The 110,522-nt window shown below is 68.9% G+C and carries 108 protein-coding genes, 2 tRNA genes, 1 pseudogene and 1 riboswitch (2 of these 112 cut by a window edge); of the genes and pseudogenes, 52 read left to right on the forward strand and 59 right to left on the reverse strand.

Annotated elements, in window-relative coordinates:
* Positions 1 to 153: the end of an acyl-CoA reductase gene (locus ACG04R_RS22475; RefSeq protein ID WP_394415861.1), read on the forward strand. It extends 1,083 nt beyond the left edge of the window; the window shows 153 of its 1,236 coding nt (coding positions 1,084-1,236); its start codon lies off the left edge, out of view; its stop codon occupies positions 151 to 153.
* Positions 150 to 908: an SDR family NAD(P)-dependent oxidoreductase gene (locus tag ACG04R_RS22480; protein WP_394415862.1), complete on the forward strand. Its 759-nt coding sequence runs from the start codon at positions 150 to 152 to the stop codon at positions 906 to 908. Before ACG04R_RS22475 ends, ACG04R_RS22480 begins: the two co-directional genes overlap by 4 nt.
* Positions 909 to 1,053: 145 nt before the next feature.
* Here the strand turns inward: ACG04R_RS22480 and ACG04R_RS22485 are convergent, their stop codons facing one another.
* Positions 1,054 to 2,001, reverse strand: a complete 948-nt coding sequence (locus ACG04R_RS22485; protein ID WP_394415863.1) for a glycosyltransferase family 2 protein — start codon at positions 1,999 to 2,001, stop codon at positions 1,054 to 1,056.
* A 98-nt stretch (positions 2,002 to 2,099) separates the two neighbouring features.
* Between ACG04R_RS22485 and ACG04R_RS22490 the strand changes: the two genes are divergently transcribed.
* Genes ACG04R_RS22490 through ACG04R_RS22500 form a run of 3 tightly spaced genes read left to right on the forward strand, consistent with a single transcriptional unit; the run spans position 2,100 to position 4,392 of the window.
* Positions 2,100 to 3,053 carry an ATP-grasp domain-containing protein gene (locus ACG04R_RS22490; protein WP_394415864.1) on the forward strand — a complete coding sequence of 318 codons (954 nt, stop codon included), beginning with the start codon at positions 2,100 to 2,102 and terminating at the stop codon, positions 3,051 to 3,053.
* Positions 3,050 to 3,688 (forward strand): HAD family hydrolase, encoded by a 639-nt coding sequence (locus ACG04R_RS22495; protein ID WP_394415865.1) that lies wholly within the window; start codon positions 3,050 to 3,052, stop codon positions 3,686 to 3,688. Before ACG04R_RS22490 ends, ACG04R_RS22495 begins: the two co-directional genes overlap by 4 nt.
* Positions 3,685 to 4,392: a class I SAM-dependent methyltransferase gene (locus ACG04R_RS22500; RefSeq protein WP_394415866.1), complete on the forward strand. Its 708-nt coding sequence runs from the start codon at positions 3,685 to 3,687 to the stop codon at positions 4,390 to 4,392. The genes ACG04R_RS22495 and ACG04R_RS22500 overlap by 4 nt, the downstream gene beginning before the upstream one ends.
* Here the strand turns inward: ACG04R_RS22500 and ACG04R_RS22505 are convergent, their stop codons facing one another.
* From ACG04R_RS22505 to ACG04R_RS22535, 7 genes are all read right to left on the reverse strand, one after another.
* Positions 4,393 to 5,484 (reverse strand): DegT/DnrJ/EryC1/StrS family aminotransferase, encoded by a 1,092-nt coding sequence (locus ACG04R_RS22505; protein ID WP_394415867.1) that lies wholly within the window; start codon positions 5,482 to 5,484, stop codon positions 4,393 to 4,395.
* A complete protein-coding gene (locus ACG04R_RS22510) occupies positions 5,481 to 5,894 on the reverse strand; it encodes a sugar 3,4-ketoisomerase (protein ID WP_394415868.1) in 414 nt (137 codons plus the stop codon). Before ACG04R_RS22510 ends, ACG04R_RS22505 begins: the two co-directional genes overlap by 4 nt.
* Before the next feature lie 40 nt (positions 5,895 to 5,934).
* Positions 5,935 to 7,356 carry a TolC family protein gene (locus tag ACG04R_RS22515; RefSeq protein ID WP_394415869.1) on the reverse strand — a complete coding sequence of 474 codons (1,422 nt, stop codon included), beginning with the start codon at positions 7,354 to 7,356 and terminating at the stop codon, positions 5,935 to 5,937.
* A gap of 66 nt (positions 7,357 to 7,422) precedes the next feature.
* Complete coding sequence (locus ACG04R_RS22520; RefSeq protein ID WP_394415870.1) at positions 7,423 to 8,625, reverse strand: HlyD family type I secretion periplasmic adaptor subunit; 1,203 nt, start codon at positions 8,623 to 8,625, stop codon at positions 7,423 to 7,425.
* A gap of 76 nt (positions 8,626 to 8,701) precedes the next feature.
* Entirely contained in the window at positions 8,702 to 11,074 is a 2,373-nt protein-coding gene (locus ACG04R_RS22525; protein WP_394415871.1) for a type I secretion system permease/ATPase, read from the reverse strand.
* Positions 11,075 to 12,931 carry an O-linked N-acetylglucosamine transferase, SPINDLY family protein gene (locus ACG04R_RS22530; protein ID WP_394415872.1) on the reverse strand — a complete coding sequence of 619 codons (1,857 nt, stop codon included), beginning with the start codon at positions 12,929 to 12,931 and terminating at the stop codon, positions 11,075 to 11,077.
* A gap of 120 nt (positions 12,932 to 13,051) precedes the next feature.
* Positions 13,052 to 13,561, reverse strand: a complete 510-nt coding sequence (locus ACG04R_RS22535) for a DUF1993 domain-containing protein (protein WP_394415873.1) — start codon at positions 13,559 to 13,561, stop codon at positions 13,052 to 13,054.
* A 143-nt stretch (positions 13,562 to 13,704) separates the two neighbouring features.
* Between ACG04R_RS22535 and ACG04R_RS22540 the strand changes: the two genes are divergently transcribed.
* The 3 genes from ACG04R_RS22540 to ACG04R_RS22550 are packed head-to-tail and all read left to right on the forward strand — an operon-like array spanning position 13,705 to position 15,793.
* Entirely contained in the window at positions 13,705 to 14,712 is a 1,008-nt protein-coding gene (locus tag ACG04R_RS22540) for a D-2-hydroxyacid dehydrogenase family protein (protein ID WP_394415874.1), read from the forward strand.
* Positions 14,709 to 15,257, forward strand: coding sequence for a chromate transporter (locus ACG04R_RS22545; RefSeq protein WP_394415875.1), 549 nt, complete (start codon positions 14,709 to 14,711; stop codon positions 15,255 to 15,257). The genes ACG04R_RS22540 and ACG04R_RS22545 overlap by 4 nt, the downstream gene beginning before the upstream one ends.
* A complete protein-coding gene (locus ACG04R_RS22550) occupies positions 15,254 to 15,793 on the forward strand; it encodes a chromate transporter (RefSeq protein WP_394415876.1) in 540 nt (179 codons plus the stop codon). Before ACG04R_RS22545 ends, ACG04R_RS22550 begins: the two co-directional genes overlap by 4 nt.
* A gap of 6 nt (positions 15,794 to 15,799) precedes the next feature.
* Here the strand turns inward: ACG04R_RS22550 and ACG04R_RS22555 are convergent, their stop codons facing one another.
* Positions 15,800 to 16,765, reverse strand: a complete 966-nt coding sequence (locus ACG04R_RS22555; protein ID WP_394415877.1) for a GlxA family transcriptional regulator — start codon at positions 16,763 to 16,765, stop codon at positions 15,800 to 15,802.
* Between the two features lie 71 nt (positions 16,766 to 16,836).
* Here ACG04R_RS22555 and ACG04R_RS22560 point away from each other — a divergent pair, with 71 nt between their 5' ends.
* Positions 16,837 to 18,018, forward strand: coding sequence for an acetylornithine transaminase (locus ACG04R_RS22560; RefSeq protein WP_394415878.1), 1,182 nt, complete (start codon positions 16,837 to 16,839; stop codon positions 18,016 to 18,018).
* On the opposite strand, the gene upp is transcribed toward ACG04R_RS22560, so the two are convergent.
* Genes upp through ACG04R_RS22585 form a run of 5 tightly spaced genes read right to left on the reverse strand, consistent with a single transcriptional unit; the run spans position 18,015 to position 21,577 of the window.
* Positions 18,015 to 18,641: a uracil phosphoribosyltransferase gene (upp, locus tag ACG04R_RS22565; protein ID WP_394415879.1), complete on the reverse strand. Its 627-nt coding sequence runs from the start codon at positions 18,639 to 18,641 to the stop codon at positions 18,015 to 18,017. The two genes, ACG04R_RS22560 and upp, sit on opposite strands and share 4 nt — an antisense overlap.
* A 35-nt stretch (positions 18,642 to 18,676) precedes the next feature.
* A complete protein-coding gene (gene rlmB / locus ACG04R_RS22570) occupies positions 18,677 to 19,429 on the reverse strand; it encodes a 23S rRNA (guanosine(2251)-2'-O)-methyltransferase RlmB (protein ID WP_394415880.1) in 753 nt (250 codons plus the stop codon).
* A gap of 24 nt (positions 19,430 to 19,453) precedes the next feature.
* Entirely contained in the window at positions 19,454 to 20,248 is a 795-nt protein-coding gene (locus tag ACG04R_RS22575; protein ID WP_394415881.1) for a polysaccharide deacetylase family protein, read from the reverse strand.
* 12 nt (positions 20,249 to 20,260) lie between these two features.
* Positions 20,261 to 20,956, reverse strand: a complete 696-nt coding sequence (locus ACG04R_RS22580; RefSeq protein ID WP_394415882.1) for an acetyltransferase domain-containing protein — start codon at positions 20,954 to 20,956, stop codon at positions 20,261 to 20,263.
* 6 nt (positions 20,957 to 20,962) lie between these two features.
* A complete protein-coding gene (locus tag ACG04R_RS22585; RefSeq protein WP_394415883.1) occupies positions 20,963 to 21,577 on the reverse strand; it encodes a hypothetical protein in 615 nt (204 codons plus the stop codon).
* Positions 21,578 to 21,637: 60 nt separating this feature from the next.
* Between ACG04R_RS22585 and ACG04R_RS22590 the strand changes: the two genes are divergently transcribed.
* The 4 genes from ACG04R_RS22590 (at position 21,638) to ACG04R_RS22605 (ending at position 24,866) form a co-directional block, all read left to right on the forward strand.
* Positions 21,638 to 22,717, forward strand: coding sequence for a S1C family serine protease (locus tag ACG04R_RS22590; RefSeq protein WP_394415884.1), 1,080 nt, complete (start codon positions 21,638 to 21,640; stop codon positions 22,715 to 22,717).
* 22 nt (positions 22,718 to 22,739) lie between these two features.
* Positions 22,740 to 23,027, forward strand: a complete 288-nt coding sequence (locus ACG04R_RS22595; protein WP_394415885.1) for a DUF2695 domain-containing protein — start codon at positions 22,740 to 22,742, stop codon at positions 23,025 to 23,027.
* Positions 23,028 to 23,119: 92 nt separating this feature from the next.
* On the forward strand, positions 23,120 to 23,833 hold the full coding sequence (locus tag ACG04R_RS22600) for a YebC/PmpR family DNA-binding transcriptional regulator (protein WP_394415886.1): 714 nt from the start codon (positions 23,120 to 23,122) through the stop codon (positions 23,831 to 23,833).
* Positions 23,834 to 23,843: 10 nt separating this feature from the next.
* Complete coding sequence (locus ACG04R_RS22605; RefSeq protein WP_394415887.1) at positions 23,844 to 24,866, forward strand: cupin-like domain-containing protein; 1,023 nt, start codon at positions 23,844 to 23,846, stop codon at positions 24,864 to 24,866.
* Here ACG04R_RS22605 and gcvA read toward each other — a convergent pair whose 3' ends face one another.
* The gene (gene gcvA / locus ACG04R_RS22610) at positions 24,867 to 25,793 is read right to left on the reverse strand and encodes a transcriptional regulator GcvA (protein WP_394415888.1); all 927 of its coding nucleotides are present in this window, start codon (positions 25,791 to 25,793) and stop codon (positions 24,867 to 24,869) included.
* A gap of 108 nt (positions 25,794 to 25,901) precedes the next feature.
* Between gcvA and ACG04R_RS22615 the strand changes: the two genes are divergently transcribed.
* The 4 genes from ACG04R_RS22615 to ACG04R_RS22630 all read left to right on the forward strand — a co-directional run bounded on the left by ACG04R_RS22615 (position 25,902) and on the right by ACG04R_RS22630 (position 28,784).
* Complete coding sequence (locus tag ACG04R_RS22615) at positions 25,902 to 26,150, forward strand: DUF2917 domain-containing protein (protein ID WP_394415889.1); 249 nt, start codon at positions 25,902 to 25,904, stop codon at positions 26,148 to 26,150.
* Positions 26,147 to 26,692, forward strand: coding sequence for a GNAT family N-acetyltransferase (locus ACG04R_RS22620; RefSeq protein WP_394415890.1), 546 nt, complete (start codon positions 26,147 to 26,149; stop codon positions 26,690 to 26,692). The genes ACG04R_RS22615 and ACG04R_RS22620 overlap by 4 nt, the downstream gene beginning before the upstream one ends.
* 40 nt (positions 26,693 to 26,732) lie before the next feature.
* Positions 26,733 to 27,596: an alpha/beta hydrolase gene (locus tag ACG04R_RS22625; protein ID WP_394415891.1), complete on the forward strand. Its 864-nt coding sequence runs from the start codon at positions 26,733 to 26,735 to the stop codon at positions 27,594 to 27,596.
* 198 nt (positions 27,597 to 27,794) lie between these two features.
* Complete coding sequence (locus ACG04R_RS22630; RefSeq protein ID WP_394415892.1) at positions 27,795 to 28,784, forward strand: LLM class flavin-dependent oxidoreductase; 990 nt, start codon at positions 27,795 to 27,797, stop codon at positions 28,782 to 28,784.
* On the opposite strand, the gene ACG04R_RS22635 is transcribed toward ACG04R_RS22630, so the two are convergent.
* Positions 28,760 to 30,094, reverse strand: coding sequence for a chloride channel protein (locus ACG04R_RS22635; protein WP_394415893.1), 1,335 nt, complete (start codon positions 30,092 to 30,094; stop codon positions 28,760 to 28,762). The genes ACG04R_RS22630 and ACG04R_RS22635 overlap by 25 nt on opposite strands.
* A gap of 23 nt (positions 30,095 to 30,117) precedes the next feature.
* Here ACG04R_RS22635 and ACG04R_RS22640 point away from each other — a divergent pair, with 23 nt between their 5' ends.
* On the forward strand, positions 30,118 to 30,609 hold the full coding sequence (locus ACG04R_RS22640) for a MarR family winged helix-turn-helix transcriptional regulator (RefSeq protein ID WP_394415894.1): 492 nt from the start codon (positions 30,118 to 30,120) through the stop codon (positions 30,607 to 30,609).
* A gap of 87 nt (positions 30,610 to 30,696) precedes the next feature.
* Here ACG04R_RS22640 and pal read toward each other — a convergent pair whose 3' ends face one another.
* The 8 genes from pal to cyoA all read right to left on the reverse strand — a co-directional run bounded on the left by pal (position 30,697) and on the right by cyoA (position 38,110).
* Positions 30,697 to 31,239 (reverse strand): peptidoglycan-associated lipoprotein Pal, encoded by a 543-nt coding sequence (pal, locus tag ACG04R_RS22645; RefSeq protein ID WP_394415895.1) that lies wholly within the window; start codon positions 31,237 to 31,239, stop codon positions 30,697 to 30,699.
* 113 nt (positions 31,240 to 31,352) lie between these two features.
* The gene (locus ACG04R_RS22650) at positions 31,353 to 31,916 is read right to left on the reverse strand and encodes a response regulator transcription factor (RefSeq protein ID WP_394415896.1); all 564 of its coding nucleotides are present in this window, start codon (positions 31,914 to 31,916) and stop codon (positions 31,353 to 31,355) included.
* Complete coding sequence (locus ACG04R_RS22655) at positions 31,900 to 33,252, reverse strand: ATP-binding protein (RefSeq protein ID WP_394415897.1); 1,353 nt, start codon at positions 33,250 to 33,252, stop codon at positions 31,900 to 31,902. The genes ACG04R_RS22650 and ACG04R_RS22655 overlap by 17 nt, the downstream gene beginning before the upstream one ends.
* Positions 33,249 to 33,956 (reverse strand): SURF1 family protein, encoded by a 708-nt coding sequence (locus ACG04R_RS22660; RefSeq protein ID WP_394415898.1) that lies wholly within the window; start codon positions 33,954 to 33,956, stop codon positions 33,249 to 33,251. The genes ACG04R_RS22655 and ACG04R_RS22660 overlap by 4 nt, the downstream gene beginning before the upstream one ends.
* 6 nt (positions 33,957 to 33,962) lie before the next feature.
* Complete coding sequence (gene cyoD, locus ACG04R_RS22665) at positions 33,963 to 34,352, reverse strand: cytochrome o ubiquinol oxidase subunit IV (protein WP_394415899.1); 390 nt, start codon at positions 34,350 to 34,352, stop codon at positions 33,963 to 33,965.
* Positions 34,352 to 34,975, reverse strand: coding sequence for a cytochrome o ubiquinol oxidase subunit III (gene cyoC, locus ACG04R_RS22670; RefSeq protein WP_394415900.1), 624 nt, complete (start codon positions 34,973 to 34,975; stop codon positions 34,352 to 34,354). The genes cyoD and cyoC overlap by 1 nt, the downstream gene beginning before the upstream one ends.
* Before the next feature lie 15 nt (positions 34,976 to 34,990).
* Positions 34,991 to 37,027: a cytochrome o ubiquinol oxidase subunit I gene (cyoB, locus tag ACG04R_RS22675; RefSeq protein WP_394415901.1), complete on the reverse strand. Its 2,037-nt coding sequence runs from the start codon at positions 37,025 to 37,027 to the stop codon at positions 34,991 to 34,993.
* A gap of 9 nt (positions 37,028 to 37,036) precedes the next feature.
* The gene (gene cyoA, locus ACG04R_RS22680; RefSeq protein WP_394415902.1) at positions 37,037 to 38,110 is read right to left on the reverse strand and encodes a ubiquinol oxidase subunit II; all 1,074 of its coding nucleotides are present in this window, start codon (positions 38,108 to 38,110) and stop codon (positions 37,037 to 37,039) included.
* A gap of 114 nt (positions 38,111 to 38,224) precedes the next feature.
* Here cyoA and ACG04R_RS22685 point away from each other — a divergent pair, with 114 nt between their 5' ends.
* The gene (locus ACG04R_RS22685; protein ID WP_394415903.1) at positions 38,225 to 39,556 is read left to right on the forward strand and encodes an MFS transporter; all 1,332 of its coding nucleotides are present in this window, start codon (positions 38,225 to 38,227) and stop codon (positions 39,554 to 39,556) included.
* 86 nt (positions 39,557 to 39,642) lie between these two features.
* On the forward strand, positions 39,643 to 40,326 hold the full coding sequence (locus tag ACG04R_RS22690) for a glutathione S-transferase family protein (protein WP_394415904.1): 684 nt from the start codon (positions 39,643 to 39,645) through the stop codon (positions 40,324 to 40,326).
* Here the strand turns inward: ACG04R_RS22690 and purL are convergent.
* Entirely contained in the window at positions 40,323 to 44,285 is a 3,963-nt protein-coding gene (gene purL / locus ACG04R_RS22695; protein WP_394415905.1) for a phosphoribosylformylglycinamidine synthase, read from the reverse strand. The two genes, ACG04R_RS22690 and purL, sit on opposite strands and share 4 nt — an antisense overlap.
* A 346-nt stretch (positions 44,286 to 44,631) precedes the next feature.
* Here purL and ACG04R_RS22700 point away from each other — a divergent pair, with 346 nt between their 5' ends.
* Both ACG04R_RS22700 and ACG04R_RS22705 read left to right on the forward strand, forming a co-directional pair.
* Positions 44,632 to 46,554 (forward strand): DUF5666 domain-containing protein, encoded by a 1,923-nt coding sequence (locus tag ACG04R_RS22700; RefSeq protein ID WP_394415906.1) that lies wholly within the window; start codon positions 44,632 to 44,634, stop codon positions 46,552 to 46,554.
* A 100-nt stretch (positions 46,555 to 46,654) separates the two neighbouring features.
* Positions 46,655 to 47,428: a sialate O-acetylesterase gene (locus tag ACG04R_RS22705; protein ID WP_394415907.1), complete on the forward strand. Its 774-nt coding sequence runs from the start codon at positions 46,655 to 46,657 to the stop codon at positions 47,426 to 47,428.
* Positions 47,429 to 47,485: 57 nt separating this feature from the next.
* On the opposite strand, the gene ACG04R_RS22710 is transcribed toward ACG04R_RS22705, so the two are convergent.
* Together ACG04R_RS22710 and glk are read right to left on the reverse strand one after the other, a co-directional pair.
* Positions 47,486 to 50,254 (reverse strand): TonB-dependent receptor, encoded by a 2,769-nt coding sequence (locus ACG04R_RS22710; protein ID WP_394415908.1) that lies wholly within the window; start codon positions 50,252 to 50,254, stop codon positions 47,486 to 47,488.
* Positions 50,255 to 50,719: 465 nt separating this feature from the next.
* On the reverse strand, positions 50,720 to 51,712 hold the full coding sequence (glk, locus tag ACG04R_RS22715) for a glucokinase (RefSeq protein WP_394415909.1): 993 nt from the start codon (positions 51,710 to 51,712) through the stop codon (positions 50,720 to 50,722).
* A 338-nt stretch (positions 51,713 to 52,050) separates the two neighbouring features.
* Between glk and ACG04R_RS22720 the strand changes: the two genes are divergently transcribed.
* The 6 genes from ACG04R_RS22720 to ACG04R_RS22745 all read left to right on the forward strand — a co-directional run bounded on the left by ACG04R_RS22720 (position 52,051) and on the right by ACG04R_RS22745 (position 59,847).
* Positions 52,051 to 53,973: a glucokinase gene (locus ACG04R_RS22720; RefSeq protein WP_394415910.1), complete on the forward strand. Its 1,923-nt coding sequence runs from the start codon at positions 52,051 to 52,053 to the stop codon at positions 53,971 to 53,973.
* A gap of 204 nt (positions 53,974 to 54,177) precedes the next feature.
* Positions 54,178 to 55,332, forward strand: a complete 1,155-nt coding sequence (locus ACG04R_RS22725; protein ID WP_394415911.1) for an efflux RND transporter periplasmic adaptor subunit — start codon at positions 54,178 to 54,180, stop codon at positions 55,330 to 55,332.
* Between the two features lies 1 nt (position 55,333).
* Complete coding sequence (locus tag ACG04R_RS22730; protein ID WP_394415912.1) at positions 55,334 to 57,340, forward strand: ABC transporter permease; 2,007 nt, start codon at positions 55,334 to 55,336, stop codon at positions 57,338 to 57,340.
* A gap of 5 nt (positions 57,341 to 57,345) precedes the next feature.
* The gene (locus ACG04R_RS22735) at positions 57,346 to 58,731 is read left to right on the forward strand and encodes a TolC family protein (RefSeq protein ID WP_394415913.1); all 1,386 of its coding nucleotides are present in this window, start codon (positions 57,346 to 57,348) and stop codon (positions 58,729 to 58,731) included.
* A complete protein-coding gene (locus tag ACG04R_RS22740; RefSeq protein WP_394415914.1) occupies positions 58,686 to 59,066 on the forward strand; it encodes a low molecular weight protein tyrosine phosphatase family protein in 381 nt (126 codons plus the stop codon). The genes ACG04R_RS22735 and ACG04R_RS22740 overlap by 46 nt, the downstream gene beginning before the upstream one ends.
* A 4-nt stretch (positions 59,067 to 59,070) precedes the next feature.
* Positions 59,071 to 59,847, forward strand: a complete 777-nt coding sequence (locus tag ACG04R_RS22745; protein ID WP_394415915.1) for a glutaminyl-peptide cyclotransferase — start codon at positions 59,071 to 59,073, stop codon at positions 59,845 to 59,847.
* Positions 59,848 to 60,115: 268 nt separating this feature from the next.
* Here ACG04R_RS22745 and ACG04R_RS22750 read toward each other — a convergent pair whose 3' ends face one another.
* Together ACG04R_RS22750 and ACG04R_RS22755 are read right to left on the reverse strand one after the other, a co-directional pair.
* Entirely contained in the window at positions 60,116 to 60,577 is a 462-nt protein-coding gene (locus ACG04R_RS22750) for a YybH family protein (RefSeq protein WP_394415916.1), read from the reverse strand.
* Between the two features lie 61 nt (positions 60,578 to 60,638).
* Positions 60,639 to 61,817: an acyl-CoA dehydrogenase gene (locus ACG04R_RS22755; protein WP_394415917.1), complete on the reverse strand. Its 1,179-nt coding sequence runs from the start codon at positions 61,815 to 61,817 to the stop codon at positions 60,639 to 60,641.
* Positions 61,818 to 61,967: 150 nt separating this feature from the next.
* On the opposite strand from ACG04R_RS22755, the gene ACG04R_RS22760 reads away from it, so the two are divergent.
* The 4 genes and pseudogenes from ACG04R_RS22760 to ACG04R_RS22775 all read left to right on the forward strand — a co-directional run bounded on the left by ACG04R_RS22760 (position 61,968) and on the right by ACG04R_RS22775 (position 65,572).
* Positions 61,968 to 62,855, forward strand: a complete 888-nt coding sequence (locus ACG04R_RS22760) for a LysR family transcriptional regulator (protein WP_394416000.1) — start codon at positions 61,968 to 61,970, stop codon at positions 62,853 to 62,855.
* Between the two features lie 258 nt (positions 62,856 to 63,113).
* The gene (locus tag ACG04R_RS22765) at positions 63,114 to 64,235 is read left to right on the forward strand and encodes an ABC transporter substrate-binding protein (protein WP_394415918.1); all 1,122 of its coding nucleotides are present in this window, start codon (positions 63,114 to 63,116) and stop codon (positions 64,233 to 64,235) included.
* A gap of 23 nt (positions 64,236 to 64,258) precedes the next feature.
* Complete coding sequence (locus tag ACG04R_RS22770) at positions 64,259 to 64,408, forward strand: hypothetical protein (RefSeq protein WP_394415919.1); 150 nt, start codon at positions 64,259 to 64,261, stop codon at positions 64,406 to 64,408.
* 151 nt (positions 64,409 to 64,559) lie between these two features.
* A pseudogene (locus tag ACG04R_RS22775) lies at positions 64,560 to 65,572 on the forward strand (ABC transporter substrate-binding protein).
* 18 nt (positions 65,573 to 65,590) lie between these two features.
* On the opposite strand, the gene ACG04R_RS22780 reads toward ACG04R_RS22775, so the two are convergent.
* Positions 65,591 to 66,493 (reverse strand): CPBP family intramembrane glutamic endopeptidase, encoded by a 903-nt coding sequence (locus ACG04R_RS22780; protein ID WP_394415920.1) that lies wholly within the window; start codon positions 66,491 to 66,493, stop codon positions 65,591 to 65,593.
* 197 nt (positions 66,494 to 66,690) lie between these two features.
* Here ACG04R_RS22780 and kynB point away from each other — a divergent pair, with 197 nt between their 5' ends.
* The 5 genes from kynB (at position 66,691) to ACG04R_RS22805 (ending at position 72,886) form a co-directional block, all read left to right on the forward strand.
* A complete protein-coding gene (gene kynB / locus ACG04R_RS22785; RefSeq protein WP_394415921.1) occupies positions 66,691 to 67,356 on the forward strand; it encodes an arylformamidase in 666 nt (221 codons plus the stop codon).
* 249 nt (positions 67,357 to 67,605) lie between these two features.
* A complete protein-coding gene (gene kynU / locus ACG04R_RS22790; protein WP_394415922.1) occupies positions 67,606 to 68,859 on the forward strand; it encodes a kynureninase in 1,254 nt (417 codons plus the stop codon).
* Between the two features lie 3 nt (positions 68,860 to 68,862).
* Positions 68,863 to 69,690, forward strand: coding sequence for a tryptophan 2,3-dioxygenase (gene kynA / locus ACG04R_RS22795; RefSeq protein ID WP_394415923.1), 828 nt, complete (start codon positions 68,863 to 68,865; stop codon positions 69,688 to 69,690).
* A gap of 64 nt (positions 69,691 to 69,754) precedes the next feature.
* Positions 69,755 to 70,975 carry an MFS transporter gene (locus ACG04R_RS22800; RefSeq protein WP_394415924.1) on the forward strand — a complete coding sequence of 407 codons (1,221 nt, stop codon included), beginning with the start codon at positions 69,755 to 69,757 and terminating at the stop codon, positions 70,973 to 70,975.
* 93 nt (positions 70,976 to 71,068) lie between these two features.
* On the forward strand, positions 71,069 to 72,886 hold the full coding sequence (locus ACG04R_RS22805) for an aminopeptidase P family protein (RefSeq protein WP_394415925.1): 1,818 nt from the start codon (positions 71,069 to 71,071) through the stop codon (positions 72,884 to 72,886).
* Positions 72,887 to 72,895: 9 nt separating this feature from the next.
* On the opposite strand, the gene ACG04R_RS22810 is transcribed toward ACG04R_RS22805, so the two are convergent.
* Together ACG04R_RS22810 and ACG04R_RS22815 are read right to left on the reverse strand one after the other, a co-directional pair.
* A complete protein-coding gene (locus tag ACG04R_RS22810; protein WP_394415926.1) occupies positions 72,896 to 74,605 on the reverse strand; it encodes a hypothetical protein in 1,710 nt (569 codons plus the stop codon).
* 62 nt (positions 74,606 to 74,667) lie between these two features.
* Positions 74,668 to 75,870 (reverse strand): MFS transporter, encoded by a 1,203-nt coding sequence (locus tag ACG04R_RS22815; protein ID WP_394415927.1) that lies wholly within the window; start codon positions 75,868 to 75,870, stop codon positions 74,668 to 74,670.
* A 13-nt stretch (positions 75,871 to 75,883) separates the two neighbouring features.
* Positions 75,884 to 75,966: riboswitch (S-adenosyl-L-homocysteine riboswitch) on the reverse strand.
* Between the two features lie 90 nt (positions 75,967 to 76,056).
* Between ACG04R_RS22815 and ACG04R_RS22820 the strand changes: the two genes are divergently transcribed.
* Complete coding sequence (locus tag ACG04R_RS22820; RefSeq protein WP_394415928.1) at positions 76,057 to 77,139, forward strand: NAD(P)/FAD-dependent oxidoreductase; 1,083 nt, start codon at positions 76,057 to 76,059, stop codon at positions 77,137 to 77,139.
* A 4-nt stretch (positions 77,140 to 77,143) separates the two neighbouring features.
* On the opposite strand, the gene xopAW is transcribed toward ACG04R_RS22820, so the two are convergent.
* Positions 77,144 to 77,878: a XopAW family type III secretion system calcium-binding effector gene (gene xopAW / locus ACG04R_RS22825; RefSeq protein ID WP_394415929.1), complete on the reverse strand. Its 735-nt coding sequence runs from the start codon at positions 77,876 to 77,878 to the stop codon at positions 77,144 to 77,146.
* A 318-nt stretch (positions 77,879 to 78,196) separates the two neighbouring features.
* Between xopAW and ACG04R_RS22830 the strand changes: the two genes are divergently transcribed.
* The 3 genes from ACG04R_RS22830 to ACG04R_RS22840 are packed head-to-tail and all read left to right on the forward strand — an operon-like array spanning position 78,197 to position 78,954.
* Entirely contained in the window at positions 78,197 to 78,385 is a 189-nt protein-coding gene (locus ACG04R_RS22830) for a hypothetical protein (protein ID WP_394415930.1), read from the forward strand.
* Between the two features lie 14 nt (positions 78,386 to 78,399).
* Complete coding sequence (locus ACG04R_RS22835) at positions 78,400 to 78,609, forward strand: hypothetical protein (protein WP_394415931.1); 210 nt, start codon at positions 78,400 to 78,402, stop codon at positions 78,607 to 78,609.
* A 9-nt stretch (positions 78,610 to 78,618) separates the two neighbouring features.
* Complete coding sequence (locus ACG04R_RS22840; protein ID WP_394415932.1) at positions 78,619 to 78,954, forward strand: hypothetical protein; 336 nt, start codon at positions 78,619 to 78,621, stop codon at positions 78,952 to 78,954.
* Between the two features lie 63 nt (positions 78,955 to 79,017).
* Here ACG04R_RS22840 and ACG04R_RS22845 read toward each other — a convergent pair.
* The 7 genes from ACG04R_RS22845 to uvrC all read right to left on the reverse strand — a co-directional run bounded on the left by ACG04R_RS22845 (position 79,018) and on the right by uvrC (position 84,840).
* Positions 79,018 to 79,093: transfer RNA gene (locus ACG04R_RS22845), tRNA-His, on the reverse strand.
* 28 nt (positions 79,094 to 79,121) lie between these two features.
* Entirely contained in the window at positions 79,122 to 81,035 is a 1,914-nt protein-coding gene (locus tag ACG04R_RS22850; protein ID WP_394415933.1) for a SurA N-terminal domain-containing protein, read from the reverse strand.
* A gap of 108 nt (positions 81,036 to 81,143) precedes the next feature.
* Positions 81,144 to 81,219, reverse strand: a tRNA-Val gene (locus tag ACG04R_RS22855).
* Between the two features lie 45 nt (positions 81,220 to 81,264).
* Positions 81,265 to 81,537, reverse strand: coding sequence for an HU family DNA-binding protein (locus ACG04R_RS22860; protein ID WP_056201680.1), 273 nt, complete (start codon positions 81,535 to 81,537; stop codon positions 81,265 to 81,267).
* 213 nt (positions 81,538 to 81,750) lie between these two features.
* Positions 81,751 to 82,317: a CDP-diacylglycerol--glycerol-3-phosphate 3-phosphatidyltransferase gene (gene pgsA / locus ACG04R_RS22865; protein WP_394415934.1), complete on the reverse strand. Its 567-nt coding sequence runs from the start codon at positions 82,315 to 82,317 to the stop codon at positions 81,751 to 81,753.
* A gap of 57 nt (positions 82,318 to 82,374) precedes the next feature.
* Positions 82,375 to 82,899 carry a hypothetical protein gene (locus tag ACG04R_RS22870; protein WP_394415935.1) on the reverse strand — a complete coding sequence of 175 codons (525 nt, stop codon included), beginning with the start codon at positions 82,897 to 82,899 and terminating at the stop codon, positions 82,375 to 82,377.
* Between the two features lie 39 nt (positions 82,900 to 82,938).
* Entirely contained in the window at positions 82,939 to 84,840 is a 1,902-nt protein-coding gene (uvrC, locus tag ACG04R_RS22875) for an excinuclease ABC subunit UvrC (RefSeq protein WP_394416001.1), read from the reverse strand.
* 140 nt (positions 84,841 to 84,980) lie between these two features.
* Here uvrC and earP point away from each other — a divergent pair, with 140 nt between their 5' ends.
* Together earP and efp are read left to right on the forward strand one after the other, a co-directional pair.
* On the forward strand, positions 84,981 to 86,003 hold the full coding sequence (earP, locus tag ACG04R_RS22880; protein ID WP_394415936.1) for an elongation factor P maturation arginine rhamnosyltransferase EarP: 1,023 nt from the start codon (positions 84,981 to 84,983) through the stop codon (positions 86,001 to 86,003).
* A gap of 95 nt (positions 86,004 to 86,098) precedes the next feature.
* The gene (gene efp, locus ACG04R_RS22885) at positions 86,099 to 86,653 is read left to right on the forward strand and encodes an elongation factor P (protein WP_394415937.1); all 555 of its coding nucleotides are present in this window, start codon (positions 86,099 to 86,101) and stop codon (positions 86,651 to 86,653) included.
* Between the two features lie 51 nt (positions 86,654 to 86,704).
* Here efp and ACG04R_RS22890 read toward each other — a convergent pair whose 3' ends face one another.
* From ACG04R_RS22890 to mltG, 7 genes are all read right to left on the reverse strand, one after another.
* Positions 86,705 to 86,932 (reverse strand): hypothetical protein, encoded by a 228-nt coding sequence (locus ACG04R_RS22890; protein WP_394415938.1) that lies wholly within the window; start codon positions 86,930 to 86,932, stop codon positions 86,705 to 86,707.
* Between the two features lie 117 nt (positions 86,933 to 87,049).
* A complete protein-coding gene (locus tag ACG04R_RS22895; protein WP_394415939.1) occupies positions 87,050 to 87,694 on the reverse strand; it encodes an ankyrin repeat domain-containing protein in 645 nt (214 codons plus the stop codon).
* The gene (locus tag ACG04R_RS22900) at positions 87,691 to 88,488 is read right to left on the reverse strand and encodes a TatD family hydrolase (RefSeq protein WP_394415940.1); all 798 of its coding nucleotides are present in this window, start codon (positions 88,486 to 88,488) and stop codon (positions 87,691 to 87,693) included. Before ACG04R_RS22900 ends, ACG04R_RS22895 begins: the two co-directional genes overlap by 4 nt.
* A 6-nt stretch (positions 88,489 to 88,494) precedes the next feature.
* On the reverse strand, positions 88,495 to 88,887 hold the full coding sequence (locus tag ACG04R_RS22905) for a PilZ domain-containing protein (RefSeq protein ID WP_394416002.1): 393 nt from the start codon (positions 88,885 to 88,887) through the stop codon (positions 88,495 to 88,497).
* A gap of 70 nt (positions 88,888 to 88,957) precedes the next feature.
* Positions 88,958 to 89,962, reverse strand: a complete 1,005-nt coding sequence (locus ACG04R_RS22910; protein WP_394415941.1) for a DNA polymerase III subunit delta' — start codon at positions 89,960 to 89,962, stop codon at positions 88,958 to 88,960.
* Complete coding sequence (gene tmk / locus ACG04R_RS22915) at positions 89,956 to 90,576, reverse strand: dTMP kinase (protein WP_394415942.1); 621 nt, start codon at positions 90,574 to 90,576, stop codon at positions 89,956 to 89,958. Before tmk ends, ACG04R_RS22910 begins: the two co-directional genes overlap by 7 nt.
* Positions 90,573 to 91,565, reverse strand: coding sequence for an endolytic transglycosylase MltG (gene mltG, locus ACG04R_RS22920; RefSeq protein ID WP_394415943.1), 993 nt, complete (start codon positions 91,563 to 91,565; stop codon positions 90,573 to 90,575). The genes tmk and mltG overlap by 4 nt, the downstream gene beginning before the upstream one ends.
* Before the next feature lie 47 nt (positions 91,566 to 91,612).
* On the opposite strand from mltG, the gene ygfZ reads away from it, so the two are divergent.
* Both ygfZ and ACG04R_RS22930 read left to right on the forward strand, forming a co-directional pair.
* Positions 91,613 to 92,500: a CAF17-like 4Fe-4S cluster assembly/insertion protein YgfZ gene (ygfZ, locus tag ACG04R_RS22925; protein ID WP_394415944.1), complete on the forward strand. Its 888-nt coding sequence runs from the start codon at positions 91,613 to 91,615 to the stop codon at positions 92,498 to 92,500.
* A gap of 2 nt (positions 92,501 to 92,502) precedes the next feature.
* On the forward strand, positions 92,503 to 92,751 hold the full coding sequence (locus tag ACG04R_RS22930) for a DUF4936 family protein (protein WP_394415945.1): 249 nt from the start codon (positions 92,503 to 92,505) through the stop codon (positions 92,749 to 92,751).
* A gap of 7 nt (positions 92,752 to 92,758) precedes the next feature.
* Here the strand turns inward: ACG04R_RS22930 and ACG04R_RS22935 are convergent, their stop codons facing one another.
* Genes ACG04R_RS22935 through ACG04R_RS22945 form a run of 3 tightly spaced genes read right to left on the reverse strand, consistent with a single transcriptional unit; the run spans position 92,759 to position 94,790 of the window.
* Entirely contained in the window at positions 92,759 to 93,010 is a 252-nt protein-coding gene (locus tag ACG04R_RS22935; RefSeq protein WP_394415946.1) for a hypothetical protein, read from the reverse strand.
* The gene (locus ACG04R_RS22940) at positions 93,007 to 93,864 is read right to left on the reverse strand and encodes a YbgC/FadM family acyl-CoA thioesterase (RefSeq protein ID WP_394415947.1); all 858 of its coding nucleotides are present in this window, start codon (positions 93,862 to 93,864) and stop codon (positions 93,007 to 93,009) included. The genes ACG04R_RS22935 and ACG04R_RS22940 overlap by 4 nt, the downstream gene beginning before the upstream one ends.
* Complete coding sequence (locus tag ACG04R_RS22945; RefSeq protein WP_394415948.1) at positions 93,861 to 94,790, reverse strand: alpha/beta hydrolase; 930 nt, start codon at positions 94,788 to 94,790, stop codon at positions 93,861 to 93,863. The genes ACG04R_RS22940 and ACG04R_RS22945 overlap by 4 nt, the downstream gene beginning before the upstream one ends.
* 151 nt (positions 94,791 to 94,941) lie before the next feature.
* Here ACG04R_RS22945 and ACG04R_RS22950 point away from each other — a divergent pair, with 151 nt between their 5' ends.
* Together ACG04R_RS22950 and ACG04R_RS22955 are read left to right on the forward strand one after the other, a co-directional pair.
* Positions 94,942 to 96,081 (forward strand): iron-containing alcohol dehydrogenase, encoded by a 1,140-nt coding sequence (locus ACG04R_RS22950; RefSeq protein ID WP_394415949.1) that lies wholly within the window; start codon positions 94,942 to 94,944, stop codon positions 96,079 to 96,081.
* Positions 96,082 to 96,237: 156 nt separating this feature from the next.
* Positions 96,238 to 97,788 carry a methyl-accepting chemotaxis protein gene (locus tag ACG04R_RS22955; protein WP_394415950.1) on the forward strand — a complete coding sequence of 517 codons (1,551 nt, stop codon included), beginning with the start codon at positions 96,238 to 96,240 and terminating at the stop codon, positions 97,786 to 97,788.
* Positions 97,789 to 97,802: 14 nt separating this feature from the next.
* Here ACG04R_RS22955 and ACG04R_RS22960 read toward each other — a convergent pair whose 3' ends face one another.
* Both ACG04R_RS22960 and aceA read right to left on the reverse strand, forming a co-directional pair.
* Complete coding sequence (locus ACG04R_RS22960) at positions 97,803 to 98,657, reverse strand: hypothetical protein (protein WP_394415951.1); 855 nt, start codon at positions 98,655 to 98,657, stop codon at positions 97,803 to 97,805.
* Between the two features lie 117 nt (positions 98,658 to 98,774).
* Positions 98,775 to 100,073 (reverse strand): isocitrate lyase, encoded by a 1,299-nt coding sequence (aceA, locus tag ACG04R_RS22965; protein ID WP_394415952.1) that lies wholly within the window; start codon positions 100,071 to 100,073, stop codon positions 98,775 to 98,777.
* Between the two features lie 252 nt (positions 100,074 to 100,325).
* Here aceA and ACG04R_RS22970 point away from each other — a divergent pair, with 252 nt between their 5' ends.
* A complete protein-coding gene (locus tag ACG04R_RS22970; RefSeq protein ID WP_394415953.1) occupies positions 100,326 to 100,877 on the forward strand; it encodes a GNAT family N-acetyltransferase in 552 nt (183 codons plus the stop codon).
* A gap of 33 nt (positions 100,878 to 100,910) precedes the next feature.
* Positions 100,911 to 101,057: a hypothetical protein gene (locus ACG04R_RS22975; protein ID WP_394415954.1), complete on the forward strand. Its 147-nt coding sequence runs from the start codon at positions 100,911 to 100,913 to the stop codon at positions 101,055 to 101,057.
* Between the two features lie 29 nt (positions 101,058 to 101,086).
* Here ACG04R_RS22975 and ACG04R_RS22980 read toward each other — a convergent pair whose 3' ends face one another.
* The 6 genes from ACG04R_RS22980 to queG form a co-directional block, all read right to left on the reverse strand.
* Entirely contained in the window at positions 101,087 to 101,689 is a 603-nt protein-coding gene (locus ACG04R_RS22980) for a MarC family protein (protein WP_394415955.1), read from the reverse strand.
* A gap of 24 nt (positions 101,690 to 101,713) precedes the next feature.
* On the reverse strand, positions 101,714 to 104,062 hold the full coding sequence (locus ACG04R_RS22985; protein ID WP_394415956.1) for a TonB-dependent receptor plug domain-containing protein: 2,349 nt from the start codon (positions 104,060 to 104,062) through the stop codon (positions 101,714 to 101,716).
* A 143-nt stretch (positions 104,063 to 104,205) separates the two neighbouring features.
* Entirely contained in the window at positions 104,206 to 105,081 is an 876-nt protein-coding gene (gene xerD, locus ACG04R_RS22990; protein ID WP_394415957.1) for a site-specific tyrosine recombinase XerD, read from the reverse strand.
* The gene (locus tag ACG04R_RS22995) at positions 105,074 to 106,048 is read right to left on the reverse strand and encodes a tripartite tricarboxylate transporter substrate binding protein BugE (protein ID WP_394415958.1); all 975 of its coding nucleotides are present in this window, start codon (positions 106,046 to 106,048) and stop codon (positions 105,074 to 105,076) included. The genes xerD and ACG04R_RS22995 overlap by 8 nt, the downstream gene beginning before the upstream one ends.
* Before the next feature lie 31 nt (positions 106,049 to 106,079).
* On the reverse strand, positions 106,080 to 106,685 hold the full coding sequence (locus ACG04R_RS23000; RefSeq protein ID WP_394415959.1) for a chalcone isomerase family protein: 606 nt from the start codon (positions 106,683 to 106,685) through the stop codon (positions 106,080 to 106,082).
* Positions 106,682 to 107,818 carry a tRNA epoxyqueuosine(34) reductase QueG gene (queG, locus tag ACG04R_RS23005; protein ID WP_394415960.1) on the reverse strand — a complete coding sequence of 379 codons (1,137 nt, stop codon included), beginning with the start codon at positions 107,816 to 107,818 and terminating at the stop codon, positions 106,682 to 106,684. Before queG ends, ACG04R_RS23000 begins: the two co-directional genes overlap by 4 nt.
* On the opposite strand from queG, the gene tsaE reads away from it, so the two are divergent.
* Entirely contained in the window at positions 107,813 to 108,295 is a 483-nt protein-coding gene (gene tsaE, locus ACG04R_RS23010) for a tRNA (adenosine(37)-N6)-threonylcarbamoyltransferase complex ATPase subunit type 1 TsaE (protein WP_394415961.1), read from the forward strand. The genes queG and tsaE overlap by 6 nt on opposite strands.
* Positions 108,292 to 109,656, forward strand: a complete 1,365-nt coding sequence (locus ACG04R_RS23015; RefSeq protein ID WP_394415962.1) for an N-acetylmuramoyl-L-alanine amidase — start codon at positions 108,292 to 108,294, stop codon at positions 109,654 to 109,656. Before tsaE ends, ACG04R_RS23015 begins: the two co-directional genes overlap by 4 nt.
* Before the next feature lie 3 nt (positions 109,657 to 109,659).
* Here ACG04R_RS23015 and ACG04R_RS23020 read toward each other — a convergent pair whose 3' ends face one another.
* Entirely contained in the window at positions 109,660 to 110,340 is a 681-nt protein-coding gene (locus ACG04R_RS23020; protein WP_394415963.1) for a phytanoyl-CoA dioxygenase family protein, read from the reverse strand.
* Positions 110,341 to 110,419: 79 nt separating this feature from the next.
* Between ACG04R_RS23020 and ACG04R_RS23025 the strand changes: the two genes are divergently transcribed.
* Positions 110,420 to 110,522, forward strand: partial view of a glycoside hydrolase family 127 protein gene (locus ACG04R_RS23025; protein ID WP_394415964.1) — the 5' portion only. It continues 2,636 nt past the right edge of the window; only the first 103 of its 2,739 coding nucleotides appear in the window; it begins with the start codon at positions 110,420 to 110,422; its stop codon lies beyond the right edge, outside the window.

Below are 110,522 nucleotides of genomic sequence, written 5' to 3' on the forward strand. Positions count from 1 at the left end.
GAGGACGAGCTCATGGCGCTGATGCAGGCCGTGCCAGCCCGGGCCATCGACCGCCTCGTGCCCATCGGCAGGGCGCTGGATTTCTCGCCGGTGTGGGATGGACAAGATCTGATCCTGTCCTTCAGCCGACTCATTGCCTTGCCGATTTCATGAGCATCAACCTCTCGCTTCAGGACAAGGTGGCCGTTGTTACCGGCGCCTCGCGCGGCATCGGCCTGGCCTGCGCGCACAAGCTGGCGCAGGCCGGCGCCAGCGTCATCATGCTGGGCCGCAACGAGGCCGCCCTGCAGGCAGCCGCGCAGGGCATCCGCACCGCCCTGCCCCACGCGCAACTGCAGCCGCTGGCCTGCAACGTGGCGGACCCGGCCAGCGTGCGCGACGCATTCCAGACCGTGTTCAAGACCCACAAGAAGCTGCACGTGCTGGTAGCCAACGCGGGCGTGCTGGACGATGCGCTGATCGGCATGGTCACGCCGGCGCAGATCGACAACACCTTTGGCACCAACGCATCGGGCGTGTTGTACTGCGCTCAGTACGCCAGCCGGCTGATGGCCCGCTCGGGAGGTGGGGCCATCATCAACGTGACGTCCATCATGGGCCTGCGCGGCAACATCGGCCAGGCCGTCTACGCGGGCAGCAAGGCCGCCGTCGTCGGGATCACGCTGTCGCTGGCCAAGGAACTGGCGCCGCAGAAGATCCGCGTCAACGCCGTGGCACCCGGCTTCATCGACACCGACATGGCCCGCTCCATCAGCAGCGAGAAGCGCGCCGAGCGCATCGGCGCCATCGCGATGGCCCGGGCCGGCGGCGCCGACGAGGTGGCCGACGTCGTGCTGTTCCTCGCCAGCGACATGGCCAGCTACGTGACCGGCCAGGTCGTCGGCGTGGACGGCGGCATGGTGATCTGAATCCAGGCGCCGTCGCCCGACTCGGTCAAGAAGGGCCGGTGGCGTAGCACCCTGCCAGGTAGCCCGCCAGCGTCAGTTCGTACCGCTGCGCTCCGTCATGGATGGCCTGGCGCGCAGCGAAGAACAGATAGCAGGTCGATCATGCTCAACGCGTGGCGCCGAAATCGTGCCAGAGGCGAAGGAATTCCTCGTCGGCCTCAGCACCGACGGAGAGCGCCGGCAGCAGCGCGATGAAGGGTTGGATGTCAGCCTCTGCAGCGTAGCGCTGACGCACCCCTTCGGCAGACCTGGCGATGGTGGCTCGCGCCAACGCCTCGCTCAGTTGACCGGCGCGCAAAGCGCCGAGTGCAAAGGCGATCCAGCCGACCACGCCGAGCTTGAACGCCCGCCCCAGCGGCTGTTGCGAGTTCTGGCCGGCGCTGGTTCGAAAGTAGCCCAGGTGTTCATTGACAAAGGCCAGCGGTGCACGCTGAGTGCAAATAAGCATCGCACCAACGTCTTCCAGACCATGCAGCTTCACGCCGCCGAGCTGGGGGTGCATCAGGTCATCCGCACTCTCGGCCCTGAACGTGGTGTTGGAAAGCTCGCCAAGCCAGTTGTTGCCGGTGCCGACGATATGTTCGAACAGGATGCTCGCGGGCAGCCGCAACACGCGCTGCGACATCGCATCCAGCTCGGCGGGCACGGGCAGGCTGGCCAGTGGCTGTCCCGTCTCGCTGGCATACCAGCGCCGGCTCACGGCGCAGCCAGCAGCCGTCACGGCCAGCGCCTCGGCATGACGGGCGTAGAAGCTCGGATAGGGAATGTCGTCATCCATCAGCAAATGGAAGTACGGTGTCGCGCCACCGTAGAGGCCGAGCAGTTGCTGGCAATTGGCCCAACCGCCGCGCCTGGGGCCGGGCACGACGCTGAGGTTGAGCCGATGCACAACGGGCGAAAGCGCCGGCTCGGCCAACGCACGCAGAAAGGCACCATCCGGGCTGTCGTCCGACACGATGACACGCGCCGGCAGCTGGGTCTGCACCTGCAAAGCGCGAAGCAGTTCGGTCAGGTAGGCCGGCTTGTAGGCCGGGATCAGCGTCGTGAAACTCATGGCCCGCGCAGTCTAGGTGCCGTTCCAGACGGGCAACACGAGAAATGCGGGTCATCTCCAGGCCTCCGCCATCATCGAAGGCCCGCACAATGCCCCGCATGACTTCGTCGCCCACCCTGCTCATCACCGCAGCTGGCACCGGCGTCGGCTGGGCCTACGCGCTCACGCTGTCCCAGCACATGCCCGGTGTGCGGCTCATCACCGCCGACACCAACGGCGCCGCCTGGTGCAGCGCCGCTCGGCTTTCGACTCTGCACCTGCAGTGGCCGCCGTTCGAGGCCGGCGATGCCTACTTGGCTCAACTCAACGCGCTGATCGACGCCGAGGGCGTGACCCACTACCTGCCGATCATCGACCCTGAGATCGCCTGGGCCGCCCGCGAGCGCGGCCGGCTGCGCGTCGAACTGCTGGGGCCAGACGATGAATTCGCCAAGCTGGCGTTGGCCAAGGACCAGTACGCCGCACGGTTGGCCACCCTTGGCGTCGACAGCCCGCGCACACTGGGCCGCTCCGACATCGAGGCTGGCACGCCTGGATTCGCCAAGCTGCCGGGCAGCTTCGGTGGTCGCGCAGCTTGGCCCATTCAGCGCGCCGAGCAGCTCGATACGCTCCCAGCCGGCGCCTTCGTGCAGGAGGCCTTGCCTGGTGCCGAGTACACGGTCGACTGCTTTCCGACCGGCGACGACGACATCGTCATTTGCTCTGTGCGCGAACGTGTGGAGACTAAGAGCGGCGTGTGCACCAAGGCACGCATCGCGCCGAACCCGATCCTGCGCGACTACGCCCGAAAGATGGTGCAGGGCTTCAGCCTGACGACGCCGTTCTGCTTCCAGGCGATCGCCAGTTCCGATGGACAGCGCCTCGCGGTGACCGACATCAATCCGCGCCTGGGTGCCGGCACGCTCATGAGCGCGGCCAACGGCACCGACTTCTTTGCCGCACATCTGGCCCGCACCTTTGGCCACAGCTGGCGCGAACACTTGCGACCGCACCATCTGCGTTGCGCCGTGACGCGCCAGTATTTCGAGCTGCTGACGCCGGAAGTCGATTGAAGTCGAACGACGCAATGACCACGCTGGCTCTGGATCTCGACGGCACATTGATTTCCTGCGAGGAGCGCCATTGCGCCCTCATGAAGCAGCTGTGCCGAGAAGACGGGATGGATGAGGACTTCATCTCGCGCTACTGGGCCGCCAAGCGCGAAGGTGCTTCCAATATGGTGGCGCTGCACGCACTGGGCCATCCAGCGCCCGACGCGCGTGCCGCAGCCTGGAACCGCAGCATCGAGCACTGGCCCTGGCTGGGTTACGACCGACTGCTGCCCGGCGTGATGGACGCGCTGGCAGCGCTCGCACGCGACGAGACGAACATCGTCGTGCTGACCGCGCGCAGCCAGCCGTTCTTCCTGCGACAGCAGCTCGATCGCCTGGGCCTGATGCCACATCTGGACGCCCTTCTGGTAGTACCGCCGAACGACGCAGCAACGGCCAAGGCCAGGGCCTTGCGCGAGCTGAAGGCCCTGGCCTTCATCGGCGACACCGAAAGCGATGCCGACGCGGCCGAACGCGCCGGCATGCCCTTCCTTGCTCTCAATGGCGGCATGCGCTCCAGCGCTTTCTGGCGCGCGCGCGGCCGTGTCTCCTACCCCGACCTCGGCGCCGCGCTTGCGGCCCTGCCTCGACCATGACCCAGAACGCCCACCTCGACGCCATCGCCCGGGACTCGATCTACGCCCTGGGCTGCAACGGTTCCATGATCCGCCACAGCTGGTCCATCGCACGCCGCCACCTGCCACCTGGCCGGCTGCTGGAGATGGGGCCGGCCGAAGGTGTGATGACCACATTGATCGCCGCAGAGCGCGACGACTTGCACCTGCTGGAGGGGTCTGCGGTCTACTGCCAGAGTCTGCGCGAGCGCTTTCCGCAGGCCAAGGTACACGAGTCCATGTTCGAAGACTTCGTGCCCGATGCCCCCTTCTCCGCCATCGTGCTGGGGCACGTTCTGGAACACGTCACCGACCCGGTGGCCGTGCTCAAGCTCGTGCGCGGCTGGATGGCGCCAGGCGCCCGCATCTTCGCGGCCGTCCCCAATGCGCGGTCGCTGCATCGCCAGGCCGCCGTCATCATGGGCCTGCTGGCGCAGGAAGATGCCATGAGCGAGCTGGACTACCGCCACGGCCATCAACGCGTCTTCAACCCAGAGTCCTTCCGTGCCAGCTTCACTCAGGCCGGCCTGGATATCGAAGTGTTCGGCGGCTACTGGATGAAGCCGGTGTCCAACGCGCAGATCGACCGCGACTGGACGCCGGCGATGCTGGACGCGTTCATGAAGCTCGGCGAACGCTACCCCGACACGGCGGCCGAGATCTACGTTGTCGCCTCGGCCGGCTAATCACCCGACCGAACGCACGACCTCGGCCACGCGGAACACGTCGTCTCGGGTCAGGTAGGGCGCCATCGGCAGGCTCAGCACCTCGTGCTGGAAGGCCTCGGCGATGGGCAGCGATGGCCAGGCCAGTGCGGCATAGGCCGGCTGCTGATGGCAGGCCAGCGGATAGTGCACGAGATGCCCAATGCCGGCGGCCGTCAACGCGGCCTGCACGGCAGCACGTCGCGGCGTGCGGATGACATAGAGATGCCACACCGGCTCGGCCCCCGGAGCCACGACAGGCCGGATGACGTCGGCACCGGTCAGCGCCTCGTCATACCAGGCTGCCACACGGGCGCGGGCGACGTTGTCGGCGTCCAGCGCCGACAGCTTGGCGCGCAGCACGGCGGCCTGGATCTCGTCCAGACGCGAGTTCACGCCCTGTACCTCGTGGCGGTACTTCTGCGTGGAGCCGTAGTTGCGCAGCAGGCGCAGCTTGGCAGCCAGCGTGTCGTCGTTGGTCGTGACGGCGCCGCCATCGCCCAGCGCACCAAGGTTCTTGCCCGGGTAAAAGCTGAACCCCGCCGCGATGCCCAACGAGCCCGCCCGGCGCCCCTGCCAGCGCGCACCGTGGGCCTGCGCGGCGTCTTCGACCACCTTCAGGCCGTGGCGCTGGGCCACCGCGTTGATGGCCTCCATCTCGCAGGGCTGGCCGTAAAGGTGAACCGGCATGATCGCCTTCGTGCGCGCCGTGACGGCGTCTTCGATGCGCTCGGGGTCCATGTTGTGCGTGCCCGGCCGGGGCTCGACAGGCACGGGTATCGCCCCCACCGAGGACACGGCCAGCCAGGTGGCGATGAAGGTGTTGGACGGCACCAGCACCTCGTCTCCCGGGCCGATGCCCAGCGCGCGCAAGGTCAGGCTCAGTGCGTCCAGGCCGTCGGCAACGCCGATGCAGTGCTTGACTTCGCAATAGGCCGCGAACTCGCGCTCGAAGGCCTCGACCTCGGCACCCAGGATGTACCAGCCCGAAGCCAGCACGCGCTCGATGCCCGCGCGGATGGCCTCATCGTGCGCCGCGTTGAGCCGCTTCAGGTCCAGGAAGGGGATGTTCACTTGGCGCCCCAGCGGTCGCGCATGAACTCCGCGTAGTCGCGGTGGTAGTCGCCCTCGTCGTATTTGGTCGAGGCCAGCACCATGCAGACCGAGGCCGACGAGAAGTTATCGAGCTCGCGCCAGATCATCGGGCAGATGTACAGGCCCTGGTAGCTGCGGTTCAGGTGCACGCGCTTCTTGTCCTTGCCGTCGTCGAGGATGACGTCGAAGCTGCCCGACATCGCGATGATGAACTGGTGCAGGTTCTTGTGCGCATGACCGCCGCGCTCGCTGCCACCAGGCACGTCGTAGAGGTAGTAGACGCGCTGGATGTCGAAGGGCACATGCACCCCGCCCTCGATGAAGGTCAGGTTGCCGCGCGGGTCATGGATCTTGGGCAGGTCGAAAATCTGGCAGCGGTCGATGGACATGGGCGAAAGCCTTGGTGATGCTTCGGGACCAAGTATGGCCTCAGCGCAGGGGCGTCGACACCCCGCGGCCCATGCTCCAGATCAAGGCGACGATCTGCTGGGCGTCGAACATCGCGTTCACGTGGGCCACGCGCATCGAGTAGTAGTCGCCCTCGGCGGCCATCACGTCGAACAGCGAACGGCGGCCGAGCTGCTGCCACTGCTGCAGCGTCGAGGCGCGCACGCGGTCGCTGTTGCGCAGGATCTCGACGATGCGGTGCGCGCGGTCCAGCGTCGACAGGCCGACCTCGTTCATCTCGAGCAGGCGGTAGCGCTTGGCCTCGACGGCCTCGTCGCGTTGCAGCACCGTGGCGCGGTAGCGCTGCACCGCCGCATTGGCCTCCGCCTGGGCGCCGGGCGGCAGGATGGGGATGGTGACGGTGACGCCGCCGGCATACTCTGTGGCCTTGGAGACGCCTGCCTGACGGATGGCATTGCCGCTGATGCTGATGCTGGGCTTCTGCCCGGCGATGACGGACTCGGCCAGGCTGCGCTGCGAGCGCGCCTGGGCCTCTGCCTGGGCCACGTCGGCGCCGAGCAGGATGTCGGTCTCCATCTGCGCCAGGTCCGGCAGCACCGACAGCGACGGCGTCATGCCGATGCTGGGCGGCAGCTGGTCGCCCACGAGGCGGCGCATGCGGACCTCGGTCTGGCGAAGCGCCGACATGGTCTGCTCCAGCGACAAGTCGGCCTGCTGCAGGCTCTTCTGCGCCTGCACCAGTTCGCTAGCGCGCCCGCGGTCAGCCCTGGTGATGATCTCCAGCGCATCGACCAGACAGGCCATCTTGCGCACGTACTGGGTGTAGACCTGGCCCTGCAGCACGTAACGGCTGCGGTCCAGCGCCAGCGTGACGACGCTGAGGGACAGCTGTTCCTCGGCACTGCGCTGGCCTTGCAGGGCCACCTCGGCCAGTTCCTTGCGCCACTCGGTCAGCTTGGCGATCCGGCCGAAGTCCCAGACCGGCATGCTGGTGCTCAGCGAGGCGCCGTACTGTCCGCCACGGCCGGCATTGATCCCGTTGATGACGTTGTCGGTGGCGTTGGCGGAGATGCTGAGCGTCGTTGTCGGCAGACGCATCGCCCGCGTCTGGTCGAGGTCTGAGCGGGCCGCCTCGGTCATCAGGCGCATGGCACCGACGGCCTTGCTGCGAGCGAGCGTCGTTTCGATGAGGGATTGCAGCGCCGCCCGTGGGTCATCGCTGGTGGTCTCCAGCGCGCTCAGGTCACGGCCCATGCGGGACAGGCCGGCGTCCTCCTCGTTGCAGCGGCCCTGGCCGGCGGGCGGGTCACCCGCCAGCACGGGCGAAGGCGCTGTCGGTTTGGCCGGTTTCGGCGGTCGAGTCTGCGCCAGCGCGAGCGGCGCCGGGGCCACCAGGGACGTAGCGAGTGCGAGGACGATGAGGCGGCGAAGGGGGTAAAGCATGGCCCCTTCACTAGACCATCCGGCCCCCTCGCCCAAAGCCCGGAAAAGCGGGCCGTGCCGGCCGCTTTACCGCTCGCGCAGGGCTTCCTGTGACTTCATCATCGGCCGCAGCAGATAGCTCAGCACCGAGCGCTCGCCGGTCTTGATCTCGACCGTCGACGTCATGCCCGGGATGACGGGCAGGGGCTCACCCTTGAACTTCACGTTGATGCGCTCCGCCGTGACGATGACGCGGTAGTAGCCCTCGCCGGTCTTGTCGCCCTCGGTGACGGCGTCCGGGCTCATGTAGGTGACCTTGCCTTCCAGGCCGCCGTAGACGTTGAAGTCATAGCCGGCGACCTTGACCTCGGCCGTCTGACCCAGGCGCACGAAGCCGATGTCGCGCGGCTTGATCTTGGCCTCCACCAGCACCTTGGGGCCGATCGGCGCGATCTCCAGGATGGGTGCGCCGCTGGCGACCACACCGCCAATGGTGCCGGCCTTGATCGTCTTGATGACGCCATGCACCGGCGACTTCAGCACCGTGCGCGTCAGCGCGTCCTGGCGCACCACCATCTGCTCGTCGAGCTGGGCCATCTCGCTCTGCACGCGCACCAGCTCCTGGCTGGCCTCCTGGCGGTAGCGCGAGATGCGCTCGGCGCGCTGCTGCTGGATCTCGTTGACCTGGCGGTTCAGCCGCATGACCTCGACATCGCTCATCAGGCCGCGGGCGGCCATGTCCTGGGCCAGCTTCTGCTCCTTGGCGATCAGGCCCAGGCTGCGATTGATGGCGGCGATGGACTCGTCCAGCAGGTGCTTGCGCGCCTCGAAGGATTCGGCCTCGCCCTGGGCGTAACGGCTCTTCACGTCGACGTCCGCCGGCCACTGGATGGCGGCGCGGCCGTTGGCCTCGGCAGACAGCCGCGCGGCGGCGGCCCGCAACGCCAGCAGCTTGACCTCGCTCTCGGCCTGCTGGGCCTCGACACGGGTCGGGTCCAGCGTGGCGAGTTCCTGGCCGGCCTGCACCTCCTGGCCCTCGCGCACCTTGAGCTCGCGCAGGATGCCGGCGTCCAGGCTGGCGATGACCTGCTCGCGCCCATCGGGCACGATGCGGCCGTCGCTGCGGGTGATCTCGTCCACCCTGGCCAACGCCGACCAGGCGATGGCCACCATGATGACGACACACAGCAGGTACAGGGCCCAGGTCGCACGCGGCAAGGGCTCGTCCACCTGGGCGGCGTGGATGGCGCTGACGAACAGCCCCTCCTCGCGGGTCAGGGCTTTGGTCATGCCCGACGCCCGCCCGGCCGCCCGAAGGGCATCGGCGCCCCCTCGGGGGGCAGTGAGTGAAACGAACGTGGGGGCTTCATACGCTGGCGGAACGCTGCACGGGTTGTGCCGACGGATGCATGTGGACGCCCTCACCCGCCGCCGCGCCGGGCGCTGCAGGACGCACGCCCGACAGCGCGGCCAGCACCTGGTCGCGCGGACCGTCCATGACGATGCGGCCACCGTCGACGACGACGATGCGCTGCACCAGCTCCAGCACGGCCGGGCGGTGGGTCACGACGACCAGCGTCGCCGTGCCGGCCGCGTCACGCAGCTGGCGCAGGAAGGCCATTTCGCTTTGCGCGTCCATGGAGCTGGTGGGCTCGTCCATCAGCAGCACCTGGGGCTTGGTGACCAGCGCGCGGGCGAGCGCGACCAGCTGGCGCTGGCCGCCGGACAGCAGCTGGCCCATCTCGCCGACCGGCAGGTCCCAGCCCATCGGGTGACCGGCGACGACGCGGTCCAGCCCGGTCAGCTTGGCGACCTCGACGAGGCGGCCGGCGTCCAGGTGGGCGCGGCCCATCAACACGTTGTCGCGCAAGGTGCCGAGGAAGAGGCGCGGCTCTTGCGACACGAAGCCGACGCGGGCGCGGAACTCGGCCGGGTCGATCTGGCGCAGGTCGATGCCGTCGACCTCGACCATGCCCTCGGTCGGCAGGTAGAGGCCGCCGAGCAGGCGCAGGATGGTGGACTTGCCGCTGCCGATGCGTCCCAGGATGGCGATGCGTTCGCCGGCCTCCAGGCGCATCGTCACGTTGCGCAGCACCTTGGGCGAAGCTGCTTCGCCCGTCGTCTGGCCATGGGCGGTCACCGCCGCCGGATAGGCGAAGCCGACGTCGTGCAGACCGACCTTGCCGCTCACGTTGGACAACGGCACGTAGTTGCGCGCGCTGTCGCGCTCGACGGGCGCATTCATCATCTGGTTGAGCGACAGCATGGCAGCACGCGCGCCCTGGTAGCGCGTGGCCAGGCTCACGAGGCTGCCGAGCGGCGCGATGGCGCGAGCGGCGAACATCACCGAGCCGATCAGCGCGCCCGAGGTGATGACGCCGTCGTGGATCAGGTAGACCCCCCAGACCAGGATGATGAGGTTGACCGCCTGCTGCATGGTGCTGGACAGGTTCATGCTCCAGCTCGACAGCGCACGCGCCGTCAGGGCCGACTGGGCGACGACCGCGGTGGTGTGTTCGTAGCGGCGCAGGAAGCGGCCCTCGGCACCCGAGGTCTTCAGGTCTTCCAGGCCTTCGAGGGACTCCACCAGCGTGCCGTGCAGGTCGGCCGTCTCCTGCATGTTGGTGCGCATGGCCCGCCGCAGCGCGCCCTGGATGGCCCACGACAGGCCCATGATGACCGGCGCCGCCAGCACCAGCACCCAGCCCAGCGGCCCGCCGATGACGAACGTCATGCCGATGAAGATGACCAGGAATGGCAGGTCCGACAGCGCCGACAGCGAAGCCGATGTGAAGAACTCGCGCACCATCTCCACCTGGGCCAGGTAGTGGGCGTAGGAGCCGGCCGAGGCGGGCTTGTGCTCCATGCGCACGCCCAGCGTCTGGCGGTAGAGCTTGGCGCCGATGATGAGGTCGGCCTTGCGGCCGGCCAGGTCGATCAGGTGGGCGCGCAACTGGCGCGCGAACAGGTCGAACATCAGCGCCACGCCGGCGCCCACGGCCAGCGTCCACAGCGTGACCATGGCCTGGTGCGGGATGACCTTGTCATAGATGACCGAGGTGACCAGCCCCGACACCAGCATCAGCACATTGGACAGCAGGGCCGCCAGCATGGACGCCCGGTAATACGGCGTGAAGCGCTTCAGCGTGCCCCACAGCCAGTGCGAGGCCAGGCCCTTGTCGCCCAGCTTGAGCAGCGGCGACTCGGTGCGCCCGCCCCGGGCGGCCTCCAGCGGCGACACGGCCAGCATGAAGCCGCTGTATTCGGGCTCCAGTTCGGCCGTCGTGGCGGGCACCGCCGCTGCCTCGGGGCCAGGAAACACGACCTCGTAGCGACAGTTGCCGGCCGCCACGGCGGCGGGGTCGTCCAGCCGGCGCACCAGCACGCAGGCGTCACCGCCGTTCAGCAGCAGCACGGCCGGCAGCAGCAGGGCGTTGATGTCGTCGATGGACTTGCGCAGCAGGCCGGCGTTGTAGCCCGCCTCGCGCATGACGCGGATGGCGTTGTCCGGCGTCAGCGCCTCCTCGACCGGCGCACCGGCGCGCAGCGACTCGGGCGAGCGCGGCTTGCCGTGGTGGCGCGTCAGCCAGGCCAGCGCCTGCAGCAGCGGGTCGCCGACGGGCTGGTTGGAAAGCCCCTCCAGCGGGTCCGGCGGTGGCGGCGGCTCGCCGTTGGCGGCCAGGCGCAGCCCCGGCGCCTGCGGCTGGCCGTCGAAGAAGGGGTCGTGCTGGCGGGGCATTTATGCTTTCGCGCGGGCCTCAAGAGCCAGTCGCTCGAACTCGCGCTCAAGATCGCGCACGATGGCCGGGATGTCAAATAGCGGCGACGCACGGCCGTGCTCGGCCAGGTAGCGTTTGTAGGACGCCACGCGCGCGGGCTGGTTGCCGATCTGCACGGCGCGCTGCTCGTATTCCTCGATCGTCGTCGTGATCAGGTCCGGCAGGCCGACGGCCGTCAGCAGGCTGCCGGCCATGCGGGAGATATAGGTCTTGCCCGAACGGGTCAGGATGGGCGTGCCCATCCACAGGCAGTCGCTGGCCGTCGTGCCGGCGTTGTAGGGGAAGGTGTCGAGGAAGAGGTCGGCCAGCTGGAAGCGGGCCAGGTAGTCGGCCGGCTGGGCGCGCGGCGCGAAGACCAGGCGCTCGGGCGCCACGCCCTCCTCCGCCGCGACGCGCGTCAGGTTCGCCTGGGCGAAGGGGTTGTCCGCCAGCAGCCACAGCACGCTGCCGGGCACCTGGCGCAGCACGCGCATCCAGCAGCGCCAGACGGGCTCGCTCATCTTGTGGTTGTTGTTGAAGGCGCAGAAGACGAAGCCTGTTTCAGGCAGGCCGGCCTCGGCACGGCTGGGAGCAGGGTGGGCCACGCGCTTGCGGTCGCTGACCTGATAGCAATGCGGCAGGTAGATCGGCTTTTCGGTGTGATACGGCAGCGACTCGGGCGGCATCACATAGCGGTCGGCAATGATCCAGTCCTCGCCGGGCAGCGCCGACGTGGCCGGCAGGCCCAGGTAGCCGGCCTGCACCGGTGCGCCACGCCAGGCCAGGATGCCCGGGCGGGCGCCGCTGGTGAGGCCCTGCAGGTCCACCAGCACATCGATGCCGGCCTCGGCAATCATCTCGGCCGCGCGCCGGTCGCTGACACCGTGCAGCGGGTGGTAGTGATCCATCGCCGCACGGATGCGCGCGCGCAGCGGCGTGCCGTCCTCGCGGCTCCAGCTGAAGGCGTGGACCTCGAATTTGTCCTTGTCGTGCAGCTCGTAGAGCTCCACCGACAGCAGGCCGACGGCATGCATGTGCAGGTCGCCGGACAGGTAGCCGATCTTGATCTTGCCCTCGCGCTTGCGGCCCCTGTGCAGCGGCGGCTCGGTGACCTTGGCCACCTTCTCCAGCACGAAGCGCTGGGCCGTCAGCAGTTGCAGGGCCGGGTCGTCGCTCTCGTCCAGCATGCCGAGCAGCGAGGTGCTCATCAGCAGATGGTTGTGCGTGACCTCCCCGACGGTCTGGTAGACCGGCCAGGCGCACTGCTTCTGGCGGATGTGCACATAGTGCTGGGCCACGTCACCCTGGCGCGGGTCCAGCTCCAGCGAGCGGCGCATCAGTGCCTCGGACTCGTCGTAACGCTTGGCCGTCTCCAGCAGGCGCGCCGCGTTGTTGAAGGCGTGCAGGCGCAGGCTCAGCGGCTCGGTGCCCAGGCCCTCGGGGTTTTCGTCCTCATAGACGCTGCGCCACTCGGCCAGCGCCTCTTCCTCGCGCCCCTGGTGCTCCAGCTGATGGCCCAGGTTCAGGCGCGCCTGGGCGAAGTTCGGCGACTGGGCCAGCGCCCGGCGGTAGACAGCCTCGGCCTCGGCGTGGCGGCGCTGCTCGCCCAGGATGGCGCCCCAGTTGAAACAGGCCACATAGCTCAGCGGCGAGGCCGTGGCGGCCACCCAGTTCTCGTAGAGCAGCACAGCCGCATCGGCCGCACCGGCCTGCTGCAGGCGCGACGCGGCCTCCATCACTTGGGGCAGCGGCCACTGCCCGCTGCGGGCCAGCGCCAGCCACTGCTCCACGAGGGCGATACCTTGAGGCTGGGCGTTGGGAGGCGTCGACATGTCCATGCGGCGGGCGGGTTGAGCGGATCGTCGCCGGATTTTCAAGCCTTGGCGGGCCGGGAGGCGGGACGAATAGGCCATGGATTGCGCAGCATTTCCCGCCTGCGCGGCCCCAAAACCAGGGAGTTACGCTCCCAGATAGTCGCTCTTGCCCAAAGGCACGCCGGCATGGCGCAGCAGCGCGTAGGTCGTCGTCGCGTGGAAATAGAAGTTCGGCAGGGCGAAATGCTGCAGATAGGCCAGGCCCTCGAACTTCAGCGGGTCGCCCGAGCGGCGCGGGATCGTGATCTCGCGGGTTTCGCTGCCGTCAAAGGCCGCAGCCGGGATGGACAGCACGAAATCCCGGGTCTTGCGGATGCGCTCGGCCAGCTCGTCCAGCGAGGCCTCGTTGTCCGGGTAGCTGGGATTCTCCTGGCCGGCCAGGCGGGCCACGCAACCCTTGGCGGCGTCGCTGGCGATCTGGATCTGCTTCGTGAACGGCAGCATGTCGGGCGCCAGGCGCAGCGTCAGGTAGACATCGGTGGAGAACTTCTTCGCCTCGGCATGGGCCTTGGCGGCCTCCAGCCAGTTCAGCATGTTGCCCAGCATGCGGGCAAAGGCGGGCACGCTGGCGGCGTGCATGGAAATCGTGGTCATCGGGTGGTCTCCATTGAGGGAAAACTATCGTAGCCAGCCTTGCGAGAGGCTGCATGCGCCAAGGGCACAATGCCCCAAGACATGACGCCCCATGCCTGCGTCGCCGACTGCCCTCGTGTGGGCGGCCCGCGCGGGCCCCGACCATGAATGTGATCATTCTCGATGACTACCAGGACGCCGTCCGCAAGCTGCGCTGCGCTGCCAAGCTGGAGCCGCTGAACGCCAAGGTCTTCACGAACACGGTCAAGGGCATCGGCCAGCTGTCCGTGCGGCTTCGGGATGCCGAGGTGCTGGTGCTGATCCGTGAGCGCACCGCCTTCCCGCGCCAGTTGCTCGAGAAGCTGCCCAAGCTCAAGCTGATCTCCCAGACCGGCCGCGTCGGCAGCCACATCGACGTGGAAGCCTGCACGCGGCTGGGCATCGCCGTGGCCGAGGGCGTCGGCAACCCGACGGCGCCGGCCGAGCTGACCTGGGCGCTGATCATGGCGTCCATGCGCCGGCTGCCGCAGTACATCGGCAACCTCAAGCACGGCGCCTGGCAGCAGGCGGGGCTGAAGGCGGCCTCGATGCCGGCCAACTTCGGCGTCGGCATGGTGCTCAAGGGCAAGACGCTGGGCATCTGGGGCTACGGCAAGATCGGCCAGATCCTGGCCGGCTACGGCCGCGCGTTCGGCATGAAGGTCATGGTCTGGGGCAGCGAGCCGTCGCGGCTGAGGGCCGAGGCAGACGGCTACGACGCCGCCCCCAGCCGCGAGGCCTTCTTCGCTGAGGCGGACGTGCTGTCCGTGCACCTGCGCCTGTGCGATGCGACGCGCGGCATCGTCACGCCCGAGGATCTGTCGCAAATGAAACCCACGGCGCTGTTCGTCAACACGTCCCGGGCCGAGCTGGTGACCGAAGGCGCGCTGGTGTCGGCCCTGAACCGCGGCCGGCCCGGCATGGCCGCCATCGACGTGTTCGAGAGTGAGCCCATCCTGCAGGGCCACCCGCTGCTGCGGCTGGAGAACGCCGTCTGCACACCGCACATCGGCTACGTCGAGCAGGACAGCTACGAGCTCTACTTCGACGCCGCCTTCGACAACGTGCTGAACTTCATCAAGTCCCAGCCGACGAACATCATCAACCCCGAGGCCTTGAAAGTCCTGCGGTGAACCGACCTGAGTCGCTGACCGACCTCTACGTCGCGTTCTCCCGGCTGGCACTGCAGGGCTTCGGCGGCGTGCTGGCCGTGGCGCAGCGCGAGCTGGTCGAGCGGCTGGCGTGGATGAGCCGCGAGGAGTTCGTCGAGACGCTGGCCATCGCCCAGGTGCTGCCCGGGCCCAACGTCGTCAACCTGTCGATGATGGTGGGCGACCGGTTCTTCGGCACGCGCGGCGCGATGGTGGCGCTGGCCGGCATGCTGTCGCTGCCGGCCGTCATCGTGCTGCTGCTGGCCGTGGCCTACGGCGAATTGCGCAACTACCCGGTCGCGGCGGACGCGCTGCGCGGCATGGGCGCCGTGGCCGCCGGCCTCGTGCTGGCCACGGGCTTCAAGCTGCTGCCGGCGCTGAAGAAGAACCCGCTCGGCCCGCCGGCCGCCTTCGGCCTGGCGCTGGCGGCCTTCGTGCTGATCGGGCTGCTGCGCTGGCCACTGATCACCGTGCTGGCCATCGTCGGCGGTGGCGGCATGGCGCTGGCGTGGTGGAAATTGAAATGACCTGGGCCGACTACCTCAGCCTGTTCCTGCACTTCCTCGTGCTGTCGCCCATGTCCATCGGCGGCGCGATCACGACGGTGCCGGAGATGCACCGCTTCCTCGTCGACCAGACGCACTGGCTGACCGAGACCGAGTTCACGACCTCCATCGCGCTGGCCCAGGCCGCGCCGGGCCCCAACATCCTGTTCGTCGCCGTGCTGGGCTGGAACGTCGCCGGCCTGTCCGGCGCGATGCTGGCGATGGGCGGCATCATGCTGCCCTCCACGCTGCTGACGCTGACCGCCACGCGCTGGGCGCGCGCCAACCGCGAGCACATCGCGCTGCGCTCATTCTCGGCCGGCATGATGCCGCTGACGCTCGGGCTGATCATCGCCACCGGCTGGCTGCTGGCCCTGCCCTTCCTGCGCGTCGACGAGCACCGCTGGGGCACGCTGGCGCTGATCGCCGTCACCGTGCTGCTGACGCTGAAGACGCGGCTGGGCCTGGTGTGGATGGTGGCGGGCGGCGGCGTGCTGGGCGCGCTGGGCCTGGTGTAGCGCCGTTCACGCGGCGGGCCGGAATGCGGCCGGCGGGCGGCCGAGCAGGCGCACGAAGGCACGGCGCATGCGCTCGGTGCCGCCGAACCCGCAGTCCTGCGCCACGCGCAGGACCGAGCTGGCGCCCCCTTCCAGCGCGGCGCGTGCCGCTTCCACGCGCAGCCGCTCGACGGCCTGGGCCGGCGTGGCCCCGGTCTCAGCGCGGAAGCAGCGCGCGAAGTGGCGTGGGCTCATGCAGGCCCGTGCGGCGAGGTCTTCGACGCCATGGGGCTGGCGCAGGTCGGCGCGCACGGCGTCCAGCAGCGTGACGAAGCGGCCGTCGGGGCGCTGCAGGTCCAGCAGCGGCGAGAACTGCGACTGCCCGCCCGGCCGGCGCCGCTCGACGACGAGCTGGCGCGCCGCCTGCCGCGCCAGCTCCTCGCCATGGTCGTGCGCCAGCAGCGCCAGGCACAGGTCGATGCCGGCCGTCATGCCGGCGCTGGTCCACAGCTCGGGCCACTGGCGGCGCCGTACGGCGGGCTCGCGCACGTAGATGCGGTCGGGCTGCAGGCGCACGGCGGGGTAGTCCGCCTCGAATTGCCGACCGCGCGACCAGTGCGTCGTGGCCGTGCGGTCGTCCAGCAGGCCAGCCGCCGCCAGCAGCAGGCTGCCGCTGCAGATGCTCGCGATGCGCGCACCGCTGCGCGCGGCGCGCTGCAGCCAGGCCACGAGGCGGGCATCGCGGCATGCCGCGTCCACACCATCGCCGCCGATGACCATGACGAGATGCAGCCCGTCCAGCCTGCGCGGCAGGCCCGTGACGGGCCAGGCCACGCCGGCCGAGCTGCGCACCATCGGCGGCACGCTGGCGACGATGCGCCAGTCGTAGCTGCCGGGTCGGGCCAACCGCGCCAGCTCGAACACGGCCATCGGCCCGGCCAGGTCGAGCTGCTGGAAGCTGGGGAAGATGACGAAGGCAATGCGGCATGTCATCGCCCCATGATGGCAGAAAAGGTGGGAACTGCGTCCTGGCGGCCAGCCACCTTGCGCCGCAAACTGGCGCCATGACACATCCCGCAGACGCCCTCATCACCATCACCCAGCGGCCCGACACGGTGTTCGCGTCCGGCCGCGGTTCGTGGCTGACCGACGAGGCCGGCAAGCGCCACCTCGACCTCGTGCAGGGATGGGCCGTCAACAGCCTGGGCCACTGCCCGGACGTCATCACGCAGGCACTGCTGGCGCAGTCGCAGCGCCTGGTGAACGCCAGCCCCGCCTACTTCAACCGGCCCCTGCTGGACCTCGCGCAGCGGCTGGTGGCGGCCAGTTGCTTCGACCGGGCGTTCCTCGCCAGCTCCGGCGCCGAGGCGAACGAGGGCGCCGTCAAGCTGGCGCGGCGCTGGGGCAGCGTGGCGCGCGACGGCGCGCACGAGATCGTCGGCTTCGACCAGGGCTTCCACGGCCGCACGCTGGCCATGATGAGCGCCTCGGGTAAGCCGGGCTGGAACGAGCTGTACGCGCCGATGCCAACGGGCTTCCTGAAGGCGCGGCTGAACGACCTCGCGTCGGTGGAGCGGGCGCTGAACCCGCGCACGGCGGCCGTGATGATCGAGTTCGTGCAGGGCGAGGCCGGTGTCGTGCTGGCCGACCGCGGCTTCGTTCGCGAGTTGCGCGCGCTGACCGCCGAGCGCGGCGTGCTGCTGATTGCCGACGAAGTGCAGACGGGCATCGGCCGCTGCGGCACCGCCTTCGCCTACGAGCACTTCGACATCGAGCCCGACGTCATGACGCTCGCCAAGGGCCTCGGCGGCGGCGTGCCGCTGGCCGCGCTGCTGTGCAAGGAGCACCTCAACTGCTTCCGGCCCGGCGACCAGGGTGGCACCTTCTGCGGCAACCCACTGATGGCGGCCGTCGGCCTGGCAGTGGTGGATGCGGTGTGCAGTGACGCCTTCCTGGCCGGGGTGCGCGAGCGCGCGGCCCAGCTGTCGGCAGGGCTGCAGGCGGTGGCACGCGACCACGGCCTGGTGGGCGAACGCGGCCTGGGCCTGCTGCGGGCCCTGGAGCTGCCCGTGCCCTGCGCGGAGGAGGTCGTGAAAGCCGCGCTGGCGCTGGCGCCAGTGGGCCTGCTGCTGAACGCGCCGCGCCCGCACCTGCTGCGGCTGATGCCGGCGCTGAACATCAGCGCGGCCGAGATCGACGAAGGCCTGGCGCTGCTGCGCCGGGCGCTCCGTGAGGCGCAGCTTTAGGTGGTTCCGAAAATCTTGTCGCCGGCGTCGCCCAGGCCCGGGATGATGTAGCCGACGTCATTGAGGTGGCTGTCGATGGCGGCCGTCCAGCAGCGCACGTCGGGGTGGGCCGTCTCCAGCGCCTTCACGCCCTCGGGTGCAGCCACCAGCACCAGCGCGCGCACGTCCTTGCAGCCGCGTGCCTTCAGCAGGTCGACGGTCGCGATCATGCTGCCGGCCGTGGCCAGCATCGGGTCGATGATGAGCGCCGTGCGGGCCTCGAGGTTGCCGACGAACTTGTCGAAGTAGTTCACCGGCTTCAGCGTCTCGTGGTCGCGCGCCAGGCCGACGACGGAGACCTTGGCGTTGGGCAGGATGTCCAGCACGCCGTCCAGCATGCCCAGACCCGCGCGCAGGATGGGCACCACGGTGACCTTCTTGCCGGCGATCTGGTCCACCTCGGTCGGGCCGCTCCAGCATTCGATGGTGACCTTCTCGGTCACGAAGTCGGCAGTCGCCTCGTAGGCGAGCAGCCGGGCGATCTCGCCGGTCAGCTCGCGGAACTTCTTCGTCGAGATCTCCGCCTCACGCATCAGCCCGATCTTGTGCTTGACCAGCGGATGCTTGACTTCGATGACGGCCATGGCGGGAACTCCCAGATTTTTTCTAAACAGTCAGATTATCGACTGCCTGACGCGGTTCGCTGGCGCAGCACCTCGTACAGGCAGACGCCCGAGGCCACCGACACGTTCAGGCTCTCGACCGCGCCGGCCATCGGGATGCGCACCAGCTCGTCGCAGGTCTTGGCCGTCAGCTGCCGCATGCCCTCCCCTTCGGCGCCCAGCACGAAGGCGATCGGGCGCTTCAGGTCGAGGTCATAGATCGAGCGCTCCGCCTGGTCCGATGTGCCGACGACCCAGATGTCGCGCTCCTTCAGCTCATTCAAGGTGCGTGCCAGGTTGGTGACCATCAGGTAGGGCACCGTCTCGGCCGCACCGCTGGCCACCTTGGCCACGGTGGCGTTCAGGCCCACGGCGCGGTCCTTGGGGGCGACCACGGCATGCGCGCCGGCGCCATCGGCCACGCGCAGGCAGGCACCGAGGTTGTGCGGGTCGGTCACGCCGTCGAGCACCAGCACCAGCGGCGGGCCCTCGACGGCATCCAGCACATCGTCCAGCGAGTGCGGCTGCGCAATGGCCGCCACGCGGGCCACGACGCCCTGGTGGCGCGGGCTGCCGGCCAGCTGCGTCAGCCGCTCGTCGCCGCTCTCCACCAGCTTGGCGCGGGCGTCCTTCGCGCGCTCGATGAAGGCCCGCATGCGCTGGTCGCGCCGCGCGGGGTCGAAATGGACCTCGGCGACGGAATCAGGATGGGTCTTGAGGCGGACGGTGACGGCGTGGAAGCCGAACAGGACGGACTTGGGGGAGCTCATGCCCGCCATTGTCGGCTCATCGCCTCAGCGGCCCGCTTGCTTTCTGGCGTTCTCCATGACGTTGACCATCGTGTCGGTCCAGAAGCGGGCCTTGTTCTTCGCCAGGTGGTCCAGCAGCTGGTCGTGCGCTTCGCGTGTCACGCTGAGGTACTCGGCGCCCACGCCGTGGAAAAGCAGCTGCACCAGCGCGTGCTGGCTGGCGGCCTTTTCCACCAGCGCGATCAGTTGCTCGCCGCTCATGCCGTCGACGAAGTAGACCGGCACGGCGTACGGGTCCAGCGCGGTCGTGTCCGTGACCATCGCCGGGCTGGCCGCACGGAAGGCGACGAAGTGGGGCTGCAGCGCCTTCACGAAGTCCTCACCGCCGGCCTTCAGGTCCAGGCAGGGCGGCGTGAAGGTGCGCCGGGTCTTGCCGTCCAGGCTCTGCAGCCAGGTGTTGGCGGCGATGACCTGCTCCTGCACGCCGGCCGGCGTCTGCTTGTCGAGGTCATGGTGCGGCAACACCCACTCGCGGCCCGGCCCCTTGGCGGAACAACCGTGGAACAGGCTGTGGTTGCCGAGTTCGTGGCCGGCGGCCGCAGCGGCCTTCCATTCGTTGATGCGGCCCGGGAAGGTCGGCCCATTGATGGGGATGTAGAAGCTGCCGTGCAGGCCGCGCTTGTTGAGCTCGGGGATGACGTGGTCGAGCTGGCTGTTCAGCGCGTCGTCGTAGCCCAGGGTGACGGCCGCCTGCGCGCCGCCCGGCCAGTTGAACGGCGCAGCGACAGCGGCCACCGCCGCGAACAGGCCGAGCGCGGCCACGAACATCTTCTTTGTCATCTCTATGTCTCCTCAACGAACGGTTTGAACGGCCATCAGCAGGCCGATCAGCATAGGCTGATGAAACATGTAGAAACACAGCGACCAGCGCCCCAGCACGGCCAGTGGCCGCGGCGCGCGCCCCTGCCACAGCCCGGGCCAGCGGCGCGTGACGACGAAGCCCAGCAGCATCGGCGCCAGCCAGGGCAGCACTGGCACGTAGTCCTCGGTGATGGGCTTCTCGGTGATGAGGCCGATCCAGTCCGTCCAGCGCGTGTCGAAGAACGGGTGCTGCGCAAACTGCGGCAGCGCCACGGCCAACGCAGCCAGCGCCAGCAGCAACGCGTCGGGCAGCCGCGCCAGGCCCAGCCGCAGCAGCACCAGCATCAGCGCGATGCCGTGCAGCACGCCAAAGCTGATCCAGCTGAGCGGGAACATGAACCACGAGCCCGCCGTCACCAGCAGCGCGCAGCCGGCCACCTGGGCCCAGCGCCTCCAGAAGCGGCCGGGGCGCTGGCCCGCCGCCATGGCCAGCGCCTGGCCGCCGCCGGCGCAGAACAGGAACAGGCTGACGATGCAGGTGCGCTGCCAGGTCCAGACCGGGTCGCGGTAGAAGTCCTGCCGTATCCAGCCGAAATGGTTCAGATCGAAGCTGAAGTGGTAGCCCGCCATCCAGACGATGGCGGCGCCGCGCAGCGCGTCGAGGCGGTCGGAGCGGGGGGAAGACAAGTCAGGTCAGGGCAGCGGCGATGAGGCCGCATTCTGGCTCCTGCGCGCCTGCAGTTCCTGGGCGCGGCGCGCCCGCTCCTCGGCGAGGCGGCGGCGCTCAATGCGGTCGCCCTCAGCCGGGTCCGCGGCGCTGTGCGCCCCTTCGGCACGCAGCCGTGCAGCCAACCGAGCACGGTCACTGATCTGGCTCTGCGCGGCCTGGGCCTCGCGACTGATGTCCCAGTCGGCATCGGTGTAGCGGCCCTGGCCGGCACGGCACTGGCGCGCGCGGCGGACCTCGTCCTGCATGAACTGTCGCTCGGCGTCGCCCAGCGACGTCGAGTTGGCACGCGTCTCCATGCCGCGGATCTCGCCGTCGCCCGGGCAGACGTTGCCCGCCGGCAGCAGCGGCGCGGATGCCGCCGGCACCCGGCCCATGGCCGCCTGCACCACCTCCGGCTTGATGGCATCCACCACGTTGGGCTGCAGGTGGCGCTCGGCCATCGGCTGGCCGGCCTGCGGGCAGGGCTTGTCGCTGAAGTTGACCTTGCCGCCCACCTCGCATTTCCACACCTGCTGGGCCCAGGCGCCCGATACCCCCAGGCTCAGCGCCAGGCCCAGGCTCACTAATGTCCGCTTCATCGTCGGTCCTCCATTCGCCACCAGAATGTGCGGCATCGCCACCGCTGCCACTGTCGTGTCATGTCCAAGCGTCTGCTCGCACTCGCACTCATCGTATTGCTAGGCGCCCCCGTCGCCGAAGCCCAGAACAAGCCCGCCCAGCCCCGCGCCGCCAGCCCCCGCGGCGCGCTGGACGCCGAGGAACAGAACAACATCAGCGTCTTCAAACGCCTGAGCCCGTCGGTGGTGCACATCACGACACTCGCCGTGCAGCGTGATTTCTTTTCGTTACGCACCAGCGAGCAGCCCAGCGGCACGGGCACCGGCTTCATCTGGGACGACGCCGGCCATGTCGTCACGAACTTCCACGTCATCCAGGGCGGCGACCGCGCCACCGTCACGCTGAACGACCAGAGCAGCTACCCGGCCAAGCTCGTCGGCGCCTTCCCCGACCGCGACATCGCCGTGCTGCGCATCGAGGCGCCGCGTGACAAGCTGCCGGCCATCCCGCTGGGCACCAGCCGCGACCTGCAGGTGGGGCAGAAGGTCTACGCCATCGGCAACCCGTTCGGGCTGGACCAGACGCTGACCACCGGCATCGTCTCGGCGCTGAACCGCGAGATCGAATCCGTGACGCGGCGCACGATCAAGGGCGCGATCCAGACCGACGCGGCCATCAACCCCGGCAACTCGGGCGGGCCGCTGCTGGATTCGGCCGGCCGGCTGATCGGCGTCAACACGGCCATCTACAGCCCCAGCGGCGCGAGTGCCGGCATCGGCTTCGCGATTCCCGTGGACGAGGTCAACCGCATCGTGCCGCGGCTGATCCGCGACGGCCGCTTCATCCGGCCGGCGCTGGGCGTCACGTCCGGGCCGGAGAACCTGGCCAAGGCGCTGGGCGCGCCCAAGGGCGTGCTGCTGGTCAACGTGGCCGACGGCAGCCCGGCGGCAGCGGCGGGTCTGAGGCCCTTCGGCCGCGACCGCGTCGGCCGCATCATCCAGGGCGACGTCATCACCGCCATCGACGGCCAGGCCGTGGCGGACCTGGACGACATGCTGTCGCTGCTGGAGACGCGGCAGATCGGGGAGAAGGTGACGCTGAGCGTGTGGCGCAGCGGGCAGACGAGGAAGGTGGCGGCGACCTTGGGGAGTTCAGACTAGCCAGACATCGCGAGGCACCGAAATGAATAACACCGACCAAGATCGAAAGAAGGCTTGGAAGCTTCAACAAAAGCAGTTGGCGCGGGATGCCTTTCCAATCGCCGACGCTCTACTTGAATCGCTGTTTGATGCGGTTGACGCCTGCGTCGAAGAAGCGGGTTGCGACCATACCTTGCGGTTCACTACTGTCTGGCTATCTGACCAACAGCAACCGGAGGACAAAGTCATCGCCTGGCTTCGCGAGCACGGCGGCTTTTGCGACTGCGAGGTCTTGGCCAATGCGGCGGACCATTGGGAGCGGAACCGATGACGGGAGTCCTGATGAACTACCTCGTACAGTAGCGCCCCGCCTTCGTCGGCCAGGCCGCGATCGCCTCTACCCAACCAGTGATAGGACACCCCATGGGCGCGCAATGGAAAGCCAAACACAAAGACATCGCGGCCAATGCCAAGGGCAAGCTGTTCGGCAAGCTGGCCAAGGACATCATGCTGGCGGCGCGCGGCGGCGCTGATCCCAAGGACAACGCCAAGCTGCGCATGGCCGTCGAGGCGGCGCGCAAGGTGTCCATGCCCAAGGACACGCTGGACCGCGCCATCAAGAAGGGCGCCGGGCTCACCGGCGAGACCGTGCACTTCGAGCAGGTCATCTACGAAGGCTTCGCGCCGCACCGCGTGCCGGTCATGGTGGAGGTGCTGACCGACAACACCAACCGCGCCGCGTCGGACATGCGCGTGCTGTTCCGCAAGGGCCAGCAGGGCACGCCGGGCTCGGTGAGCTGGGACTTCGATCACCTCGGCCTCATCGAGGCCGAGGCCGCCACGCCCGATGCCGATGCGGACACCGCCGCCATCGAGGCCGGCGCGCAGGACCTGGTGCCGGCCGACGAAGACGGCATCGTGCTGTTCCTGACCGACCCGACGGACTTGGACCTTGTCAGCCGCGCCCTGCCCGCCCAGGGCTTTACGGTGCTCAGCGCCAAGCTGGGCTACCGGCCCAAGAACCCGATCGACCCGGCAAGCCTCAGCGCCGAGCAACTGGAGGAGGTGGAGAGCTTCCTGACGGCGATGGACGACAACGACGACGTGCAGCACGTGTACGCCGGGCTGGCCGGCTGAGCCTTCCCGGATGACGCCACCCTTCCCACCGCTCGCCAAGGTCTCCGAGAGGCGCGGCGTCGACGCCCGCGTCTTCCGGGAAGAGATCGCGCCGGCCAACCAGCCGGTGATCCTGCGCGGCCTCGTCGACAGCTGGCCGGTAGTGCAGCACGGCAGGTCATCGGCGCAGACGGCCTGCGAATACCTGATGCGCTTCTATCAGGGCCGGCTGGTGCCGCTGCTGATCGGCGACCCGGCGGCCAGGCGGCATCTCTTCTACCAGGAGATGATGGCCGGCCTCAATTTCGAGCGCCGCCCGGCCACCATCTTCGACGGCATGCGGCTGCTGCTGAGCCAGATGGGCAACGCCGACGCGCCGGCGATCTACATGGAGTCGCTGCCCGTCGCCGACTGCCTGCCCGGCTTCACCGGCGAGCAGGCCATGCCGCTACTGGACGGCACCATCTCGCCCAACGTCTGGATCGGCAATGCGGTCAAGGTGCAGACGCATTACGACCTGATGCGCAACCTCGCCTGCGTGGTCGCGGGCAAGCGTCGCTTCACGCTGTTCCCGCCGGAACAGTTGCCCAACCTCTACGTCGGGCCGCTCGATTTCACGCCGGCCGGCACACCGCTGAGCATGGTGCCGCTGCACGACCCCGACCTGGCGCGCTACCCGCGCTTCCAGCAGGCGCTGGAGGCCGCGCAGGTCGCCGACCTGGAACCCGGCGACGCGCTCTACATCCCCTACGCCTGGTGGCACCACGTCGAGTCGCTGGAGCCGTTCAACATCCTGGTGAACTACTGGTGGACCGAGAAGCAGGCGTCGGTGCACAACTACGACGCGCTGCTGCACGCGGTGCTGGCGTTCCGCGACCTGCCGGCCGAGCAGCGGCGGTTCTGGCGCGGCATGTTCGACCACTTCGTGTTCGAGGGCGCCGACGAGTCGCTGGGCCACCTGGCGCCCGAGCACCGCGGTCATCTGGGCCCGATCACGCCAGAGAAAGCCGCCGCCATCAAGGCCATCCTGGCGCAGTCGCTCAGTCGCTCCTGATCACGCGGTGCCAGGGCTCGCGGCCGCTTCGAGCAGCCAGCGCTCGAACGCCTTGACCGCCGGCCGCGACCGGGCCGCCGGGTCGACGATGAGCCGGTAAGCCCGCGCGGATTCGATGCCGGCGTCGAACGGCGTGACGAGCTGGCCGCTGGCCAGCAGCGCGTCCACTAGCGGCCGCCGCCCCAGGGCCACGCCCTGCCCCGCCACGGCGGCGGCGATGGCCTCGGCGTAGCTGGAGAAGCTCAGCCGCGCCGCCGGCCGCAGGTCGCTCAGGCCCCAGGCGCCCAGCCATGGCTCCCACTCGGCCGGCATGCCGGCGCTGTCACCGTCCATGGCCAGGTGCAGCAGCGTGTGGCGGGCCAGGTCCGGCGGCTCGCGCAGCGGCAGGCCCAGCTCGCCCACCAGCCGCGGGCTGCAGACGGGCAGCATGGATTCGGCGAACAGCTGCCGGCCCTGCGCCGCACCGACGGGGCTGTAGCGGATGGCGAGGTCGAAACCCTCGCTGGCCAGGTTGCGGTTGCCCAGGCCCGCGTCCAGCCGCACGTCGATGCCCGGGTGGGCGCGCGTGAAGGCCGTCAGCCGCGGGATCAGCCACAGCGAGGCGAAGCCCGGCGTCGTCGTCAACGCCAGCACCTGGCGCTGGTGCGGCTCGCGCACGGCACGCACGGCCACACGCAAGGTGTTCAGCGCGGTGGCGCAGGCGGCGTAGAGGCGCTGGCCGTCCTCGGTCAACGCCAGCGCGCGGTGGCGGCGCTCGAACAGCGTGACGCCCAGCTCCTCCTCCAGCGAGCGCATCTGCCGGCTCATGGCCGACTGCGTGACGAAGCGCTCCTCAGCCGCCTGCGTGAAGCTCAGGTGCCGCGCCGCGGCCTCGAAGGAGGCCAGCAGCGCCAGCGGCGGGAGTCGGTCAATCGGCTTGGTTGACATGATCTGAGGGAATGCGAATCCTTCTGAATCATCGTTTGTCGGCAGCTTGGCTGGCAATCACCATTCGCACCGGATGACATGCAACACAGGCATGCCAAGGAGGCCCGGATGCTGATCGACGTTCCCCACACCCGGCTGCTGCTGCAACGCGGCCAGACCTCGCGCCTGCCCCGGGCGCATGCGGCCCACCTGTGCAGCGCCGAAGGCACGCTGTGGATCACGCTGGACCACGACGTGCGTGACGTCGTGCTGGAGCCTGGCCAGTGCTTCATCGTGCCCAACGACGCGGGCGTGACGATCAGCGCACTCAGCGCGCGGGCCGTGCTGGACCTGCGGCCCGCGGAAGGGCAACCATGAACCCCGTGCTGGTGACCGCCGTCGCCCATGAACCGCAGCGCTGGACCTTGACCGGCGACCGCGTGGCCTGGGTGCGGCCCCTGGAGCCTGGCGACGCCGGTGCGGAGCAGCGCTTCTTCAACGGCCTGTCGCTGGACTCTCGCCATCAGCGCTTTCACTTCGGCCTGCGCGAGCTGAGCCCGGCGCTGCTGCAGTTGCTGACCGACGTGGACCAGCGCCTGCACCGCGCCTGGGTCGTCGAGGCCGAGTCGCCCGGCCGGCCCGTCGTCGCGGATGCGCGCTTCGTCTGCGACCCGGAACAGCCCGAGGTGGCCGAGTTCGCGCTGGCCGTGGCGGACGACTGGCAGGGCCGTGGCCTGGGCCGGCGGCTGATGGCGCATCTCGTCCATCAGGCACGCCGGCAGCAGCTGCACGGCCTCTTCGGCGACGTGCTGGCCGAGAACCGCCGCATGCTGGTGCTGATGCGCGAGTTCGGCGCGCGGCTGCAGTCGCATGCCGATGGCCCGCAACTCGTGCGGGCCGTGCTGGACCTGGGCGGCTGACGAGCGCTGGCATCATGCGCGGCGCCCGGAACGCCGCCACATGAACCGCCTCATCCTCCTGACTGCCATCCTGATCGTCGCGCTGGTCTTGCTCAGCCTGCTGGCCGGCGAACTGCTGACCCGCCCCGCCAGAGAGGTCATCGGCGCACCGCCGCCGGACCTCGTCGGCGCCGAGACGGTCAGCCTGCAGGACGCGCGCGGCCTGCGCCTGGCCGGCTGGTTCACGCCGGGCCGCACCGGCGAAGGCGCGGCGCTGCTGCTGCACGGCGTGCGCAGCAACCGGCTGCAGATGCTGGCACGTGCCCGCTGGCTGCAGCGCGAGGGCATCGCCAGCCTCATCGTCGACCTGCCCTCGCACGGCGAGAGCGAGGGCGACCGCATCACCTTCGGCCGGCGCGAGGCGCTGGGTGTGGAAGCCGCGCTGCACTGGCTGCGTACGCGGCTGCCGGGCGAGAAGGTGGGCGCCATCGGCGTGTCGCTGGGCGGCGCGTCAGTGCTGTTCGCGCAGCGCCAGCCCGAGCTGGACGCGCTGGTGCTGGAGTCGGTCTACCCCACCATCGTCGACGCCGTGCAGGACCGCCTGACGACGCGGCTCGGCCCGGCCGGCGCGTGGCTGGCACCGCTGCTGCTCGTGCAGCTGCCGCTGCGGCTGGACCTCGGCACCGACCAGCTGCGGCCCATCGACGCGGTTGCCCAGGTGCACGCGCCGCTGCTGATCGCCTCGGGCATGGCGGACCGCAGCACGCGCTGGCCGGAGACCGAGCAGCTCTTCGCCGCAGCCCGCGAGCCCAAGTCGCTGTGGCCGGTGCCGGGCGCGGCGCACGTGGACCTGCACGACTTCGACGCCGCCGCCTACGAAGCCCGCCTGGGCCCCTGGCTGCACGCACAGCTGCGGAAGCGCTGAGCAGGTCCATCGCGAATGCACGCGCCCGGCTGCGAGATGCAGCGCAAGGCGCAAAGCAGAGCCATGGTCTTCCCATGGCGAGCATTTGCAACGCCGCGATGCACTCGCAGCCGGGATGCGGGCGGCGCGAGGGACCTGTTCGGGGCTTCCCATGCCCCCGCCCTGACAGGGTCAAGCGCGCCTCGGCAAGATGCCGCCATGACCGCCCTGCCCCCGCTCTCCATCCTCGACCTGGCGCCCGTCGTCGAAGGCGCCTCCACGCGCGAGGCGCTGCTGAACAGCCTGGACCTCGTGAGGCTCGCCGACGAGCTGGGCTACACACGCTACTGGGTGGCCGAGCATCACAACATGGAGGGCGTGGCCAGCTCGGCCACGGCCGTGCTGATCGGCCAGCTGGCCGCGGCGTCGCGACGCATCCGCGTCGGCGCCGGCGGCATCATGCTGCCGAACCATGCGCCGCTGACGATCGCGGAGCAGTTCGGCACGCTGGCCGAACTCTTCCCTGGCCGCATCGACCTGGGCCTGGGCCGCGCGCCGGGCACCGACCGCCCCACGATGCACGCGCTGCGCCGCAGCCTGGAGAAGAGCGGCGAGGACACCTTCCCCAACGACGTGCTGGAGCTGCAGGGCTACCTCGCCCCGGTGGCCGAGCACGCGGTCGTGCGCGCCGTGCCGGGCCAGGGCACCGAGGTGCCGATCTGGCTGCTGGGCTCCAGTCTCTACAGCGCGCAGCTGGCGGCCTACCTGGGCCTGCCGTTCGCGTTCGCTTCGCATTTCGCGCCGGAGATGCTGATGCAGGCGTTGCAGATCTACCGCGCGACCTACAAACCCAGCGAACGCCACGCGAAGCCGCACGCGATGGTGGGGCTGAACGTCATCGTCGCGCCGACCGACGAGGAGGCAAGACTGCTGTTCACGTCGGCGCAGCAGCGCTTCCTCGGCATGGTGCGCGGCCGGCGCGGCAAGCTGCCGCCTCCGGTGGCGAGCATGGACACGCTGTGGTCGCCCGCTGAGCGGCTGCAGGTGGAGCGGATGTTGAGTGAATCCATCGTCGGCTCGCCGCAGACGGTGAAGGCCGGTCTGCAGGCCACCGCCGAGCGCACCGGCGCGGACGAGTTCATCGTCGCCTGCGCGGTGCACGACCACGCGCTACGCAGGCGCAGCTACGAGCTGCTCGCCTCGCTCTGAGCAGGCAGCCGCGCCAGCTGCGCCCGGGCCAGCGTGGCGTACAGCGGTGGCGACAGCAGTCGTGCCACGCCACTGGCGATGAGCGCGCAGGCCATCAGGCTGAGCACCATGGCATGGCCATCCACCATCTCCATGACGATGATGAAGGCCGTCAGCGGGGCCTGCGTCGCAGCAGCCAGGAAGCCGGCCATGCCAAGCGCGATCAACGCCGCGGTGTGCGGCGTGCCGGCCCACGCGGCCACGTCGGCGCCCCAGGCCGCACCAATGGCCAACGACGGCGCGAAGATGCCGGCCGGCACGCCCGACCAGGCCGTAAGCCAGGTGGCCACGAACTTGAGCGGCGCATAGAGCCAGGAGTCCAGCTGCTCGCCCTGCAACAGCCCCCGCGTGTGGCCATAGCCGCTGCCGAAGGTGGACCCGTTCATGGCCACGCCCAGCACCGCGACGGCCAGGCCGCAGGCGAACGCGAAGCTCAAGGGTCGCAGCCGCCGCCAACGGCTGAAGGCGTCAGCCCCCTGCCCTGTGAGGCTGGCGATCAGCAGGCGCGAGAACAGGCCGCCCAGCACGCCGCTGCCGATGGCCAGCAGCAGGCCGGGCCCGAGCAGCGCCCAGCTGAGGCTGGTGACGTGGATCACGCCGAAATAGGCCTCATTGCCGTTCAGCGACGCGGCGACCAGGCCCGCCAGCACGATGCCGGCGATGAGCAGGCCGCTGTTGCGTTGCTCGGGCCGGCGGCTGAGTTCCTCGATGGCGAACATCACGCCACCCAGCGGCGTGTTGAAGGCCGCGGCGATGCCGGCCGCGCCGCCCGTCACGAGCAGCCCCTGCGCGGTCACGCCGCTGCGCGCCGGCAGCCAGCGACGCGCGGCATGCATCAGCCCGGCCGCCACCTGAACCGATGGCCCCTCGCGGCCGATGGACAGGCCGGCGAGCAGCCCCCAGCAGGTCAGCACGACCTTGGCGCAGGACAGCCGCAGCGACACGAACAGCCCGCGCTGCGCGGACGGCACGGCCGTGTCGAGTGCGGCAATGACTTGCGGGATGCCCGAGCCGGCGGCGCCGGGCCAGAAGCGCCGCGTCAGCGCCACGATGGCCATGGTGCAGAGCGGTGTCCACACCAGCGGCAGCCACCACAGGTCATGCCTCGCCTGGGAAAACGTCGCCAGGGCCAGATCGCCGAGTCTCGAAAAGGCCACGATGGCCAACCCGGCCAGCGCCGCAAAGGCGATGACGAGGGCGCGCGTCAGCCACAACCGCCAGTCCGACAGCTCGCGTTGCAACTGGGGCAGCCAATCCCGGCGATGCTTCAACGAGGCGCCTCTATCATGAGTCGATGCCTGTGCGCCCTCCCGTCCCGCCCGTCGAATTGAGCGAACCCGCCACGCGGGTGCTCAGGCGCTTTCGCCTTGTCTTCAACACGGTGAAGGCGCATTTCCAGCAGGTGGAGAGAGAGGCCGGTATCGGTGGCGCCCAGCTGTGGGCGCTGAGCCTGATCGGCAGTCGGCCTGGCATCGGCACGGGCGAACTCGCGAAGGCGATGGACGTGCATCAGTCGACCGCGAGCAACCTGGTGCGAACGCTGGTCGGGCGTGGCCTCGTGCAGGCCAGCAAGGGAACCGCGGACCGGCGTGCCGTGCAGCTGAAGTTGCTGCCTGCGGCGCGCGCGGTGCTGCGCAAGGCGCCCGGCCCGCTTCAAGGCGTGCTGCCCCAGGCCCTGGCCGCGCTGGACGCCGACACGCTGGCGAGGCTCGACGCGGATTTGGCGCAACTGATCGCCGTGCTGGATGGCGACGCGCGCGCCGCCAGGATTCCATTGGGGCAATAGCCGCCGCGGCCGCCGGCCGATCCGCGCCGCCGCTCCAGGCTCACCCGAAGCAACGACCGGACCGGTGCGGCCGGCACGGCTATGCGTTCAACGCTGCGGGTAGGCGATGTCCGCGCGGCGGTTCTGCGCCCACGAGGCTTCATCGTGGCCCGTCGCCTTCGGGTGCTCCTTGCCCCAGCTGATGGCTTCCATCTGGCCGTCGCGCACGCCGTAGGTCTTCAGCGCCTTGACGACGGCCTCGGCACGCTTCTGGCCCAGGGCCAGGTTGTATTCGGCACTGCCGCGCTCGTCGGCATTGCCCTCGACCTTGACAGCCAGCTGGGCGTTCTTCACCAGGTAGGCGCCATGGCGCTGCAGCATGGCGTCGTAGTCCGACTTGACGGCGAAGTTGTCGTAGTCGAAATAGACGCTGCGCTGCGTGGAGATCAGGCTCTTCGGGTCCAGGTGCTCGGGGAGCTCGACCTTGGCGACCTGGGCCACGGGCGCGGGCGCGGGGGCCGGCGCGGGAGCCTGCACCACAGGAGCCGGCGCGGGGGCCGGAGCCGGCGGCGTGACGGGCGTGCTGCTGCAGCCGGCGAGTGCCAAACCCAGGGCCAGGACGGCGCCCGGCGTCGAAATCATCTGCTTCATGGAAGTTGTTCCTCAGACGCGCAGGAATCGCGCGCAGGGCCAGGATGATAGCCAACTACCTTTGTACAAATCCATTTCGGCGAGCTGTCAACGTGCAGCTCCGCACGCGCAACTCACTTGATGCGCTGCTTCTCCAGCTTGCGCGCCAGCGTGCGCCGGTGCATGCCCAGGCGCCGTGCGGTCTCGCTGATGTTGAAGTCGGTCTCGGCCAGCACCTCGTGGATACGCTCCCACTCCAGCGTCTTGATGGACGCAGTCTGGCGCTCGGTCACCTCCACGTCGGCATCGCCCTGGCGGCGCGCGAAGGCGGCCTCGATGTCGTCGGTGTTGGCCGGTTTGGCGAGGTAGTGGCAGGCGCCCAGCTTGATGGCCTCCACGGCCGTGGCGATGCTGGCGTAGCCGGTCAGCACGACGATGAGGACCTCCGGGTCCCAGCCGTTCAGCGCCTGCACGCAGGCCAGGCCCGAGGCGCCGGCGGCGAGCTTGAGGTCCACGACGGCATGCCCCAGTTCCTCGTCGTCGGGCAGGTCGTCGAGCAGGTTCTTCATGTCGTCGAGGCCGGTGGCACGCAGCACGCGCCAGCCGCGGCGCTCGAACGAACGTGTCAGGGTGCGGGCAAAGCTGTCGTCGTCCTCGACGATGAGCAACAGGCGGTCTTCTTCAGCGGTAGCGGGCATGCGTGTCGGATCGGTCCACCCGGGATTGTCGCGGCAGCAGCGAAGCCAGCGGCAGCGTGAGGGTGACTTCGGCACCACCGCCGTCGCGGTTGGCCGCCTGCAAGCGCCCGCCCAGCGTACGCGCGACGTTGACGGACAGGAACAGGCCCATGCCACGGCCCGGCTGGCCCTTGCCGCTTTGATAGGGCTCGCCGAAGTGCTTGAGGCGCTCGGCGTCGAAGCCCGGGCCGTCGTCGAGCACGCTCAGCGCAAGCGTGTCCTCGTCGGGGCAGGCGGCCACGAGCGTCAAGCGGGTGCCGGGCGCGGCTTCGGCGGCGTTGTCGAGCAGGTTGCCGATGACCTGCTGCAACGCGGTGTCGGCGACGATCTCGACGACGGGCAGGCTGTCCTTGCGCACGACCAGCTCGGACGCCGGCCGCGTGGGTCGCCAGCGCGCCGCCAGCTCGTCGATGAAGCCCTCCAGCGGCGTCAGCCGCGGCGCCTCGCCGCGCATCTCGCCGGCCGACATCAGGATGCCGGTGACGATGGCCTTGCAGCGCAGGATCTGCTGCTGCATCTCCTCGATCTCCTCGCGCAGCTCGGGCTCGCCCGCGAACGGCGCCATGTGCGCCCAGTCGCCGAGGATGACGCTGAGCGTCGCCAGCGGCGTGCCCAGCTCGTGCGCGGCGCCGCTGGCCAGAAGGCCCATGCGCACGATGTGGACCTCCTCGGCGGCGCGCTGCTGCAGCTCAGCCAGCTCAGCGTCGCGCTGACGCAGGTTGCGGTTGATGCGGACGATGAAGATGGTGAGCAGCCCCACGTTGAGCAGGAAGCACATCAGCAGGCCGCCCAGGTAGTTGGGCGACAGCGTCGTCGGTGCCGTCGGGTCCAGCACCAACGGCCGGTGCCACTGCGTCAACGCGACGAAGCCGGTCAGCGTGCTCAGCACGATGGCCCACAGGTAGGCCGGCCGCAGCAGCACGGAGCCAACGGCCACCTGCAGCAGGTAGAGGTAGATGAACGGGTTGTCGCTGCCGCCGGCGAGGTAGAGCTGGCCGGTCAGCACGCCCACGTCGACCAGCAGCGCGACGCACAGCTCGATCTGCGACACCGGCTGCGTGAGCCGGTTGCGCCAGACGCTGAAGAGGTTGAACGCGACGAGGATGCCCAGCAGGCTGAACATCTCGGCCCAGGGCAGCGTGAGGCCCAGGCCGAAGTGCACGACCAGCACGGTCGCGAGCTGGCCGCCGACAGCCAGCCAGCGCAGCTCGATGAGCTGGCGCAGGTTGGCGCGGCCGGCGCGGCGCTCGGGCGCGACGGCAACGGGTTCGGCGATGGTCGGCGGTGCGGTGTTCAAGGCGGGGCGCGCCGACGCTCCTCGCGGACCAGGTAGAAGGCCGCGGCGGCCGCCATGACCGCGAGCGCCAGCCAGGTGGCGGCGTAGACGGCGTGATTGTTGGCGAAACGCACGACCGTCAGGCCGGGACGCGGGTAACGCAGCGGCTGGGCCGCGTCGGCGGACTCGTCGACGAAGTACGGCGCCACGGGCCCGGCAAGATGAAGCTGGGCCGCGATGCCGGCCACGTCGCGCGAGTACCAACGGCCTTCGGCCGGCTCGTTCCTGCGCAGCGGGCCGCCACCGGTCTCCGTCAGGCGCAGCAGGCCGATGAGTTCGACGGGGCCGGTGGGTGTGGCGTGCGCGTCAGGCGCACGCCGCTCGGGTGGCACGAAGCCGCGGTTGACGAGGACGGCGCTGCCGTCGTCCAGCCGCAGCGGCGCAATGACCCAGTGGCCGCCGCCGAGTTCGGTCGTGGCCTGCACGAGCACCTCGCGCGGCTCGAAGTGGCCGCTGAGGCGCAGGCGCCGGTATTCGTCGGCCTTGGTGACTTCAGCAGAAACGGCGGGCGGAGCAACGGGATCGGCCTTCAGCCGCTGCTCGACACGCTCGATGAGATCGAGCTTCCAGCTCAGGCGCTGGACCTGCCAGCCGGCCAGCGCGAGGAAGCCCACGCTGGCCAGTGCCGCGCTGACGATCAGTGCGATGCGTGCAGCGCGATTCATACCCGGTCAGGGCATGTTCCGCATGGCGGCCGGATCAGGCGTCGGCATCATGTTGGCGTTCATGTGATACATGACCCAGACCGAGCCGGACAGCATGATGACCACGAGCGCGACGGTGAACAGCAGGGCCAGCATGGACCAGCCGCCTTCGACCTTGGCGTTCATGTGCAGGAAATAGATCATATGCACGACCATCTGCACGGCCGCGAAGCCGAGGATGACCAGGCCGGTCACCTTGGGCGTGGGCAGCACCTGGCCCATGACGAGCCAGAACGGAATGGCCGTCAGGATGACCGACAGGATGAAGCCGACGGCGTAGCCCTTGAAGCTGACGTGGAAGTCGCCGTCGTCGTGATGGTCGTCGTGGCCGTGGTTGTCGTGTGCGTGGTCGGCCATCACAGCACTCCCATCAGGTAGACGAAGGTGAAGACGCCGATCCAGACGACGTCCAGGAAGTGCCAGAACATCGACAGGCACATCAGGCGGCGGCGGTTGGCGGGTGTCAGGCCCAGCTTGCCGACCTGGAACATCAGCGTGACCAGCCAGATGCAGCCGAAGGTGACGTGCAGGCCGTGCGTGCCGACCAGCGTGAAGAAGCTGGACAGGAAGGCACTGCGGCCGGGGCCCGCTTCCTCGTGGATAAGGTGGTGGAACTCGAACAGCTCGATGCCCAGGAACCCGAGGCCGAACAGGCCCGTGATGGCCAGCCAGACGAGCACCTGCTGCTTGCGCTTGGCCTGCATCGCGATCATCGCGAAGCCATAGGTGATGGAGGAGAACAGCAGCAGCGCGGTGTTCATGGCCACCAGCGGCAGGTCGAACAGGTCGGAGCCCGACGGGCCGGCCGCGTAGGAGCGGCCCAGCACGGCATAGACGGCGAACAGCACCGCGAAGATGAGGCAGTCGCTCATCAGGTAGAGCCAGAAGCCCAGCATCGTGCTGCTGGGCGGGTGGTGCGCGCCAGCGTGGTCGTAGTAGACCGGCGCACCGTTCACGTGGGTGGCAACAGTTGCAGACATGTCAGGTTCTCCCGGTCAGGCCGCCGAACCGGCAGCGGCAGCGAGGGCGCGCGTGCGCTCTTCCTCGGTGCGGGTCACCGCATCGGCCGGGATGTGGTAGTCGCGGTTGTAGTTGAAGGTGTGCACGATGGACGCGATGACGGTGGCCGCCAGGCCCAGCGCGGCCAGGATGTACATGTGCCAGATCAGCGCGAAGCCCATGGCCGTGGCCAGCATGCCGATGACGAAGCCGGCACCGGTGTTCTTGGGCATGTGGATGGCGACGAAGCCTTGCTGGGGACGCTCGATGCCGCGCTGCTTCATGTCCTGCCAGGCGTCCAGTTCATGGGCGATGGGCGTGAACGCGAAGTTGTAGTCGGGCGGCGGCGACGACGTGGACCATTCCAGCGTGCGGCCACCCCAGACGTCACCGGTCGTGTCGGCCAGTTCCTTGCGGCGCCAGATGCTGACGGCGATCTGGACCAGGAAGGCACCGATGCCGCAGGCGATGATGCCGGCACCGAGGGCGGCCACGACGAAGTAAGGCTGCAGCGTCATGTCGTCGAAGTGGTTGACGCGACGGGTGACGCCCATCAGGCCCAGCACGTACAGCGGCGTGAACGCGACCCAGAAGCCGACGAACCAGCACCAGAACGAGACCTTGCCCCAGAAGGCGTCCAGGCGGAAGCCGAAGGCCTTGGGGAACCAGTAGTTGATGCCGGCGAACACGCCGAACACCACGCCACCGATGATGACGTTGTGGAAGTGGGCGATCAGGAACAGGCTGTTGTGCAGCACGAAGTCCGCCGCCGGCACGGCCAGCAGCACGCCGGTCATGCCACCGATGACGAAGGTGACCATGAAGCCCACGGTCCACAGCATCGGCACCTCGAACTTGATGCGGCCACGGTACATCGTGAACAGCCAGTTGAAGATCTTGGCGCCCGTCGGGATCGAGATGATCATCGTCGTGATGCCGAAGAAGCTGTTCACGCTGGCGCCCGAGCCCATCGTGAAGAAGTGGTGCAGCCAGACCAGGTAGGACAGGATCGTGATGACGACCGTGGCATAGACCATGGACGCGTAGCCGAACAGCTTCTTGCGGCTGAACGTGGACACGACTTCCGAGAAGATGCCGAACACCGGCAGCACCAGGATGTAGACCTCGGGGTGGCCCCAGATCCAGATCAGGTTCACGTACAGCATGGCGTTGCCGCCCAGGTCGTTCGTGAAGAAGTTGGTGCCGAGATAGCGGTCGGCCGTCAGCAGCGCGAGCGTGGCGGCCAGCACCGGGAAGGTGGCGACGATCAGCACGTTGGTGCACAGCGAGGTCCATGTGAAGACGGGCATCTTCATCATGGTCATGCCGGGCGCGCGCATCTTGATGATGGTCGCGATCAGGTTGATGCCCGACAGCGTCGTGCCCACCCCCGCGATCTGCAGCGACCACAGGTAGTAGTCCACCCCCACGTCGGGGCTCGCCAGCAGGCCGGACATTGGCGGATAGGCCAGCCAGCCAGTCTTCGCGAACTCGCCGACGAACAGCGAGAGCATGACCAGCACGGCGCCGCCAGCGGTCATCCAGAAACTGAAGTTGTTCAGGAACGGGAAGGCCACGTCGCGCGCACCGATCTGCAGCGGCACGACGTAGTTCATGAAGCCCGTCACGAACGGCATCGCGACGAAGAAGATCATGATGACGCCGTGGGCGGTGAACACCTGGTCGTAGTGGTGCGGCGGCAGGAAGCCGGCACTGTCACCGAAGGCCAGTGCCTGGTGGGCTCGCATCATCAGCGCGTCGGCAAAGCCGCGCAGCAGCATCACGACACCGAGCACGATGTACATGATGCCGATCTTCTTGTGGTCGATGCTGGTGATCCAGTCACGCCACAGCGGGCCCCAGAGGCGGAACTTGGTCAGCAGGGCCAGCACGAACAGGCCGCCCAGCGCGACCATGATGAAGGTGCCCACAAGGATGGGCTCGTGCAGCGGCAGCGCATCCAGGCCGAGACGGCCGAAGATGGGATGAAGCTGTTCGGCAGCCTGATGCTGCGCAACGATGGCATTGGACATGGGTCGGACTCAGTTCTTCGGCGCAGCGGTCTCGGTCTGGGCCTCGGCGGGCAGACCCAGCGGATTGGTCGGCGTGCACAGCGCAGCCACGACGGTGCGCTCGCGCTTCGTGCCTTCGGCATCGCGCCAGGCCGTGCGCATCGTGCCCGCCACGCCGCCCTTGCCGGCCCCGCCGGCGGCGTCAATGGCCATCATGGTGCTCGTGCACATCTTCTTGCCGTCGACGCAGCGGTCGACGATGGCACCCCACAGGCCCGGCTCGACACTGGCGAAGCGCTGGATGGGTTCCTTGGTGCTGGGCTGCTCCAGCTTCAGGTAGTCGGCACGCGTCAGCGTGTTGCCGCCGGCCTTGTTGGACTCGACCCACTTGGCGAATTCCTCGTCCGTCAGGCCGTGGAACTTGAAGCGCATGTCCGAGAAGCCGGCACCGCTGTACTGGGCCGACAGGCCGTCGTAGACGCCCGCCTTGTTGATGACGGCGTGCAGTTGCGTCTGCATGCCCGGCATCGCGTAGATCATGCCGGCCAGCGCGGGCACGTAGAAGGTGTTCATCACCGACGTGGACGTGAAGCGGAAGTGGATCGGGCGATCCACCGGCGCGGCCAGTTCGTTGACGAGGGCGATCCCCTGCTCGGGGTAGATGAACAGCCACTTCCAGTCCATCGCGACCGCGTAGACCTCCAGCGGCTTCACGTCGGCAGCCAGCGGCTTGCTCTCGGAGATGCGGTCCAGCGGTCGGAACGGGTCCAGCTTGTGCGTGCTGATCCAGGTGATCGCGCCCAGCGCGATGATGATCAGCAGCGGCGCACCCCAGATCACCAGTTCCAGGCGCGTGGAGTGGTCCCAGTCCGGCGAGTAGGTCGCCTCGGTGTTGGACTGGCGGTAACGGTACGCAAAGAACAGCGTCAGCGCGATCACCGGCACGATGATCAGCAGCATCAGCAGCGTCGACGTGACGATGAGGTTCGCCTGCTGCTGCGCGATGTCGCCGTGAGGCTTCATCACGATGGCGTTGCAGCCACTCAAGGCAAGCCCGGACAGCAAGACCGGGACGCGAGTAAGGAGAGTGTTTTTGAGGTACATCCGGACTAACGCGCGAGGGTTAACGATCTTGCACGTGGGACGGGAATGTAAGTTGATTGAGGCAAATCAACGATTGGACATTTTGTCCTAGTCACAGACGGAGACAAGCCCATCATGGCCCTGAGCAGTACCTTCCAAACTCCCCAGTCCGGCCCGCTGACGACCCGTACCGACGAGGAACTCGCCCCCGGCGACATCGCCGTCGGCGTGATCATCGGCCGAGCGTCCGAATATTTCGACTTCTTCGTCTTCGGCATCGCCTCGGTGCTGGTTTTCCCTCAGGTTTTCTTCCCGTTCGCCGCCGACCGCCTGACCGGCACGCTGTACGCCTTTCTGGTCTTTGCGCTGGCTTTCGTCGTCCGACCGGTCGGTACGCTGATCGGCATGGAGATCCAGCGCCGCTTCGGCCGCTCGACCAAGCTGACCGCCGCCCTCTTCCTGCTCGGTTGCTCCACGGTCGGCATGGGCCTGCTCCCGGGCTTCGCGTCGGCGGGCAGCACCGCCATCGTGCTGCTGGCGCTGTGCCGCATCGGCCAGGGCCTGGCGCTGGGCGGATCATGGGACGGCTTGCCGTCGCTGCTGGCGCTGAACGCGCCGCCGGACCGCCGCGGCTGGTACGCGATGCTGGGCCAGCTGGGCGCGCCGCTGGGCTTCTTCGTCGCCTCCAGCGTGTTCCTCTACGTCTTCAGCAGCCTGGACGACAAGGACTTCCTGTCCTGGGGCTGGCGCTTCCCATTCTTCACGGCCTTCGCGATCAACGTCGTTGCGCTGTTCGCCCGGCTGCGGCTGGTCGTCACGCACGAGTACGAGAAGCGCATGGAGGAGCATGAGCTCGACCCTGCCCACCTGCACGAGCTGCTGCCGGCGCAAGGCCATCACATCGTCATCGGCGCCTTTGCCGCGCTGGCCAGCTACGCCCTCTTCCACCTCGTCACGGTGTTCCCGCTGTCCTGGGTCGCACTGTCGGACCCACAGGGCATCGACGACTTCATGAAGATGGAGCTGCTGGGCGCCGCCTTCGCCGCCGCGGCCATGCCGATGTCCGGCCTCATCGCCGACAAGATCGGCCGCCGCAGCTTCCTCGGCACGCTGGCCCTGGCCATCGGCGTGTTCGCGCTGGCAGCGCCGTTCATGCTGGGCGGCGGCAAGCCGGGCCATGCAGCTTTCCTGCTGATCGGCTTCGTGCTGCTGGGCCTGTCCTACGGCCAGGCGGCCGGCTCGGTGACGTCCAACTTCCTGCCGCATTTCCGCTACACCGGCGCGGCGCTGACGGCCGACATGGCCTGGCTGCTGGGCGCCGCCTTCGCGCCGGTCATCGCGCTGTTCCTGTCGTCGCGCTTCGGGCTCGGATCGCTGACCGTCTACCTGCTGTCCGCGGTGGTCTGCACGCTGCTGGCGCTGCGGGTCAACAAGAAGCTGCGTGAGGCGGCCGTCGTCCAGGACTGACGCGGCGGATGCCAGCCAAGGCGGGCTGCGGCCCGCCTTTGTTTTGCGCCGCCACCTTTTCAATCAAAACCCGGCCGAGCCCCCTCATGAGCCTGACGCTGCACTACCACCCGCTGTCCTCCTACTGCTGGAAGCTGCTGATCGCGCTGTACGAGAACGGCACGCCGTTCGAAGCGCAGGTCGTCAACCTCGGCGACCCGGCTGCGCGCGCCGCCTACGCCGCGTTGTGGCCCACGGCCAAGATCCCGTTGCTGGTGGACGGCAACCGAGTCGTGCCGGAAACCTCGTTGCAGATCGAATACCTGGACCGCCGCCACCCCGGCCGCCAGCGCCTGCTGCCCGACGACTTAGACGCGCAGCTGGACGTGCGCCTGTGGGACCGCCTGTTCGACCTCTACGTGATGGACCCGATGCAGCGCTACATCGCCCAGATCCTGCGCCCGGAGGCTCAGCGCGACCCGCAGGCCATGCAGGCCAGCGTCGACGGCCTGGGGAGGGCCTACGACCTCATCGACAGCCGCATGGGCGAGCACGCCTGGGCCGCAGGCGAAGACTTCAGCCTTGCAGACTGCGCCGCCGCGCCAGCGCTGTTCTACGCCGCCATCGTGCGCCCGTTCGGGCCGGAACACACGCGGCTCGCCGCCTACTTCGAGCGGCTGCTGGCCCGGCCATCGGTCTGGCGCTGCATCGTCGAGGCGCGGCCGGTCTTTCAGTACTACCCGCTGAGGCACGCGCTGCCCGCGCGCTTCCTCAGCGGCGACGCGCCTTAGCCCAGCGCCTTGCGCGCGTTCTGGAACATCCGCAGCCACGGGCTGTGCTGCGCGCGGTCGCCCGAGGTCCAGCTCATCTGCACATTGCGGAACACGCGCTCCGGGTGGGGCATCAGCGCCGTGAAGCGGCCATCGGCCGTCGTCACGGAGGTCAGGCCGCCCGGGCTGCCGTTCGGGTTGAACGGGTAGGCCTCGGTGGCCTGGCCGTGGTTGTCGACGAAGCGCATCGCGGCGATGACCTTGGACGGATCGCCCTGGCGCGCGAAGTTCGCAAAACCCTCGCCGTGCGCGACGGCGATCGGCGCCCGCGTGCCAGCCATGTCCTTGAAGAAGACGCTGGGCGAATCCAGCACCTCGACCAGGGCCAGGCGGGCCTCGTACTGCTCGCTCTGGTTGCGTGTGAAGCGCGGCCAGGCGTTGGCGCCCGGGATGATGGGCGCGAGCGCGGCCAGCATCTGGCAGCCGTTGCACACGCCCAAGGCGAGCGTGTCGGAGCGCGAGAAGAAGGCGCGGAACTGCTCGGTCAGCACCGGGTTGAACATGATGCTGCGCGCCCAGCCTTCGCCTGCGCCCAGCGTGTCGCCGTAGCTGAAGCCGCCGCAGGCCACGAACGCTGCGAAGCCGTCGAGCTTCACGTCGCCGCGTTGCAGGTCGCTCATGTGCACGTCGAAGCTGTCGAAGCCGCCCAGCGACATCGCGTAGGCCATCTCGACGTGCGAGTTGACGCCCTGCTCGCGCAGGATGGCGACCTTGGGCTTGGCGCCGGTGCTGATGAAGGGGGCTTCCGGCGTGAACGTCAGGTGCACGTGCATGCCGGGGTCGTCGGCCTTGCCGGCGGCGGCGTGCTCGGCGTCGGCGCCAGCCGGGTTGTCACGCAACCGGGCGATGCGCCAGCTCACCTCATCCCAGGTCTGCTGCAGCGCCGTCAGGTCGGCCGCGAAGACTTTCTTCGCATCGCGCCAGACTTCCATCTGCCGCGCCGCGTTGGGCTTGGCGACGACATGCGAATGCTTGGACAGGCCGTGCGCACGCAGCACCTGCATGACCGCATCGCGGTCGGCCGCACGGACCTGGATCAGTGCTCCCAGTTCCTCGGCGAACAGCGCGCGCAGCGTCAGCTCATCGCGGCGGCCGCTGACCTGGGCAGCCCAGTTCTTCGAGTCACCCGTGTCGGCACGGCTGTCGCTGATGCCGTCGCCTTCGGTCACCAGCATGTCGATGTTCAGGCTCAGGCCGGTCTGGCCGGCGAAGGCCATTTCGCAGGCCGCCGCCCACAGGCCGCCGTCGGAGCGGTCGTGGTAGGCCAGCAGCTTGCCCGCGGCGCGCAGTTCGTTGACGGCGTTGACCAGCGAGACCAGCAACTGCGGGTCGTCCAGGTCAGGCACGTCGCTGCCGAACTGGTTCAGCGTCTGCGCCAGGATGGAGCCGGCCATGCGGTGCTTGCCCTGGCCCAGGTCGATCAGGATGAGCGCCGAGTCCTCACGCTGCCACTCGGGCGTCAGCGTGCCGCGCACGTCGGCAATGCTGGCGAAGGCGGTGACGATCAGCGACACCGGCGCGGTGACCTGCTTGTCATCCCACTTCGTGCGCATCGACAACGAATCCTTGCCCACCGGGATGGACACGCCCAGCACCGGGCACAGCTCCATGCCGACTGCCTTCACGGTGTCGAACAGCGCGGCGTCTTCGCCCGCTTCGCCGCATGCGGCCATCCAGTTGGCGCTGAGCTTCACGCGCGGCAGCTCGATGGGGGCGGCCAGCAGGTTGGTGATGGCCTCGGCCACCGCCATGCGGCCCGAGGCGGGCGCGTCGATGGACGCCAGCGGCGTGCGCTCGCCCATGCTCATCGCCTCGCCGGCAAAGCCCTTGAAGTCGGCCAGCGTGACGGCGCAGTCCGCCACTGGCACCTGCCAGGGGCCGACCATCTGGTCGCGGTGGTTGAGGCCGCCCACGGTGCGGTCGCCGATGGTGACGAGGAAGCGCTTGTTGGCGACCGTCGGGTGGCGCAGCACGTCGAACGCAGCCTGCTCCAGCTTGACGCCGGTCAGGTCCAGCGCCCCGCCGTCGCGGGCCACACGGGTCACGTCGCGGTGCGTCTTGGGCGGCTTGCCCAGCAAAACGTCCATCGGCATGTCGATGGGGTGGTCGTCGCCGGCCAGGTCATCGACAAGCTTGAGCTCGCGCTCCTCCGTCGTCACGCCGACGACGGCGAACGGGCAGCGCTCGCGCTCGCAGAAGGCCTTGAACTGCTCCAGGCTCTCCGGCGCGATGGCCAGCACGTAACGCTCCTGGCTTTCGTTGCACCAGATTTCCTTCGGCGCCAGGCCGGACTCTTCCAGCGGCACCTTGCGCAGGTCGAAGCGCGCACCACGGCCGGCGTCGTTCACCAGCTCGGGGAAGGCGTTGGAGATGCCGCCCGCACCCACGTCGTGGATGGCCAGCACCGGGTTGTCCTGACCCAGGCCCCAGCAGTGGTTGATGACCTCCTGCGCGCGACGCTCGATCTCGGGGTTGCCGCGCTGCACGGAGTCGAAGTCCAGATCGGCCGTATTCGTGCCCGCCGCCATCGACGACGCGGCGCCGCCGCCCATGCCGATGCGCATGCCCGGGCCGCCGAGCTGGATCAGCAGCGTGCCGGCGGGGAACTCGATCTTCTTCGTCAGGTCCGAGCGGATCGTGCCCAGGCCACCCGCGATCATGATGGGCTTGTGATAGCCGCGGCGCACGCCGGCAACCGTCTGCTCGAAGACGCGGAAGTAGCCGGCCAGGTTCGGGCGGCCGAACTCGTTGTTGAAGGCGGCGCCACCCAGCGGGCCGTCGATCATGATCTGCAGCGCGCTCGCGATGTGGGCCGGCTTGCCCACGGGGTTCTGTTCCCAGGGCTCGCTCAGGCCCGGCAGATGCAGGTTGGACACCGAGAAGCCCGTCAGACCCGCCTTCGGGCGGGAGCCGCGGCCGGTGGCGCCTTCGTCGCGGATCTCGCCGCCAGCGCCCGTGGACGCGCCCGGGTGGGGCGAGATGGCCGTCGGGTGGTTGTGCGTCTCCACCTTCATCAGCACCTGAGCCTGCTCGGGGCGGGCCACGTAGGCGGCACCCGCCTGCGGCGCGGGCATCCAGCGCTCGATGGCATGGCCTTCCATGACGGCGGCGTTGTCCGAATAGGCAATGACCGTGTGCTGCGGGTTCAGCTTCTCGGTGTTGCGGATCATGCCGAACAGCGACAGCGGCTGGGCCTCGCCGTCCACCGTGAACGACGCGTTGAAGATCTTGTGCCGGCAGTGCTCGCTGTTGGCCTGCGCGAACATCATCAGCTCGACGTCGCTGGGGTTGCGACCCAGCTTCTTGAAGTTGGTCTCGAGGTAGTCGATCTCGTCGCCCGACAGCGCAAGGCCGAATTCGACGTTGGCCTTCTCCAGCGCGGCGCGGCCGGCGCCCAGCACGTCCACATGGGCCAGCGGTTCGGCGGTGCGCTCATCGAACAGATGCTTGGTGTCCTCACGGCTGAAGCAGGCCGACTCGGTCATGCGGTCGTGCAGCAGCGCAGCGCAGGCGTTCAGCTCGTCCGCCGTCAGCGGCTTGGCACCGCCCAGCAGGCCGGACTTGGTCGCGACGCGGTACTCGACGACGCGCTCGACGCGCCTGAGCACGAGTCCGCAGTTGCGGGCGATGTCGGTGGCCTTGGAGGCCCAGGGACTGACCGTGCCGAAGCGCGGCGTGACGACGACCAGCGAGCCCTCGGCGCCTTCGACGGCCGGTTCGCCGTAGGTCAGCAGCGCGGCGAAGCGCTCGCGGGTTTCGGCATCGAGCGGCGCGTCCGTCCAGACCCAGTGCACGGCACGGGCGCTGACGCCGGTGATGCGCGTGCTGACCTCTTGCAGCCTGGCCAGCAAGGCCTGGGCGCGGAAGTCGGAAAGGGCGTTGCCGCCCTCGAAATGGGTCAGATGCGGGGTCAGGGCCATGGAATCCGGGGAGGCTGGGCGCGGGCGGGCGCGCGGTTCTCGGAAATGCTCGGCCCCAACGGCAAGGGGCAGCGTGCGGAAGCACGGGATTCTACTGAGCCGCCCCGGCGGACGAGCGGCAGCCCGCCGTGGATAAGCGGAAAACACCGCCTTCGCCGCTCGCCGGCGCCCAGCCACCGCTGGTCGAACGCCCCCGACGCTCCGTGACATTGCGCACGACTGACAACGCTCTCCGGCAACAACTCGACACAGCTGGACAGCCTGCCAACAGGACCGGTCGGCAGACTGATTTACGCGGGTTCACGAGGGGCTCCGCAACGCAGCAACAACATCCAAGGCAGTCCACATGAGACAACTCAAGCAACATCTGCAATGGGCCATCTGCGCCACGACCTGTGCACTCAGCGCCGCGGTGCTGGTGGCCTGCGGCGGCGGGGGCAGCGCCGGCAGCGGCAGCACGTCGCAGACGACCACCAGCACAACGCCCGGCGCGAGCATCGCCTCCGTGGACGGCACCATCACCGGCTTCGGCAGCGTCATCATCGACGGGCAGCGCTTCGATGACAGCGTCGCCAAGGTCGCCTTTGCCAACAACGCCGACACGCAGACTGCCGGCACGCTGGGCGACCTGCACACCGGCATGCACGTGCAGGGCGAGCTGAAGGACGGCGTGCTGCAGAACCTTGTCGTCAACTTCGCCCTCGTCGGTACCGTCGGCGCCGTGGACACGACGGCCGGCACGCTGACCGTGTTCGGCCAGACCATCAAGACGACCACCACGGGCCAGTTGCCCACCGTCTTCGACGGCTTCAGCGCCTTGAGCCAGCTCGCCGTGGGCGACCTCGTCAAGGTCAGCGGCACGGTGGCCAGCGACGGCAGCATCACCGCCACGCGCATCGAGCGCAAGGCCAAGGACGGCACCGAGGTGTTCCGCCTCAGCGGCGCCGTGCAGGCCGTGGACACGACGGCCAAGACCTTCACGCTGGTCGGCAACAGCAGCGTGACGGTCAGCTACGCCGACGCCAAGCTGCTGCCCACGGGCGCCGTCATCGAGAACGGCAAGCTGGTCAGCGTCGTCGCGACGGCCGCGCCCACCACCACCGGCGGCAAAAACGTGCTGACGGCCAGCGTCGTCGAGGTCAAGGCGCGCAAGCTGGCGGATTCGTCGGACACCACCGTGGGCGGCCCGATCAGCGATTTCCAGAGTCTGAGCAGCCTGCGCATCGGCGACGTCGTCGTCGACGCCAGCGCCGCGACGCTCAAGGAAGGCACCGTGGCCGCCGACGTCGTCAACGGCGCCCAGGCCCAGGCCCATGGCACCGTCAAGGACGGCGCGATGAAGGCCGACTGGCTGCGCGTGTTCAAGAACGACACAGCCATCAAGGCGCTGCTGGTGGGCCAGGTCACCGACTACGTGTCGCTCGCCAACTTCACGCTGCGCGGCACCGTCGTGGACGGCAGCGCAGCCAAGTTCACGAAGGGCACGGCCGCCGACGTGGCCGCAGGCGCCTGGGTGCAGGTCACCGGCCAGCTGACGTCGGCCGGCGTGAAGGCCACCGAGATTGCCGTGCAGCCGCCGCCGGCGGACACCGTGCAGCGACTCTCCGGCGCCATCAGCGGGGTAGACCTGACAGCCCACAGCCTGACGCTGCTGGGCACCACGGTGAAGTGGACCGACACGACCAAGCTCAACTTCAACGTGACGAACGTGACCGCGCTGGCCAACGGCCTGACCGTCACCGTCGAAGGCACGTACTCGGCCACGACCGGCGTGTTCACCGCCACCAGTATCAACGTCACATCGACGCCGGGCGCGGTCAAGACCATCGGCTTTTCGGGCGTCGCCTTCAACGTGACGGCCGACAGCCTGCAGGTCGGCAGTTACACGGTGCAGTTGACGGCCAACACCGCGCTGCAGCCCACCGGCACGAAGCTGGCCGACATCGTCAACGGCTCGCGCCTGAGCATCAAGGCGACGGTCACCGGCACCGATGGAAACGTCAAGCTGACGGCGCTGACGATCGAGCTGCAGAAACCCGAGAAAGACGCCAGCGGCAACGACTACGTCTACCTCGGCGGCCTGATCGGAGACTTCGTCAGCAGCGCCAGCTTCACGGTCGGCGGCCAGAAGGTGGACGCTTCGGCCAGTACCGTGAAGTTCATCGACGGCGACGCGACCAAGCTGGCCAACGGCGTCAAGGTCGAGATCAAGGGCAGCGTGAAGGACGGCGTGCTCGTCGCCACGCAGGTGCATTTCATGCCGGGTTGAGCGGCAGCCGCACCCCAAACAAGCAACTTGCTGAGTGAGAGGCCCGGGCCGTTCGCGGCGCCGGGCTTTTTTGCGTCTGCAGCCGCAGAATCGCCCGCCCATGAAAGCCCTGCTTCGATGGCTGGCCGTGACGACGACGGCCCTGCTTGCAACGACCGCCCATGCTGACCCGACACCGGCGCCGTTGGATATCTACCTGTTGATGGGCCAGTCCAACATGGCCGGCCGCGACACGCGCGACCTCGGCGCGCAGGTGGACGACCCACATGTGCTGGCACTGAACGCTGAGGGTCAATGGGTCGTCGCGCGCGATCCCATCCATGCGAAGACCGGACGCATCGAGCCCGGCGTCGGTCCCGGCATCGCATTCGCCCGCGAGCTGCTCAGGGGTGACGCGACGCGCAGCATCGGTCTCATCCCCACCGCCGTCGGCGGCACACCGTTGCGGCGCTGGGTCAAGGGCGGCGATCTCTACGAGCGGGCCGTGGCGCGCGCCCGCGAGGCATCGGCACGCGGAGTGATCCGCGGCGTGCTGTGGCACCAGGGCGAAGCGGACGCGGAGAAGCCAGCTACCGCAGCCAGCTACGGCGCGCGGCTGGCGAAGATGTTCCAGGACCTGCGCCAGGACCTGGGCCAGCCGGACCTGCCCATCGTCGTCGGCGAGATCGGCGAGTTCACCTCGCCCCAGCGCCTGCCAGAGGCCGCTACCGTGCGCGACGCGCAGCGCCACATGCCGGAGGTCCTGCCACACGTGGGCCTCGCGAGTTCGGACGGACTCGTCCACCTCGGAGACGAGTTGCACTTTTCAGCCGACTCGGCCCGCGAGCTGGGCCGCCGTTTTGCCCACGCAATGCAGACGCTGCAGATGCGATGAGAAAAGCCCCTGCCCGGGGTTGCCGGACAGGGGCTTCAGAGTGGCGGGTACGAGGGCTTAGAACTTGTAGTTCGCGCCCACCAGGTAGCTGCGGCCCCACTGGATGTACTCAAGCGGGCGGTCCTTGGTGCCGGCATAGGTGCGGTAGGCCGCGTTGCCCAGGTTGTTGACCTGTACCAGCAGGCCCAGCCCCTTCATCGGACCGTCGTTGAACGTGTAGCCGATCTGCGCGTCGGTGATGCTTTCGCCCACGACGTAGCGCAGCGTGCGGTTGCCGTTGAAGTTGCCGATTTCACCGATGAAGTCCGAACGCTTGCGCTGGCTGATGCGGGCCTCGAAGCCGTTGATCTCGTAGTAGGCGGTCAGGTTGTACACGCGCTTGGACAGGCCAGGCAGGGCGATCGGGCCGCTGCCCACGCTGCTCGCGCTGTCGGGGTCCTTGATCTGGATGTTGCTGTCGTTGAACGTGGCGCTGGCAGTGAAGCCAAAGCCGTTCAGCGACGAGCTGACCAGGCTCAGCGGCAGCGACGCGCTGAGCTCCACGCCCTTGAGCGTGCCGCCCGAGCCGTTCAGCGGCGTGCTGAACGTGCCAGTCGGCAGCGCTGCGGGCTTGCCCGGCTGAGGCACGTACGTGGCCACGAACGCCGACCAGTCGTAGTTGTCGACCGTCTGCTTGTAGATGTAGCTCTTCAGGTCCTTGTAGTAGGCGGCGGCAGCCACGTAGGCCTTGTTGCCGAAGTACTTTTCCCACGACAGGTCCAACGCATTCGCGCGCCACGGGTCCAGCTTGGGGTTGCCGCCGGAGCCGCCCGGCTTGCCAGTGGAGCCGTCCACACCGAACGAGATGCCGGCATTCAGCTGATCGACGCGCGGACGCGCCATCTGCTTGGCCAGGCCGAAGCGCACCGTCTGGTCGTCGGACAGCGACCACGACAGGTTCAGCGCCGGCAGGATGTCGGTGTAGGTCTTGCCGCCGTTGATCGGCTTCACGCTGCTGGAGTTGCCGTCGTAGTAGTTGGACTGCGAGGACTGGTCCGTCTGCACCACTTGCAGGCCGATGTTGCCGCGCGTCTGCACGCCGAAGGTGGTCGCGTCGATGTTGCCCTTGACGTACAGCGTCGTCGCCTTCTCCTTCACCTGCCAGCGATTCGGGATCTGCCAGCTCTCGGTCTCCACCGGGTTGAAGGTCATGTACTTGGCCACCGCGCCCGGCACGTTCCACGCCGGGATGGTGCCCAGGCCGGCGAAGCCCAGGTTCACCGGGCTGTACTGGAACTCGGAGCCGATCGCCGTCACACCCTGGGAACCCAGGTTGATGGCGCCCTCAGGCTGACGCTTCTTCTTGGAACGGTCCGTGTAGGTCAGGCCACCCTCGAAGTCGGAGAACCAGCTCGACAGCGACGCCGGCGCCGGCAGGCTGCCCAGCAGCTTGAAGCCGGTCAGCTCGTCCTTCACGCTCGGCGTCTTGCCCCAGCCCGAACCGTAGATCGTGTTCTGCAGGTAGAGCTTGGTCGGGTCGGAGTAGCTCATGCCCGGCACGATCTGCGAGAAGCCGTCCGACGTCATTGCAAGCTTGACGCTGTCCAGCACGGCAGGCGTTACGCCGCCGACCGACAGGAGCTGAGAGTTGTTCTCGAGGCTGATTTCGTTGCGGGTGGCGTGCGAATAGTTCAGGTCGGTGGTCACCGACGCACCGTTCTCGAACTTGACCTTGTTGTTCCAACCGGCAGCAACGATCTCGTCGTTGCGCTTGTTGTACATGCCACGCACCAGAGGGTAGGCATTCACCAGCGTGCCGCCGGTCAGCGTACCGTTGGCGTTGACGGTGACATTGGTCCAGCTCAGCGGAATGTTGTTCTTGTTGCTGTCTTGGCCGGCCCAGCCGGTGCTGATCTCGATCTGGTTGGCCGTGTCTTCCTGCTTGGCCTTGGTCCAGAAGGCATCGACGACGCTCGTCCAGTTCTTGCTCGGGCGGAACTCGATCGTGGCCATCAACGCGTCACGCTCGTTCTTGCCGGTGCGGCGCAGCGCCTTGATGCCACCCGACGAGAACGTGTTGGCCGGCAGGCCGGTATGGGAGCCCTGATCCGTGCCCCAGGGCTCGTACAGGCCGACCTGTTCTTCCTGGACCGGCGTCTCCTGGTGGGCGTAGCCGATGGACACGCCAACGGTGCGGTTGGCGAACTGGTCGATGTAGCTGGCGCTGATGCGGTTGCCGTTGGCGCTGGAGTTGGCCGCCGAGCCCAGCGAGTTGTGCGAGCCGCGCACGTTCACGTTCATCACGCGGCTGCCGAAGTTCAGCGGGCGCACCGTCTGCATGTCGATGGTGCCCGACAGGCCCTGGCCCACGAGGCCGGCGTCCGGCGTCTTGTAGATCACGACGCCGCTCAGCAGCTCGGACGGGTACTGGTCGAACTCGACGCTGCGGTTGTCACCGGTGGACACCAGCTCGCGGCCGTTGAGCAGCGTCGTCGCGAAGTCGGGCGACAGGCCGCGGACCGAGATCACCTGCGCGCGGCCAGCCACGCGCTGGGCAGACAGGCCCGGCAGGCGGGCGATGGACTCGGCGATGCTGACGTCAGGCAGCTTGCCGATGTCTTCGGCCGAAACGGCCTCGACGATGTTGTCCGAATTCTTCTTGACGGAGATCGCGGCCTCGATGCCCTTGCGGATGCCGGTGACGGTCACCGTTTCCAGTTGCTGGGGCTGAGCCTCCTGGGCGGTCGCGGCGGCTGCGGCGATCAGCAGCGTGCAGCCGATGGCGACGGGACTGATGCGGAACGAGGCGACGGCTTGAGAGCCGCGCTTGTCTTTGGTCAAGGTCATGAATGTCTCCTCTGGTTCATTGGAAAACCGCTTGGCCCTCGGCGTGCCGCCGGGGCGGCGACGCACATCTTTTGGGCGAGAACCCAACGTCTCGGCCTAGTTTGTATCAAAACTAGATTTTCCTCCGCACCTGCGTAAACCCTAGACGTTGCGAAGAAACGACCTGATTTCGACAGAAAACTAAGGGAAAACCAGCATGCAAAAGGCGATCATTCGCAATGGCGACTCCGTAGAAACCAAAACAAGACGCAAATCTGTAGCTCAACTACATAGCCAATCAAAGATGCCGCGACACCACAAAACATGAGGTGGTACGCAAGCATGTGACGAACAGGCAGGGCTGCGCCGACCGGGCGCGGCACGCGCGAACGGTCGGCAGGCAAGGAAGACGGGAGATGGACGCCGGGCCGTCACGCGGCGCGGCGGAGACCCCTCAGGCCGGCGGGCACCGCCCGCCGTGACGCGTCAGGCGTCGGCCTGCTCGAGCGCCAGCGAGGCGCCGGAAAGGGCTGCCAGCGTGTCGGTGATGAGGGAGGTGGGAATGCCGTCGACGAAGGTGTGCAGACGCCCCTTGGCCTCGAAGCGGGCACGGAATTGCGACTTGAAGAAGTAGTCGCCCAGGCGCGGCACGATGCCGCCGCCAATGAAGACGCCACCGCGCGAACCCAGCGTCAGCGCCACGTTGCCGGCGAAGCTGCCCAGCAGGCCGCAGAACAGCTCCAGCGTGCGAGCGCAGGCCGGCGATTCACCGCTCAAGCCGCGCGCGACGATCTGGTCGGCCGGCAGAGCGGCCACATCCTCACCCTGCCCCAGCGCGGCGGCCACCGAGCGGCACAACACGGGCAGACCGATGCCGGACAGGAAGCGCTCGGCCGACACGTGCGGAAACTCCTTGCGAGCCGCAGCCAGCACGGCGCTTTCGAAATCGTCGCCCGGCGCCAGCGTGGCATGGCCACCTTCGCCCGGCAGCGTCAGCCACAGGCCGGGCGCGCGGATGACACCGCCCACACCCAGCCCCGTGCCCGGGCCGATGACCGCCAGCACCGTGCCCACGGGCACCTCACCGGTCACCGCAGGCGCGTCGCCCCACGCACGCAGCTGATGGGCCTGCAGCCGCGGCAGCGACAAGGCCTGGGCCTCGAAGTCGTTCAGGCACAGAAAGGTCTTCAGGCCCAGCTCCGCCTGCGTGCCGGAGCGGGAGAAATCCCAGGCGCCGTTGGTCAGCGCGATGCGGTCGCCACGCACGGGCGTGGCCAGCGCGAACGCGGCACTTTGCGGCGCAGGCTCGCCGGCCGGCTTGCCGGCGAGGTAGGCCCGCACGGCCGCCGCGGGGCCGGCCGTGCCCGCCACCGACAGCACGCGAACATCCTCCACTGCTGCGCCGGGGCCAGGCACCGTGCCAAAGCGGGCGTTGGTGCCGCCGATGTCAGCTACGAGCCAGGGATAAGGCGCGCTCATGCCTGCACTCCGCAGAGCAGTGAGAAAGGATGAAAGTTCAGAGGAAGGGCTTGGGCAGACACTGGGCAAAAGGGTGAAATTTCGGCGCGGCGGACGGTAGCAAAACTACATCACTTTCACAATACAGGCTCACCCCAGCGGTCAGAAAACGGTCCGGGAATCGCTTTCATCATTCCCCATGTTGCCCTTCTCCCTGGGGAAACTCGACTGCAAAACTGGCTGTAGTGAAGCTACAACCGGTTCCGCGCCTCCGGCCGCCCTGCCCCTCCCGGGCGCCCTCACCGGCCTGCTGAATAATCCGCCGGTTTCCCTCCTTCCTGGTTTCCCGCCCCGCGCCCATGCCCCGTTTCGACAGCCCCCGACTGCTTGCCGACATCGGCGGCACCTATGCCCGCTTCGCACTGGAGACCGGCCCCGGCGAATTCACGCAGATGGCCTCGCTGCGCTGCGCCGACCATGCCGACTTCCACGCCGCCGTGCGAGCCTATCTGGCGGGACTGAGCTGGCAGGACGGAGCACCGCAGCAGATCGCTCACGCCGCCATCGCGATAGCCAACCCGGTCGAGGGCGACCGGGTTCGCATGACCAACTACCACTGGCAGTTCTCCATCGACGAGATGCGCCAGCGCCTGGGGCTGGACACCCTCGTCGTCGTCAACGACTTCACGGCGCTGGCCATGGCACTGCCGCGACTGGCCGAGGTGGATGTGCGCCAGGTCGGCGGCGGCCAGGCGCGCCGCCCCAGCGTCATCGGCCTGCTGGGCGCCGGCACGGGCCTGGGCGTGTCGGGCCTGATCCCGGCCGGCGAAGGCTGGATCGCGCTGGGCACCGAGGGCGGCCACGTCAACTTCGGGCCACGCGACCAGCGGGAGATGGACATCCTGAAGTTCGCCTGGAAAACGCTGGACCCGGCCTTCGGTCATGTGTCCTACGAACGCCTGATCTCCGGCCCCGGCCTGGAACTGATCTACCGCGCGCTGGCCGACCGCAACGGCGTGGCCGACGCACCTGCACTCCTGGCGCCCGCCATCACGCAGAAGGCGCTGGACGACCATGACGCACTGTGCCTGGAGACGCTGGAGGTCTTCTGCGGCCTGCTCGGCACCGCCGCGGCCAACCTGGCCGTGACGCTGGGATCGCTGGGCGGCATCTACATCGGCGGCGGCATCGTGCCGCGGCTGGGCGAGTATTTCGACCGCAGCCCGTTCCGCGAGCGCTTCGAGGACAAGGGGCGTTTTCGCGAGTACGTGTCGGCCATCCCGACCTTCGTCATCACGGCCGAGCATGCGACGTTCAAGGGCGCGTCGGCCATCCTCGAGAACCAGCTGCGCAACCTGCAGGCGTCGCCCGGCTCGGCCATCCTGGGCCAGATCCGCCGCGCGCGCAGCGAGCTGTCGCCGGCCGAGCTGCGCGTGGCCGACCTCGTGCTGGCCCAGCCGCGCTCGGTGCTGAACGACCCCATCGCCGAGATCGCCCGCGCCGCCGGCGTCAGCCAGCCCACGGTCATCCGCTTCTGCCGCTCGCTGGGCTGTGAAGGCCTGTCGGACTTCAAGCTGCGCCTGGCCTCCGGCCTGACGGGCACCGTGCCGGTCACGCACACCCAGGTCAACACCAACGACTCCATGCTGGAGCTGGGCGCCAAGGTGCTGGGCAACACGGCCAGCGCCATCCTGCAGGTGCGCAGCCACCTGAACCGCGACACCATCGACCGCGCGACCGAGATGCTGCTGGCCGCCGGCCGCATCGAGTTCTTCGCGCTGGGCCACTACAGCGTCGTCGCGCAGGACGCGCAGTTCAAGTTCCTGCGCTTCGGCATGCCCTGCGGCGCCTACACCGACCCGCGGCTGCAGCTGCTCGCGGCCGACGTGCTGCGCGAGGGCGACGTGGCCGTCGTCATCAGCAGCGGCGGGCGGCTGCCTGAGCTGCTGAACGTCGTCGAGCGCGCGCAGGAGCGCGGCGCCAAGGTCGTGGCCATCACGGCCAGCCAGAGTCCGCTGGCCAAGAAGGCCGACGTGACACTGATCGTCGACCACGTCGAGGACATCGAGACCCACCTGCCGATGGTCAGCCGCATCCTGCACCTGCTGGTCATCGACATCCTGGCCGTGGGCGTGGCGATGCGCCGCAATCCCGAGAGCATTGCGGCGCTGGGCGACGGCGCCGAGGAAGACGTGAGCAAGCCAACACGCGGCGCGAGCACAGCGGCGCCGGGCGTCAGCATGGCGTCGCCGCTGGCGCGGCTGACATCGCACAGCCGCTGAACCTGGCAAGCAAGTCCTGACCCCACGCGCCCTGCCGGCGCGTGCATGACTTTCGCCAAGGTCTTTTTCACTCACGAGGATGCGTCGCATTCGGCCCTGACGCGTCCGGCTTCTTGCTACCCTGCGGCGCGCTCATCAATCAAGCCGGCCCGTTTGATCCGGCCGCCGTCCAAAGGGCTCAGACCCCGACGTCCTGGGAGAGACATGAAAAAGGCTTCGTTCCTGAAACGCTGGCGCCTGCGCCTGATCGTCGTGGCGGTGCTGGCCACGGGCGCCGCCGGCTGGTGGTTCACGCACCCGACGCCGCCGCCCCCACCGCCGCCCACCGGCGTTGTCGCCTTGGCGGACGTGACCCAGGCCGTACAGGCCGCCGGCGTGCTGCAGGCCAAGACCAAGGTCGACGTCGGCGCTCAGGTCAGCGGCCAGATCCAGACCATCCACGTCGAGCTGGGCCAGCAGGTCAGGAAGGGCGACCTGCTCGTCAGCCTCGACCCCGACCTGGCGCGCAGTGACGTGGCCCAGGCCGAGGCCGCCGTCGCCCAGGCCAGCGCCGCGATCGACGCCCGCCGCATCGACGCCGACGCCGCGCGCCGCGAACTGAAGCGCCAGCAACGCCTGCTGGCCGGCCAGGCCACGTCGGGCAACGAGGCGGAAAAGGCCGAGATCGAGCTCGCCAAGATCGAGGCCGACCTGCGCGGCCAGGCCGCCAACCTGCAGCGCCTGCAGGCCGACCTGGACAAGAAGAAGGTCAACCTTTCCTACACGCGCATCACGGCGCCGATGAACGGCACCGTCGTCAACCTGCCGGTTCAGGTGGGCCAGACGCTGATCTCGGTGCAGGTCACGCCGGTCATCCTGACGCTGGCCGACCTGGACACCATCACCGTGCGCACCAAGGTGCCCGAGGCCGACATCCAGGCCATCAAGGTGGGCCAGGTGGCACGCTTTTCGACGCTGTCGGGCGAAGGCAAGCGCTACGAAGGCAAGGTGCGCGTCATCCAGCCGGTGCCGGAGCGTGCGGGCAACGCGGTGTTCTACAACGTGCTGTTCGAGGTCGACAACCGCGACCGCGCGCTGTTCAGCGACATGACCGTGCAGGTCGACATCGAGACCGGCTCGGTCAGGCAGGTGCTGACCATGCCCATCGTCGCCTTGGGCGAGCGCGGCAAGGACGGCCGCTTCACGGTGCAAGTGCTGGACGCAGCGAACAAGCAGACGCCGCGCCAGGTGAAAGTGGGCCTGCAGGACGGCGCCAAGGTGCAGATCCTCGACGGGCTGAAGGCCGGCGAGAAGGTGTTGCTGGCGCCGCCGAGCGGGCCGGACGCGGCGGCATCGGCGGCCAGCGCGGCCAGCAGCTGACATGGCCCTCATCGAGCTGAAAGACGTCGCCCGGCACTACCAGCTGGGCGAGATCGACGTGCCTGCGCTGGACGGCGTCAGCTTGTCCATCGAGGCCGGCGAGTTCGTCGCCATCATGGGCCAGTCCGGGTCCGGCAAGAGCACGCTGATGAACGTGCTGGGCTGCCTGGACAACCCCACCCGCGGCCGCTTCGTCATCGACGGCAAGGACGCCGGCACGCTGGGCCCGGACGAGCTCGCCGCGCTGCGCCGCGAGCGCTTCGGCTTCATCTTCCAGCGCTACCACCTGCTGCCCCACCTCGACGCCCGCGCCAACGCGGCGCTGCCGGCCGTCTACGCCGGCGTCGGCGCAGGCCCGCGCGCGAGCCGCGCCCGCGCGCTGCTGGAGCGCCTGGGCCTCGGCGAGCGGCTGCACCACCGGCCCAACGAGCTGTCCGGCGGCCAGCAGCAGCGCGTCTCCATCGCGCGCGCGCTGATGAACGGCGGCCAGATCATCCTGGCCGACGAGCCCACCGGCGCACTGGACTCGGCCTCCGGCGCCGAGATGCTGCGGCTGCTGAAGGAGCTCAACGAGCGCGGCCACACCATCATCCTCGTCACGCACGATGCCGCCGTGGCCGCGCACGCGCGCCGCGTCATCGAGCTGAAGGACGGCAAGGTCGTCGCCGACAACGGCACGCCGGCAGGCCACGTGCCGCCCACCGAACTGCCCAGCGACGCACCGCCGGTCAAGGAGGGCGGCGCGCTGCGCCGCATCCAGGTGCAGTGGCGCGAGGCCGTCACGACCGCGCTGCTGGCGCTGAAGGGCAACCGGCTGCGCACGGCGCTGTCGATGCTGGGCATCAGCATCGGCATTGCATCGGTGGTCAGCATCGTGGCGCTGTCGTCGGCGGCGCGATCCTCCATCGAGGGCGACGTGGCCAGCATGATGTCGGGCCGCATCCCCGTCTGGCGCGGCAACCCGGCGCTGCCGCCGGGGGCCGTGCCCAAGCCGTTCGGCCCCCACGAGATCGAGTCGCTGCGAGCGCTGGAGGGAGTCAAGGGCATCACGCTGAACCGGCAACTGCAGCTGACCGCCCGCCACGCCTCGCGTGACGCGATGCTGGAGGCCGTCGGCGGCGACCCCAACACGCTGCGCGCCCGCAAGCTCAAGGTCGTGCAGGGCCGCTACTTCAGCACGATGGACTTCGAGACGCGCAGCCAGGTCGTCGTGCTGGACGAGAAGGCCCGCGACGCGCTGTTCAAGAAGAACGAGTCGCCCGTAGGCCAACTGGTGTTCGTCAACCCGACCATCGGCCAGCCCGAGGTGGCCCCCGGCGTGGCGCCACCACCGGTCGCCGCCCTGCCCTTCACGGTCGTCGGCGTCGTCGCACCCGAGGGCGGCGCGTTCAGTTTCGGCAGCTGGCTGCCGCAGCTCTACCTGCCGCACACCACGTTCTCTCGCAAGCTGGACGCCCGCGCGGACGTCGACAACTTCGACGTGCTGCTGGACCTCAGCGTGCCGCCGCAGCAGGTGCGTGCGCAGATCATCCACCGGCTGAAGGCGCTGCACGGTGCCGAGGACTTCGGCACCTGGAACGGCGAGGAGGAGTTCCGCAAGTTCCAGAGCGTGACGAGCGCGATGGCCGCGCTGTTCGCCGGCGTGGCCGCCATCTCGCTGCTGGTGGGCGGCGTGGGCGTCATGAACATCATGCTGGTGTCGGTGTCGGAGCGCACCCGCGAGATCGGCATCCGCATGGCCGTCGGCGCGCGCCAGGGCGATGTGCGGCTGCAGTTCCTCATCGAGGCCGTCGTGCTCTGCTGCCTGGGCGGCCTCGTCGGCGTGCTGCTGAGCTGGCTGGCCGCGCAGGTGCTGAATGCGGCGCAGGACCACCTGAAGGTCATCATCAGCTGGGCCGCTCTGGGCGTGGCGTTCGCGGTGTCCAGCGGCGTGGGGCTGGTGTTCGGCACGCTGCCGGCACGACGCGCGGCGGCGCTGAGCCCCGTCGACGCTCTCGCACGGGAATGAAGAACATGAAGACAAGACTGACGCTGATCGCCCTCGCCGCCGGGCTGCTTGCGGGCTGCGCGACCGGCCCCGCCACGCAGTCGCCCGACGTGCCTGCGCCGACCACCTGGAGCCTCGCCGGCGGCGACACGGCGCCCGACTGGGCCGGCCTGCTGGACCCGACGCTCGCCGCGCTGCAGGCCCGCGCACTGGCCGCCAACCGTGACATCGCGCTGGCCGCGCAGCGCTGGAGGCAGTCGCAGCTGCTGGCCGAGCAAGGCGCGCTGCGCTGGTCGCCCAGCGCCAGCCTGTCTTACAACGCCAGCCGCCCCGTCGAGACGCAGAGCACGACGCGCAACATCGACATCGGCGGCGTGACCGTGCCCGTCACCACGTCCACCGGCTGGAGCCGCAGCTACGGCGCGTCGCTGGGCGTCGGCTACGAGCTGGACCTCTGGGACCGCCTGGGCCAGGCCAACGCCGCGCAGCGCGCCAACGCCGAGGCCGCGCGCACCGACATCGAGGCCGCTCGGCTGTCCATCCGCAGCCAGGTGGCCGAGGCCTACTGGAATCTTGCCGCCATCCGCGCACAGCGCCCGCTGGCCGAAGCCCAGCTCGCCATCACGCGCGAGACGCTGGAGTTGACGCGGCAACGCGTGCGCGAAGGCAAGCTGCTGCCGGTCGAGCTGGACAAGATCGCCGTCGACCTGCAGGCCGCCGAATCGCGCCTGGCCGACCTCAGCGCCGACGCGCAGTTGCAGCGCCACATCCTGGCCCTGCTGCTCGACGAACCCCTGCCCGGCCCCATGCCCGACGCCGCGCTGCCCACCGGCGAGCCGCCCCGCTGGCGGCTTACCGAACCCGCCGACGTGCTGGCCCGCCGGCCCGACGTGCAGAAGGCACGCCTCTCGGTGGATGCGTCGCTGGCCCGGCTGCGCGCCAGCGAGGCCGACCGCTACCCGCGGCTGAGCTTCTCCGCCGCGTTGAGCACCGGCGGCTCCCAGGCGAGCGACTGGCTGTCGCAGCCGCTGGCATCGTTCGCCGCCAACCTCGTCGTGCCGATGATCGACTGGCGGCGCCTGGCCCTGCAGCGCGACGGCGCCCGCAGCGAGCTCGACACGGCTGCGCTGACACTGCGCGACACGCTGCAGCGCGCGCTGGCCGACATCGAGACCCAGCGCATCGAAGCCGAGCGGCTGTCCCAGCAGCTCGCCGCCAACGCCGGCCGGCTGCGCGAGGCGACCGAGAACGAACGCCTGGCCGCGCTGCGCTACGACGTCGGCGCCATCAACCGCGCCGACTGGTTGCAGACCCGCAGCGCACTGCTGGACGCCCAGCAGACCCGCATCCGGCTGCAGGCGCAGCAATGGGTGCGGCAGGCGGCGCTGTTCAAGGCGCTGGGCGGCGCGTGAGCGGACGGCTGAACGTGCTGTTCATCTGCAGCCGCAACCAGTGGCGCAGCCCCACGGCGGAGCAAGTCTTCCGCCGCCACCCGGCGCTCAATGTGCGGCCGGCCGGCACCAGTGCCAGCGCGCGCAAGCAGGTCGGCGCGGCGGACCTGGCCTGGGCCGACGTCATCCTCGTCATGGAAACCAAGCACAGGTCGCGGCTGACGCAGGACCACGCCGGGTTGCTGGCCGGTAAAGCCCTGCACGTGCTGGACATCCCCGACGACTATCGCTTCATGGACGCCGAACTCGTTGAACTGTTGCAGCAAGCCGTCCCGCCGCTGCTTGATTTACGCTGACGGCATGCACTCGACTTTCTTTGCGCAGCGCCGCGCGCTGCTGACCGCGCTGGCCGCCACGGCCATCACGCCCTGGGCCTCGGCCGCCACGCCTGTGCAGGGCTACAAGGTTGTCCACACCTACCCGCACGACCCCGACGCGTTCACGCAGGGCCTGTTCTTCCACGAGGGCTTTCTGTACGAGGGCACCGGTCTGCGCGGGCGCTCCAGCATCCGCAAGGTCGAGCTGGAGACCGGCAAGGTCCTGCAGCAGGTGGACCTGCCGGGCGAGGTGTTCGGCGAGGGCATCACGCTGTGGGGCGACCGCATCATCGGCCTGACCTGGCAGGAAGGCATCGCCTTCGTGCTGGACCTCAAGACCTTCAAGCTGTGGCGCAAGTTCAACTACGCCGGTGAGGGCTGGGGCCTGACGCACAACGGCAAGGAGCTCATCATGAGCGACGGCACGCCCGAGCTGCGCTTCCTGGACCCGTTGAGCTTCAAGGAGCTGCGCCGCGTGAAGGTCACGGCCGATGGCCGCCCCATCGACGAGCTCAACGAATTGGAATGGGTGGACGGCGAGGTCTACGCCAACATCTGGCAGACCGACCGCATTGCCCGCATCAACCCCAAGACCGGCAACGTGACCGGCTGGATCGACCTGACCGGCCTGCTGCCGCAACGCCGCAGCAGCGACGACGTGCTCAACGGCATCGCCTACGACGCCAAGACCAAGCGGCTGTTTGTCACTGGCAAGCTGTGGCCGAAGCTATTCGAGATTCAGTTGACGAAGGCGCGCTGAGACCTACGTCGCCTCACCAGCGGCCTCGATCCAGATCGTCTGGCCGGGGTGGTGCTCGCGGATCGTGTCGAGCGCATCCGCCGGCACGCCGCCACCCAGCTCGTAGATGAAGCGGCTCAGGCGGGCATCACCGAGGTCGAGGTACGCGGTGTCGCCGATCGCGTCGGCGCCGCACCAGATGGCGTCGTCCGCACGGGCGGTTTGAAGGGCCTGGGTCAGACCGTTGGCAGTGATTGCAAGGAAGACAATCGCCGCAGTGTGCCCGTGCTCAACGGCAGACGTCGCTCCCCTGGTCGAAAACGATCTCCCAGCCGCCGGTGGCCTTGCGTCGCCAGACGGACTGGAAGCGCGCCACGAGCTTGCCGTCGGCGTCGGTGACGGGGCCGCTGCTCTGCGCGAGATCGCCGCTGGGCAGCACGGCGACGAGGTCCGGCGCCCAGGAGAACGGCGCCTTCGGGCCGTCGAAGAACTTCTGCCACGCTGCCATCACGGCCTCCGGGCCGCGCAGCGGCGTCTTGCCGTTCAGGAAGATGGTGTCCGGCGCCAGGAATCGCCTGAATCCGTCAGCATCGCGGTTCGCCATGCGCGCCGCGAAGGCGATCTCGGTGGCCGTGACCTCGGAGACGCGGCGGTTGATCTCCTCCGGCGCCGGCCAGCCGGCCCGTGAGGCGGCGCTGGCCGCGGCAGGCAGCGCGGCGGTGGCGAGCAGGGCGTGGCGGCGGGTCGTCATGGCAGCGTCTCCATGTAGGGAGACCGAGCATGCCCGCGCCGCTGCGCCATGTCTCAAGTCATCAGAACGCCGCGATGCCGGTCTGCGCGCGGCCCAGGATCAGCGCGTGGATATCGTGGGTGCCTTCGTAGGTGTTCACGACTTCCAGGTTGACAAGGTGGCGGGCGATGCCGAACTCGTCGGAGATGCCGTTGCCGCCCAGCATGTCGCGCGCCATGCGGGCGATGTCCAGGCTCTTGCCGCAGCTGTTGCGCTTCATGATGGACGTGATCTCAACGGCCGCCGTGCCCTCGTCTTTCATGCGGCCCAGGCGCAGGCAGCCCTGCAGGCCCAGCGTGATCTCGGTCTGCATGTCGGCCAGCTTCTTCTGCACCAGCTGGTTGGCCGCCAGCGGCTTGCCGAACTGGGTGCGGTCCAGCACGTACTGGCGCGCCGTGTGCCAGCAGTCCTCGGCCGCGCCGAGCGCGCCCCAGGCGATGCCGTATCGGGCGCTGTTCAGGCAGGTGAACGGGCCCTTGAGGCCTCGCACCTCGGGGAAGGCGTTCTCCTCGGGCACGAAGACCTTGTCCAGCACGATCTCGCCGGTGATGGAAGCGCGCAGCCCCACCTTGCCGTGGATGGCCGGGGCGCTGAGGCCCGGCGCGCCCTTCTCCAGCACGAAGCCGCGGATCTGGCCACCGTCGTCCTTGGCCCAGACGACGAACACGTCGGCGATGGGGCTGTTGGTGATCCACATCTTGGCACCCGTCAGCTCGTAGCCGCCAGGCACGGCACGGGCGCGCGTGACCATGGAGCCTGGGTCGGAACCGTGGTTGGGCTCGGTCAGGCCGAAGCAGCCGATCCACTCGCCGCTGGCCAGCTTGGGCAGGTATTTGCGCCTGGTCGCCTCATTGCCGAACTCGAAGATCGGCACCATGACGAGTGACGACTGCACGCTCATCATCGAGCGGTAGCCCGAGTCCACGCGCTCCACCTCCCGGGCGATGAGGCCGTAGCTGACGTAATTCAGCCCCGCGCCGCCGTACTCCGCGGGAATGGTCGGGCCCAGCAGGCCCAGCTCGCCCATCTCGCGGAAAATGGACGCGTCGGTCGTCTCGTGGCGGAAGGCGTCCAGCACGCGCGGGCGCAGGCGGTCGCGGCAGTAGGCCGCCGCCGCGTCGCGCACCATGCGCTCGTCGTCGTTGAGCTGCTCGTTCAGCAGCAGCGGGTCGTCCCAGTGAAAGCTTGCCTTGTGGGCCATGGCGGTCTCCTCGTGATCGGTGGCGCCCACGGGTTGTGGGTCGAGCGCGTATGACGCGCAGTATTCCCCTGCCGGCCGATTCGTGTCCAATTCAAGAATCGACTTCGACGATTCACCATGACTATCGAAACCTCTGGCGCGCCCCGCTCGATGGAATTCCGCCACCTGCGCTACTTCCTCGCGCTGGCCGAGGAGCTTCACTACGGCCGCGCCGCGCAGCGCCTGGCCATCTCGCAGCCACCGCTGTCCGTGGCCATCCAGCAGCTGGAGGCCAGCGTCGGCGCGCGGCTCTTCGACCGCGACAGCAAGGGCGTGCGGCTGACGCCGGCCGGTGCGGCCTTCCGCGACAGCGCACAGACGCTGCTGGACCGCGCCGAAGACGCCTGCGCACTGGCTCGCGACGTTCAGGCAGGCGAGGTCGGGCGCCTGCGGTTGGGCTTCGTCGGCTCGACGCTGTTCAACGGGATGTCGGCCTGGCTGCAGGCCTTCCAGGCCAGCCACCCCAAGGTCGAGGTCGTCGTCATCGAGCTGAACTCACAGGATCAGATCGACGCACTGCTGGGCGAAGAGCTGGACCTGGGCCTGGTCCACACCGACCGCCTGCCGCCCGCGCTCGCCTCCCAGCCACTCTACGACGAACCCTTCCTCGCCTGCCTGCCGGCGGGCCACCCACTGGCAGCGCTGGAGCGCATCCCGCTGGCGTCGCTGAGCGACCAGCCCTTCATCCTCTTCTCCCGCAAGGGCTCGCCGGACTACCACGCCCGCATCGTCGAGATCTGCCGCAGGCAGGGCTTCTACCCGCGGCTGCAGCACGAGGGCCGGCACTGGCTGTCCGTCGTGTCGCTGGTCTCGCAAGGGCTGGGCGTCAGCATCGTGCCGGCGGCCTTTCAGCGGGCGGGCATTCAGGGCGCAGCATTCAGGCCGCTGGCCGAAGCCATCGACGCGTCGGCGGTGTTCGCGGCGTGGCGACGCGATTCGGCCGGCGTGCTGAGAGAGCAATTCCTGGCCACCCGCCCGGGTGCCGCGCTGCGCGCCTGATGCGCGCCCGGCACGCTGCGACATCGCGCGGTGTGCACGATGCCCGAACCCACGTACCGGATTACGGCTTCACGCCCTCGGGCGTATTTCTCGGGAATGCTGCCCCTGGGCCAGGAACTCGCCCACCCTAGGGTCTACCCGTGCTTGAATGACGGTTTTGGGCGTGTCGTCTCACCGGGGGCGGCGCCGCTCGCCGAACAACGACACGCCTCGACACCCGCCGACTCCCATGCGGACCGGGGCGGCTTGGAGACCATCATGGCCCTTCTCAGGCAGCTTGCAGGCCGCGCCCTGGCCACCACCTTCGCGGCCGCCGCCCTGGTGGCTGGCGCGCACGCCCAGATCATGATCGGCCAGACCGCCGGCCACACCGGCGCCGTCGCGTCCAGCGTGAACGAGGCGACGCAGGGCGCCAAGATGTACTTCGACATCGTGAACGCCAGCGGTGGCGTCAACGGCCAGAAGATCACGCTGGTGGTGATGGACGACCAGTTCGACCCCAAGCTGGCCGCTGCCAACGCGAAGAAGCTGATCGACCAGGGCGTCCTTGCCCTCTTCCTGACCCGCGGCACGCCCCACACGCAGGCCATCATGCCGCTGCTGACCGAGTACAAGATTCCGCTCGTCGCGCCGTCCACCGGCGCAATGGTGCTGCACAAGCCCGTCCATCCGTGGCTGTTCAACGTACGCGCCACCTACCAACGCGAGGCGGAGCGCGCCATCGAGCACCTGAGCCTGATCGGCGTGCAGCGCATCGCCATCCTGCAGGTGGACGACTCCTTCGGCGACGACGCCGTGCAGGGAGCGCTGGCCGGCCTGGCCAAGACGAACAAGACGGCGGTCGCCCACGAAAAGTACGACCGCACCAAGCCCGACTTCGGCCCCATCATGCCCAAGCTGCTCGCCAGCCAGCCGCAGGCGGTGATATTCATCGGCTCAGGTTCGGCGGTCGTGCAAGGCATGAAGGCAGTGCGGGCGACCGGTTCGACGGCACAGCTGGTCACCCTGTCCAACAACGCGTCGGCCGGCTTCATCAAGGACCTGGGCGACGTCGGCCGCGGCGTCATCGTGAGCCAGGTGTTTCCGTACGAACGCTCGATGGCCAAGCCCGTCATCAAGGAGGCGGCAGAGGCTGCCAGCCATGCCAAGGTGGAGCTAACGCCATCGACAGTGGAAGGCTATGTGTCGGCCAAGGTGCTGGTGGAAGGCCTGAAGAAAGCCGGCAAGCAGCCCACGCGGCAGAGCCTGCGCGCGGCGCTGGAAAGCCTCAGTCACATCGACCTCGGTGGCATCGAGATGGGCTACGGCCCGAACGACCACACGGGGCTGGACTACGTCGACCTGGCCATCGTGGACCAGTCGGGCAAGTTCCGCCGTTGATGCGCAGCCGGTGCCGAGCCGGCATGCCCGGCACGGGCCACGCCGGGCTGCGCGACCTGCGCGTCCGCAAGTGCTGCTGGACATCCGACCCGGTGACGGGCCGGCGTGCCACCGTGAACCGGGAAATGCTCGACTTCGTTTTCGACGGCAGCCACTATCAGCCGAACCCCTGAGCGCAAGTCAACCGCCAACGATTGAAGCAACTGGAGACCGCACATGAACCGCTTGCGCCAAGACAGCTGCCGAATCCTTGCCGCCGCCCTGATCGCCACCGGCCTGCTGGGCACCGCCCGGGCGGACATCACCATCGGCCAGACCGCGGGTATGACCGGGCCCGTGGCCGGCAGCGTCAAGGAATCGACCACCGGCGCCACGCTGTACTTCAACGCCGTCAACGCCGAGGGTGGCATCAACGGCGAGAAGATCCGGCTGCTGTCGATGGACGACAAGTTCGACCCCAAGCTGGCTGCCACCAACGCCAAGGCGCTCATCGACAAAGGGGTGATGGCTCTGTTCCTCACCCGCGGGACGCCGCACACCCAGGCCATCGTGCCCCTGCTGAACGAGTACAAGGTGCCGCTGGTGGCGCCCTCGACCGGCGCGGCGGCGCTGCACAAGCCCGTCATTCCGTGGCTGTTCAACGTGCGTGCCAGCTACCAGCGCGAAGCCGAGCGGGCCATCGAGCACCTGAACAGATCGGCTCGACCCGCATCGCCATCGTGCAGGTCAATGACTCGTTCGGCGACGATGCGGGCGCTGGTGCGCTGGCCGGGCTCGCCAAGGTAAAGCTTCAGGCGGTCGCGCTCGAGAAGTTCGAACGCGACAAGCCGGTGTTCGGCCCCGTCATCGCACGGGTGCTGGCCAAGCAGCCCCAGGCGGTGCTGTTCCTCGGCTCGGGCACGGCGGTGGTGGACGGCATGAAAGCGGTGCGGGCCGGCGGCTCGACGGCGCAACTCGTCACGCTGTCCAACAACGCCTCGGCAGGCTTCATCAAGGATCTCGGCCCCACGGGCCATGGCGTCATCGTGAGCCAGGTGTTCCCGTACGAGCGCTCCATCGCCAAGCCCATCATCAAGGACGCCCAGCAGGCCGCCCGCAAGGCCGGCGTGGAACTGACGCCGAGCATGGTGGAAGGGTACGCCGCGGCCAAGGTGCTGGTGGAAGGCCTGAAGAAGGCTGGCAAGCAGCCCACGCGCGACAGCCTGCGCAAGGCGCTGGAAGGCTTGAGCCGCTACGACCTGGGCGGCATCGAACTCGGCTATGGCCCCAATGACCACACCGGCCTGGACTACGTGGACCTGGCCATCGTGGACCAGAACGGCAAGTTCGTGCGCTGAGGCGGCGCGGCCGGCCACTCAGCGGGCGACCGGCAGCGCGCCCGCTGCGGGGTGGCGCCTGGCCTCCCGCGCGGCCCAGGCGACCAGGTGGCCGCGCGAGATCGCCAGCGCCAGCAGCCCCGCCGTGCAGCCGAGCAGCAGCACCAGGGTCAGCACCGAGGCCTCCAGCCCGTAGGCGCCGCCGGTGAGCCAGGCGGGGCCTTCGAGCTGGCCGGTAACGAGGCCGACGCTGCGCTCGTGGCCGGACACCGCGATCGAGAAAACGCTGCCGAGCGTGAAGTTCCAGCCCACGTGCAGGGCCAGGCACAGCCAGATGCGTCGCGTCGCCAGGTAGGCCGCGCCAAGCATCGCGCCGGCCACCACGGCGATCAGCATCGCCAGCCCGCCCGCGCCGTTGCCGGGCAGATGGGCCAGGCCGAACAGCAGCGAAGAGAGCCCGAGCGCCGGCCAGCTGCCCAGGGAGCGCTCCAGCAGGCGCAACAGCACGGCGCGCATCAGCAGTTCCTCGAAGGTGCCGACGAAGAGCATCTGCGCGAAGGCGGCGACCAGGCCCGGCGCGCCGGCGTTGAAGGCCTCGTAACGGTAGTTGCCCAGCACCGCCAGCCCGCCCACCACCAGCGCGACGAGGGCCGCACCCGTGGCCAGCCCGACACCGGCTTCCGCCGGCGCCGGCCGCAATGCCAGCTCGGCCACCGCACGCCGCTCGACAAGCCTCACGTACAGGGCATACGCCGCCAGCGCGGCCAGTGCGCCGCACAGGCTCGGCCAGCCGGCGTGCAGGCTGCTGCCCCGGGTCTGGTCACTGACGAACTGCGCCGTCAGGCCGCCGGCCAGCGCCGTCGCGAACAGGGCGATGAACAGGCGGACGATCGTGAAGTCGAGCAGACGCCGCAGGCGCGAAGAAGAGGCGGGAATGGACATGAAGGTGCGGGGCTGTTGGGACGGGTCGGACTGTAGGGGCGGGCCGGTGCGCCACGGTGCTTGCGCCGACAGGCCGTCTTGCGGCCGGCATGCAATGCGCCGGCGCCCGACAGGCGGCGCTGCCGGGCGCGAGTTGACAGTCAGTTGGAATTAACCGACACCACGACCTTCCAGGCAAAGCTATGGTGCCGCCCGCCATGCCTTCCACCGCCTCGCACCCCACCGCGCCCCGACTCTGGGACATCTCCCCGGTCGTCGCGCCCGACGCGCCCATCTTCCCGGGCGACGAGCCCTACCGTTTGAACTGGACGGCGCGCCTGGGCCCTGGCTGCCCGGTCAACCTCAGTGCCATCACGATGTCGCCCCACGTGGGCGCGCACGCCGACGCGCCGCTGCACTACGCCAACGATGCGCCGGCCATCGCTGACGTGCCGCTGGACACCTACCTCGGCCGCTGCCGCGTCATCCACGCCCTCGGCGCGGCGCCGCTGGTCACCATCGAGCACCTGCAGCACGCCGAAGCCGGCCTGCCCCCGCGCGTACTGGTGCGCTGCTGCGAGCGTGCCGACGCGGTGTGGAACCCTGCCTTCACGGCCTACGCGCCCGAGGCCGTCGAATGGCTGGCCGCGCGCGGCGTGAAGCTCATCGGCATCGACACACCCAGCGTCGACCCGGCCGACTCCAAGGTGCTGGACAGCCACCAGCAACTGCGCCGGCTGGACCTGCGCGTGCTGGAGAACCTGGTGCTGGACGACGTGCCCGAGGGCGACTATGAATTGATCGCCCTGCCACTCAAACTCCAAGGCGCCTGTGCCAGCCCGGTGCGCGCCATCCTGAGGGAACTGGGGCCTATTGAGGCATGAATCACCCCCACGTGAGGCCCCGCATCGGGCCAAATCTAGGCGCAAGGCGGAGCCGGGTTCAATACCAGCCGAGCACTTGCAACAACGAGTTGGCCCGATGCGGGGCCTCACCCTCCGGGCTGGGAGGCGGCAGGGCGCAGCGCGTTGTTGCAGCCCTGGCCCAGGCGTCCAGCCTGGGCCAGGGCTGCGCCTAGCTCTGCGCCCTGCCGCCTCCCAGCGTGGGGGCGATTCACACCTCAAAAGGCTCCTATGAATCTCGACGACGCGAACCGGCTCGATGCCGCCGACCCGCTGCGCAGCCTGCGCGAGCTGTTCACGCTACCTGACGGCGTCACCTACCTGGACGGCAACTCGCTGGGGGCGCTGCCCCGCGCCACGCCCGAGCGCATCCAGCGCGCCGTGGAACAGGAGTGGGGCCAGGGCCTCATCAAGAGCTGGAACACCGCCGGCTGGATCGACCTGCCGCGCCGCCTGGGCGACCGGCTGGCGCCGTGGCTGGGCGCGCGCCCGGGCGAGGTGCTGGTGGCGGACTCCACCTCCGTCAACCTCTACAAGGTGCTGCACGCGGCGTTGCAGATGCAGCAGGGGCAGCGCAAGGTCGTGGTCAGCGAACGCAGCAACTTCCCGACCGACAACTACATCGCGCAGAGCGTCGTGCGCGCCCACGGCGGCGAGCTCATCCTGGCCGAAACGCCGGAAGACATCCCGCCGCTGCTGGACGAGCGCTGCGGCGTGCTGATGCTGACGCACGTGAACTACCGCACCGGCCGCATGCACGACATGGGCCTGCTGACGCGCTGGGCCCACCAGGCCGGCGCGCTGGCCGTGTGGGACCTGGCGCACAGCGCCGGCGCCGTGCCCATCGACCTGCTGGGCAGCGCGGCCGACTTCGCCATCGGCTGCGGCTACAAATACCTCAACGGCGGCCCCGGCGCGCCGGCCTTCGTCTGGATGCACCCGCGCCACGAAGGCCAGGTGTGGCAGCCGCTGACCGGCTGGCTGGGCCACGCCCACCCGTTCGACTTCGACAGCGAGTACCTGCCCGCACCCGGCATCCAGCAATACCAGTGCGGCACCCCCGCCCTGCTGTCCATGACCGGCCTGGACACGGCGCTGGACGTCTACGACGCCGCCCAGAAGCTCGGCGGCATGAAGGCGCTGCGCGCCAAGTCGCTGGCGCTGACGGAGGCCTTCATCGGCGCCGTGGAGGAGCGCGTGCCAGGTGCCGTCATCGCCACGCCGCGCGACGCGGCGCAGCGGGGCTCGCAGGTGTCATTCGCCTTGCCGCGCGGTACCGACGGCTACGCGGTGATGCAGGCGCTGATCAATCGCGGCGTCATCGGCGACTTCCGCGCCGGACACCCCGAACTGCTGCGCTTCGGCTTCGCGCCGCTGTACAACGGCTTTGCCGACGTGGTGCGCGCGGTCGACGCAATCGCCGACATCGTCACGACCGGTTCCTGGAACGCGCCGCAGTTCACCAGCCGCGCCAAGGTTACCTGACCGATGACGAACCTTGAACACCACGGCGCCCAGCTCGACTTCTCGAAGGACATGAGCTACGGCGACTACCTGCAGCTCGACGCCATCCTCAGCGCCCAGAAGCCGCTGTCGCCCGACCACAACGAGATGCTCTTCATCGTGCAGCACCAGACGTCGGAGCTGTGGATGAAGCTGATGCTGCACGAGCTGCAGGCCGCTGTCGCGAACGTCGCTGCCGACCGCCTGCCCGAGGCCTTCAAGATGCTGGCCCGGGTGTCGCGCATCATGGAGCAGCTCGTCCACGCCTGGGACGTGCTGGCGACGATGACGCCGCCCGAGTACAGCGCCGTGAGGCCCTACCTCGCCAAGAGCAGCGGCTTCCAGAGCGCGCAGTACCGGCGTATCGAGTTCATGCTGGGCAACAAGAACCCGGCGATGCTCAAGCCCCACGAGCACCGCCCCGACCTGCTGGCCCAGGTGCAGGCGGCCTTCGAGGCCCCGTCGCTGTACGACGAAGTGCTGAAGCTGATGGCCCGCCGCGGCATCCCCGTGCCGGCCACGAACCTGGACCGCGACTGGACCCACCCCCACGCGGCCAGCGACGGCGTCAAGGACGCCTGGCTGACCGTCTACCGCGCACCGCAAGCCCACTGGGACCTGTATCAAATGGGCGAGGAGCTGGTGGACCTGGAGGACGCCTTCCGCCTCTGGCGCTTCCGCCACGTGACGACGGTCGAGCGCGTCATCGGTTTCAAGCGCGGCACCGGCGGTACGGGCGGCGTCAGCTACCTGCGCAAGATGCTGGACGTGGTGCTGTTCCCGGAGCTGTGGGCCTTGCGGACGGAGCTGTAAGGCCGCTTGTCGATCTGGCAGGGCGTCGTTCGTCGTCCTTGATCCCGTCAACCAAGAACCTGCCATGTCTGCCTGGACGAAAACGCTGCGCGCGCACTACCGCTGGGTCATCGTGGCCGCGGGTGGGCTGCTGGGCTGCGTGGCGATCGGCGCCCTCTTCTCGCTGCCGGTGCTGCTGCGTCCCATCGCGCTGGACACCGGCTGGTCCACGACCGGCATCTCCACCGCGATGACCGTGGCTTTCGCGGCGATGGCTGTCGGCAGCATGGGCTGGGGTGCGCTGTCGGACCGAATCGGCCCCCGCAAGGTGGTGCTGGCCGGTGCGCTGCTGCTGGCCGCCGGCCTCGCGCTGGCCAGCACGGCGGCGTCGCTGCCCGCCTTCCAGCTTTGCTTCGGCGCGGTCGTCGGCATCAGCACTGCGGCGATCTTCGCGCCGCTGATGGCCTGCGTGACCGGCTGGTTCGACACGCGCCGCAGCCTGGCCGTGTCGCTGGTGTCGGCCGGCATGGGCATGGCGCCGATGACGATGTCGCCGCTGGTCGCCTGGCTGGTGCAGGCGCACAGCTGGCGCACGTCGCTGCAGATCGTCGCGGCCATCGTCGGGATCGTCATGGTGCCGGCCACGCTGCTGGTGCGCCGCCCGCCCGCGCTGGCACAGCCCGCGTTGGGCGGGCCGGCGGAAGGACCCGGCATGACGACCGGCCAGGCGCTGCGCTCTGCGCCCTTCCTGATCCTCGTGCTGACGAGCTTCCTGACCTGCGCGACGCACTCCGGTCCGATCTTCCACACGGTCAGCTATGCCGTCACCTGCGGCATCCCGCTGATGGCGGCCGTGTCCATCTACAGCCTGGAAGGCCTGGCCGGCATGGCCGGGCGCCTCGTGTTCGGACTGCTGGGCGACCGCTTCGGCGCCGCGCGCACGCTGGTGGTGGCGCTGCTGGCACAGGCCGTCGTCGTGCTGGGCTATCTGCAGGCGCGCGAGCTGGGCAGCTTCTACACGGTGGCCGGCCTGTTCGGCTTCACCTACGCCGGCGTGATGCCGCTGTTCGCCGTCATCGCGCGCGAGAACTTTCCGCTGCGCATGATGGGCCTGGTCATCGGCGGCACCGCGATGGCCAGCAGCGTCGGCATGGCGCTGGGGCCGGTACTGGGCGGGCTGATCTACGACTCGTCCTCCAGCTATGCCTGGCTGTTCATCGGCGCGTTCGCGCTGGGCCTCGGCGCCTTCCTCTCCGCGCTGGCGTTCACGCGGCTGCCGCGGCAGGCACTGCCAGCCGCGGCCTGAGCCGGGCGGATACCGGCTCCTACAATCCGCGTCACCCCTTTTTTATGACTCCGCGCCCACCCGGCGCGGGTCGCATCACAAGGTCCTGACGCCATGGACACCCGCACCTCCGAAACCCGCCTGCGCATCGAGCGCCTGCGCGACGCGCTGAACGCTCAGAACGTGCACGCCGTGCTCGTGCCGTCCAGCGACCCCCACCTCTCCGAGTACCTGCCCGAGCGCTGGCAGGGCCGCGAATGGCTGTCGGGCTTCACCGGCTCGGTCGGCAGTCTCGTCGTCACGCGCGACCGCGCGGCGCTGTTTGCCGACAGCCGCTACTGGACGCAGGCCGAGGCCCAGCTGGCCGGCAGCGGCATCACGCTGGAGAAGATGAACTCCGGCGCGTCGACGATCTACATCGACTGGATCGCCCAGCAGCTGCGGCCCGGCGAGACGCTGGCCGTGGACGGTCAGGTGCTGGGACTGGCACTGGCCAACCAGCTGCGCAATGGTCTGAGCCGCCAGGGCATCACGCTGCGCACCGACCTGGACCTGATCCAGTCCGCCTGGGACGCCCGCCCCGGCCTGCCCACCGCCGCCGTCTACGAGCACCTGGCGCCGCAGGCCGCCGTATCACGCGCCGACAAGCTGGCCAGCGTCCGAAAGGCGATGGCTGCCGCTGGCGCCACGCACCACCTCATCTCGACCGTCGACGACGTCGCCTGGCTGCTGAACCTGCGCGGCAGCGACGTCGAGTGCAACCCCGTCTTCATTGCCCACCTGCTGCTGGACGCGAGCGGTGGCCGCCTGTTCATCGCCGACGGCAAGGTGCCCGCCGACGTAAGCGCACGGCTCGCGGCCGATGGCATCCAGCTCGTGCGCTACGAGCAGGCCGCGGCGGCGCTGGCCGCGCTGCCGGCCGACGCGGCGCTGCTGATCGACCCACGCCGCGTGACGCTGGGCCTGCGCGAAGCCGTGCCGGCCGGCGTGAAGATCGTCGAGCAGATCAACCCCAGCACGCTGCTGAAGAGCCGCAAGACGCCGGCCGAGGCGGTGTTCGTTCGCGAGGCCATGGCCGAGGACGGCGCGGCGATGTGCGAGTTCTATGCCGAGTTCGAGGCCTCGATGGCCCGCGGCGAACGCTGGAGCGAGCTGGATGTGGACGCGAAGCTGTCCGCCCAGCGCCGCAAGCGCAAGGGCTTCGTGGGCCTGAGCTTCTCCACCATCGCCGGCTTCAACGCCAACGGCGCCCTGCCCCACTACCGCGCGCTGCCCGAGTCGTACTCGCAGATCGAGGGCAACGGCCTGCTGCTGATCGATTCCGGCGGCCAGTATCTCGGCGGCACGACGGACATCACGCGCGTCTGGCCCATCGGCACCGTCAGCACCGCGCAGAAGCGCGACTACACGCTGGTGCTGAAGGGCACGCTGGCGCTGTCGCGCACCCGCTTCCCGCGCGGCACGCTGAGCCCCATGCTCGACGCCATCGCCCGCGCGCCGCTGTGGGAGCACGGCCTGGACTACGGCCACGGCACCGGCCACGGCGTGGGCTACTTCATGAACGTGCACGAAGGCCCGCAGAGCATCTCCAAGGCCATCCCCGACGCCACGATGGCGATGGAGCCCGGCATGATCACGTCCATCGAGCCGGGTCTTTACCGCTCGGGCCTGTGGGGCGTGCGCATCGAGAACCTCGTGCTCAACGTCACCGTCGACACGCCGGAGAAGAACGCCTTCGGCGAGATCCTCGAGTTCGAGACGCTGACGCTGTGCCCGATCGACACGCGCTGCATCGACCTGAGCCTGATGCGCGCCGACGAGATCGCCTGGCTGAATAGCTACCACGCCACCGTGCGCGAGCGCCTGCAGCCGCTGGTCAGCGGCGCGGCGCTGGCGTGGCTGCTGGAGCGCACCGAGCCGCTGGCGGCCTGAAGCCCTGGCCTAGAGCCCCGCCCTCAGCGCCGGGTCGGCCACCGCGAAGCTGGCGGCCAGCTGCGTCTTCACGGCCGCCACTTCGGCAGCGGACTTGCCCTGCGCCTGCAGCGATTGCAACAGCCCGCGCAGCGCCCAGCCGCTGTGGGGATGCTCGGCCAGGTCGGTGCGAAAGCTCGCCTCGGCCTGCGCCCAGCGCGCGGCCTTGAGCTGCATGTCGCCCAGCGCCAGCCGCGAGCCGGCCGCCAGCATCGGTGGTTCCGCGCGGTCCACCTCCTTGCCAGCCTCGACGCCTTCGGCCTGCAGCTGCAACGCCGCGTCGACATGCCCTTCCGCCAGCGCAATCTCGGCGGCCAGCCGCGCGCGGGCCACCTGCGCCAGGCCGCGCACCGTCTTGTCCATGTCCTCGTCTCCGGTCCTGACCGCAACGAGCTTGTCCGCCGCGGGCGTGAGCAGCGCCAAAGCCTGCTTCGCGTCGTCCACGCGGCCGGTGCGCGCGAAGGCCACACCGCGCGCCTGCTGGCCCAGCACGGTGGCCACGCCGCGCCCACCGGCCGGCAACGGCTCGGCCAGCACGGCCTCCCACTGCTGCAGCCGCATCAGCGTCAGGATGGGGCGGCTGCGGACGTACTCGCCGTACTCGTAGTCCGCCTTCTGGGCACGCCCGGCCGCCGCGCGCGCGGTGGCGAGCGCCGCCTCGCCGCGCCCTTGCATCAGCGACGCGAACAACAGGTAAGCGCCGTTGTGGCTGCGCCAGTCCTTGCCCGTGGAGAAGCCCTGACGCGTCAGCTCGGCCTCGCGGGCATCGTCCAGCGCCAGCGCGCGCTCGTTGACGCCGGCCGCCTCGGCATAGCGCCCCAGCAGGCCGAAGGTGTGTGACGGCATGTGCACGAGGTGAGGTGAATGCGGCGCCAGCGCGCCGAGGCGCTCGGCTGCGGGCACGGCGCGATAGGCCTGCCGGGGCGTGTCCACCGCGTGGATCAGGTAGTGGTTCACGCCGGTGTGCTGCGGGTGTCGGGCCACGACGGCCTCCAGCCTCGTGGCGAGGTCGCCGATGCGGCCATGCGGCGTGCCCTGGTCGTCGTCCCACCAGTCGTCGCGTGTGGCGATCATCTCGGCCTCCGCCCACATCGACAGCAGGTCCGGGTCGTCCGGCGCGGCGTCGGCCAGCGCGTGGAGGCGGTCGGCGTAGGCCACGTCCAGCGGGTCGGCGCGCTTGGCGCCAGACCTACCCTGGCCGCAGACCGGCGCGGTCAACACCGCCACTTCGGCGCGCTGGCTGGCATGGGCGTAGCGCAGCGCCATCGCGTCGACCAGATCGCGCTCGCGCGGCGTGGCGGTGGCGCGCAGCCGCACGGCCAGGTCCACGTACTGCCTGGCCTCGGCCAGATCGCCTCGGTCCGGTGCGTTGATGTTGGGGCCGAGCTGCCAGGCCACGCCCCAGGCGCACAGCGTGCAACCGGGGTCGGCCGCCAGCGAGGCCTTGAAGCTGCGCACCGCCTCGACCTCGTTGAAGGCGTAGGCCTGGGCCATCCCCTGGGCGAACAGGCGGCGCGCGTCGGCCGAACCGGTGGTCGGCGCAAGGTCCACGCGGCCGTAGCCGTCCAGCTGCGGCGCCCGCGCGCTGCGGTCCACCTGCAGCGGCAGGCCCGAGCAGGACGCGAGCACGCACAGCGAGACCAGGCACAGGCGGGCACGGCAGAAAGAAGGCTGCGGCATGTTGTGGCTCCCAAAACGCCGAGCCTAGACCTGGGCCGGGCGCCCCGCCATCGGGCCGCGCCTTAGGCGACCGCGGCGCCGGCACGCGGCACAGCCGGATACCGCCACACCAGCGCCGCGCTGGCCAGCAGCATCAGCAGCACACCAAGGAACAGCGGCACCGCGCTGTCGGCCTGGCCCATGAAGGGCGCCACGACCTGCGTGCCCACCGAGCCGGCGGCCAGCAGCGCCAGCACCAGCAGCGCCGTCGCGCGGCCCATCTGCGCCGCCGGCATGGCCAGCGCGTCGCCAAACGTCGCCGGTCCGCGGATGGCCAGAGCGCCGCAGAAGCACATCCAGTAGGCCGCGACGACCGCGTATGGCGGCTGCCCGCACGCCAGCGTCACGCCCAGCGCCAGCACGCAGGCCACGACCTGCACGTTGCTGCCGAGCCGGACCACGCGCGCGTGGCCCAGCCGCCTGGCGAGCCGGCCAGACTGCGACGCACCGAGCATGAAGCTGCCCACGCCCAGCACCTGCAGCAGCGCGAACGCCGACGTGCCCAGGCCCAGCGTGTGCTGCAGCAACTGCGGCGCGCTGGCGAGAAAGGTCAGCAGCGCGCCGATGCACAGCGCATGCGAGCCCGCCAGCCGCAGGTAGCTGCGGTTGCCGAAGATGCCGCGGTAGCCCGCGTCGTGCGCGAGGTTGAGGCCGGGCAGCTTGCGCGGCGCGATCTTGACGACCCAGGGCAGTACCAGCAGCGACAGCCCCGCCAGCGCCCAGAACGTGCCGCGCCAGTCCACGACGCGCAGCATCAGCGCGCCCAGCACCGGGCCGGCGGCGGGCACGATGGCCTCGACCATGGAGATGGCCGCGATGCCGCGCACGACATCGGCGTCACCCAACGTGGCACGCACGACAGTCGGCGCCACGACGGTAGCGGCCGCCGCGGCCACGCCTTGCAGCAGGCGCATCATCAGCAGCACCTCGATGTTGGGCGCCAGCGCGCATCCCAGGCTGGTGAGGGCCAACAGCGCCAGCCCCACCTCCATGCAGCGCCTTGGGCCGAGGCGGTTCAGCAGTTCGCCCCACAGCAGCTGCGCACCAGCCAGGCCGGCGAGGTAGACGGCCACGGTGGCCTGGGCCAGCGAGACGCTGATGCCCATGCCGGCCTGCAGCGAGGGCACGGCGGGCAGGTACAAGTCCATCGCGGCCATGCTGACGCCAGTGACGAAGGCCAGCGGCAGGATGGTGCGTATCGACGCGGAAGCGGGAGGGGAATGCATGGGGACGCCTTCTTCACAGAGGGCGCCCTTGTCCAGTCGTCGGCACCGAGCGTGGCGGAGGCCTTGTCGGCCCCCGTCGCAGCACCCCTCGGCGGGACGGCGCCGCAACGCGGCGCGTGGTGCATTCTAGGAAGCTGCCGAAGCCGCAGCGGGCTGCTCGGTCAACCCGCGGGTTAGGCTGCGCGCATGGATCAGGTTGAAGTGGCCGTCATCGGCGCCGGCGTCGTGGGCCTCGCGGTCGCGCGCGAGCTGGCCCGGCGCGGGCGCGAGGTCGTCATCGTCGAAGCCGCCGGCGCCATTGGCACCGGCATCTCGTCACGCAACAGCGAGGTCATCCACGCCGGCCTCTATTACCCCGCTGGCAGCCTGAAGGCACGGCTGTGCGTGCGCGGCAAGGCGCTGCTCTACGACTACTGCGCGGCCCGCGGCATCACGCACCGGCGCTGCGGCAAGCTGGTCGTCGCGACGCGCACGGAAGACCTGCCGCGGCTGGAACAGATCGCCGCCAGCGGCGCCGCCAATGGCGTGAACGACCTGCGCCTGCTGAGCCGCGCCGAGACGCTGGCGCTGGAGCCCGCGCTGCAGGCGGCGGGCGCGCTGCTGTCGCCGTCCAGCGGCATCGTCGACAGCCATGGCCTGATGACGGCGCTGCTCGCCGACGCCGAGGCCGCCGGTGCCACGCTGGCGCTGGCCAGCCCCGTGACGGGTGGCGAGCGCGACGGCGAGACGTGGCGGCTGCGCGTCGGCAAAGATTTCGAGCTAGGGGCACGCCACGTCGTCAACGCGACCGGGCTGTATGCCGCGCAGGTGGCCGAGTCGCTCGGTGCGCCCGCACCTCGGCTGCGCTTTGCGCGCGGCCACTACTTCTCGCTGACCGGCCGGGCGCCGTTCTCGCGGCTGATCTACCCGCTGCCGGTGGACGGCGGCCTGGGCGTGCACCTGACGCTGGACCTGGGCGGCCAGGCCCGCTTCGGGCCGGACGTGCAATGGCTGCCCGACGCCGACCCGGCAATGCTGAACTACGCCGTCGACCCGGCCCTCGCACCCGCCTTCGAGGCCGAGGTGCACGCCTACTGGCCAGGCCTGCCGCCGGGCGCGCTACAGCCGGCCTACAGCGGCATCAGGCCCAAGTTGAACGGCCCTGGCGAAGCCGCAGCGGACTTCAGCATCGACACCGGCACGACCGGCCTCGTGCAGCTGTTCGGCATCGAGTCGCCGGGGCTGACAGCGTCGCTGGCGCTGGCCGAGGCGGTCGCTGCACTGCTCTGATCGATCAGGCCGTCGCGCTGACCTGCGACGACGTGGACGACGAGGACGAGGTCGACAGCCAGTTCTTCGCGATCTGGTCGTAGAGCTTCTGGGCCAGCTGCCCGATCTCGGGGTTCAGGCCTTTGCTCGAATCGGTGGCGTTGGCCGCCTGGGCCAGCACCTTCAGCTCACCCGCCAGCCGCTCGATCTCCGACACCGTGCCGTCCTTGTTGGCATCCAGCGGGTCGTAGTCGGTCGACGCGGCGCTCGTCGAACTGGCGCTGCTCGTCGTGGTCGACGTCGTGAGCGTGGTGGTGGTCGTGGTCGTCGTGCTGGACGAGCCGGACGCTCCGTCGGGCGGCTGCGGGCGGCCGGCCTCGAACTCGGCGCGCGAGATCTGGCCGTCGCCGTTGGTGTCCAGCGAGGCAAAGATGTCGTCGTCGTTGGCCGCGCCACGCTGCTGCGCGAAGTCCAGCGTCGAGGCCGGAGGCGGCATCAGGTCGCGCATGCCCTGGCTGAGCTCGTCCTGCGACAGGCTGCCGTTGCCATCGGTGTCCATCTTCTTCAACAGCGCCGCGCTGTCGACGGACTGGCCGCTCTGGGGGCCCTTCGCCAACATCGCCGCCAGCTCGGTGGCATCGACGCTGCCATTGCCATCGCTGTCCACCTTGGCGAACAGACGAGCTTCCATCTCGGCTCTGCGGCTCTGGCCGCTACCCCAGGTCTGGCTGACGCCGCCCAGGCCGCTGATCGTGGTCATGGTTACTCCTTCTCAAGGATTGAATCCGCCTGCCGACAAGGCTGCCGGCAGGTCGGGTCATTCTTGGGAGCGCGAGTAAGCGGCCCGTAGCCGCTGTGTATCGGGGTGGACACAAAGCAGGTTTTGATACCGCGAGTTGGCGGGCCATCGCCGGCCAGTTCAAGCGTTCTCTCTGAGGCGCCCGAAAACCGGCGTCCATCCCCCTTTGGGGGGAGACGGTGGGGGATGCAGCGCCGGACTCCCTCCTCGACCCCACCTAGGGGCGATACCCCGCAAGACGGTCGGCACCGAGACTGGCTTCATCAAACAGGAGCCACCATGCCACTCACTTCCGACAACGCCGCCCCCGCCGACACCGCCTGGGCAGCTGCCGACATCCTCAGCATCACGCTGCGTCAGCTGCGCGCCTGGGACGAAGAGGCCACCCGCCAGCGCGTCACCCAGCCCCGTGCCGACGAGGACGCCTGGGAAGGCACCGAAATCGACGTGCGGCGGACGGTGTTGTGAGCCCTGCCGGACCCGTGGGCTTCGCCGCCCTGCTGGCGCGCATGCCGCAGAAGTTCGTGGCCCAGCACAAGAAGGTCCAGGAGCGTGCATGCCACCGTCGCGAGGCGCAGGCCCGACGACTGCGCGAACTGGATCTCACCCGCCCCTCCCCTACGACCACCACCGCCAAAGGCAGTGCCTCGCCCGAGTGGCAGGACACCGTTGCTGACTTCACCACCCGCTGAGGACTGACCATGACTCTCGCCACCTCGATTGACGCGAATCGCCATCGCACCGCGGCACCGACCATCAGCGACTGGTCTTTCGACCGACTCGTCGGCCGGATCAGCGCCCGCGACCAGTGGGGCAACCTCGTGATGACCTTCGCAGCCGATCCCCTGTTCGGCCAACGCCTGGCCGCGGCTTTCAATTCAACACCTGGTGGCACATGCTTCGTCGAGCGTTCGGCGCCTGGCGAAACGCGCTTTGTCGAGCGACGTCAGCAACCGGCCGCGCGCCGGCAGATGCCGCCCGCGGTCTCGCTGAGCAGCCTGGCCGACAGTTGGCGCCACGTCGCAATTCCTGCCTGACAAGGACAGTCGGCCAGAAACGAAAAAGCCCGGCGGTGAGGCCGGGCTTTTCGTTGAATCACTTGGGGTGGCTGATGGGACTCGAACCCACGACAACAGGAATCACAATCCTGGACTCTACCAACTGAGCTACAACCACCGCTGAGCCAAAAAGTATAGCGCAAAAATCAGGGCGCGCTTGCGGCAGATGCCGGAGCAGCCACTTTGATCGCCGCCTTGTACTGAGATTTCAGTGCAGCCATGTAGGCCTGGCCTTCGGCGCGAGCCCAGGAGCTGGCGTATTGCTGGGCCGCACGCTGGTCGTCGATGACGGCTGCGTCGCGCGGTTGCAGCTGGTTGATGCGCACGACGACATAGCTGCCATCGTCGGCCACCACACCCACGGCAGTGGGCAGTTTGGTCGCATCGGCACCGAGCACCGCTTCGAGTTGAGCACGCGTGAAGGTCGCCGGCTTGGCGCGCGAGACGGTGACGGCGGCGTCCAGGCCGGCGGTGTCAGACGGCGTGGCCTTCAGCGCGGCCAAGCGGGATTCGCCGGCCTTCTTGGCTTCGGCGCTGGCGAGCTTGTTGACGAGCTGCGCGCGCACCTTGTCCTTCACGTCAGCCAACGGCGGCACGCGGGCCGGGTTGTATTGGACGACGCGGGCCGAGACGAGCTGGCTCGGGCCGGTCTCGACGGACTCTGTGTTGCGCTTGTTGTGCAGCGCGTCGTTGCCGAAGACGGCGTCCAGCAGCTTGGCCGAGGCCAGCGGGCCCGCGGCGCCGGGCTGAGGCTGGCGCGTGACGGTAGCCGTCTGGATCTGCAGCTTGAGCTTATCGGCAGCAGGCTGCAGGCTGTCGGACTGTTCGTAGACGAGGTTGCCGAACTGCTCCGCGGCCTCGGAGTAGCGACGCTGGGCGAGCTGCTTGCGCACTTCGGACTCAACCTCGGCACGCACGGCGTCGAAAGGCTTCTTCTCGCCGCCCCGGGCGCCGGTCATCTGGATGATGTGATAACCGAAGTCGGTTTCGACGAGGTTGCTGATCTCGCCCTGCTTCATCGCGTAGACCGCGGCATCGAACTCTTTGACCATGGCGCCACGACCGAAGAAGTCGAGGTCACCACCGTTGACGGCCGAGCCCTCGTCCTGCGAGTTCTTCTTGGCGACTTCCGCGAAAGAGGCCGGGTTCTTGCGCACCTCAGCCAGCAGCGCCTCGGCCTTGGCCTTGGCCTTGGCACGTTCCTCAGCGGGGGCGTTGCGGTCGACCTTGATGAGGATGTGGCTGGCGCGGCGCTCTTCGGGGACGCCATAGCGGCTGGCGTTCTCTTCGTAGTACTTGCGCAGGTCTTCCTCGGTGAAGCTGACATCCTTCTTCAGCGCTTCAAGATCGAGCACGACGTACTGGATCTGGGCCGATTCCGGCAGCTGGAACTTGGCGGCGTTGGCCGGCTCCTTGTAGAAGGCTTCGAGGTCGGCATCGCTGGGGTTGAGCTTGGCGGCGAAATCCTTGACGTCGAAGCGCTGCAGCTGCACCTCGCGTTGCTGCAGCAGTGCATCGAAGGCCAGCTTGGGCGCAGCGGCACCGGCGATGGCGGAGGTTTCGATGGGCGAAGTGACCTGGCGCAGCGCGAACGCCTGCCGCACGCGCTCGATGAAGCCCGTCGGCGTCAGGCCCTGTGCAGCGAGGATGGCCTTGTTGACCGTGCCATCCGGATTGCGCAGATCCTTGAATTCGGGGCTGTTGAAGATCTTGTCCTGGACGGACTCGAAGCTGGGCGTGAAGTGCTGGTGGTTGACCGCGGCCTGCAGCGTGCGCTCGGTGACCAGCCCCTCCAGCGCCTGATGCTTGACCTCGGGCGTGTCCAGCAGCTTGGCATCGATGGTGGGGTTCTGGCGGCGGACACGTTCCGTCTGCTCGCGCAGTGCCACGTCCCATTCGGCCTGGGTGATCTTGCGACCGTCGACGCTGGCCACGCCGGCGTTGGCGCCGCCCATCATGCTGGTGTAGCCCTGCATGCCGACGAAGGCGAAGGACGGCAGGATCAGCAGCAGCAGGATGAACTGGAACAGGCGCGTATGAGCGCGGACAAATTCAAACATCTCGGAAAGCCTTGAGGGTCTTGTGCGGCCGATCGGGCCCGCATGAAACGCATGTCGGAACGCAACGAAGGCGAACCGGGGTTCGCCTTCGAGGGGAAACGCATTCTATGGTGGGCGCTGACGGGCTCGAACCGCCGACAATCTCCGTGTAAAGGAGGTGCTCTACCAACTGAGCTAAGCGCCCGGTGAAACCGGGTGTGGCGCGCAAGGCGCCGGACCGGCGCGATTATCAGTTCACGGCGTCCTTCAAAGCCTTGCCGGGTTTGAACTTGGGCACCTTGGCCGATTTGATCTTGATCGTGTCACCAGTGCGCGGGTTGCGGCCGGCGCGCGCCGCGCGCTTGGTGATGCTGAAGGTGCCGAAGCCTACCAGCGAAACGGTGCCATTCTTCTTCAGCGTCGTCTTGACGCCGCCGATGACAGCTTCGAGCGCACGGCCCGCGGCGGCCTTGGAAATGTCGGCCTGCTTGGCGATGTGCTCGATCAATTCGGACTTGTTCACTCGTGCCCCCAGGATTGGATTCAGCGGTTGGACCCCGCACCCTGGGTCAGGATGCAGAGCTGCTAGCGAATGGCTGCCCGCGTACTGCCGGGAACCCGAGAAGGCCGCGAAATGGACGGCCCGGGCTCGCGCGGGGAAGCGGATTCTAGACGCGCGCCCGACGCGCCGGAGGGCGGGAAAAGTCCCGATACAACTCGAGAGGGTCCGCGCCGGTCAGCGGGCCTTGGCGCGGATTTCCGGCGCCGCCTTGCGCAGGTAATAGACCATCGACCAGATCGTCAGCACGACGGCCGCATAGATCAGCCAGGTACCCCATTCCTGCGTGTCGATGACGCCGAAGAGACGGCCGTGATACAGCAGGAAAGGGATGGCCACCATCTGCGCCGTCGTCTTGAGCTTGCCGACCATGTGGACGGCCACGCTGCGGGACGCACCGATCTGCGCCATCCACTCGCGCAGCGCCGAGATGGTGATCTCGCGGCCGATGATGACCAGTGCGACGAAGGCGTCCACGCGCTGCAGCTTGAGCAGCACCAGCAGCGCGGAGCAGACCATGAGCTTGTCGGCCACCGGGTCGAGGAAGGCGCCGAAGGACGAGGTCTGGTTGAGCTTGCGGGCGAGGTAGCCGTCCAGCCAGTCGGTCAACGCGACGACGATGAACAACGCCGTCGCGACCAGGTTCTGGAGGGCAGGCACCAGGTCCAGGTAGAACACCCCGACGATCAGCGGGATGGCCACGATGCGGGCCCAGGTCAGCAGAGTCGGGAGTGTCAGGAACATGGCGGCGATTGTGCCCAAGCCTGGGGCGTGCCCGAGGCTTGTTGTGGCTGCCAGCCGTCAGTCCAGGCTTCTGGGCTTGAAGCGGCGGTCCTCGTCGAACAGGAAGGTCTCGGTGAACCTCCAGGGTTCGGGCATGCGACGCACGTCACCGAAGGGCGCCGCACGGTGCACGGCGTCGATGGCCATCTGCAGCGTCTCGGGGCCGAACCGGGGCGGGCGCACGACGTTGATCTTGCGCACGCTGCCGTCGGCCTTCACCTCCACCTCCAGCACGATGAGGGTCAGCAGGTGCGCCGGCGCCGGTGTCATGAAGCTGCGCTCGGGGTTGGCCATGACGAGCCGCTCGGCCGCCTGGCGGCGCAGCTCTTCCGGCGAGCGCACCGGCTTGGGTGCCGGCATGCCCTGAGGCGGCCGGGCTGTCGAATCGGGCGCCTGTGCGGCGGGCGCAACCGCCGGCGCGGCAACGGGTGCCGGCCTGGCGGCGGGTGCGGGGGGAGGCGCTGGCGGCGTGGCGCCGCAGGCGGCCAGGAAGGGAGCGATCAGCCACTGCGCGGCGCGCTTGGAACGGTCGACGATCGACATGGTCTCCTCCAGGATTCGGGTCTTGGCGCGATCTTGCGCTCAGTGCAAGGCGCGGTAGATATCTTCGGCCAGCTCGCGCGAGATGCCTTTCACGCTGGCCAGTTCGTCCACGCTAGCGCCTGCCACGCCCCGCACGCCGCCGAAGCGCTGCAACAGTTGTGAGCGTTTCTTGGGCCCGACGCCCGGCACGTCCTCCAGACGCGAGCCGCCGGTGCGCGTGGCCGCCCGCTTGGCGCGCATGCCGGTGATGGCGAAGCGGTGCGCCTCGTCGCGGATCTGCGCGATCAGCATCAGCGCGGCGGAATCGCGGCCGAGGTAGACCTTCTCGCGGCCGTCGGCGAACACCAGCTCCTCCAGGCCGACCTTGCGGCCCTCGCCCTTCTCGACACCGGCAATGAGGCCGAGGTCCAGCCCAAGTTCCTCGAACACCTCGCGCGCCATGCTGACCTGGCCGCGGCCGCCGTCCACCAGCACGAGGTCGGGCAGCCGACCCGTGCCGAGCTGGGCGGCCTCGGCCATCTTGCTGTAGCGGCGCGTCAGCACCTGGCGCATCGCGGCGTAGTCGTCGCCGCCGGTGATGCCCTCGATGTTGTAGCGGCGGTACTGGCTGCTCTGCATCTGGTGGCCCTCGAAGACGACGCAGCTGGCCATCGTCGCCTCACCCGCCGTATGGCTGATGTCGAAGCATTCGACGCGGAACTTGTCGATCTCGGTGACGGACAAGTCCAGGGCATCGACCAACGCGCGCGTGCGCGCCTGCTGCGAACCCTCCTCCGCCAGCAGCCGCGCCAGCGCCAGCTCGCCGCCCTTGACGCACATCTCCAGCCAGATGCGGCGCTGGCCGCGCGGCTGGGCCTGCACGGTGACGCGGCTGCCGGCCTGGGTGCCCAACGCCTCGGCCAGGTCGGCATCCACGGCCTCGCTGACGACGATCAGCCCCGGCACCGGCGAGGCCAGGTAGTGCTGAGCCATGAAGGCCTCCAGCACCTGCCGCTCGGGCGACGGCGCTTCCTCGCCGTCCAGCTCGTTCTGGTGGATGGCCGTCGCGTCGTCGACATGCCTGGGAAAGAACGCGCGGTCACCCAGGTGCCGGCCGCCACGCACCATGGCCAGGTTCACGCAGGCCTTGCCGCCCTGCACCTTGACGGCCAGGATGTCCACGTCGCGCTCGCCGCCGGTGGCGCTGCTCTCCTCGATCACCTGCTGCTGCAGCACCTTGGACAGCGCCTGGATCTGGTTGCGCACCTCGGCCGCCAGCTCGTACTCGAAGCGCTCGGCATAGGCCGTCATCTGCTCCTGCAGCGCGGCCATGACCTCGTCGGTCTCGCCACGCAGGAATCGCTCGGCGCTCTGCACGTTGCGCGCGTACTCGCCCGTCTGGCCGGCCGGTACGCAGGGGCCCGAGCAGCGCTTGATCTGGTGCAGCAGACAGGGCCGGCTGCGGTTGTTGAAGACACTGTCCTCGCAGGTGCGCAGACGGAACACCTTCTGCATCAGCTGGATGGACTCCTTCACCGCCCAGGCGCTCGGGAACGGGCCGAAGTACTGGTGCCGCTTGTCCACCGCGCCGCGGTAGTACGCCATGCGCGGGTAGGTGTGCGACGTGATCTTCAGGTAGGGGTAGCTCTTGTCGTCCCGGAACAGGATGTTGAAGCGCGGGTTCAACGTCTTGATCAGGTTGTTCTCGAGCAGCAAGGCCTCAGCCTCGGTGCGCACGACCGTCGTCTCCAGCCGCGCGATGCGTGCCACCATCATGCCGATGCGCGTGCCACCGTGGTTCTTCTGGAAGTAGCTGCTGACGCGGCGCTTCAGGTCCTTGGCCTTGCCGACGTAGAGCACGTCGCCCTTGGCGTCGAAGTAGCGGTAGACGCCCGGCAGCGCCGGCAGCGCATTCACTTCGGCCACCAGTTTCTCGCGCACCTCGCGGGCCGCGGCCTCCATCTCGATGGCGCGCTGCTTCTCGGCCGCCTCGATGGCGGCGCGCTCGGCGGCCCACTCGGCCTGGGTCTGTTCGCCGAGGTCGGCGTTGGAAGGGGACGTGCTCGACATTCGCGGGATTTTGGCCTGGGACAATCGGGCCCATGCTTTGGGACATCTTCTGCCGCGTCATCGACAACCACGGCGACCTCGGCGTGTGCTGGCGGCTGGCACGGGATCTGGCCACGCGCGGCGAGCGGGCGCGGCTGTGGGTCGACGATGCCGCGGCGCTGGCGTGGATGGCACCGCAACAGCCGGGCGGCATCGAGCTGCGCGGCTGGCCCGACGGCGACGTGGACGTGCGGCCGGGCGACGTCGTCATCGAGGCCTTCGGCTGCGACCTGCCGCCCGCCTTCGTCGCGCGCATGGCCGCGCAAACGCCGGCACCGCGCTGGATCAACCTCGAATACCTCAGCGCCGAGGACTACGTCGAACGCAGCCACGGCCTTGCGTCGCCGCAGTTCAGTGGCCCCGGCGCCGGGCTGACCAAGCACTTCTTCTATCCCGGCTTCACGCCGCGCACCGGCGGTCTGCTGCGCGAACCGAGGCTGTTGGAGCGCGTCGCCGCGTTCGACGGCCACGCCTGGCTGGACGAACGCGGCTGGGCACCGCGGCCGGGTGAGCGCGTCGTCAGCCTGTTCGCCTATGCCAACCCGGCGTTGCCAGCGCTGCTGGACGCGCTGGCGGAACGCCCCACGCTGTTGCTCGCCTGCCCCGGGCCGCTGCAGGCGCTGGTCACTGACCGCCCCGGCCTGCGCACCATCGCCCTGCCCTACCTGCCGCAGGACGACTACGACCGGCTGCTGTGGGCTTGCGACCTGAATTTCGTCCGTGGCGAGGATTCCTTCGTACGCGCGCAGTGGGCCGGCAAGCCCTTCGTCTGGCACATCTACCCGCAGCACCAGGACGACGCCCACCACGCCAAGCTGGAGGCCTTCATGGCCCGCGCCGACCTGCCCGAGGCTTGGCGGGAGGTCTGGCGCGGATGGAATGGTCTGGGCCCCCTGCCGGCCTCGCCGACGGGGCTTGAGGCAGCCGAGGCCCACGCGCCGGCATGGCGTGCGCAATTGGCAGCGCAACCCGACCTGCTGACGCAGTTGCGGGGTTTCCTGGGGGCTTCCAGCTAGAATATTGGGCTTTGCCGCGCCACACCGGGGTTTTCTGGGGTCTGGTGCGCCATCTGCCGGAGCCCGCCTTCGGCCCCACCTCGAGATACCGCACCATGAAACTCGCTCAAGAAATCCGCGCCGGCAACGTGATCATGCAGGGCAAGGACCCGATGGTCGTCCTGAAGACCGAATACAGCCGTGGTGGCCGTGGCGCCGCCACCGTGCGCATCAAGATGAAGAACCTGCTCAACGGCGCCGGCGCTGAACTCGTGTTCAAGGCCGACGACAAGATGGAGCAGATCATCCTCGACAAGAAGGAGTGCACGTACACCTACTTCGCCGACCCGATGTATGTGTTCATGGACACCGAGTACAACCAGTACGAAGTCGAAGCCGAGAACATGGGCGACGCGCTGTCGTACCTGGAAGACAGCATGGCCGCGGAAGTGACCTTCTACGACGGCAAGGCCATCTCTATCGAACTGCCCACCAGCGTCGTTCGCGAAATCGAGACCGAGCCGGCCGTCAAGGGCGACACCTCGGGCAAGGTCATGAAGCCCGCCCGCCTGAAGGGCACCGGCTTCGAGATCAACGTGCCGCTGTTCGTTGAAAACGGCGACAAGATCGAAATCGACACCCGCACGCACGAGTACCGCAAGCGCGTCTGAGCGCCCCTCGGCCTCGCCAGCAAAACGCCCGCATCAGCGGGCGTTTTTGTTTTATGCGGCGTCGTCCGAAAGGTCAGGCACTTCGAGCTCGGCGTCGATCTCGTTGTCGAAATCGGCCGACGCGGAGCCCTTCAGCGGAATCCAGGGCCGGTCCAGCGGGCGGTAGACGCGGCGCTGCAGACGGGCCAGGCGATCCGAGCACTCGATGGCGTGCATCACCTCGTCGGGCGAGATCAGCATCGCGAAGGGGTCAGCCAGATTCGGGGTGGTGGACAGCATGGTGAGCCTCGTGGGTTGACGATGGCTCCACTGTAGGCAGCGCCGCCACGCCGCAACAGTCGGCACTTGGCGAGAGGTGCTGTAAGACTTTTCCCTACACGCCCGCTGGCGTGCGCACTATTTGGCAGCCTTGGCGGCCTCGGCCATCGCACGGCGCAGTTCGGCGGCCATGTTGTCGCGGCCGCTGCGCTGGGCGAAGTCGGCTGCCGTCAGTTCCTGCTCGTTGGCCGCACGCGGCTCGGCGCCGGCCTTCAGCAGCATCGGCACGAGGTCGCCGCTGCCGTAGCGGGCGGCCATCATCAGCGGTGTGGTGCCGTTCTCGGAGCGCGCGTTCAGCTCGGCACCGTGGGCGATGAGGAAGGCCGCGACACCGTTGTCCGGCCCGCTGCAGGCGTAGTGCAGCGGCGTCCAGCCCTTGCGGTTGACATCCGCGCCTCGCTCGACCAGCGCCTTGACAGCCGGCAAAGCACCGCGGATGGCCGCCAGCATCAGCGGCGTCTCACCATCGGCGTTGACGGCGTTGACGTTGACTTGCGGCGAGGCCAGCAGGCTCTCCAGCGCCTTCAACGAACCCTCACGCACGGCGGTGAACAAGGCCGTTCGACCGCGCGAATCCGTCAGGTTGGGGTCCACGCCCTTCAGCAGCAGCGAACTGACGACGCGCGGGTCGTTCATCTCTGCGGCCATGACGAGGTCGTCCACAGGCGTCGCCTGCGCCAGCGTGGCTGCCGACAGGGCCAGTGCGGCCAGCAGCGTCTTCATGCGGCGTCCCTCGCCACATCAGGCAGCTTGAACAACCGCCGCGTGTTGGCCGACGTCGCCGCAGCCAGCTCCGGCACCGGCAGGCCCACGGCATCGGCCACGGCCTTGGCCACGTGAGGCACGTAGGCCGGCGTGTTGGTCTTGCCACGGAACGGCACGGGCGCCAGGTAGGGGCTATCGGTCTCGATGAGCACGCGGTCCAGCGGCAGCAGCTTCAGCAGGTCGCGCAGGTCCTGCGCGTTCTTGAAGCTGACGATGCCGGAGAACGAGATGTAGTAACCCCTCTCGATGGCCGCCAGTGCGACCTCGGCTGTCTCCGTGAAGCAGTGGAAGACGCCGCCCGCCTGCTCGCCGCCCTCCTCGTCCAGCACGCGCAGCGTGTCGGCCGCGCTGGAGCGGGTGTGGATGACCAGCGGCTTGGCCGCCTGCTTGGCCGCGCGGATGTGGGTGCGGAAGCGCTCGCGCTGCCACTCCATGTCCGCGATGCTGCGGCCATTGAGGCGGTAGTAGTCCAACCCCGTCTCGCCGATGGCGACGACGCGCGGCAGCGCGGCGAGCCGCACCAGCTCGGCAACGTCGGGCTCACGCATATCCTCGGTGTCGGGGTGCACGCCAACGGTGGACCAGAGCTGCGGGTGCTCGATGGCCAGCGCATGGACGTCTTCGAACTCCTCCATCTGCGTGCAGATGCAGATGGCCTGCTCAACCTGCGCATGGCGCATGTCGGCCAGGATGTCGGGGAGCCTCTGCTTCAGTTCGGGGAAGCTGAGGTGGCAGTGAGAGTCAACGAACATCGGGAACTAAAGGGTCTGCGTGGGCTTGCTCGACGAGATCGCCGTGCCCAGGATCTCCTCGATGCGCACGCGGATCAGCCGGGTCTTTTCGTCGCCAGGGAAACGCACGCCCACGCCCTGCGTGCGGCCGCCGGAGGCGTTGGCCGGCGTCAGCCAGGCGACCTTGCCGGCCACCGGGTAGCGCTGGTTGTCCTCGGGCAGGGCCAGCAACAGGTAGACGTCTTCGCCGAGCTTGTAGTCGCGCGTGGTCGGCACGAACAGGCCGCCCTCGGCGAAGGCCGGGATGTAGGCCGCGTACAGCGCCGACTTCTCGCGGAACACCAACTGGATGACGCTGGGCCGCGCGCCCGACGCCGCGCCTTGACCGCCCACCGTGGGCAGTGGCAACGCGCCACCCATCTGGCTGGGCTGGAATTGCAGGGAGTTCGGGCCTTGCTTGGAAGTGGCGTCGCTCATGGCCCGAGTGTATTCACCGGAGCGACGCCGTCACAGCCGCCTGGGCTTGCGCCACCAGTGCCTCGATCCACAGGCTGGCGTTCAGCGGGTGGTCGGCGTGGCGGGCGGCGCGGCGCAGCTCGGCGTCCCAGGCCAGCAGTGGCACAGCCTTCTTCGGCGACGGCAACGACGTGGGCGCAAAGAACTGGCCCGGCCGACCATGGCTGCGGCGCAGGAGGTCATGGCACAGACGCTGCAACGCATCGATGGCACGCGGCGGCGCGAGGTCGGACAGCGCCTGCACCTCGCCGCGCGCGACGCGCTTGGGGATGGCCTGCCAGGCCGCATCGGTCAGCCCGGCCTCGAACCACTCCAGCGCCTGCTGCGGCCGCCCGCCGGTGGCGTCCAGCAGGCCTTCGGCACCGTTGACACCCTTGGACACCAGCCAGGCCAGCGCGGCGGACTTCTCCGGCAACGCGAGCGGCAGCGGCTGGCAGCGGCTGCGGATGGTGGGCAGCAGGCTGGCGCTGTCGTGGCTGGCGAGCGCAAAGCGCAGCAGGCCGGACGGCTCCTCCAGCGTCTTCAACAGCGCGTTGGCCGCCACGCCGTTCAACGCCTCGGCCGGGAAGATGACGACCACCTTGGCCTTGCCGCGCGCCGAAGTCGCCTGTGCGAAGGCCAGCAGGTTGCGCACCGCCTCGACCTTGATCTCCTTGCTGGGCTTGGCCTTGCCGGCCTTGACCTCGATTTCCTCGAACGGCAGGCCCAGCGACTCGCGGGCCGAGGCGTCGAGGGCTTCGGGCAGCAGCAGCTGGAAGTCCGGGTGCGTGCCGCTGGCGAACAGCTTGCAGCTGGGGCACTGGTTGCAGGCCGGCTGTGCGGGCGCGGCGGCTTCGCAGAGCCAGCTCTGCGCGAGCTTGACCGCCAGTTCCAGCTGGCCGACACCGGCCGGCCCCTGCACCAGCAACGCATGCGAGCGGGCGCGAGCCAGCGCATCGGCCAGCGGCGCCTGCAGCCAGGGGAGATCGGCGTTCAGCATGCGGCGTACCGCTGTTCAAGGACGGCCACCACGGCAGCACCGACCTGGTCGACGGTGCCGCTCGCATCGATGCGCACGATGCGCTGCGGCGCCTCCGCGGCGCGGGCCGCATAGCCGGCGCGCACGCGCTCGAAGAAGTCCAGGTCGAGCTGCTCGATGCGGTCGGCCTCGCGGGCGCTGGCGCGGCGGGCGGCGGCCTGCTCAGACGGCAGGTCGAACCACAGCGTCAGCTCGGGCTCGGTGCCCTCCTGCACCCAGTCGGCCAGCGCATTCAGCACCGGCAGCGGTAGGCCGCGGCCACCGCCTTGATAGGCGAAGCTGGCGTCGGTGAAGCGGTCGCACAGCAGCGTCTTGCCAGCAGCCAGCGCGGGCTTGATGACGGCCTCGACGTGGTCACGGCGGCCGGCGAACATCAGCAGCAGTTCGGTCAGCGAACCCATCGGTTCTCTGAGCACGATGTCGCGCAGCGTCTCGGCCAGCGGCGTGCCGCCGGGCTCGCGGCTGAGCTGCACGTCGGCGCCGCGCGCGCGGAACCAGTCGGCCACGGCCTGGATGTGGGTGGACTTGCCGGCACCGTCGATGCCTTCGAAGCTGATGAAACGTCCTGAACTCACTTGCCGCGGATGTATTTGTTGACCGCGCGATTGTGCGCGGCGAGGTCGTCGCTGAATTCGCTGCTGCCGTCGCCGCGCGACACGAAGTACAGCGACTTGACCGGCGCCGGGTTCAACGCCGCCTGCAGCGAGGCCGCACCGGGCATCGCGATGGGCGTGGGCGGCAGGCCGCCCCGGGTGTAGGTATTGAACGGCGTGTCGGCCAGCAGGTCGCGCTTGCGCAGGCTGCCTTCGTAGCCGTCGCCCAGGCCGTAGATGACGGTGGGGTCGGTCTGCAGGGGCATGCCCACGCGCAGCCGGTTCACGAAGACGGCAGCCACCTTGGCGCGGTCGGAGGACGCGCCGGTCTCCTTCTCGACGATGGAGGCCAGGATCAGCGCCTCGTCGGCCGACTTCAACGGCAGGTCGGCCGAGCGCCTGGCCCAGGCGGCGGCCAGCCGCTTCTTCATCGCCTCGTGGGCGCGTTTGAGCACGGTCAGGTCGCTGACGCCACGGCTGTAGGCGTAGGTATCGGGGAAAAAGCGGCCCTCGGGCGCAACGCCTGGGTCGCCCAGCGCGGCCATGAGGTCGGCGTCGCTCATCGTCGCCGTCCGGGGCTTGAGCGCCGGCGCGGCGGCCAGTGCCGCCCTCACCTGGCGCCAGTTCCAGCCTTCGATGAGGCGCAACTGCTCCAGCACCTGGTCACCGCGGACCATCTTGTCCAGCAGCTCACGCGGCGTGATGCCGGCGTGGACTTCATAGCTGCCGGCACGTATCTGCTTGGCCTGGCCCGACCACTTGAACCACTGGTACAGCGCCCTCGCATCGACCTGCACGCCGGCAGCGACCCAGGCACGCGCAACGTCGGCAGGGTTGGTGCCGGGCTCGATGGACAGCTCGACCGACGGCGCCGCCAGGCTCAGCGGGCTGCGCAGCCACTGCCACGCGGCCCCGGCGGCCAACGCCGCGATCAACAACAACGCGAGCACCGCCCGCAACAACCACTTCATGCCCTTGCCCGGGGTCTGCCCAAAAGCGGCTGATGATAATTGCGGGCATGTCTGAAGCCCCTCAAACCTCCCAACTCCGCCTCGCTGACTGGGGCGTGATCCGCGCCCTTGGCGCCGACGCCGCCAGCTTCCTGCACGGCCAGCTGACCCAGGACTTCGCGCTGCTCGACCGCGACCATGCACGGCTGGCCGGCTTCTGCACGGCCAAGGGCCGGCTGCTGGCGACGATGGTGGGCTGGCGCGGCGGTGAAGACGAGATCCTGCTCGCGCTGCCGGCCGAGACGCTGGCGGCGACGCTGAAGCGGCTGTCGATGTTCGTCCTGCGCGCCAAGTGCAAGCTGACCGACGCGAGCAGCGAGTTCGCCGTCCATGGCCTGCTGGGCACGCCGGCCGCCGACGCCTGGACGCTGGTACGCGACGGCGACGCGGTGCAGATCGCGCTGCCGGGTTCGACTCGCGCGCTGCGTGTGCAGCCGGTCTCCGCGCCCGCGCCGGCTGGCACCGAGATCACGCCTGACGCCTGGGCGGCCGCCGAAGCCGAAGCCGGCGTCGCGTGGGTGCGCGGCGCGACCGTCGAAGCCTTCGTGCCGCAGATGATCAACTTCGAGGTGCTGGGCGGCGTGAGCTTCAAGAAGGGCTGCTATCCCGGCCAGGAGATCGTCGCGCGCAGCCAGTATCGCGGCACGCTGAAGCGGCGGCTGCAGGTCTTCGAGGCCGAGGGCGTAGCCACGGTCGGCCAGGAAATCTTCCACAGCGCCGACCCCGAGCAGCCGGCCGGTGTCGTGGCCGGCAGCGGCTCGCGCGACGGCCGCACGGTCATCGCCGCCGAGATCAAGCTCGCGGCGCTGGACGGCGGCAGCCTGCATCTGGGCAGCGCCAGCGGCGCGACGCTTCAACCGCGTGCCCTGCCCTACGACATCCCGCCGCAGGACTGAACGTGCAGCTCTACGTTTACTACAAGGTCGCGACCGACCACGTGGACACGGCCCTCATCGCATTCCGCAAGGCGCGTGTCGAGGCACCCATCGAACTGTTGCAGCGCCCCGAGCCGGACGACGAAGGACGCTGGACGTGGATGGAGATCTACCCCGAGGGCTGGGGCCACCGCGAGCCGCAGGTGGCGGCGGCGATGGCGCAGTGGCTGGCGAGCGAGCGCAGGATTGAGCGGTTCGAGATGCTGGGCTGATCGACGATCAATCCCGCCGCCAATACTCCCAGAACCCATCGCCGTGCCGGGCCGCAACGTAGGCGAACACGACGGGCAAGACGGTGAACAGCAGCAAGGTCGGGACCATGCCCGGGCCGCGCAGCTGAACCCAGATCACACCGGCCCAGAAGAGGCCGAACACGAAGCCGCACACCGCCCTAACCTTGACCACGATGGGCTCGGGTTCAGGGTCCGGCAGGAACAGCTTGTCCTCTTCCTGCGGCTCGGGCTTTGTCATAGCGCCCTGACCATCTCCACATGCCCGATGCCGGCCTCTTCAAACGGCTGGCCTCGTCGCTGGAAGCCGGCGCGCAGGTAGAAGTTCTCCGCCGACAGCTGCGCATGCAGCAGCACCTCGCGGTAGCCCTGCTTCTTCGCCTCGGCCATCAGCGCGTCCAGCACCTGGCGACCGATCTGCGTGCCGCGCATCGTGCGCACGACGGCCATGCGGCCGATCTTGGCGACGCCGGGCACGTGCTCCAGCAGCCGCCCCGTCGCCAGCGGCATGCCGAAGCGGTTGCGAGCCAGCGCATGCAGGCAGCCGGCATCGGCGGCGTCCCATTCCATGTCGGCGGGAATGTGCTGCTCCTCGATGAAAACGTGGCGCCGGATCGCCGCGGAGGCGTCGCCGAGGTCCTGCCACGAGCCCAGCGCCACGTCGACGACGGGCTGACCGGCCTCGAAGTCCTGCATCAGGCCGCGCAGGCTGTCGGGCAGGCGCGCGGGCGACTGCGTGGCCGGGTCGGCGAACACGTAGACCATCTCGGCCTGCACCAGCATCTGGTCGCCGTGGAAGATGGCGCCGTCCACCTTCATCGAGCTGTTGCCGAACTCGCGGCAGCGGATGCCGATGTCCAGCCGGTCGTCGTAGCGGGCCGAACCGCGGTAGTCCAGCGTGGCGCGGCGCACATAGAGGTCGCCGCCCAGGCTCTTCATCGTGTCGGCGTAGGGCATGGCCAGCGCCCGCCAGTAGCCACTGACGGCGGTGTCCAGGTAGGTCAGGTAGTGGCCGTTGAAGACGATGCCCTGGGCGTCGACCTCGGCCCAGCGCACACGCAGCGGTTCCAGGTGGCGGAAGTCTTGGCGTTTCATGGTTTCAGATGCTCCCTGATGGCGGACGCGCAGGCGTCCAGGGCCGTGACGGCCTCTGGAATCTGGCGGCCCATTTTGATGAAGTCGTGTGTGACGCCCCGGTAAAGCTCCAGCTGCACGGCCACGCCGGCAGCGCGCAGCGTGTCGGCGTAGGCAATGCCTTCGTCGACCAGCGGATCGCACTCGGCCAGCACGACGCAGGCGGGCGCCAGGCCCGTGTGGTCGTCGGCCTCCATCGGCGCGAAGCGCCAGTCATGGCGCTGGCGGCGGTCGAGGTAGTGGTCGAAAAACCAGTCGATGCTGGCCGCGTCGAGCAGGAATCCGTGGGCGAACAGCCGGTGCGACGCCGTGCACGGCTGGCTGGCGGTGCCTGGCGTGATGAGCAGTTGCAACGCCAGCGGCAGGCCGCGGTCGCGGGCGAAGAAGGCGGTGCTGGCCGCCAGTGTGCCGCCGGCACTGTCGCCGCCGACGGCCAGGCGCGAGCCGTCCAGGCCCAGGCGGCCCGCATGCTCGTGCAGCCAGGCCAGCGCGGCCCAGGCGTCGTCGACGGCAGCCGGGAACCGGTGCTCGGGCGCCAGGCGATAGTCCAGCGCGAGGACCGCGGCGCCGCTGCGCAGGGCGAGCTGCCGGCACAGGCTGTCGTGCGTCTCCAGGTCGCCGATCGTGAAGCCGCCGCCGTGCAGGTAGAGCAGCACGGGCAGCTCGGCAGTGGACGGCGCGTACAGCCGCGCGGGGCGGCCGGCGGCCTGCAGATCTTCGACCCGGGGCAGTGGCGCGCGCGGCAGGTCGAGGATCTCGGCGCCCATGCGGTACGCGATGCGCGCCTCGCGCGGCGTCAACGTGTGGAACGGCGGGCGGTTGGCGCGGTGGATGCGTTCGAGGACGCCGGCCATGCGCGGCGTCAGGAGCTGGGTCGGCGGATTCATTGGCAGGGATTGTCGGTGGCAGCCCACGGTGCGTCGCAAGCCCACCTCGTGCGTCGATAGGACGTGGCCGGCGGCCGGCGAGTCGCGCGCTTGACTGCCTGGCCCGGGCTGCCACCACTACGATGCTCCGAGACACTGCGGAGCACGCGCCATGGCCCAGATCTTCTACCTGACCCGCATCGAACTGGCCTTCGGCGCCAGCAGCCTGCTGCCGGCCGAATGCGAGCGCGCAGGCATGCGCCGGCCGCTGGTCGTGACCGACGCCGGCGTGCGCGCGGCCGGCGTGCTGGACAAGGCGCTGGCTGCCTTCACCGCCAAGCCCGCCGTCTTCGACCGCACGCCACCCAACCCGACCGAGGCCGCGGTGCGGCTGGCCGTCGAGCAGTTGCGCGAGTCGGGCTGCGACGGCCTCGTCGCTATCGGCGGCGGCTCCAGCATCGACTTGGCCAAGGGCGTCGCCATCGCCGCCACGCACGAGCCGCCACTGAAACGCTGGGCCACCATCGAGGGCGGTGCCGTCAACATCAGCGCCAAGGTGCTGCCCGTCATCGCCGTGCCGACGACAGCCGGCACCGGCAGCGAGGTGGCACGCGGCGCCATCCTCATCGTCGACGACGGCCGCAAGCTGGGCTTCCACAACTGGGAGCTGATGCCCAAGGCCGCCATCTGCGACCCCGACCTGACGCTGGCGCTGCCGCCGCACCTGACGGCGGCGACCGGCATGGACGCCATCGCCCACTGCATCGAGACCTTCCTCGCGCCGGCCTTCAACCCGCCGGCCGACGGCATCGCACTGGAAGGCCTGCGACGCGGCTGGCAGAGCATCGAACGCGCCACGCGCGACGGCCAGGACCGCGACGCGCGGCTGGACATGATGTGCGCCAGCGTGCACGGCGCGCTGGCCTTCCAGAAGGGACTGGGCGCGGTGCATTCGCTGAGCCATTCGCTCGGCGGCATCAACCCGCGCCTGCACCACGGCACGCTGAACGCGGTGTTCCTGCCGGCCGTCATCCGCTTCAACGCCGAGGCCGACAGCGTGAAGCGCGAGCAACGCATCGAGCGCCTCGCGCAGGCGATGAACCTGGCCGGCCGCGATGCCGACGCGGTGGCCGACGCCATCGGCGCGCTGAATGCCCGCCTGGGCCTGCCGTCAGGCCTGGCCGCGATGGGCGTGGGGCCGGAGCTGGACGACCGCATCATCGAGCACGCGCTGGTGGACCACTGCCACAAGACCAACCCGCGCATCGCCAGCCCGGAAGACTACCGGGCGCTGCTGGCCGCGTCGCGGTGATGACTGGCTGCCGGTCGAGATCGTTTTCATTGGGGTCTGCGTGAACGAAGTCCCGGTTTGAAGCTGACACGCGGCCTTCAGCCGCTCTAGCATCCCCGGTTGCCCGAGGTTCACGAGACCAGGGCGTCACAACAACACAACAAAGGGGCTCATCTCATGATCAAGCTATCCATCGGTCGGCGGCTGGCGGCAGGCTTTGCACTGGTACTGGCGCTGGCAGCGGGCGTGATCGTGCTGGCCTCCTGGCGGCTGGCGTCCACCGCGACGGAAACGCGCCAGATGATGGACGAGCCGCTCGCCAAGGAGCGCCTCATTTCGGATTGGAGCCGCAACATCAACGCCGGCGTGCGCCGCACGATGGCCATCGCGAAAAGCTCCGACCCGTCGCTGGTGGAGTTGTTCAAGGACGAGGCCGCGCAGTCCACCAAGGCTTCCGGCGAAATGCAGGAAAAGCTCAAGGGCCTGGTCCGCAGCCCCGAAGAGCAGAAGCTGTTCGACGCCGTCGGCGAGGCGCGCAAGGTCTATCTCGAATCGCGCGACCAGATCGTCAAGCTCAAGAAGGACGGCGAGGCCGACGCCGCCGACAAGTTGCTGACGGACGTCTTCATCCCTGGCTCCAAGGTCTACCTGGCCCGCATGCAGGAATTCCTCGACCACCAGCGCCAGGAGATCGACCAGACCGCAGCGGGCATCGATTCGGCCAACAGCAACGGCCGCGTGCTGCTGGCCGTCGCCGGCTTGGTCATGCTGGCCCTGGGCATCGCCGCGGCCTGGACCATCACGCGCAGCATCACCGTGCCGCTGGCCGCGGCCAACGAGCTGGCGGCCCGCGTGGCGGACGGCAACCTCATGCGCTCGGGCTCCGGAATGGCCGCGCGGTCGGACGAGATCGGCCAGTTGCAGACGACGCTGCGCCGCATGCGCGAGACGCTGTCGGAAACCATCGGCAGCATCCGCGACTCGGCTGAGTCCATCGGCACCGCATCGGCGGAGATCGCCAGCGGCAACCAGGATCTGAGCGCACGCACCGAGAAGGCCGCGTCCAGCCTGGAGGAAACCGCCAGTGCCATGGAAGAACTGACCGGCACCGTGCAGCAGTCGGCGGCGTCGGCCGGTCAGGCGAACTCGCTGGCCGTGTCGGCTGCCAACGTGGCCCAGCGCGGCGGCGAGGTGGTGGCCCAGGTCGTTCACACGATGGAGGAGATCAACACCAGCTCGCGCAAGATCGCCGACATCATCGGCGTCATCGACGGCATCGCCTTCCAGACCAACATCCTCGCGCTGAACGCCGCCGTGGAAGCAGCGCGCGCCGGCGAGCAGGGCCGCGGCTTCGCGGTCGTCGCCAGCGAGGTGCGCTCGCTGGCCGGCCGCTCGGCGGACGCGGCCAAGGAGATCAAGGGCCTGATCGGCAGCAGCGTGGACCGCGTGGAAGCCGGCTCGCGGCTGGTGGCCGAGGCAGGCCGCACGATGGACGAACTCGTCGGCGCCGTGCAGCGCGTGAAGGACATCATGGGCGAGATCACGACCGCCACCGCCGAGCAGTCCGATGGCATCGCGCAGGTCAACATCGCCATCGCCCAGCTGGACCAGGTCACGCAGCAGAACGCCGCGCTGGTGGAGCAGTCCACCGCCGCCGCCGAGAGCCTGCGCGAGCAGGCCGCGACGCTGAACGGCGCCGTCGGGACCTTCCAGGTCGCGCGCCGATAGGCGCCACGCGGCGTTCAGTCGCCGCCACCGCCTCCGCAGCTCGACCCGCAACTGCTGCCACCGCCATCGGAGCTGGAACCGGCATCGCAGCTGGACCCGGCGTCGCTGCTGCAAGCGTCGCCGAAGCTCCAGTCGCTGCCGCAGCTGCTACCGCCATCGCCACCACCCTGGCGCCGGCGCAGCGAGGCCAGCTCGGCCTGGCTGACCAGGCCCAGCGCCACCAGACCGCCGACCGCGACGCCCGCATGGGCCACGACGCTGCCGCGCGGCTCTCCGAAGCCGTCGATCTGCCGGTGCTCCAGCACGCCCCGCTGGTGTCGGTAGGCCCAGCCGGTGGGCAGGCGCAGCAGGCCATCCAGCGCGAACAGCAAGGGCAGTCGCGGCCCGAGCCGGCTCAGGCCTTCGCTGCGGCAGCTGCCGACCCAGGCGCGGGCCAGGCAGTCGTCCAGCGGCGCGCCGAGCTCGGCCGCTTCGCGATGCTGGACGACGCGGCCGAAGCAGCGCTGCTGCCAGTCGGCCAGCCCGGCGGGGTCGAGCTGAAGCCAGACATGCCAGACCGAATCGGCCGCCTTGCTGGGCAGTGCGCAGGGGCCTTGTTCATGCTGCAGCCGGCAGGCCTCGAAGAACTGCGCCAGGCCCAGCGAGCAGCGCAGCCAGGCGGCATCGTCGACGGCCAGGCCGGGAAACTCATCGGGCGCGTGATGCGCCCAGGCGGCCCGCACGGCCGGCGGGATCTGTGCGGCAGCGACCGTGGCCGCCTGGCAGCGCTGGCGCAGCGAGGACGCCCTGCCGATCTCCACCCGCCTTGCCCACCAGGTACCGAGTCGACCGGTGAGACTGAACTTTGTCGTTGTTGTTGTGTTGTTCATGGCGCCAGTGTTTGACGCGAGTATGACCGGCTGATGACAACATGAAAAAAGCCCGCCGAGGCGGGCTGTGAAACCGTCAGGAGTTGAGGTTGACGGGGGGAATCGTGCGACGGCCGGTCAGCCGTGCTTCGCGTCGAAGAACTGTTCGTCTTCGGTCGAGCCCTTCAAGGCCGCGGTGGAGGCCTGGGCTTCGATGGTGGTGGTGACGGCATCGAAGTAGCCGGTACCGACTTCGCGCTGGTGCTTGACAGCGGTGAAGCCCTTTTCAGCGGCCGAGAACTCCTTCTCCTGCAGCTCGACGAAGGCGCTCATCTGGCGGCGGGCGTAGCCGTGGGCCAGCTCGAACATCGAGTAGTTCAGGCTGTGGAAACCGGCCAGCGTGATGAACTGGAACTTATAGCCTAAAGCGCCCAGCTCGCGCTGGAACTTGGCGATGGTGGCGTCGTCGAGGTTCTTCTTCCAGTTGAACGACGGCGAGCAGTTGTAGGCCAGCAGCTTGCCGGGGAACTTGGCATGGATGGCGTCGGCGAAGGCCTTGGCGAAGGCCAGGTCGGGCTTGCCGGTCTCGCACCAGATCAGGTCCGCGTACGGCGCGTAGGCCAGGCCGCGGCTGATGGCCTGGTCCAGGCCGTTCTTCGTGCGGTAGAAGCCTTCGACGGTGCGCTCGCCGGTGCAGAAGGGCTTGTCGTTGTCGTCGATGTCGCTGGTGACGAGGTCGCCGGCTTCGGCGTCCGTGCGGGCGACCAGCAGCGTGGGCACGCCCATCGTGTCGGCGGCCAGGCGGGCCGCGACGAGCTTGGCGACGGCTTCACGCGTCGGCACGAGCACCTTGCCGCCCATGTGGCCGCACTTCTTGGCGCTGGCCAGCTGGTCTTCGAAGTGCACGCCCGAGGCACCGGCTTCGATCATGGCCTTCATCAGCTCGAAGGCATTCAGCACGCCGCCGAAGCCGGCTTCCGCGTCGGCCACGATGGGGGCGAAGAAGTCGATGTCATCCTTGCCTTCGCTCCACTGGATCTCGTCGGCGCGCTTGAACGTGGCGTTGATCTTCTTGACGACCTTGGGCACCGAGTCCACCGAGTACAGGGACTGGTCGGGATACATCTCGCCATTGCTGTTGGCGTCGCCGGCGACTTGCCAGCCGGACAGGTAGATCGCCTTCAGGCCGGCCTTGACCTGCTGCATGGCCTGGTTGCCCGTCAGCGCGCCCAGCGCGTTGACGAAGGGCTCGGTGTTCACGAGGCCCCACAGCTTCTCGGCGCCACGCTTGGCCAGCGTGTGCTCGATCTCGACGGAGCCACGCAGGCGGATGACGTCGGCGGCGGTGTAGCCGCGGGTGATGCCCTTCCAGCGGGGGTTCTCGGCCCAGTCTTTTTCGAGGGCGGCGATCTGTTGTTCACGGGTCAGGCGGGTCATGAAAAGCTCCTTGCAAAACATCAAAAACCGATGACGCAAGACTAGTCCTACACCCACCCTCCACGCAACACAAAGTCTTATACAAGACAAAAAACTTTTTTATTTCAAATCAACAACTTGAAGTTAATTTTTCAAATCACAAAATTACATTCACCATAATGAGAAATCTTGCGGCAGCGCAGCAATGACGCCTTTCACCATTTGAAAAGTGACTTTCGAATCGTGAGAACGATCGGTCCCACAATCGCTGCCATGACGCTGCTGATCACACCCCGGATGCGGCTGGAGCCGCTGGAAGACCACCACTTCGAGGCGCTGCACCGACTGAACCGCGACCCGGTCGTCATGCGCTACATCACCGGCCGCCCGGACACCCCCGAGGACACGCAGGCCATGATCGACCGCGTGAAGGCGCGCTGGGCCGAGTTCGGCTACTCCTGGTGGGGCTTCATCCGCCAGAGCGACGGCGAATTGCTAGGTTGTGGCTGCATCCAGCACCTGGCTCGCGACCCGGCCGGCCCGCTGGAGACCGGCTGGCGGCTGCGCCAGGACGCCTGGGGCCAGGGCTACGCCAGCGAGGCCGCGCGCCACATGGTCGGCTGGGCCTTCGCGACGCTGAAGCCCGAGCGCGTCTGCGCCGTCTGCCAACCGGAGAACACACCCTCATCCACCGTCATGGAGCGGCTGGGCATGACCTTCACCGGCCTGGGCCGCTGGTACGACATGGATTGCAGGCGCTACGACGTCACCGCCGCACAGTGGGACGCAAGCGACGCCAGAAAACGCTACGTGGCTGAGGCATAGTCCGGCCTTCCCAATCTCTTGCACGGAGGACTCATGGCAAACACCGAACAGCGCGGCAACAAGATGACGAAGAAGCCGAAGAAGGATGCAGCACCGGTCAAGTCCGCGGGCACCGACCGTCCGGTCGCACCGATGACCTCGGTGATCCCCAAGGGCAAGGAAGCCAAGAAGAACAAGTAAGCCCTACGCTGGCCGGCAGGGCAGCGGGCTCACAGCCCGCCGATGAAGTAGCGCTTCAGGCCGGCCAGCACCATCTCGACGGCGATCGCCGTCAGCACCAGGCCCATCAGCTTCTCGATGGCCGACACGACCGAGTCGCCCAGCAGCTTGCGGATGCGATCGGCCAGCACCAGTGTCAGGCCCGAAATCAGCATCGCGGCACTGAGGGCGCCAATCCATTGCCAGATCTTGTCGGGCTGGCGCGAGGCCAGCAGCAGCACCGTCGCCATCGCCGACGGGCCGGCCAGCAGCGGCACGGCCAGCGGGAAGATGAAGGGCTCCTTGCCCGGCTCCAGGCCATAGGCTGACTCGCCCGAACTGCCGAAGATCATGCGGATCGCGATGATCATCAGGATCACACCACCAGCCACCTCGAGCGAGCGCTCGGACAGGTGCATGACCTCCAGAAAGCTGTCGCCAAGGAACATGAAGGCGAACAGCACGCAAAACGCGATGCCCACCTCGCGCATCGCCACTCGCGTGCGGCGCTCCTTGGGCACCGAACGCATGATGGGAATGAAGATGGGCAGGCTGCCGAGCGGGTCGAGCACCAGCAGCAGCAGGATCAGGGCGGAGAGGAAGCTGTGGTCCATCCGCCCGGATTGTCCGCGAGGGCCTCAGAACCGGTAGTACGCCCGTGCGAAATACGACGCGCCATTCAGGCCGAACTGCACGGCGTCGTAGTAGAAGCCGTTGTCGGTCTCGTTCGGGTCCTGCCGGGTAGGCTTGACGTTGAAGACGTTGTTGCCGCCCACGCTGAGCTTCAGCGCTGGCGTGGCCTGCCAGTTCAGGCCCAGGTCCATCGACGCCTTGGGTTGGTAGTGCAGCAACGCTCCCGTGTAACCGCCGGCGTGCGTCTGGCTGCCGAAGTAGATCACCTTGGCCTCGCCCGTCCAGGCGCCCTCGCTGTACTCGAAGCCCAGCGTGGCCTTCGCACGCGGGCCGCCCTGCTCGATGAACAGGCGCTCACGCGTCGACAGCAGCGTGTCCTGGTCGATCTTCAGACCGCCCGGCACGTTCACCTTGGTGACGGCGGTGTGGCTGATGTTCAGCGCGAGGAAGGTATTCAGCGCACCGGCGCCCAACTTGGCCCGGGTCGATGCCGTCAGGTCCAGGCCGCGCGTACGGGTGTCGACGGAGTTCACGAAGAACTGCGCCTGCCCTACGCCCAGGCTCTGCAGGATGGGGCCCAGGTTGGGGTCGCTGGAGTCCACGCGGCCGGACAGCACGATGCGGTCCTTGATGTTGATCTGATACAGGTCGGCCGTGACGGCCGTGTCGATGCTGGGCTTGACGGTGAAGCCCACGGACAGGTTCTTGGACTTCTCCTGCTTCAGCGCCGGCACGCCCGCCGCGGTGGTGAGCTTGCTGCCGCTGGGAGCGATGACGACGTCCACCGGCAACTGGTTGATGAAGTCCGTGATCGTGGACGAGAAGTAGAGCTGCTGCAGGCTGGGCGCGCGGAAGCCCGTGCTGGCCGCGCCGCGCAGCAGCCAGTCCTTGCTGAGCTTGTAGCTGCCGGCGAGCTTGGCCGTCGTCGTCGAGCCGAAGTCGCTGTAGTGCTCGGCCCGCACGGCCGCGTCCATGGTCAGCGCGGGCGTCAGCGTGGCTTCCCAGTCGACGTACAGCGCCTGGCTGTTGCGGCTCTTGTTGGTGGCGTCGCCCGGCTGGAAGCCCGGGAAACCCTGGCTGCCGGCGTTGCCGCCGAAGCCCACGCCGTCGGCGTCGATGTAGGAGCCCGGCTCGCCAGCCACGATGTCGTACTTCTCCCGGCGGTACTCGGCGCCGAAGGCGATGTTGCTGCCGCCGAGCAGGTCGGGGAAGAAGCGGCTGACGTCGAAGTTCGTCGTCGCCTGGCTGAAGCCGAAGCCGCCGGCATCGAAGCTGGTCGGGCTGATGCCCTTGCCGCCGGACAGCAGATCCTTGTTGGCGATGGAGGCGTTCAGCGTGTGGCTGATGTCGTAGCGCATCCGGTTGGAGCCGTAGGTCTGCGACAGGTCGGTGTCCCAGCCGGCGAAGGTCGACTTCCAGCCGAGGATGGCGTAGCGGTCCCGCACGTCGCCGTTGATGTAGGGAACGAAGCCGTCGGGGTACATCGCGGCCGAATTGCGGCTGGGAATGTCGTCCGTGCCGTTGCGGGCCCAGGCCGCGGAAGACGCATCGCGGTCCTGCGCGCCGGCCGTCACATAGAGCTTGTTGTCGCCGGCGATGGGGAACTCGCCGTTCAGGTAGATCGTCTTGTTCTTGACCTGCGTGTCGCCGATGGTGCGCAGGTCGCCCGGGTCAGCGCGATTGGAGCGGCCGCGGTCCTGCCACTCGCCGGTGATGCCCAGCGTGCCGTCGCCCAGCTTCACGCCGCAATAGGCCGAGGCGAGCCAGTTCTTGCCGTCGCCACGGGAGTACTGGCCATAGCCGGTCACGGCCTCGCAGCCGGCCTTCTTCTTCAGCTGGATGTTGATGACCCCGGCGATGGCGTCCGAGCCGTACTGCGCTGCGGCGCCGTCGCGCAGCACTTGCACGTTGTCGATGGCCAGCAGCGGCAGCGAGTTCATGTCCGTTCCGGTCGAGCCGCGGTTGCGCGCGCCGAACAGGTTGACGAGGGCCACCGTGTGGCGACGCTTGCCGTTGACGAGCACCAGCGTCTGGTCCGAACCCAGGCCACGCAGCGCGGCGGAGTCGATCAGGTCGGCGCCGTCCGCGCCGGTCTGGCGCGTCGAGTTGAACGACGGGGACAGGTATTGCAGCGTCTGCGCCAAGTCGAATTGACCACCGCCCTCGGTCACCTTGCTCATCGAGTAGATGTCGACGGGCACCAGCGTGTCGATGCTGGAGGCGGCCGACACCGTCTTGCGCGAGCCGACGATGCTGACGCGCTCGAGGCTGGCGGCCTCCTGAGCGATGGCCGCGGTGGCGGCGCAGAGGCAGAAGGCGGCAAAAGCGGTCGGCAGCAGGCGGGTAGCGTGCATGAGGACTCCGTGAAGTTGTGTGATGGCGCCGGAGTTTGCGCGCGACCGGCCCGCCGCGGCAGGCCCGTGTGGCGGCCCGCCGACAGGTTTGAAACCAATGAAACGTTCGAAGCCGGCGTGGTACGTGCGCGCGGCCCCGGCGTTCAGCCGCGCGGGTGGTGTGCGGCGTGCAACGCCTTGAGGCGCTCGCGCGCCACATGGGTGTAGATCTGCGTCGTCGACAGGTCGGCATGCCCCAACAACAGCTGCACGGCGCGCAGGTCCGCACCATGATTGAGCAGATGCGTGGCGAACGCATGCCGCAGCGTGTGCGGTGACAGCGGCGCGGTGATGCCCGCAGTAAGCGCATGTCGCTTGATCAGGGTCCAGAACATCTGGCGCGTCATGCCGGCGCCGCGCGCGGTGACGAACAGGTCATCGCTGCTCTGGCCGGCCAGGATCTCGGCGCGGGCCTCGCGCAGGTAGCGCGCCATCCAGTCGCGCGCATGCTCGCCGAAGGGCACGAGGCGACTCTTGCTGCCCTTGCCCGTCACGTGCAGCACCGCGTCCTTGAACGCGACGTGCGCGCTCTTCAGCGTGACCAGCTCGCTCACGCGCAGGCCGCTGGCATACATCAGCTCCAGCATCGCGCGGTCACGCAGGCCCAGGGCCGTGTTCACGTCGGGCGCGGCCAGCAGCGCGCCGACCTGGGCCTCACTCAGCAGCTTGGGCACACGCAGCGGCTGCCTGGCGGCCGTGAGCTTGAGCGTCGGGTCGGCCGCAATGCGCCCCTCGCGCAGCGCCCAGCGGAAGTAGCGCTTGAAAACCGACAGCCGCCGGTTCGCGCTGGTCGACTTGCCTGCCGGCTTGGCGACGGCGTATTCGAACAGCTGACTTTCCGTGCAGGCGTCCAGCGACGCCGGAGCCAACCACTTCGCCAGCGCGGCCAGATCGCGCCGGTAGGCCGCCTGCGTGTTGGCGCTCAGGCCGTCTTCGAGCCAGAGCGCCTCGATGAAGGACTCGATGCCAGGATCAGTCAAGCTTGAGCTTCTGGGCCGCAACGACCTTCTTGTAGACGTCGAACTCCGCTGCGATCTGCGCCGCGAACTGTTCCGGCGTGTTGGCAATGATCAGCGAGCCGGTGTCCTCGATGCGCTTCTTCACCTCGGGGATCTCGACGGCCTTCTTGATCGCCGCGTGCACCTTGTCGACGACCTCCCGGGACAGTCCCTTGGGGCCATGGATGCCGTAGTAGGCCATGCGGTTGACCGGCTCCAGGCCAACCTCCTTGAAGGTCGGCACGTTGGGCAGCGCCGCCAGGCGAGCCGGTGCGGCCACGACGATGGGGATGAGCCGGCCGTCCTTGATGAAGGGCAAGGCCGACGGCAGGTTGTCGAAGATCATCGGCACCTGGCCGGCCACCACGTCGTTCAACGCCGGGCCGGCACCGCGGTAGGGGATGTGCAGCACGAAGACGCCGGCCAGCGACTTGTACAGCTCCATCTGCAGGTGGCCGATGCCACCGGTGCCCGAGGTCGCGAAGCTGTGCTTGGCCGGGTTCTTCTTGAGCTCGGCGACGAAGCTCTTGTAGTCGCGCGCCGGGAAGCTCGGGTGCACGGCGATGACGTTGGGCGTCGCCGCGACGTTGATGATGGGCGTGAAATCGGTCAGCGGGTTGTAGGCGATCCTGGCGTTGATCGCCGGATTGGCCGCCGTCGTCGAGACCGTTGCCATGCCCAGCGTGTAGCCGTCGGGCGCCGAGCGCACGATCTCCATCGCGCCCACCGTGCCGCCGCCGCCGGCTTTGTTGTCCACCACCATGGTCTGGCCCAGCAGCGTGTTCATGCGCTCCGAGACGATGCGGGCAATGATGTCCGTCGTGCCGCCCGGCGCGAACGGCACAACCAGGCGCACCGCCTTGGTCGGGTAGCCATCGGCCCAGGTGAGCGCACTCAAAGGGCTCAGCGATGTCAATGCAGCAGCTTGGAGGACGCGACGGCGTTGCATGAGATCAGTCTCCTGATGATGGAGGCCGATGCTAGCCCGCCTGCCCCAGCAGCCCGGTGCGCAATTTCCCGTCGCTGTTGTGGTCGCCGATGAAGACTTTCAGGAAGGCCGTGTAGAAGTCCTGTCCTTCGATCGGCTTGCCCCAGACCTTGCCGTTGACGGTCAGCACGGTGCCCCCCTGGGCGGGGACGTAGTCGATGACCAGCACGTCGCCCTTCTTCACGCGGCCAATTTCGCCAATGGTCGTGTTGAACTGCTTCACGCGCTCGGCCACGGCGGCCAGCTCGGCCTCGCTGGAGTTGCGGCGCACGCCCTTGTCGATGGCCTTGACGAACTCTTGCGTCGACACGTCCTTCACGAGCGGGATGGTGATGCGCAGCTCCACGCGCTTGGGGCCGGCCTGCGCGTAGATCGCCTCGGGCGTACCGGCCTTCTGCGGCAGGTAGAGCGCGGCAAGATAAGCCGAGTAGCGCATGACGAACACCTTGGCACCGACGCCGTTGAGCTGCAGCGTGGCGCCACCCAGCTGCACGGTGTCGGCGAAGTCCTGGCCGTCGTAGCGCACGGCCTGGGCTGGCAAGGCGGCAGCCGCTGCAAGAGCGATGACGGCGGTGCGGCGACGGATGGACAAGGTCATTCAAGCACTCCAACGGGGGACGGGCCGGACGATAACGCGGCAGCGTCGGGCGCCGCGGACAAGGCCCAGGCGATGTGCTCGGCCACCAGCTCATCCGCGCCCTGCCCCGCCCTTTGCAAAGCGGCCCGCAGCGCGGCGTCGTCACGCTGACGCAGTGCGTTGCCAGCGGCGACGGCCAGGTTGCGCCGCCAACGCGCGAAGCCGATGCGGCGGATGGCCGAACCTTCAGTGCGGCGCAAAAACTCGGGTTCGTCCCAGGCCAGCAATTGGGCAATCGGCGCGCCCGCCATGCCCGGGCGAACGTCGAAGTCGGCCAGCACGGCGGGTCTGGCGAATTTGTTCCACGGGCAGGCGAGCTGGCAGTCGTCGCAGCCGTAGACGCGGTTGCCCAGCAGCGGCCGCAGCTCCACGGGAATGGGGCCGTCATGCTCGATGGTCAGGTAAGAGATGCAACGCCGCGCGTCGACGCGGTAGGGCGCGGTGATGGCGGCCGTGGGGCAGACGTCGAGGCAGGCGCGGCATTCGCCGCAGTGCGACGTGACGGCGTCGGTCAGCGGCAGCGCGAGGTCGACGAACAACTCGCCGAGGAAGAACATGGAGCCGGCGTCGCGATGCAGCGTCAATGTGTGCTTGCCGCGCCAGCCCAGGCCCGAGCGCGCGGCCAGTTCCACCTCCAGCACGGGCGCCGAGTCCGTGAACACGCGGTAGCCCAGCGGACCGACCTCGGCCTCCAGCTTCTCGGCCAGCTTCTGCAGCCGGTTGCGCAGCACCTTGTGATAGTCCCGGCCGCGGGCGTAGATGGAGATCTGCGCCTGCTCCGGCGTGGCAAGGCCCGCCCATTCGACGGCCTGCCAGCCGGGTTCGGTCTGCTGCGGCAGGTAGTCCATGCGTGCCGTGACGACGCGCAGCGTGCCCGGCACCAGCTCGGCCGGCCGCGCGCGCCTCATGCCGTGCGAGGCCATGTAGTGCATGCGGCCGTGGTGGCCGGCGTCCAGCCAGGCCTGCAGGCCCGGTTCGGCACTGCTGAGGTCCACATCGGCGACCGCGATCTGTGAGAATCCCAGCTCACGAGCCCAGCCGCGCAGACGGTTCAGCAGCGCGGCGGCATCGACAGTGGACAGGACCTCTTGCATTTGCCTGCGATTCTAGAAACCCAGCTCCTGTGGGCTGACGAGCCTGCAGCCCAAGCCACCGCTGAAAAACTCGCGGCGGCGCTGCTCCCCTCCCCCAACGCTCTGATTGAACTGCACGGGCCGCTCGGCGCCGGCAAGACGACGTTCACGCGACTGCTGCTGCGCGCGCTGGGTGTGGAGGGGCGCATCAAGAGCCCCAGCTATGCGGTCATGGAAAGCTACGAGCTGCCTGGATCGGCCGGTGGCGGCGTGGCGAGCCACTTCGACTTCTACCGCTTCGGCGATCCGCGCGAATGGGAGGACGCCGGCTTTCGCGAAGTCTTCGCCGCGCCCGGCCTCAAGCTCTGCGAGTGGCCCGAGAAGGCCGCCGGCCAGTTGCCGCCGGCCGACCTGCAACTCTTCATCGAGCTGATGCCCGACGACAGCCGCCGCGTGCGCGCCGTCGGTGCTGCGCATCTGATCCAGGGGTTGAAATGAAGCGCCGCACCTCGCTCGGCTTCCTCGCCCTGGTGCTGAAGGCGCCGACGACGCTGGCCGCGACCAGCCAGGCCAACATCGTCGCCGTGCGCGTCTGGCCCGCGGCCGACTACACACGCGTGACCATCGAGTCCGACCAGGCGCTGGCGGCCAGGCACTTCCTCGTCGAGTCACCGCACCGCCTCGTCATCGACGTCGACGGCCTGACGCTGAGCCCGGGGCTGCGCGAGCTGATCGGCAAGGTCAAGGCCGACGACCCCTACATCTCCGGCGTGCGCGTGGGCCAGAACACGCCCACCGTCGTGCGCATCGTGCTGGACCTGAAGCAGGCCGTTGCACCGCAGATCTTCACGCTGGCGCCGGTGGCGGCCTACAAGTACCGCCTCGTCTTCGACCTGCACCCCAAGGTCGAGGCCGACCCGCTGGTGGCCCTGGTGCAGGACCAGGACAAGCCGCCGGCCGCCGCCCACCGCGCCGAGGCCGCCGCCAGTGCCGTCAACGATGCGTTGGAGGAACTGATCCAGAAGATCGAGCGCCCTGCACCGCCGCCGCCCAAGGCCTCGGCACCACCGGTCGCCGCCGCGGCGTCCAGGGCGGCCCCCGCGCCAGCCCCGGCGGCCAAGCCACCGGCTGCAGTCGACAGCCTCATCGTCATCGCGCTGGACCCGGGTCATGGCGGCGAAGACCCCGGCGCCGTCGGCCCGTCGGGCCTGAAGGAAAAAGACGTCGTGCTGGCCGTGGGCCTGAAGCTGCGCGAGCGCCTGCAGTCCAACCCCAATATCCGCGTGCTGATGACGCGCGACGCCGACTTCTTCGTGCCGCTGCAGGATCGCGTGCTCAAGGCGCGACGCGTGCAGGCCGACCTGTTCGTCTCCATCCACGCCGACGCCTTCTTCACGCCGCAGGCGCGCGGCGCCTCGGTCTTCGTCCTCTCGGACGGCGCCGCGACCAGCGCCGCCGCGCGCTGGATGGCCAACCGCGAGAACGCGGCCGACATGGTGGGCGGCGTCAATGTCGGCGCGGCCACCAAGGACGCCAACGTGCTGCGCGCGCTGCTGGACATGAGCACGACGGCGCAGATCAAGGACAGCCTCAAGCTCGGCGGCGAGGTGCTGGGCCAGATCGGCAAGATCGGCAGGCTGCACAAGGCCAAGGTCGAGCAGGCCGGCTTCGCCGTGCTGAAGGCGCCGGACATCCCGAGCATCCTGGTCGAGACGGCCTTCATCTCCAACCCGGACGAAGAGAAGAAGCTCAAGGACCCGGACTACCAGGATCAACTGGTGGACGCGCTGGCATCTGGCATCGCCCGGTACTTTGCGAAGAACCCGCCGATGGTGAGGAAGCGCAGCACGACGCTGTGAGCGTCAGACGGCCGTGCGCCAACGCAGACCGAACGGCAGCTCCCGCGGCCCGAACAGCAGGTGCAGCACGCGCCTGCGTCCCTGGGCAGATGCCTTGCTCGACGCATGCAGCACCAATGGGCGCATCAGCAGCGCGTCGCCGGCCAACGCATCCACGGCCATGTCGCCCACACGTTCACGCCACTGCCGCGCGCCGGCGTCGTCGAGCACGCCATCGCGATGCGAGCCCGGCACGAAGCGCAGGCCGCCGTCGGCCTCGGTCGCATCGTCCAGATGCAGTCGCAGCGCAACCAGTTGCGCCAGCAGGCCGGCCGGCGCGAGAACGAAATGCCGGCCGGCCTTGACCGACCACCCGCTCAGCGCCGGGTGGTCCACACGCTCGGCGACCGGGATGGCCAGGTCTTGATGCGGCGCAACGAGCCAGTTGCGGTCGGGCGATTTCTCGAACAGCGTGCACTGCACGGCGACGCCATCGGGCGGCAGGTAAGGCTGCAAAGCTGGCAAATCCTTCAGCCAGCCCGCCAGCGCCTGGCACCACGGCTGCTCCAGCAGTTCGCGCTGGCCAGCAGCACCAGGTGGCAGGGCGGCTAGCCCTTCGATCAGCGCCTGCCGCCGGCCAGATACCAGAAGGCCCGGCAGCAGCTGGAATCCCTGGCGCAAAAAGTCATCGCTCGTCACCGGCATGGCGGGGCTTTTACCACCGACCCGGCGGGCAGAATCCGCGCCGACCAAATCCAAGAGCGAAGACTCTGACGGAGACGACATGCCTCACCGCCCCGCCATGCCCGTGCTGTCGCGCCGCCACCTGTTGCTTGCCGCCGGAGGCGGCGCGGCGAGCGGCCTCGCGTCCGGCTATTCGCCCGACC

This window comes from Pelomonas candidula (assembly GCF_043555985.1).
GTDB classification, from domain to species: domain Bacteria; phylum Pseudomonadota; class Gammaproteobacteria; order Burkholderiales; family Burkholderiaceae_C; genus Pelomonas; species Pelomonas candidula.

Coding starts and splice junctions, on each gene's coding strand:
- ACG04R_RS22480 (WP_394415862.1), top strand. CDS start 150: ATGAGCATCAACCTCTCGCTTCAGGACAAGGTGGCCGTTGTTACCGGC.
- ACG04R_RS22485 (WP_394415863.1), bottom strand. CDS start 2,001: ATGAGTTTCACGACGCTGATCCCGGCCTACAAGCCGGCCTACCTGACC.
- ACG04R_RS22490 (WP_394415864.1), top strand. CDS start 2,100: ATGACTTCGTCGCCCACCCTGCTCATCACCGCAGCTGGCACCGGCGTC.
- ACG04R_RS22500 (WP_394415866.1), top strand. CDS start 3,685: ATGACCCAGAACGCCCACCTCGACGCCATCGCCCGGGACTCGATCTAC.
- ACG04R_RS22510 (WP_394415868.1), bottom strand. CDS start 5,894: ATGTCCATCGACCGCTGCCAGATTTTCGACCTGCCCAAGATCCATGAC.
- ACG04R_RS22515 (WP_394415869.1), bottom strand. CDS start 7,356: ATGCTTTACCCCCTTCGCCGCCTCATCGTCCTCGCACTCGCTACGTCC.
- ACG04R_RS22520 (WP_394415870.1), bottom strand. CDS start 8,625: ATGACCAAAGCCCTGACCCGCGAGGAGGGGCTGTTCGTCAGCGCCATC.
- ACG04R_RS22525 (WP_394415871.1), bottom strand. CDS start 11,074: ATGCCCCGCCAGCACGACCCCTTCTTCGACGGCCAGCCGCAGGCGCCG.
- ACG04R_RS22530 (WP_394415872.1), bottom strand. CDS start 12,931: ATGGACATGTCGACGCCTCCCAACGCCCAGCCTCAAGGTATCGCCCTC.
- ACG04R_RS22535 (WP_394415873.1), bottom strand. CDS start 13,561: ATGACCACGATTTCCATGCACGCCGCCAGCGTGCCCGCCTTTGCCCGC.
- ACG04R_RS22540 (WP_394415874.1), top strand. CDS start 13,705: ATGAATGTGATCATTCTCGATGACTACCAGGACGCCGTCCGCAAGCTG.
- ACG04R_RS22550 (WP_394415876.1), top strand. CDS start 15,254: ATGACCTGGGCCGACTACCTCAGCCTGTTCCTGCACTTCCTCGTGCTG.
- ACG04R_RS22555 (WP_394415877.1), bottom strand. CDS start 16,765: ATGACATGCCGCATTGCCTTCGTCATCTTCCCCAGCTTCCAGCAGCTC.
- ACG04R_RS22560 (WP_394415878.1), top strand. CDS start 16,837: ATGACACATCCCGCAGACGCCCTCATCACCATCACCCAGCGGCCCGAC.
- upp (WP_394415879.1), bottom strand. CDS start 18,641: ATGGCCGTCATCGAAGTCAAGCATCCGCTGGTCAAGCACAAGATCGGG.
- rlmB (WP_394415880.1), bottom strand. CDS start 19,429: ATGAGCTCCCCCAAGTCCGTCCTGTTCGGCTTCCACGCCGTCACCGTC.
- ACG04R_RS22575 (WP_394415881.1), bottom strand. CDS start 20,248: ATGACAAAGAAGATGTTCGTGGCCGCGCTCGGCCTGTTCGCGGCGGTG.
- ACG04R_RS22585 (WP_394415883.1), bottom strand. CDS start 21,577: ATGAAGCGGACATTAGTGAGCCTGGGCCTGGCGCTGAGCCTGGGGGTA.
- ACG04R_RS22590 (WP_394415884.1), top strand. CDS start 21,638: ATGTCCAAGCGTCTGCTCGCACTCGCACTCATCGTATTGCTAGGCGCC.
- ACG04R_RS22595 (WP_394415885.1), top strand. CDS start 22,740: ATGAATAACACCGACCAAGATCGAAAGAAGGCTTGGAAGCTTCAACAA.
- ACG04R_RS22600 (WP_394415886.1), top strand. CDS start 23,120: ATGGGCGCGCAATGGAAAGCCAAACACAAAGACATCGCGGCCAATGCC.
- ACG04R_RS22605 (WP_394415887.1), top strand. CDS start 23,844: ATGACGCCACCCTTCCCACCGCTCGCCAAGGTCTCCGAGAGGCGCGGC.
- gcvA (WP_394415888.1), bottom strand. CDS start 25,793: ATGTCAACCAAGCCGATTGACCGACTCCCGCCGCTGGCGCTGCTGGCC.
- ACG04R_RS22615 (WP_394415889.1), top strand. CDS start 25,902: ATGCTGATCGACGTTCCCCACACCCGGCTGCTGCTGCAACGCGGCCAG.
- ACG04R_RS22620 (WP_394415890.1), top strand. CDS start 26,147: ATGAACCCCGTGCTGGTGACCGCCGTCGCCCATGAACCGCAGCGCTGG.
- ACG04R_RS22625 (WP_394415891.1), top strand. CDS start 26,733: ATGAACCGCCTCATCCTCCTGACTGCCATCCTGATCGTCGCGCTGGTC.
- ACG04R_RS22630 (WP_394415892.1), top strand. CDS start 27,795: ATGACCGCCCTGCCCCCGCTCTCCATCCTCGACCTGGCGCCCGTCGTC.
- ACG04R_RS22640 (WP_394415894.1), top strand. CDS start 30,118: ATGCCTGTGCGCCCTCCCGTCCCGCCCGTCGAATTGAGCGAACCCGCC.
- pal (WP_394415895.1), bottom strand. CDS start 31,239: ATGAAGCAGATGATTTCGACGCCGGGCGCCGTCCTGGCCCTGGGTTTG.
- ACG04R_RS22650 (WP_394415896.1), bottom strand. CDS start 31,916: ATGCCCGCTACCGCTGAAGAAGACCGCCTGTTGCTCATCGTCGAGGAC.
- ACG04R_RS22660 (WP_394415898.1), bottom strand. CDS start 33,956: ATGAATCGCGCTGCACGCATCGCACTGATCGTCAGCGCGGCACTGGCC.
- cyoD (WP_394415899.1), bottom strand. CDS start 34,352: ATGGCCGACCACGCACACGACAACCACGGCCACGACGACCATCACGAC.
- cyoC (WP_394415900.1), bottom strand. CDS start 34,975: ATGTCTGCAACTGTTGCCACCCACGTGAACGGTGCGCCGGTCTACTAC.
- cyoB (WP_394415901.1), bottom strand. CDS start 37,027: ATGTCCAATGCCATCGTTGCGCAGCATCAGGCTGCCGAACAGCTTCAT.
- cyoA (WP_394415902.1), bottom strand. CDS start 38,110: ATGTACCTCAAAAACACTCTCCTTACTCGCGTCCCGGTCTTGCTGTCC.
- ACG04R_RS22685 (WP_394415903.1), top strand. CDS start 38,225: ATGGCCCTGAGCAGTACCTTCCAAACTCCCCAGTCCGGCCCGCTGACG.
- ACG04R_RS22690 (WP_394415904.1), top strand. CDS start 39,643: ATGAGCCTGACGCTGCACTACCACCCGCTGTCCTCCTACTGCTGGAAG.
- purL (WP_394415905.1), bottom strand. CDS start 44,285: ATGGCCCTGACCCCGCATCTGACCCATTTCGAGGGCGGCAACGCCCTT.
- ACG04R_RS22700 (WP_394415906.1), top strand. CDS start 44,632: ATGAGACAACTCAAGCAACATCTGCAATGGGCCATCTGCGCCACGACC.
- ACG04R_RS22705 (WP_394415907.1), top strand. CDS start 46,655: ATGAAAGCCCTGCTTCGATGGCTGGCCGTGACGACGACGGCCCTGCTT.
- ACG04R_RS22710 (WP_394415908.1), bottom strand. CDS start 50,254: ATGACCTTGACCAAAGACAAGCGCGGCTCTCAAGCCGTCGCCTCGTTC.
- glk (WP_394415909.1), bottom strand. CDS start 51,712: ATGAGCGCGCCTTATCCCTGGCTCGTAGCTGACATCGGCGGCACCAAC.
- ACG04R_RS22720 (WP_394415910.1), top strand. CDS start 52,051: ATGCCCCGTTTCGACAGCCCCCGACTGCTTGCCGACATCGGCGGCACC.
- ACG04R_RS22725 (WP_394415911.1), top strand. CDS start 54,178: ATGAAAAAGGCTTCGTTCCTGAAACGCTGGCGCCTGCGCCTGATCGTC.
- ACG04R_RS22730 (WP_394415912.1), top strand. CDS start 55,334: ATGGCCCTCATCGAGCTGAAAGACGTCGCCCGGCACTACCAGCTGGGC.
- ACG04R_RS22735 (WP_394415913.1), top strand. CDS start 57,346: ATGAAGACAAGACTGACGCTGATCGCCCTCGCCGCCGGGCTGCTTGCG.
- ACG04R_RS22740 (WP_394415914.1), top strand. CDS start 58,686: ATGGGTGCGGCAGGCGGCGCTGTTCAAGGCGCTGGGCGGCGCGTGAGC.
- ACG04R_RS22745 (WP_394415915.1), top strand. CDS start 59,071: ATGCACTCGACTTTCTTTGCGCAGCGCCGCGCGCTGCTGACCGCGCTG.
- ACG04R_RS22750 (WP_394415916.1), bottom strand. CDS start 60,577: ATGACGACCCGCCGCCACGCCCTGCTCGCCACCGCCGCGCTGCCTGCC.
- ACG04R_RS22755 (WP_394415917.1), bottom strand. CDS start 61,817: ATGGCCCACAAGGCAAGCTTTCACTGGGACGACCCGCTGCTGCTGAAC.
- ACG04R_RS22760 (WP_394416000.1), top strand. CDS start 61,968: ATGGAATTCCGCCACCTGCGCTACTTCCTCGCGCTGGCCGAGGAGCTT.
- ACG04R_RS22765 (WP_394415918.1), top strand. CDS start 63,114: ATGGCCCTTCTCAGGCAGCTTGCAGGCCGCGCCCTGGCCACCACCTTC.
- ACG04R_RS22770 (WP_394415919.1), top strand. CDS start 64,259: ATGCCCGGCACGGGCCACGCCGGGCTGCGCGACCTGCGCGTCCGCAAG.
- ACG04R_RS22780 (WP_394415920.1), bottom strand. CDS start 66,493: ATGTCCATTCCCGCCTCTTCTTCGCGCCTGCGGCGTCTGCTCGACTTC.
- kynB (WP_394415921.1), top strand. CDS start 66,691: ATGCCTTCCACCGCCTCGCACCCCACCGCGCCCCGACTCTGGGACATC.
- kynU (WP_394415922.1), top strand. CDS start 67,606: ATGAATCTCGACGACGCGAACCGGCTCGATGCCGCCGACCCGCTGCGC.
- kynA (WP_394415923.1), top strand. CDS start 68,863: ATGACGAACCTTGAACACCACGGCGCCCAGCTCGACTTCTCGAAGGAC.
- ACG04R_RS22800 (WP_394415924.1), top strand. CDS start 69,755: ATGTCTGCCTGGACGAAAACGCTGCGCGCGCACTACCGCTGGGTCATC.
- ACG04R_RS22805 (WP_394415925.1), top strand. CDS start 71,069: ATGGACACCCGCACCTCCGAAACCCGCCTGCGCATCGAGCGCCTGCGC.
- ACG04R_RS22810 (WP_394415926.1), bottom strand. CDS start 74,605: ATGCCGCAGCCTTCTTTCTGCCGTGCCCGCCTGTGCCTGGTCTCGCTG.
- ACG04R_RS22815 (WP_394415927.1), bottom strand. CDS start 75,870: ATGCATTCCCCTCCCGCTTCCGCGTCGATACGCACCATCCTGCCGCTG.
- ACG04R_RS22820 (WP_394415928.1), top strand. CDS start 76,057: ATGGATCAGGTTGAAGTGGCCGTCATCGGCGCCGGCGTCGTGGGCCTC.
- xopAW (WP_394415929.1), bottom strand. CDS start 77,878: ATGACCACGATCAGCGGCCTGGGCGGCGTCAGCCAGACCTGGGGTAGC.
- ACG04R_RS22830 (WP_394415930.1), top strand. CDS start 78,197: ATGCCACTCACTTCCGACAACGCCGCCCCCGCCGACACCGCCTGGGCA.
- ACG04R_RS22840 (WP_394415932.1), top strand. CDS start 78,619: ATGACTCTCGCCACCTCGATTGACGCGAATCGCCATCGCACCGCGGCA.
- ACG04R_RS22850 (WP_394415933.1), bottom strand. CDS start 81,035: ATGTTTGAATTTGTCCGCGCTCATACGCGCCTGTTCCAGTTCATCCTG.
- pgsA (WP_394415934.1), bottom strand. CDS start 82,317: ATGTTCCTGACACTCCCGACTCTGCTGACCTGGGCCCGCATCGTGGCC.
- ACG04R_RS22870 (WP_394415935.1), bottom strand. CDS start 82,899: ATGTCGATCGTCGACCGTTCCAAGCGCGCCGCGCAGTGGCTGATCGCT.
- uvrC (WP_394416001.1), bottom strand. CDS start 84,840: ATGGAGGCCGCGGCCCGCGAGGTGCGCGAGAAACTGGTGGCCGAAGTG.
- earP (WP_394415936.1), top strand. CDS start 84,981: ATGCTTTGGGACATCTTCTGCCGCGTCATCGACAACCACGGCGACCTC.
- efp (WP_394415937.1), top strand. CDS start 86,099: ATGAAACTCGCTCAAGAAATCCGCGCCGGCAACGTGATCATGCAGGGC.
- ACG04R_RS22890 (WP_394415938.1), bottom strand. CDS start 86,932: ATGCTGTCCACCACCCCGAATCTGGCTGACCCCTTCGCGATGCTGATC.
- ACG04R_RS22895 (WP_394415939.1), bottom strand. CDS start 87,694: ATGAAGACGCTGCTGGCCGCACTGGCCCTGTCGGCAGCCACGCTGGCG.
- ACG04R_RS22900 (WP_394415940.1), bottom strand. CDS start 88,488: ATGTTCGTTGACTCTCACTGCCACCTCAGCTTCCCCGAACTGAAGCAG.
- ACG04R_RS22905 (WP_394416002.1), bottom strand. CDS start 88,887: ATGGGTGGCGCGTTGCCACTGCCCACGGTGGGCGGTCAAGGCGCGGCG.
- ACG04R_RS22910 (WP_394415941.1), bottom strand. CDS start 89,962: ATGCTGAACGCCGATCTCCCCTGGCTGCAGGCGCCGCTGGCCGATGCG.
- mltG (WP_394415943.1), bottom strand. CDS start 91,565: ATGAAGTGGTTGTTGCGGGCGGTGCTCGCGTTGTTGTTGATCGCGGCG.
- ygfZ (WP_394415944.1), top strand. CDS start 91,613: ATGTCTGAAGCCCCTCAAACCTCCCAACTCCGCCTCGCTGACTGGGGC.
- ACG04R_RS22935 (WP_394415946.1), bottom strand. CDS start 93,010: ATGACAAAGCCCGAGCCGCAGGAAGAGGACAAGCTGTTCCTGCCGGAC.
- ACG04R_RS22940 (WP_394415947.1), bottom strand. CDS start 93,864: ATGAAACGCCAAGACTTCCGCCACCTGGAACCGCTGCGTGTGCGCTGG.
- ACG04R_RS22945 (WP_394415948.1), bottom strand. CDS start 94,790: ATGAATCCGCCGACCCAGCTCCTGACGCCGCGCATGGCCGGCGTCCTC.
- ACG04R_RS22950 (WP_394415949.1), top strand. CDS start 94,942: ATGGCCCAGATCTTCTACCTGACCCGCATCGAACTGGCCTTCGGCGCC.
- ACG04R_RS22955 (WP_394415950.1), top strand. CDS start 96,238: ATGATCAAGCTATCCATCGGTCGGCGGCTGGCGGCAGGCTTTGCACTG.
- ACG04R_RS22960 (WP_394415951.1), bottom strand. CDS start 98,657: ATGAACAACACAACAACAACGACAAAGTTCAGTCTCACCGGTCGACTC.
- aceA (WP_394415952.1), bottom strand. CDS start 100,073: ATGACCCGCCTGACCCGTGAACAACAGATCGCCGCCCTCGAAAAAGAC.
- ACG04R_RS22970 (WP_394415953.1), top strand. CDS start 100,326: ATGACGCTGCTGATCACACCCCGGATGCGGCTGGAGCCGCTGGAAGAC.
- ACG04R_RS22975 (WP_394415954.1), top strand. CDS start 100,911: ATGGCAAACACCGAACAGCGCGGCAACAAGATGACGAAGAAGCCGAAG.
- ACG04R_RS22980 (WP_394415955.1), bottom strand. CDS start 101,689: ATGGACCACAGCTTCCTCTCCGCCCTGATCCTGCTGCTGCTGGTGCTC.
- ACG04R_RS22985 (WP_394415956.1), bottom strand. CDS start 104,062: ATGCACGCTACCCGCCTGCTGCCGACCGCTTTTGCCGCCTTCTGCCTC.
- ACG04R_RS22995 (WP_394415958.1), bottom strand. CDS start 106,048: ATGCAACGCCGTCGCGTCCTCCAAGCTGCTGCATTGACATCGCTGAGC.
- ACG04R_RS23000 (WP_394415959.1), bottom strand. CDS start 106,685: ATGACCTTGTCCATCCGTCGCCGCACCGCCGTCATCGCTCTTGCAGCG.
- queG (WP_394415960.1), bottom strand. CDS start 107,818: ATGCAAGAGGTCCTGTCCACTGTCGATGCCGCCGCGCTGCTGAACCGT.
- ACG04R_RS23015 (WP_394415962.1), top strand. CDS start 108,292: ATGAAGCGCCGCACCTCGCTCGGCTTCCTCGCCCTGGTGCTGAAGGCG.
- ACG04R_RS23020 (WP_394415963.1), bottom strand. CDS start 110,340: ATGCCGGTGACGAGCGATGACTTTTTGCGCCAGGGATTCCAGCTGCTG.